This window comes from Nonomuraea candida, from assembly GCF_000725485.1.
GTDB lineage: Bacteria > Actinomycetota > Actinomycetes > Streptosporangiales > Streptosporangiaceae > Nonomuraea > Nonomuraea candida.
Genome location: NZ_JOAG01000018.1, coordinates 1 through 112,861, shown reverse-complemented (window position 1 = coordinate 112,861; position 112,861 = coordinate 1). Strand labels below are relative to the sequence as shown.

General features: G+C 70.9%; 107 protein-coding genes, 1 rRNA gene and 2 pseudogenes (1 of these 110 cut by a window edge). 56 read left to right on the top strand and 54 right to left on the bottom strand.

What is annotated here, in order from left to right:
• The 3 genes in view from IO39_RS18705 to IO39_RS18695 are tightly spaced (each overlapping or abutting the next) and all read right to left on the bottom strand, a layout consistent with a single transcriptional unit that may run on beyond the window.
• A protein-coding gene (locus IO39_RS18705; protein WP_043624488.1) for an acyl-CoA dehydrogenase family protein crosses the window boundary here: on the bottom strand, nt 1-462 show its 5' portion. Its footprint begins 693 nt before the window's first position; 462 of the gene's 1,155 nt are visible here — the first part of the coding sequence; it begins with the start codon at nt 460-462; its stop codon lies beyond the left edge, outside the window.
• Complete coding sequence (locus IO39_RS18700; RefSeq protein WP_043624486.1) at nt 462-1,457, bottom strand: acyl-CoA dehydrogenase family protein; 996 nt, start codon at nt 1,455-1,457, stop codon at nt 462-464. Before IO39_RS18700 ends, IO39_RS18705 begins: the two co-directional genes overlap by 1 nt.
• On the bottom strand, nt 1,457-3,169 hold the full coding sequence (locus IO39_RS18695; protein WP_043624483.1) for an AMP-binding protein: 1,713 nt from the start codon (nt 3,167-3,169) through the stop codon (nt 1,457-1,459). Before IO39_RS18695 ends, IO39_RS18700 begins: the two co-directional genes overlap by 1 nt.
• A gap of 263 nt (nt 3,170-3,432) precedes the next feature.
• Between IO39_RS18695 and IO39_RS18690 the strand changes: the two genes are divergently transcribed.
• The 6 genes from IO39_RS18690 to IO39_RS18665 all read left to right on the top strand — a co-directional run bounded on the left by IO39_RS18690 (nt 3,433) and on the right by IO39_RS18665 (nt 9,499).
• Nucleotides 3,433-4,029, top strand: coding sequence for a TetR family transcriptional regulator (locus tag IO39_RS18690; protein WP_052423057.1), 597 nt, complete (start codon nt 3,433-3,435; stop codon nt 4,027-4,029).
• Nucleotides 4,030-4,529: 500 nt separating this feature from the next.
• Nucleotides 4,530-5,528: a sigma-70 family RNA polymerase sigma factor gene (locus IO39_RS18685; RefSeq protein ID WP_043624476.1), complete on the top strand. Its 999-nt coding sequence runs from the start codon at nt 4,530-4,532 to the stop codon at nt 5,526-5,528.
• Between the two features lie 42 nt (nt 5,529-5,570).
• Nucleotides 5,571-6,686 (top strand): steroid 3-ketoacyl-CoA thiolase, encoded by a 1,116-nt coding sequence (locus tag IO39_RS18680; protein WP_043624474.1) that lies wholly within the window; start codon nt 5,571-5,573, stop codon nt 6,684-6,686.
• Nucleotides 6,687-6,735: 49 nt separating this feature from the next.
• Nucleotides 6,736-7,758, top strand: a complete 1,023-nt coding sequence (locus IO39_RS18675; protein WP_052423056.1) for an MBL fold metallo-hydrolase — start codon at nt 6,736-6,738, stop codon at nt 7,756-7,758.
• A 25-nt stretch (nt 7,759-7,783) separates the two neighbouring features.
• Nucleotides 7,784-8,464 carry a FadR/GntR family transcriptional regulator gene (locus IO39_RS18670; RefSeq protein WP_043624472.1) on the top strand — a complete coding sequence of 227 codons (681 nt, stop codon included), beginning with the start codon at nt 7,784-7,786 and terminating at the stop codon, nt 8,462-8,464.
• An 81-nt stretch (nt 8,465-8,545) separates the two neighbouring features.
• A complete protein-coding gene (locus tag IO39_RS18665; protein WP_043624470.1) occupies nt 8,546-9,499 on the top strand; it encodes a DNA polymerase ligase N-terminal domain-containing protein in 954 nt (317 codons plus the stop codon).
• A 236-nt stretch (nt 9,500-9,735) separates the two neighbouring features.
• Here the strand turns inward: IO39_RS18665 and IO39_RS18660 are convergent, their stop codons facing one another.
• The 7 genes from IO39_RS18660 to IO39_RS18630 form a co-directional block, all read right to left on the bottom strand.
• Complete coding sequence (locus tag IO39_RS18660) at nt 9,736-10,680, bottom strand: aldo/keto reductase (protein ID WP_043624468.1); 945 nt, start codon at nt 10,678-10,680, stop codon at nt 9,736-9,738.
• Nucleotides 10,680-11,669 carry an ABC transporter permease gene (locus IO39_RS18655; RefSeq protein WP_245642050.1) on the bottom strand — a complete coding sequence of 330 codons (990 nt, stop codon included), beginning with the start codon at nt 11,667-11,669 and terminating at the stop codon, nt 10,680-10,682. The genes IO39_RS18660 and IO39_RS18655 overlap by 1 nt, the downstream gene beginning before the upstream one ends.
• Nucleotides 11,666-13,147: a sugar ABC transporter ATP-binding protein gene (locus tag IO39_RS18650; RefSeq protein ID WP_043624464.1), complete on the bottom strand. Its 1,482-nt coding sequence runs from the start codon at nt 13,145-13,147 to the stop codon at nt 11,666-11,668. The genes IO39_RS18655 and IO39_RS18650 overlap by 4 nt, the downstream gene beginning before the upstream one ends.
• Nucleotides 13,148-14,170, bottom strand: a complete 1,023-nt coding sequence (locus IO39_RS18645) for a sugar ABC transporter substrate-binding protein (protein WP_043624461.1) — start codon at nt 14,168-14,170, stop codon at nt 13,148-13,150.
• Nucleotides 14,171-14,379: 209 nt separating this feature from the next.
• The gene (locus tag IO39_RS18640) at nt 14,380-15,126 is read right to left on the bottom strand and encodes an SDR family NAD(P)-dependent oxidoreductase (protein ID WP_043624456.1); all 747 of its coding nucleotides are present in this window, start codon (nt 15,124-15,126) and stop codon (nt 14,380-14,382) included.
• Nucleotides 15,123-16,454, bottom strand: a complete 1,332-nt coding sequence (locus IO39_RS18635; protein WP_052423055.1) for an L-fuconate dehydratase — start codon at nt 16,452-16,454, stop codon at nt 15,123-15,125. The genes IO39_RS18640 and IO39_RS18635 overlap by 4 nt, the downstream gene beginning before the upstream one ends.
• Nucleotides 16,451-17,296, bottom strand: a complete 846-nt coding sequence (locus IO39_RS18630; protein ID WP_043624453.1) for a fumarylacetoacetate hydrolase family protein — start codon at nt 17,294-17,296, stop codon at nt 16,451-16,453. Before IO39_RS18630 ends, IO39_RS18635 begins: the two co-directional genes overlap by 4 nt.
• Nucleotides 17,297-18,003: 707 nt before the next feature.
• On the opposite strand from IO39_RS18630, the gene IO39_RS18625 reads away from it, so the two are divergent.
• Entirely contained in the window at nt 18,004-19,188 is a 1,185-nt protein-coding gene (locus IO39_RS18625; protein WP_043624449.1) for a cytochrome P450, read from the top strand.
• Nucleotides 19,189-19,333: 145 nt separating this feature from the next.
• Nucleotides 19,334-19,708, top strand: coding sequence for a hypothetical protein (locus tag IO39_RS18620; RefSeq protein WP_043624446.1), 375 nt, complete (start codon nt 19,334-19,336; stop codon nt 19,706-19,708).
• 410 nt (nt 19,709-20,118) lie between these two features.
• Here the strand turns inward: IO39_RS18620 and IO39_RS18615 are convergent, their stop codons facing one another.
• The 3 genes from IO39_RS18615 to IO39_RS18605 form a co-directional block, all read right to left on the bottom strand.
• On the bottom strand, nt 20,119-20,943 hold the full coding sequence (locus IO39_RS18615; protein WP_211267067.1) for an SRPBCC family protein: 825 nt from the start codon (nt 20,941-20,943) through the stop codon (nt 20,119-20,121).
• Nucleotides 20,944-20,947: 4 nt separating this feature from the next.
• Nucleotides 20,948-21,526, bottom strand: a complete 579-nt coding sequence (locus tag IO39_RS18610) for a transcriptional regulator (protein WP_043624440.1) — start codon at nt 21,524-21,526, stop codon at nt 20,948-20,950.
• A 323-nt stretch (nt 21,527-21,849) separates the two neighbouring features.
• Nucleotides 21,850-22,875 carry a GDP-mannose 4,6-dehydratase gene (locus tag IO39_RS18605; RefSeq protein ID WP_043624435.1) on the bottom strand — a complete coding sequence of 342 codons (1,026 nt, stop codon included), beginning with the start codon at nt 22,873-22,875 and terminating at the stop codon, nt 21,850-21,852.
• 216 nt (nt 22,876-23,091) lie between these two features.
• Here IO39_RS18605 and IO39_RS18600 point away from each other — a divergent pair, with 216 nt between their 5' ends.
• The 4 genes from IO39_RS18600 (at nt 23,092) to IO39_RS18585 (ending at nt 27,366) form a co-directional block, all read left to right on the top strand.
• On the top strand, nt 23,092-24,378 hold the full coding sequence (locus tag IO39_RS18600) for a glycosyltransferase family 4 protein (protein WP_052423054.1): 1,287 nt from the start codon (nt 23,092-23,094) through the stop codon (nt 24,376-24,378).
• 3 nt (nt 24,379-24,381) lie between these two features.
• Nucleotides 24,382-25,092 carry a class I SAM-dependent methyltransferase gene (locus IO39_RS18595; protein ID WP_043624429.1) on the top strand — a complete coding sequence of 237 codons (711 nt, stop codon included), beginning with the start codon at nt 24,382-24,384 and terminating at the stop codon, nt 25,090-25,092.
• Nucleotides 25,089-26,132, top strand: coding sequence for a glycoside hydrolase family 15 protein (locus tag IO39_RS18590; protein ID WP_043624426.1), 1,044 nt, complete (start codon nt 25,089-25,091; stop codon nt 26,130-26,132). Before IO39_RS18595 ends, IO39_RS18590 begins: the two co-directional genes overlap by 4 nt.
• 289 nt (nt 26,133-26,421) lie before the next feature.
• Nucleotides 26,422-27,366 (top strand): DUF1702 family protein, encoded by a 945-nt coding sequence (locus IO39_RS18585; protein WP_052423053.1) that lies wholly within the window; start codon nt 26,422-26,424, stop codon nt 27,364-27,366.
• A 33-nt stretch (nt 27,367-27,399) separates the two neighbouring features.
• On the opposite strand, the gene IO39_RS18580 is transcribed toward IO39_RS18585, so the two are convergent.
• Entirely contained in the window at nt 27,400-28,029 is a 630-nt protein-coding gene (locus IO39_RS18580; RefSeq protein WP_084773082.1) for a class I SAM-dependent methyltransferase, read from the bottom strand.
• An 86-nt stretch (nt 28,030-28,115) separates the two neighbouring features.
• Here IO39_RS18580 and IO39_RS18575 point away from each other — a divergent pair, with 86 nt between their 5' ends.
• The 3 genes from IO39_RS18575 to IO39_RS18565 all read left to right on the top strand — a co-directional run bounded on the left by IO39_RS18575 (nt 28,116) and on the right by IO39_RS18565 (nt 29,990).
• The gene (locus tag IO39_RS18575; protein WP_043624420.1) at nt 28,116-28,583 is read left to right on the top strand and encodes a pyridoxamine 5'-phosphate oxidase family protein; all 468 of its coding nucleotides are present in this window, start codon (nt 28,116-28,118) and stop codon (nt 28,581-28,583) included.
• Between the two features lie 100 nt (nt 28,584-28,683).
• Nucleotides 28,684-28,875, top strand: coding sequence for a ferredoxin (locus IO39_RS18570; protein ID WP_043624416.1), 192 nt, complete (start codon nt 28,684-28,686; stop codon nt 28,873-28,875).
• A gap of 26 nt (nt 28,876-28,901) precedes the next feature.
• Nucleotides 28,902-29,990 (top strand): Zn-dependent alcohol dehydrogenase, encoded by a 1,089-nt coding sequence (locus IO39_RS18565; RefSeq protein ID WP_043624413.1) that lies wholly within the window; start codon nt 28,902-28,904, stop codon nt 29,988-29,990.
• A gap of 103 nt (nt 29,991-30,093) precedes the next feature.
• Here the strand turns inward: IO39_RS18565 and IO39_RS18560 are convergent, their stop codons facing one another.
• The 6 genes from IO39_RS18560 to IO39_RS18535 are packed head-to-tail and all read right to left on the bottom strand — an operon-like array spanning nt 30,094 to nt 36,986.
• Nucleotides 30,094-31,101 carry a sugar phosphate isomerase/epimerase family protein gene (locus IO39_RS18560; protein WP_043624411.1) on the bottom strand — a complete coding sequence of 336 codons (1,008 nt, stop codon included), beginning with the start codon at nt 31,099-31,101 and terminating at the stop codon, nt 30,094-30,096.
• Nucleotides 31,098-32,249: a Gfo/Idh/MocA family protein gene (locus IO39_RS18555; protein WP_211267066.1), complete on the bottom strand. Its 1,152-nt coding sequence runs from the start codon at nt 32,247-32,249 to the stop codon at nt 31,098-31,100. The genes IO39_RS18560 and IO39_RS18555 overlap by 4 nt, the downstream gene beginning before the upstream one ends.
• A gap of 17 nt (nt 32,250-32,266) precedes the next feature.
• Nucleotides 32,267-33,322, bottom strand: a complete 1,056-nt coding sequence (locus tag IO39_RS18550; protein WP_043624408.1) for an ABC transporter substrate-binding protein — start codon at nt 33,320-33,322, stop codon at nt 32,267-32,269.
• Nucleotides 33,319-34,317: an ABC transporter permease gene (locus IO39_RS18545; protein ID WP_043624405.1), complete on the bottom strand. Its 999-nt coding sequence runs from the start codon at nt 34,315-34,317 to the stop codon at nt 33,319-33,321. Before IO39_RS18545 ends, IO39_RS18550 begins: the two co-directional genes overlap by 4 nt.
• Entirely contained in the window at nt 34,317-35,801 is a 1,485-nt protein-coding gene (locus tag IO39_RS18540; protein WP_043624402.1) for a sugar ABC transporter ATP-binding protein, read from the bottom strand. The genes IO39_RS18545 and IO39_RS18540 overlap by 1 nt, the downstream gene beginning before the upstream one ends.
• A 27-nt stretch (nt 35,802-35,828) precedes the next feature.
• Nucleotides 35,829-36,986 (bottom strand): ROK family transcriptional regulator, encoded by a 1,158-nt coding sequence (locus IO39_RS18535; protein ID WP_043624400.1) that lies wholly within the window; start codon nt 36,984-36,986, stop codon nt 35,829-35,831.
• Nucleotides 36,987-37,131: 145 nt separating this feature from the next.
• On the opposite strand from IO39_RS18535, the gene IO39_RS18530 reads away from it, so the two are divergent.
• Nucleotides 37,132-38,613 (top strand): alpha/beta hydrolase, encoded by a 1,482-nt coding sequence (locus IO39_RS18530; protein ID WP_043624396.1) that lies wholly within the window; start codon nt 37,132-37,134, stop codon nt 38,611-38,613.
• 60 nt (nt 38,614-38,673) lie between these two features.
• Here IO39_RS18530 and IO39_RS18525 read toward each other — a convergent pair whose 3' ends face one another.
• Entirely contained in the window at nt 38,674-39,546 is an 873-nt protein-coding gene (locus IO39_RS18525) for an SDR family oxidoreductase (protein WP_043624393.1), read from the bottom strand.
• 51 nt (nt 39,547-39,597) lie between these two features.
• Nucleotides 39,598-40,656 carry an MBL fold metallo-hydrolase gene (locus tag IO39_RS18520; RefSeq protein WP_084773067.1) on the bottom strand — a complete coding sequence of 353 codons (1,059 nt, stop codon included), beginning with the start codon at nt 40,654-40,656 and terminating at the stop codon, nt 39,598-39,600.
• 45 nt (nt 40,657-40,701) lie between these two features.
• On the opposite strand from IO39_RS18520, the gene IO39_RS18515 reads away from it, so the two are divergent.
• Entirely contained in the window at nt 40,702-41,547 is an 846-nt protein-coding gene (locus IO39_RS18515; RefSeq protein ID WP_043624385.1) for a glutathione S-transferase family protein, read from the top strand.
• Here IO39_RS18515 and IO39_RS18510 read toward each other — a convergent pair.
• Both IO39_RS18510 and IO39_RS18505 read right to left on the bottom strand, forming a co-directional pair.
• Nucleotides 41,495-42,778, bottom strand: coding sequence for an MFS transporter (locus IO39_RS18510; RefSeq protein ID WP_043624380.1), 1,284 nt, complete (start codon nt 42,776-42,778; stop codon nt 41,495-41,497). The genes IO39_RS18515 and IO39_RS18510 overlap by 53 nt on opposite strands.
• Nucleotides 42,775-43,341 (bottom strand): helix-turn-helix domain-containing protein, encoded by a 567-nt coding sequence (locus IO39_RS18505; RefSeq protein WP_043624377.1) that lies wholly within the window; start codon nt 43,339-43,341, stop codon nt 42,775-42,777. The genes IO39_RS18510 and IO39_RS18505 overlap by 4 nt, the downstream gene beginning before the upstream one ends.
• Nucleotides 43,342-43,437: 96 nt before the next feature.
• Between IO39_RS18505 and IO39_RS18500 the strand changes: the two genes are divergently transcribed.
• The 5 genes from IO39_RS18500 to IO39_RS18480 all read left to right on the top strand — a co-directional run bounded on the left by IO39_RS18500 (nt 43,438) and on the right by IO39_RS18480 (nt 50,006).
• The gene (locus IO39_RS18500) at nt 43,438-44,082 is read left to right on the top strand and encodes a B3/B4 domain-containing protein (protein ID WP_043624370.1); all 645 of its coding nucleotides are present in this window, start codon (nt 43,438-43,440) and stop codon (nt 44,080-44,082) included.
• A gap of 205 nt (nt 44,083-44,287) precedes the next feature.
• The gene (locus IO39_RS18495) at nt 44,288-47,935 is read left to right on the top strand and encodes a multifunctional oxoglutarate decarboxylase/oxoglutarate dehydrogenase thiamine pyrophosphate-binding subunit/dihydrolipoyllysine-residue succinyltransferase subunit (RefSeq protein WP_043624365.1); all 3,648 of its coding nucleotides are present in this window, start codon (nt 44,288-44,290) and stop codon (nt 47,933-47,935) included.
• Nucleotides 47,936-48,048: 113 nt separating this feature from the next.
• Entirely contained in the window at nt 48,049-48,228 is a 180-nt protein-coding gene (locus IO39_RS18490; RefSeq protein ID WP_043624361.1) for a DUF6104 family protein, read from the top strand.
• 228 nt (nt 48,229-48,456) lie between these two features.
• Nucleotides 48,457-49,260, top strand: coding sequence for a DUF4097 family beta strand repeat-containing protein (locus IO39_RS18485; protein WP_043624356.1), 804 nt, complete (start codon nt 48,457-48,459; stop codon nt 49,258-49,260).
• Nucleotides 49,257-50,006, top strand: a complete 750-nt coding sequence (locus tag IO39_RS18480) for a PadR family transcriptional regulator (protein ID WP_043624354.1) — start codon at nt 49,257-49,259, stop codon at nt 50,004-50,006. The genes IO39_RS18485 and IO39_RS18480 overlap by 4 nt, the downstream gene beginning before the upstream one ends.
• 210 nt (nt 50,007-50,216) lie before the next feature.
• Here the strand turns inward: IO39_RS18480 and IO39_RS18475 are convergent, their stop codons facing one another.
• The 6 genes from IO39_RS18475 to IO39_RS18450 form a co-directional block, all read right to left on the bottom strand.
• Nucleotides 50,217-51,077: an oxygenase MpaB family protein gene (locus IO39_RS18475; protein ID WP_043624352.1), complete on the bottom strand. Its 861-nt coding sequence runs from the start codon at nt 51,075-51,077 to the stop codon at nt 50,217-50,219.
• Between the two features lie 75 nt (nt 51,078-51,152).
• Nucleotides 51,153-52,109: a zinc-binding dehydrogenase gene (locus IO39_RS18470; RefSeq protein ID WP_043624350.1), complete on the bottom strand. Its 957-nt coding sequence runs from the start codon at nt 52,107-52,109 to the stop codon at nt 51,153-51,155.
• Between the two features lie 226 nt (nt 52,110-52,335).
• A complete protein-coding gene (locus IO39_RS18465; protein ID WP_043624342.1) occupies nt 52,336-53,223 on the bottom strand; it encodes a hypothetical protein in 888 nt (295 codons plus the stop codon).
• Between the two features lie 46 nt (nt 53,224-53,269).
• Nucleotides 53,270-53,698: a type II toxin-antitoxin system VapC family toxin gene (locus IO39_RS18460; protein WP_043624340.1), complete on the bottom strand. Its 429-nt coding sequence runs from the start codon at nt 53,696-53,698 to the stop codon at nt 53,270-53,272.
• Complete coding sequence (locus IO39_RS18455) at nt 53,685-53,978, bottom strand: ribbon-helix-helix protein, CopG family (protein ID WP_043624338.1); 294 nt, start codon at nt 53,976-53,978, stop codon at nt 53,685-53,687. Before IO39_RS18455 ends, IO39_RS18460 begins: the two co-directional genes overlap by 14 nt.
• 80 nt (nt 53,979-54,058) lie before the next feature.
• Nucleotides 54,059-55,495 (bottom strand): TLP1 C-terminal extension domain-containing protein, encoded by a 1,437-nt coding sequence (locus IO39_RS18450; RefSeq protein ID WP_043624335.1) that lies wholly within the window; start codon nt 55,493-55,495, stop codon nt 54,059-54,061.
• 571 nt (nt 55,496-56,066) lie between these two features.
• Between IO39_RS18450 and IO39_RS54515 the strand changes: the two genes are divergently transcribed.
• The 7 genes from IO39_RS54515 to IO39_RS18420 all read left to right on the top strand — a co-directional run bounded on the left by IO39_RS54515 (nt 56,067) and on the right by IO39_RS18420 (nt 64,805).
• Complete coding sequence (locus IO39_RS54515; protein ID WP_157548548.1) at nt 56,067-57,233, top strand: trypsin-like serine peptidase; 1,167 nt, start codon at nt 56,067-56,069, stop codon at nt 57,231-57,233.
• A 554-nt stretch (nt 57,234-57,787) separates the two neighbouring features.
• Entirely contained in the window at nt 57,788-58,477 is a 690-nt protein-coding gene (locus tag IO39_RS59415; protein ID WP_342671425.1) for a trypsin-like serine peptidase, read from the top strand.
• A 229-nt stretch (nt 58,478-58,706) separates the two neighbouring features.
• The gene (locus tag IO39_RS59875) at nt 58,707-59,129 is read left to right on the top strand and encodes a transposase (RefSeq protein ID WP_052423050.1); all 423 of its coding nucleotides are present in this window, start codon (nt 58,707-58,709) and stop codon (nt 59,127-59,129) included.
• Nucleotides 59,130-59,630: 501 nt separating this feature from the next.
• Nucleotides 59,631-60,077, top strand: coding sequence for a hypothetical protein (locus tag IO39_RS57775; protein WP_245642048.1), 447 nt, complete (start codon nt 59,631-59,633; stop codon nt 60,075-60,077).
• 24 nt (nt 60,078-60,101) lie between these two features.
• Nucleotides 60,102-61,130, top strand: coding sequence for a hypothetical protein (locus IO39_RS18430; protein ID WP_245642046.1), 1,029 nt, complete (start codon nt 60,102-60,104; stop codon nt 61,128-61,130).
• Between the two features lie 435 nt (nt 61,131-61,565).
• A complete protein-coding gene (locus tag IO39_RS18425; protein ID WP_043624329.1) occupies nt 61,566-63,131 on the top strand; it encodes a trypsin-like serine peptidase in 1,566 nt (521 codons plus the stop codon).
• 180 nt (nt 63,132-63,311) lie between these two features.
• Entirely contained in the window at nt 63,312-64,805 is a 1,494-nt protein-coding gene (locus tag IO39_RS18420) for a trypsin-like serine peptidase (protein ID WP_043624327.1), read from the top strand.
• 52 nt (nt 64,806-64,857) lie between these two features.
• On the opposite strand, the gene IO39_RS18415 is transcribed toward IO39_RS18420, so the two are convergent.
• Nucleotides 64,858-66,216 (bottom strand): NsdA family TPR-like regulatory protein, encoded by a 1,359-nt coding sequence (locus IO39_RS18415; protein WP_043624325.1) that lies wholly within the window; start codon nt 66,214-66,216, stop codon nt 64,858-64,860.
• A 386-nt stretch (nt 66,217-66,602) separates the two neighbouring features.
• The gene (locus tag IO39_RS18410; protein WP_157548542.1) at nt 66,603-67,811 is read right to left on the bottom strand and encodes an NAD(P)-dependent malic enzyme; all 1,209 of its coding nucleotides are present in this window, start codon (nt 67,809-67,811) and stop codon (nt 66,603-66,605) included.
• A gap of 264 nt (nt 67,812-68,075) precedes the next feature.
• Here IO39_RS18410 and IO39_RS18405 point away from each other — a divergent pair, with 264 nt between their 5' ends.
• The 4 genes from IO39_RS18405 to IO39_RS18390 all read left to right on the top strand — a co-directional run bounded on the left by IO39_RS18405 (nt 68,076) and on the right by IO39_RS18390 (nt 71,208).
• Entirely contained in the window at nt 68,076-68,945 is an 870-nt protein-coding gene (locus IO39_RS18405) for an ABC transporter substrate-binding protein (protein ID WP_043624319.1), read from the top strand.
• A 3-nt stretch (nt 68,946-68,948) separates the two neighbouring features.
• The gene (locus IO39_RS18400) at nt 68,949-69,776 is read left to right on the top strand and encodes an amino acid ABC transporter permease (RefSeq protein WP_043624317.1); all 828 of its coding nucleotides are present in this window, start codon (nt 68,949-68,951) and stop codon (nt 69,774-69,776) included.
• Entirely contained in the window at nt 69,773-70,516 is a 744-nt protein-coding gene (locus IO39_RS18395; protein WP_043624315.1) for an amino acid ABC transporter ATP-binding protein, read from the top strand. Before IO39_RS18400 ends, IO39_RS18395 begins: the two co-directional genes overlap by 4 nt.
• A 266-nt stretch (nt 70,517-70,782) precedes the next feature.
• A complete protein-coding gene (locus IO39_RS18390; RefSeq protein WP_043624313.1) occupies nt 70,783-71,208 on the top strand; it encodes a CGNR zinc finger domain-containing protein in 426 nt (141 codons plus the stop codon).
• Between the two features lie 91 nt (nt 71,209-71,299).
• On the opposite strand, the pseudogene IO39_RS18385 reads toward IO39_RS18390, so the two are convergent.
• Nucleotides 71,300-71,602, bottom strand: a pseudogene (locus IO39_RS18385) (S24 family peptidase); the annotation flags it as partial.
• 86 nt (nt 71,603-71,688) lie between these two features.
• Between IO39_RS18385 and sodN the strand changes: the two are divergent.
• From sodN to IO39_RS18370, 3 genes are all read left to right on the top strand, one after another.
• A complete protein-coding gene (gene sodN, locus IO39_RS18380; protein ID WP_084773057.1) occupies nt 71,689-72,090 on the top strand; it encodes a superoxide dismutase, Ni in 402 nt (133 codons plus the stop codon).
• Between the two features lie 127 nt (nt 72,091-72,217).
• A complete protein-coding gene (locus tag IO39_RS18375; RefSeq protein ID WP_043624306.1) occupies nt 72,218-72,655 on the top strand; it encodes an ATP-binding protein in 438 nt (145 codons plus the stop codon).
• Nucleotides 72,656-72,672: 17 nt separating this feature from the next.
• Nucleotides 72,673-73,452 (top strand): RNA polymerase sigma factor SigF, encoded by a 780-nt coding sequence (locus IO39_RS18370; RefSeq protein ID WP_171074665.1) that lies wholly within the window; start codon nt 72,673-72,675, stop codon nt 73,450-73,452.
• 210 nt (nt 73,453-73,662) lie between these two features.
• On the opposite strand, the gene IO39_RS18365 is transcribed toward IO39_RS18370, so the two are convergent.
• A complete protein-coding gene (locus IO39_RS18365; RefSeq protein ID WP_043624304.1) occupies nt 73,663-74,046 on the bottom strand; it encodes a hypothetical protein in 384 nt (127 codons plus the stop codon).
• A gap of 89 nt (nt 74,047-74,135) precedes the next feature.
• Here IO39_RS18365 and IO39_RS18360 point away from each other — a divergent pair, with 89 nt between their 5' ends.
• Complete coding sequence (locus IO39_RS18360; protein ID WP_043624302.1) at nt 74,136-75,101, top strand: diacylglycerol/lipid kinase family protein; 966 nt, start codon at nt 74,136-74,138, stop codon at nt 75,099-75,101.
• A gap of 269 nt (nt 75,102-75,370) precedes the next feature.
• Nucleotides 75,371-75,625, top strand: a complete 255-nt coding sequence (locus tag IO39_RS18355; protein ID WP_043624300.1) for a WhiB family transcriptional regulator — start codon at nt 75,371-75,373, stop codon at nt 75,623-75,625.
• Between the two features lie 154 nt (nt 75,626-75,779).
• Here the strand turns inward: IO39_RS18355 and IO39_RS18350 are convergent, their stop codons facing one another.
• Nucleotides 75,780-77,249, bottom strand: a complete 1,470-nt coding sequence (locus tag IO39_RS18350) for a PAS domain-containing sensor histidine kinase (RefSeq protein ID WP_043624297.1) — start codon at nt 77,247-77,249, stop codon at nt 75,780-75,782.
• Between the two features lie 507 nt (nt 77,250-77,756).
• Between IO39_RS18350 and IO39_RS18345 the strand changes: the two genes are divergently transcribed.
• The 6 genes from IO39_RS18345 (at nt 77,757) to IO39_RS18320 (ending at nt 83,661) form a co-directional block, all read left to right on the top strand.
• The gene (locus IO39_RS18345; protein ID WP_043624292.1) at nt 77,757-78,476 is read left to right on the top strand and encodes a GntR family transcriptional regulator; all 720 of its coding nucleotides are present in this window, start codon (nt 77,757-77,759) and stop codon (nt 78,474-78,476) included.
• Nucleotides 78,473-79,189: a dethiobiotin synthase gene (gene bioD, locus IO39_RS18340; RefSeq protein WP_043624290.1), complete on the top strand. Its 717-nt coding sequence runs from the start codon at nt 78,473-78,475 to the stop codon at nt 79,187-79,189. The genes IO39_RS18345 and bioD overlap by 4 nt, the downstream gene beginning before the upstream one ends.
• Nucleotides 79,190-79,375: 186 nt before the next feature.
• A complete protein-coding gene (locus IO39_RS18335; protein ID WP_043624285.1) occupies nt 79,376-80,536 on the top strand; it encodes a sensor histidine kinase in 1,161 nt (386 codons plus the stop codon).
• Nucleotides 80,527-81,183 (top strand): response regulator transcription factor, encoded by a 657-nt coding sequence (locus tag IO39_RS18330; protein WP_043624283.1) that lies wholly within the window; start codon nt 80,527-80,529, stop codon nt 81,181-81,183. The genes IO39_RS18335 and IO39_RS18330 overlap by 10 nt, the downstream gene beginning before the upstream one ends.
• Nucleotides 81,180-81,956, top strand: a complete 777-nt coding sequence (locus IO39_RS50740) for a DUF4097 family beta strand repeat-containing protein (RefSeq protein ID WP_052423049.1) — start codon at nt 81,180-81,182, stop codon at nt 81,954-81,956. Before IO39_RS18330 ends, IO39_RS50740 begins: the two co-directional genes overlap by 4 nt.
• Nucleotides 81,957-82,014: 58 nt before the next feature.
• A complete protein-coding gene (locus tag IO39_RS18320; protein WP_043624281.1) occupies nt 82,015-83,661 on the top strand; it encodes an acetolactate synthase in 1,647 nt (548 codons plus the stop codon).
• 3 nt (nt 83,662-83,664) lie between these two features.
• Here IO39_RS18320 and IO39_RS18315 read toward each other — a convergent pair whose 3' ends face one another.
• Entirely contained in the window at nt 83,665-85,422 is a 1,758-nt protein-coding gene (locus tag IO39_RS18315) for a serine/threonine-protein kinase (RefSeq protein WP_043624279.1), read from the bottom strand.
• A gap of 254 nt (nt 85,423-85,676) precedes the next feature.
• Between IO39_RS18315 and IO39_RS18310 the strand changes: the two genes are divergently transcribed.
• Complete coding sequence (locus IO39_RS18310; RefSeq protein ID WP_043624272.1) at nt 85,677-86,066, top strand: thioesterase family protein; 390 nt, start codon at nt 85,677-85,679, stop codon at nt 86,064-86,066.
• Here IO39_RS18310 and IO39_RS18305 read toward each other — a convergent pair.
• From IO39_RS18305 to IO39_RS18275, 7 genes are all read right to left on the bottom strand, one after another.
• Nucleotides 86,056-86,268 carry a biotin/lipoyl-binding carrier protein gene (locus IO39_RS18305; RefSeq protein ID WP_157548539.1) on the bottom strand — a complete coding sequence of 71 codons (213 nt, stop codon included), beginning with the start codon at nt 86,266-86,268 and terminating at the stop codon, nt 86,056-86,058. The genes IO39_RS18310 and IO39_RS18305 overlap by 11 nt on opposite strands.
• A gap of 41 nt (nt 86,269-86,309) precedes the next feature.
• Nucleotides 86,310-87,671 carry an acetyl-CoA carboxylase biotin carboxylase subunit gene (locus IO39_RS18300; protein WP_043624613.1) on the bottom strand — a complete coding sequence of 454 codons (1,362 nt, stop codon included), beginning with the start codon at nt 87,669-87,671 and terminating at the stop codon, nt 86,310-86,312.
• 214 nt (nt 87,672-87,885) lie between these two features.
• Entirely contained in the window at nt 87,886-89,181 is a 1,296-nt protein-coding gene (locus IO39_RS18295; RefSeq protein WP_052423048.1) for an HD-GYP domain-containing protein, read from the bottom strand.
• Nucleotides 89,178-90,533 (bottom strand): HD-GYP domain-containing protein, encoded by a 1,356-nt coding sequence (locus tag IO39_RS18290; RefSeq protein ID WP_052423047.1) that lies wholly within the window; start codon nt 90,531-90,533, stop codon nt 89,178-89,180. The genes IO39_RS18295 and IO39_RS18290 overlap by 4 nt, the downstream gene beginning before the upstream one ends.
• Before the next feature lie 225 nt (nt 90,534-90,758).
• Entirely contained in the window at nt 90,759-91,700 is a 942-nt protein-coding gene (locus IO39_RS18285; protein ID WP_043624269.1) for an NAD-dependent epimerase/dehydratase family protein, read from the bottom strand.
• Between the two features lie 164 nt (nt 91,701-91,864).
• A complete protein-coding gene (gene rsrA, locus IO39_RS18280) occupies nt 91,865-92,131 on the bottom strand; it encodes a mycothiol system anti-sigma-R factor (RefSeq protein ID WP_043624267.1) in 267 nt (88 codons plus the stop codon).
• Nucleotides 92,128-92,733, bottom strand: a complete 606-nt coding sequence (locus tag IO39_RS18275) for a sigma-70 family RNA polymerase sigma factor (protein WP_043624264.1) — start codon at nt 92,731-92,733, stop codon at nt 92,128-92,130. Before IO39_RS18275 ends, rsrA begins: the two co-directional genes overlap by 4 nt.
• Nucleotides 92,734-92,966: 233 nt before the next feature.
• Between IO39_RS18275 and IO39_RS18270 the strand changes: the two genes are divergently transcribed.
• Nucleotides 92,967-93,716, top strand: coding sequence for a class I SAM-dependent methyltransferase (locus IO39_RS18270; RefSeq protein WP_043624262.1), 750 nt, complete (start codon nt 92,967-92,969; stop codon nt 93,714-93,716).
• Nucleotides 93,717-93,768: 52 nt separating this feature from the next.
• Here the strand turns inward: IO39_RS18270 and IO39_RS18265 are convergent, their stop codons facing one another.
• A complete protein-coding gene (locus IO39_RS18265) occupies nt 93,769-94,101 on the bottom strand; it encodes a TraR/DksA family transcriptional regulator (protein WP_043624260.1) in 333 nt (110 codons plus the stop codon).
• 154 nt (nt 94,102-94,255) lie between these two features.
• The gene (locus IO39_RS18260; RefSeq protein ID WP_043624255.1) at nt 94,256-94,999 is read right to left on the bottom strand and encodes an SOS response-associated peptidase; all 744 of its coding nucleotides are present in this window, start codon (nt 94,997-94,999) and stop codon (nt 94,256-94,258) included.
• Nucleotides 95,000-95,356: 357 nt separating this feature from the next.
• On the opposite strand from IO39_RS18260, the gene aroA reads away from it, so the two are divergent.
• Entirely contained in the window at nt 95,357-96,787 is a 1,431-nt protein-coding gene (aroA, locus tag IO39_RS18255) for a 3-phosphoshikimate 1-carboxyvinyltransferase (RefSeq protein ID WP_043624254.1), read from the top strand.
• Nucleotides 96,788-97,198: 411 nt separating this feature from the next.
• A complete protein-coding gene (gene rsgA, locus IO39_RS18250) occupies nt 97,199-98,275 on the top strand; it encodes a ribosome small subunit-dependent GTPase A (RefSeq protein ID WP_043624605.1) in 1,077 nt (358 codons plus the stop codon).
• 252 nt (nt 98,276-98,527) lie between these two features.
• Here the strand turns inward: rsgA and IO39_RS18245 are convergent, their stop codons facing one another.
• From IO39_RS18245 to IO39_RS18230, 4 genes are all read right to left on the bottom strand, one after another.
• Complete coding sequence (locus IO39_RS18245) at nt 98,528-99,175, bottom strand: response regulator (RefSeq protein ID WP_043624253.1); 648 nt, start codon at nt 99,173-99,175, stop codon at nt 98,528-98,530.
• Nucleotides 99,172-100,500, bottom strand: coding sequence for a sensor histidine kinase (locus tag IO39_RS18240; RefSeq protein WP_063765305.1), 1,329 nt, complete (start codon nt 100,498-100,500; stop codon nt 99,172-99,174). Before IO39_RS18240 ends, IO39_RS18245 begins: the two co-directional genes overlap by 4 nt.
• Nucleotides 100,497-101,285 carry a hypothetical protein gene (locus IO39_RS18235; protein WP_043624252.1) on the bottom strand — a complete coding sequence of 263 codons (789 nt, stop codon included), beginning with the start codon at nt 101,283-101,285 and terminating at the stop codon, nt 100,497-100,499. Before IO39_RS18235 ends, IO39_RS18240 begins: the two co-directional genes overlap by 4 nt.
• Before the next feature lie 192 nt (nt 101,286-101,477).
• Complete coding sequence (locus IO39_RS18230; RefSeq protein ID WP_439331477.1) at nt 101,478-101,939, bottom strand: DUF4442 domain-containing protein; 462 nt, start codon at nt 101,937-101,939, stop codon at nt 101,478-101,480.
• A 97-nt stretch (nt 101,940-102,036) separates the two neighbouring features.
• Between IO39_RS18230 and hisN the strand changes: the two genes are divergently transcribed.
• Nucleotides 102,037-102,834, top strand: coding sequence for a histidinol-phosphatase (gene hisN, locus IO39_RS18225; protein WP_043624237.1), 798 nt, complete (start codon nt 102,037-102,039; stop codon nt 102,832-102,834).
• On the opposite strand, the gene IO39_RS18220 is transcribed toward hisN, so the two are convergent.
• On the bottom strand, nt 102,831-104,573 hold the full coding sequence (locus IO39_RS18220; RefSeq protein WP_211267065.1) for a right-handed parallel beta-helix repeat-containing protein: 1,743 nt from the start codon (nt 104,571-104,573) through the stop codon (nt 102,831-102,833). The genes hisN and IO39_RS18220 overlap by 4 nt on opposite strands.
• Before the next feature lie 11 nt (nt 104,574-104,584).
• On the opposite strand from IO39_RS18220, the gene IO39_RS18215 reads away from it, so the two are divergent.
• Nucleotides 104,585-105,448 carry a TetR/AcrR family transcriptional regulator gene (locus IO39_RS18215; RefSeq protein WP_043624229.1) on the top strand — a complete coding sequence of 288 codons (864 nt, stop codon included), beginning with the start codon at nt 104,585-104,587 and terminating at the stop codon, nt 105,446-105,448.
• A gap of 4 nt (nt 105,449-105,452) precedes the next feature.
• Here IO39_RS18215 and IO39_RS18210 read toward each other — a convergent pair whose 3' ends face one another.
• Together IO39_RS18210 and IO39_RS18205 are read right to left on the bottom strand one after the other, a co-directional pair.
• Nucleotides 105,453-106,238 (bottom strand): fructosamine kinase family protein, encoded by a 786-nt coding sequence (locus IO39_RS18210; protein ID WP_043624226.1) that lies wholly within the window; start codon nt 106,236-106,238, stop codon nt 105,453-105,455.
• Nucleotides 106,235-106,711 (bottom strand): low molecular weight protein-tyrosine-phosphatase, encoded by a 477-nt coding sequence (locus IO39_RS18205; RefSeq protein WP_043624222.1) that lies wholly within the window; start codon nt 106,709-106,711, stop codon nt 106,235-106,237. The genes IO39_RS18210 and IO39_RS18205 overlap by 4 nt, the downstream gene beginning before the upstream one ends.
• 121 nt (nt 106,712-106,832) lie before the next feature.
• Between IO39_RS18205 and pstS the strand changes: the two genes are divergently transcribed.
• The 6 genes and pseudogenes from pstS to IO39_RS52690 form a co-directional block, all read left to right on the top strand.
• Nucleotides 106,833-107,954 (top strand): phosphate ABC transporter substrate-binding protein PstS, encoded by a 1,122-nt coding sequence (gene pstS, locus IO39_RS18200; protein ID WP_043624219.1) that lies wholly within the window; start codon nt 106,833-106,835, stop codon nt 107,952-107,954.
• A 6-nt stretch (nt 107,955-107,960) separates the two neighbouring features.
• Complete coding sequence (gene pstC, locus IO39_RS18195; RefSeq protein WP_043624215.1) at nt 107,961-108,941, top strand: phosphate ABC transporter permease subunit PstC; 981 nt, start codon at nt 107,961-107,963, stop codon at nt 108,939-108,941.
• On the top strand, nt 108,938-109,855 hold the full coding sequence (pstA, locus tag IO39_RS18190; RefSeq protein ID WP_052423045.1) for a phosphate ABC transporter permease PstA: 918 nt from the start codon (nt 108,938-108,940) through the stop codon (nt 109,853-109,855). The genes pstC and pstA overlap by 4 nt, the downstream gene beginning before the upstream one ends.
• Nucleotides 109,856-109,870: 15 nt before the next feature.
• Nucleotides 109,871-110,647 carry a phosphate ABC transporter ATP-binding protein PstB gene (gene pstB / locus IO39_RS18185; RefSeq protein ID WP_043624212.1) on the top strand — a complete coding sequence of 259 codons (777 nt, stop codon included), beginning with the start codon at nt 109,871-109,873 and terminating at the stop codon, nt 110,645-110,647.
• 26 nt (nt 110,648-110,673) lie between these two features.
• Nucleotides 110,674-111,372, top strand: coding sequence for a response regulator transcription factor (locus IO39_RS18180; protein WP_043624206.1), 699 nt, complete (start codon nt 110,674-110,676; stop codon nt 111,370-111,372).
• Nucleotides 111,373-111,942: 570 nt separating this feature from the next.
• Nucleotides 111,943-112,178, top strand: a pseudogene (locus IO39_RS52690) (transposase family protein); the annotation flags it as partial.
• 12 nt (nt 112,179-112,190) lie between these two features.
• On the opposite strand, the gene IO39_RS18175 reads toward IO39_RS52690, so the two are convergent.
• Both IO39_RS18175 and rrf read right to left on the bottom strand, forming a co-directional pair.
• Entirely contained in the window at nt 112,191-112,556 is a 366-nt protein-coding gene (locus tag IO39_RS18175) for a hypothetical protein (RefSeq protein WP_043624201.1), read from the bottom strand.
• A gap of 231 nt (nt 112,557-112,787) precedes the next feature.
• Nucleotides 112,788-112,861 (bottom strand): 5S ribosomal RNA (gene rrf / locus IO39_RS59870); the annotation flags it as partial.

The window sequence follows — 112,861 nt, the reverse complement described above, 5'->3', positions numbered from 1 at the left end:
CTTCTGGCCGTTGACGACGTAGTGATCACCGTCGAGCACCGCCGTGGTGCGCAGCGAGGCCAGGTCGGTGCCCGCCTCCGGCTCGCTGTAGCCGATCGCGAAGTGGCACTCGCCGGCCAGGATGCGCGGCAGGAACGCCTTCTTCTGCTCCTCGGTGCCGTACTGCATGAGCGTCGGCCCGACGGTCTGCACCGTGATGATGGGGTACGGCACTCCGGCGCGGGCGATCTCGTTGGCGAAGATCTGCTGCTCCAGGGGGCCGTAGCCGCCTCCGCCGTACTCCTTGGGCCAGCCGAGCCCCAGCTTGCCGTCCCGTCCGAGGCGGCGGCAGTGCTCCATGTACGCCTCGCCGAACGGGTCCTCGGCGATCTTGGCGCGATCGGCGGCCGACAGGCAGCTCCCGAAGTACTCGCGCAGTTCGTCCCGGAGCCTGCGCTGCTCCGGGGTCAGGTCGATGAGCATCAGAGACGCGCTCCGATCAGGTCGAGCTGGGCGTCGGCGCCGCCGAGCAGGTGGGACAGGTGCTTGGCCTGGGCGAAGTAGCGGTGCAGCGGGTAGGTCACGTCGAGCCCGAGCCCGCCGTGCAGGTGCTGGCAGGTGTGCAGCGCCTTGAGCGCCTCACCCGCGTGGTACGCCGCCAGCGCCAGGTCCTGCTCGGCCGGCAGCCCCTCGCCCAGCCGCCAGGCCCCCGACCACATGGCCACGTCCAGCGCCCGGCCGGCGATGTAGACGTCGGCGATCTGCATCGTCACCGCCTGGAACTCGGCCAGCGCCCGCCCGAACTGCCGCCGCTGCCTGATGTGCGCGGTGGTCAGCTCCAGCGCCCCGGCCAGCACGCCACTGGCCTGGGCCGCGACCGCCGCCGTGAAGACCTGCCGCGCGTCGGCGACCGCCTCGGGGCCCGCCACGCGTTCGGCGGGCGTGTCGTCGAGCACGACCGTGGCGGCCGGCTCCCCCGTCGAGGTGAACTCGGCCGTCATGACCGGCGACGCCACCAGGAACAGCCCCTCGTCCGCGGTGACCAGCGTCTCCGGCCCCGGATACGGCACCGACACCTTCCGCCCGCTCACCCGCCACGCCTCTTGGGCGGCCTGCGCCGCGGGCGAGGGCGGGCGGGCCGTGGTGGTGGGCGGGTCGGCGAGGTCACGGCCGGGCTCGCGCAGGGCGAGCGTGAGGCGGCCGGCGACGCGCCGCTGCTGCTCCGGGGTGCCGTGGCGGGCCAGGATCAGCGTGGCCGCCAGCGTCGGCAGCGCGGGCACCATGGCCGCCCGGGCGCCCACCTCGCGCAGCACCACGGCCAGCTCCACCGGCCCGAGCCCGGCGCCGCCCGCCTCCTCCGGCACGCACACGCCCATCAGCCCGGCCTGCCACAACCGCTCCTCCCCGCCTTCCCTGGCGAGGACCTCGGCGGCCAGCTTCTTCAGATCCTGCTGGATCTCGTTCAGGTTGAAGTCCACTACGTCTCCAAGAGGTGTTGCCTGCCGTGCCGTACGAACTCCTCCTCGATGCCCTTCACGTCCTCCTCGGTCAGGAGGCGGAACCCGTCGGGGGCGCGCCACCAGACCGGGTCGGCGGTGCGCCACGCCTGGCGGGCGAGCCCGCGCTTGATGACCTTGTGCGAGGGCGTCATGGGCAACTCCCGACAAAGGCGGATATAGCGGGGTAAGGACTTGGCGCCCAGATCGCGGCGGCCGGCCAGGAACCCCGCGAAGGCCGCCGCGTCGAAGCCCCCCTCCAGCACCAGCGCCGCCATGACCCGATCGCCGGCCGCCGGATCGGGCACCGGGTACACCGCCGCCTCCACCACCCCGCCGAACTCCCGCAACGCCGCCTCGATGGGCGCCACCGCCAGGTTCTCGCCGTCGACGCGCAGCCGCTCGGTGCCCCGGCCGGCGAAGAAGACGTGACCGGCGGCGTCCCTGTACGCCAGGTCGCCGGACCAGAACGCGCCGTTCCTGACCCGCTCGGCGTCGGCGTCCGGGTCGTTGTAGTAGCCCTCGAACAGTCCGAGCCCGGCCGTGTTGACCAGCTCGCCGACGGCCTCGTCCGGGTTGAGCAGGCGGCCGTCCTCGATCCGGGCCGGCGGGCACGGCCTGCCGGTCGAGGGGTCGAGGATGTGCACGCCCTCCGGCAGGCGGCCCAGGCAGCCGGGCGGGCCCGAGGGGTCGGGCGTGAGCGAGATCGCGGTCTCCGTCGAGCCGAAGGCGTCGATGACCAGGCAGCCGAACCGCTCCCCGAACCTCTTCGTGGCCACCGCGCCGCCCTCGTTCCCGAAGGCGATCCGCAGCGGGTTGGCGGCGTCGTCCGGGCGCTCGGGGGTGGCCAGGACGTAGGAGAGCGCCTTGCCGACGTAGTGGAGGTACGTGCAGCCGTACCGTCTCACGTCGGGCAGCAGGCCCGAGGCCGAGAAGCGCCGCCGCAGCACCAGCGCCGCCCCCGAGGCCACGGCCGGGGCGTAGGCGGCCATGAGGGCGCCGGAGTGGAACAGCGGCATCGAGCAGTGGACGACGTCCTCGGGGGTGAGCAGCGCCGCCAGGCTCACGCCGGGCACGGCCAGCTTGCGCTGCGTGATCCGGACGGCGCGGGGCCTGCCGGACGTGCCGGACGTGAAGATCAGCATCACCAGCCCACCCGGCTCGGCGACCCTCTCCGCCCCCACGCCACCAACACCCGCGCCCTCCTTCCCCGCGACGCGCTCCCCCGTGGCGGCCTCTCCCGTGGCGGCCTCTCCCGTGGCGACCTCCCCCGTGGCGACCTCAGCCGGCGGCGGTGGATCGGGGGGCAGGGATTCGGTGAGGGGCAGCGCCGGGACGTTCAGGGACCCGGCCACCTCCCGCCCGAGGTTCAGGTAGGGACCGTCGGCCAGGACGAGGGCCACGTCCGTCGCCCGGGCGTCCCGCACCAGCTCCTCGACCGACCGTGTCGGGTTCAGCGCGACGACCACGTGACCGGCCAGGGCGGCGCCGCCGATGAGCAGGAGCAGCTCGGGAACGTTCTCGCTGAGCACCCCGACGTGGGTGCCCGGCCCGCGCCCCGACAGCCAGGCCCCGGCGGCCCGGCAGGCGGCGACGTGCTCGCGCCACGACCAGGTCCGGTCCTCGAACATGATCCCGGGCCGGTCGTCGCCTGCCCGGTCGAGCAGCAGGGAGGCGAGCGTGTCGGCGGTCATCGCTCCTCCAACGTGCGCGGGGATCAGGTGCAGCAAGCGCTAGGTAAACCGAATCGCAAACTAGAACAGATTCTAATAATTGTCCAGCCGGTCATCGTGCCGATATGTGGGGATATACCGGCGTAACGCCCTGGACATGGGGCTTTACGGCCGGTTTGTGACTCGCGAGTAACAAGCCGCGTTATCGAGAAATCAGATAACGTGTTCTCATGCGTACCACGCAGGCGTCGATCGCATCGCCCCCCAGCGAAACCGAGGGGACCATGGAAAGCCACCCCGCGCCGGGCGGGCACAGCGTCCGTACGCGCAGCCAGCACCAACGCCGCAAGCGCATCGTCCAGGCCGCCGCGGCGCTGGCCTCGCGCGGCGGGGTCGAGGCCATGCAGATGCGCACGGTGGCCGAGCGCGCGGGCGTGGCGCTTGGCACGCTCTACCGCTACTTTCCCTCCAAGATGGACCTCGTCGTGGCCGTGGTCGGCGAGGAGATCGACCTGCTGGAGAGCAGCATCGAGCGCCGGCCGCCCGGGGCCGCCACCCCGGCCAGCCGCGCGGTCGACGTGCTCATGCGGGCCACCCGCGGTCTCATGCGCGAGCCCGAGCTGGCCGACGCGCTCATCAGGTCGCTGATCCTGGCCGAGGTCCAGACCCCGTTCGGCGACCGCATCACCGGGCTGCTGCTGCGCGTCTCGGCGGGCGGGCTGACGCTGGAGGAGGCCACGGAGGAGCAGCTCGACCTGGCCGGGTCGCTGGCCAGCGTGTGGGTCCAGGAACTGCTGGAGATGCTGCGCGGGCGGCGCACCTACGACCAGATCCAGCGCCGCATCGAAACCGCCGCCACCCGCCTCCTCTCCGACATCTGACCTCTCCCGCCTCCTCTCCGACAGGGGTGGCCAGGACGTCTGACCTCTCCCGCCTCCTCTCCGACATCTGATTCCTCCCGCCTTCTTCGCCCCCGCCCCTCCTGCCCGCTCCTCACGCCGGCGCCCGGTCTTCCGCCCCTCCCGCCGGCCGTTTGGTCCTTCTCACTGAGGCCGGCCCCTTCCTGCGTATGCGGTGCCGGTCCCCCGTCGGGAAGCGCTCGGCCACGCGGACGGCCCACAGTGCGCGCGTTGCGGCGGGCGACCACTGAAGGGTCAGCGGGCGTGTTCCTGGAAGGTCCTCAGCCGGAGTGCGGCGGGTGGCGGGCAAGGTGGCGAAGCCGTACAGGAAGGAGGAACACAGACGTGACGACGGCGGGACAGAGACGCGGCGACGGCGGGACAGAGACGCGGCAACGGGGGGAAAGGGACGCGGCGACGGCGGAAAAGGGCCGAGGTAAAGGTTTTGCGGTTCTGTCGGTGCGTGCGGCTATACAGGAGGCATGACCGACAAGCCGACGAACGAGGATTTCCTCCGGCTGGCTGATCCGATGCGCCGCGAGCTGCTGGCGCACTGCTACCGCATGATGGGCTCGGTGCACGACGCCGAGGACCAGGTGCAGGAGACCTATCTGCGCGCCTGGCGGGCCTATGACAACTTCGAGGGGCGCTCCTCGCTGCGCACCTGGCTCTACCGCATCGCCACCACCACCTGCCTGACCGCGCTGGAGAGCCGCGGCAAGCGCCCGCTGCCGACCGGGCTGGGCGCGCCGAGCCTGGAGGCGACCGCGCCGCTGGCGCTCGACGCCGAGGTGCCGTGGCTGGAGCCGATGCCCGACGCGAAGGTCGGCGCAGGCGGCGCGGGCGGCGACGACCCGGCCGCGATCGTGACCTCGCGGGAGAGCATCCGGCTCGCGCTGATCGCCGCGCTGCAGCACCTGCCGCCCCGGCAGCGCGCGGTGCTGATCCTGCGTGACGTGCTCAGGTGGAAGGCCGCCGAGGTGGCCGAGGCCGTCGGCACCTCCACCGCCGCGGTCAACAGCGCCCTGCAGCGGGCCAGGGCCCAGCTCGACGAGGTCGCGCCGAGTCTCGACGACCCGGTGGAACCGCTGTCGGCCGAGCAGCGCGCCCAGCTCGACCAGTACGTCGCGGCGTTCGAGAACTACGACATCGACAGCCTGGTCGAGTTGTTCACCGAGGACGCGATCTGGGAGATGCCGCCCTACACGGGCTGGTACCAAGGCCCGCAGACGATCGTCGACCTCACCAAGATCCACTGCCCCGCCAAGGCCCCGGGCGATCTCAAGCTGGTGCCGATCGCGGCCAACGGGCAGCCGGCCTTCGCGCTCTACTTCCGCCGGGGCGACGTCTACACACAGTTCGCCATCGCGGTGCTGGCCTTCTCCGGCGACCGGATCGGCCACGTCGCGATGTTCTTCGAGGAGTCGCTGTTCGAGGCGTTCGAGCTGCCGGCGAAGTGGGAGGGTTCCGAAACAAAGTAGAACGCGTTACAGTCGCGCCAGAGCGTCGTTCTGGAGGCGGCTATGGGCACACCGGTGATCGTCGAGGCCGTACGCACTCCCATCGGCAAGCGCGCGGGCTGGCTGTCCGGGCTGAAGCCGCAACAGGTTCTGGCCACGGCGCTGAACGGCCTCGTCGAGCGGGCCGGCCTCGATCCCGGGCTCGTCGAGCAGGTCTTCGCCGGCTGCGTCACCCAGGCCGGCGAGCAGGGCGGCCACGTCGGCCGCTACGCGTGGCTCTACGCCGGGCTGCCCCACCGGACCGGCGTCACCACGATCGACGCCCAGTGCGGCTCCTCGCAGCAGGCGGTGCACCTGGCGGCGGCGATGATCGCCGCGGGCGCGATCGAGACCGGCATCGGCTGCGGCGTCGAGGTCATGAGCCGCGCGCCGCTGGGCAGCAACGTGCTGCCGGCCAGCCCCCGGCCCGACGACTGGAGCATCGACCTGCCCGACCAGTTCACCGCCGCCGAGCGGATCGCGCGGCGGCGCGGGCTGACCCGCGAGCGGCTCGACTGGTTCGGCGCGCGTTCGCAGCAACTGGCCGGCAAGGCGTGGGCGGACGGGCGGTTCGAGCGGGAGATCATCCCCGTCGGCGACGTGCGCAGGGACCAGGGGTTGCGCGAGACCACCGCCGAGGGCCTGGCCCGGCTGAAGCCGGTGGTGGAGGGCGGGCTGCACACCGCCGGCACCTCCTCGCAGATCTCCGACGGCGCGGCGGCGGTGCTGGTCATGAGCGAGGAGGCGGCGCGGCGGCACGGGCTGCGCCCCCGGGCCAGGATCCTGGCGCAGGCGCTGGTCGGGGCCGAGCCGTACTACCACCTGGACGGGCCCGTCGACGCCACCGCCCGCGTGCTGGAGACGGCCGGGATGACGATCGGCGATCTCGACAGGTTCGAGGTCAACGAGGCGTTCGCCTCGGTCGTGCTGTCCTGGGCGAGCGTGCACGAGCCGGACCTCGACCGGGTCAACGTCAACGGCGGGGCGATCGCGCTCGGCCATCCCGTGGGCGCCACGGGGGCGCGGCTGATCACCACCGCGCTGCACGAGCTGGAACGGTCGGACTCGGCCACCGCGCTGGTCACGATGTGCGCGGGCGGCGCGCTGGCCACGGCGACGATTCTCGAACGCGTCGGCTGACCGGGTAGCCGGTCGCCGTCTTCGCCATCAGAACACTTCGGGGGGCCGTATGAAGACCAGGCGCAGGCCGTACGCGGAGCAGCGGCCGCAGGAACTCGGCGGCGGGGTGTGCAGCGTGCCGGTGCCGATACCGGGCAACCCGCTGGGCTACACGCTGGTCTACGCCGTCGAGTCCCCGGCAGGCCCCGTCCTGGTCGACGCCGGCTGGAACCACCCCGACGCGTGGCAGGCGCTCAGCGGCGGCCTCGCGGCGCTCGGGCTCGACGTGAGCGCGGTGCGCGGGGTGGTCGTCACCCATTTCCATCCCGACCACGCCGGCCTGGCCGGGCGCGTCAAGGAGGCGTCCGGCGCCTGGATCGCCATGCACGAGCACGACGCGGCGCTGGTCAGGCTCATGGCCGAGTACGCCGCCGAGGCCCACGACGACTTCCAGGCCGACATGCTCAGGCGGGCGGGCGCCGACCCCGCCGAGGCCGGGCAGGCGATGGGCGCCCGGCCCGACCCGCCCGCGCCGCCCGACCGGGAGCTGCGTGACGGCGACCTGGTGGACCTGCCGGGCCGCAAGCTGCGCGCCGTGCACACCCCCGGGCACACGCCGGGGCACATCTGCCTGCACCTGGAGGACGCCGACCGGCTGTTCACCGGCGACCACGTCCTGCCCGGGATCACCCCGCACATCGGGATCTATCCCTACGACCGCGACGACGTCGATCCGCTGGGCGACTTCCTGGAGTCGCTGGACCGCGTGAGCGGCCTGGGCCCGCTGGACGCCCTCCCCGCCCATGAGTGGATATTTCCTGATGTGGCGGCACGCGCGGCCGAGATCCGCCACCATCACGAGGAGAAGCTCGAACGGCTGCGCGCCCTCCTGTCCCGGCGGCCGCGGCCGCTGACCATCTGGGAGGTCGCCGCGATGATGACGTGGAACAGGCCGTGGGAGGAGCTGTCGCCCATGCTGAGAGGCATGGCGGCCGGCGAGGCGGCGGCCCACCTGCGCGCCCTGGAGGCCCGGGGACAGGTGCGCCGCCTGGCGGCTGTCGATCCGGTCCGCTTCCACGCTCTAGACTCCTAGACATCCGATGTCTAGGGAGAAGAGTGTGGCGGTCACCGACGCGGCCATCAACAAGATCAAGCAGATGATCCTCTCCGGCGAGCTCGCCCCCGGCGACCGGCTGCCCAAGGAGGCCGACCTCGCCGAGCGGCTGGGGCTGTCGCGCAACTCGCTGCGCGAGGCCGTGCGCGCGTTGTCGCTGATCAACGTGCTCGACGTGCGGCAGGGCGACGGCACCTACGTCACCAGCCTGGAGCCGCGCCTGCTGCTCGACACCATGTCCTTCGTGCTCGACCTGCACCGCGACGACACGGTGATCCAGTTCTTCGAGGTGCGCAGGATCCTGGAGCCGGCCGCCACCGCGATGGCCACCGAGCAGATGAGCGACGCCGACGTCGAGGACCTGCGGGTGATCCTGGAGTCGCTGCCCGAGCAGCCGACGATCGAGGAGCTGGTCGCCAACGACCTGAAGTTCCACCTGCGGATCGCGCAGGGCTCGGGCAACAGCGTGCTGTGCTCGTTCATCGAGAGCCTGTCCGGCCCGACCACCCGGGCCAGGATCTGGCGCGGCCTGACGCAGGCGGGGGCGATGGAGAAGACGCGCGAGCAGCACACCGCGATCTACGAGGCCATCGCCGCCCGCCAGCCCGACGTCGCCCGCGCCTGGGCGACCGTGCACGTCGCGGGCGTGGAGTCGTGGCTGCGCAAGGCGCTGGAGCTGGACTGATCGCCCTGACAGGTCGGAGGACTTCCGGCACACCCCCGGAGGCGGCGATCAGGGGCGGCGGCAGCGGGTAGTACGGGTCATGTGCCCGACAAACTGGAGAAATACCGGAGCAAGCGCGACCCGAACCGCACCCCCGAGCCCGTCCCCGACACCCCCGTCCCCGCCCCCTCCACCGGCGGCAACGCGTTCGTCATCCAGGAGCACCACGCCCGGTCGCTGCACTGGGACCTGCGCCTCGAACGCGACGGCGTGCTCGTCTCCTGGGCCGTCCCCAAGGGCCTGCCCGCCGACCCCGGCACCAACCACCTGGCCGTGCGCACCGAGGACCATCCGATGGAGTACCTCACCTTCCACGGCGAGATCCCCAGGGGCGAGTACGGCGGCGGCACCATGACCGTCTGGGACACCGGCACGTACGACGTGGAGAAGTGGTCGGAGCGCGAGGTCAAGTTCGTCCTGCACGGCGCGCGCTCCTCGGGGCGGTTCGTGCTGTTCCGGACGCGCGGCAAGAACTGGATGATCCACCGCATGGGCGCGGCCGTCCGCGAGCCGTTCCCGTCCGTGCGGCCCATGCTCCCCACCGAGCGCGCCCGGCCGCCGAGGGACGCCCCGGCCTACGCCTTCGAGTTCGCCTGGGGCGGGCGCCGGCTGCTGGTCCCCATCGACGGCGGCCGTACCGAGGCGGCCCGCGAGCACCCGTGGCTGCGCGAGCTGGCGGAGTCGTTCGGCAGCCGCACGGCCGTGCTGGACGGGGAGGTGGCCAGGCTCGGCGGCGCGGAGCTGCTCATCTTCTACGACCTGCTCTACGACGACGGCCGGTCCCTGCTCGGCGAGCCGTACGAGGCGCGGCGGGCGGCCCTGGAGGCACTGGAGCTGACGGGCGCCCGCTGGCAGACGGCCCCGTCGTGGCCCGGCGAGGCGGGGCCGGTGCGGCAGGCGGCGCGCGAGCAGGGCCTGCCGGGGGTGGTCGCCAAACGCCTCGACTCCCCGTACGAACCCGGCCCCTCCAAGTCCTGGCTCTTCATCCCCTCCTGACCACCCCGCCGGCCGACGCGTCCGGCAGAGCGCGCACCCACCACCCAGCCCTCACGCCCCCACGACCGAACAGCCATAAGATCGGCGGCCCATTGGTCATGGCCCCCAGCGACTGATTGGCCACGCACCCGGCGACCATGTGGTCACGACCCCGGCGGCCATGTGGTCATGACCCCAGCGGCCATGTGGTCACGACCCCGGCGACCATCGCGCCACGGACGCGTGTCCTGCTGGGGCTACGGCACCGGGAGCAGGCCCTGTGATGTCAGGTCCTCCCAGAGAGTATCCGGCACCGGCCGGGAGCACAGGGTGGCGTTCCTGGTGACCTCCTCCGGGGTGCGCGCGCCCAGGACGATCGTGGCGACGGCCGGATGGCGCAGGGGGAAGGCCATGGCGGCGTGCGGCAGGGTGACGCCGTGGCGCTCGCAGAGGCGGGCGATGCGGGCCGCGCGGTCCAGCAGCTCCGCCGGCGCCGGCTGGTAGTCGTAGGTGCCCGACGGCTCGTGCGTGGCCAGGATGCCGCTGTTGAACACCCCGGCCGCCAGCACCCGGACGCCCCGCTCGGCGCATTCGTCGAGGAAGGAGCGGCCCGACTGGTCGAGCAGGGTGTAGCGGCCCGCGAGCATGACGACGTCGATGCCGGTCTCCCTGACGAAGCGCAGCGGCGCCTGCCACTGGTTCATCCCGACGCCGATCGCGCGCACCCGCCCCTCGGCGCGCAGCTCGGCCAGCGCCGGGTACGCCTCCGCGATCGCCTGCTCCACGTGGTCGTCGGGGTCGTGGATGAGCGCGATGTCCACGGCCGGCAGGCCGAGGCGTGCCAGGGACTCCTCCAGGGACGCGCGCACGCCGTCGCCCGAGAAGTCCCACACCCGCTCCAGGTCGCCCGCCACCTCGAAGACGTCGTCGTCGCGACCGTTCCCCGACGCCCTGGGCCGCAGCAGGCGGCCGACCTTCGTGGACAGGACGTAGCCCGTGCGGTCGCGCAGCGCCGCGCCCAGGCGGCGCTCCGACAGGCCCAGGCCGTAGTGGGGGGCGGTGTCGTACAGGCGAACCCCGCTCTCCCAGGCGGCGTCCACCGTGGCGCGGGCCTGCTCCTCGGCCACCTCGTCGTAGAGGTTGCCGATCGGGGCGCCGCCGAAGCCGTGACGGGGCAGGTCGAGAGGGGTCGGCCGGTCCATCAATCCTGTGCCTTTCCGCCGGCGATCCGGCTGATCATCAGGGCGATGAGGATGATCGAGCCGTAGATGACCGGCTGCCAGAAGCCTGAGACGCCGATGAGGGTGAGGATGTTCTGCACGAGGCCGATCACCAGCACGCCGGTGAGCGCGCCGAGGATCGTGCCCTTCCCGCCGTCCATGCTGACACCGCCGATCACGGCCGCGGCGAACACCATGAAGATCCAGCCGACTCCCTGGTTGTTGCCGATCGCGCCGAGGCGGCCGGTCTCCAGGATGCCGGCCAGCGCGGCCAGCGTGCCGCCCAGGATGAACGCGCCGTACAGGATGCGGTCCACCCGGATGCCGGCGGCGCGGGCCGCGTCGATGTTGCCGCCGATCGCGTACAGGGAGCGGCCGAGCCGCAGGTAGCCGAGGCCGAAGATGCCCGCCGCGAACAGCGCCCCGGCGATCCAGATCGCCGCGGGCAGGCCGAGCCAGATGGCGCTGCCCAGGTAGAGGATCGAGTCGGGGAGCTCGAAGAGCGTCTTGCCCTCGGTGGGTCCCTGGAGGAAGCCGTGCACGATGATCAGCATGGCCAGCGTGACGATGAACGCCGACAGCTGGAACCTGATGATCAGGAAGCCGTTGAACGCCCCGATCGCCGCCCCGATGAGCAGGGCCAGCGGGATCACCAGCGCCCCCGGCAGCCCGATGCCGAAGCCGCCCGCCGCCGCGGGCACGACCAGCATCACCGCGATCGCGGGCGCGGTGCCGACCGTGGACTCCAGCGACAGGTCGAACTTGCCGGCGATCAGGATCATCGCCTCGGCCAGCACCAGCAGCGAGATCGCCGACTGCTGCTGGAGCACGTTCGTCAGGTTGCCCGCCGTCAGGAACGTCGGGTCGAGGATCGCGCCGACGACGAGCAGCAGCACGATCACCGGCACCAGGGTCAGGTCGCGGAACCTGGCCAGCCGCACCCGGGGGGCCGGCGCAGTCAATGTGGTCACTCTTCCATGCCTTCCATCACGGCCACGAGCTCGTGGTCGGTCCAGCCCCGCGGCACGTCCTTGACGACCCTGCCGTGGAACATCACCAGCACCCGGTCACAAATGCGCAGGTCGTCCAGCTCGTCGGAGACCACCACGGCCCCCGCGCCGCGCTCGACCGCGTCCTCGACGGCGCCGAGCAGCGCCTGCTTGGCCTTGACGTCGACCCCGGCGGTCGGGTTGATCACCACCAGCACGGTCGGGTCGTCCACGAGCGCGCGGGCGAAGACCACCTTCTGCGCGTTGCCCCCGGACAGGTCACCGACGGGCTGGTCGGGACCCTCCGTCTTGATGTCCAGGGCCGCGATCAGCTCGCCGGCCTTGGCGCGCCGCCGGGCCGGGGAGACCACCCCGTAGCGGCCCAGCTTGCGGGCGATGGGGAACGTGGCGTTCTCCCCCACCGACAGCAGCGGGACGAAGCCCTCGTGGTGGCGGTCCTCGGGCACGAACCCGAGCCCGGCCCGCAGCGCCGCGGGCACGTCGCCGGGCCTCACCCGCACGCCGTTGACCTCCACGTGGCCGGTGTCGGGCCTGCGCAGCCCGACCAGGGTCTCGGCCAGGCCGACCTTGCCGCTGCTCGCGGAGCCCGCCAGCCCGACGACCTCGCCCTCCCTGACCGTGAGGTCCACGGCGGTGTAGCGGCCCGCCAGCGACAGGCCGGCGCCGCGCAGCACGACGCGCTCGCCGGGCGTGTGCTCGCGCGCCTCGTACGCGGCCGTGGCCTCGCCGGTCATCGCGGCCACCAGCTCGTCGTGCGGCAGGTCGGCGACCGGCCTGGTGGTGACGTGCCGGGCGTCGCGGAAGACCGTGACGCTCTGGCAGATCTCGTAGACCTCGTCGAGGTGGTGGGAGATGTACATCATGGTGACGCCCTGCTCGCGCAGCGACTGCATGCGCGTGAACAGGCGCTCGATGGCCGGGCCGTCCAGCCGGGCGGTCGGCTCGTCGAGGATGATGAACCTGGCCCCGAACGACAGCGCCCGCGCGATCTCGACGAGCTGGCGCTGCTCCACGCTCAGGTCCCCGGCCAGCGCCCGCGCGTCCACGTCCACCTCGTAGGTGTCCAGCAGGTCGCGCGCCTTGGCCCGCAGCGCCCGCCAGTTGATCGTGGCGCCCCTGGCCGACTGGCGGTTGAGGAACAGGTTCTCGGCGACCGTGAGCGCCGGGATGATCGTGGACTTCTGGTAGACGCAGGCCACCAGCCGCCGCCACGCGTCACGGTCGGCCAGCGCGGGCGCGGGCCGTCCCGCGAACCGCACCTCGCCCTCGTCCGGCCGCTGCAGCCCGGTGAGGATCGACACCAGCGTGGACTTCCCCGCGCCGTTCCTGCCGACCAGGGCGTGGGTCTCGCCCTCCGCGATCGCGATCCGGGCGCCATTCAGCGCGGTGGTGGGGCCGAAGCGCTTGACGACGCCTGTGGCTTCGACGTGCGTGCTCATCTACTTGACCTGGTTGCCCCAGAGGGCCTGGTCGTCGACGTTCTCCTTGGTCACCAGCGGCGCGGGGAGCTGGTCCTCCAGGCCGTTCGGCAGCTGGATGATCGTGCTGTCGTGGTCGGTGGGACCGGGTTTGAACGTCTTGCCGTCGGCCGCGGCCTTGGCGTAGAAGAGGGCGTACCTGGCGTACAGGTCGGCCGGTTGCGAGACCGTCGCGTCGATGTCGCCCTTGCGGATCGCCTCGAACTCCTGCGGAATGCCGTCATTGGAGATCACGAAGACGTGCTTGGGGTCCTCCGGCGGGACCAGCAGGCCCTTCTGCTTGAGCACCTGCAACGTCGGCGCCAGGTGCACGCCGCCCGCGTGCATGTAGATGCCCTTGACGTCGGGGTTCTGCTCCAGGCGGGTCTGCAGCATGGACGCGGCCTTGCTGCCCTCCCACTCGGTCGGCTCGCTGAAGACCGTGATGCCGGGGAACTTCGTCTTCATGCACTCCAGGAACGCCTCCGACCTGTCACGGCCGTTGATCGAGCTGAGCGCGCCCTGGAGCTGCACGACCTTGCCCTTGCCGCCGAGCTTCTCGCCGAGGAACTCGCACGCCTTGGTGCCGTACGCGCGGTTGTCGGCGCGTACGACCATGTAGACCTTGCCCTTGTCGGGACGGGTGTCGACGGTGACGACGGGGATCTTCTTGTTCTCCAGTTGCTGGAGGGTGTTGGCGATGGCGCCGGTGTCCTGTGGGGCCATGACGATGACCTTGGCGCCCTGGCCGGTCAGCGCCTGCACGTTGTTGACCAGCTTGGCCACGTCGTTCTGGGAGTTCGTGGCGGGCATGAGGTCCACCTTGAGCTCGCCGGCCATCTGCGGGACGTATTTGATGTAGGAGTTCCAGAAGTCGGAGTCGGCGCGCGGGTGGTCGATGCCGACCTTTCCGCCACCGCCTCCTCCTGCCGTCGTGGTGCCTGAGCCGCACGCGGTCGCGACCGCCAAGAGGGCCGCTGCCGCGACCACCCGTCCGAATGTCATTGGGGGGTACCTTCCTTCGTTGTCGGCCCTGCGCGGACCGGCCCTTCGAGACCGGGCCGGCCCACGGGGGCGGGCCTTGAGCTGCCGCACCGGCCCCTCTGCGGGACCGGTCGTCAGGCGGTGCCTTGGGACCGGCCCTTCGCCGAAGGCCGGTCCGTCGCGGGGGCCGGTCCGTTGCCGGGGGCCGGTCCGTTGCGCGGGGCCTGCCGTCAGGTGGTCGGGCGGAGGCGGAGGCCCTGCATGCCACCGTCCACGGCGAGCGCCGTGCCGGTGGTCGCGCCGGCCTCGGGACCGGCGAGGTACGCGATCGCCGCGGCCACCTCTTCCGCGCTGACCAGGCGGCCCATCGGCTGCCTGGCGTTGAGCGCCGCCCGCTCCGCCTCGGGGTCGTCGGCCGCGTCCAGCAGCCTGGCCACCCACGGCGTGTCGGCGGTGCCCGGATTGACGCAGTTGACCCGGATGCCCTCCCGGAGGTGGTCGGCCGCCATGGCCAGCGTCAGCGACAACACCGCGCCCTTGGTCGCGCTGTAGAGCGCGCGCTGCGGCAACCCGGCGGTGGCCGCGATCGAGCAGGTGTTGACGATCGCAGCGTGCTCGGACCTGCGCAGGTGCGGCAGCGCCGCCCGCGCCACCCGGACCATGCCGAGCACGTTGACGTCGAACACCTGGTGCCACTCGCTGTCCGGGTTGTCCTCGATGGTGCCCTGCGCCCCGATGCCCGCGTTGTTGACGAGCACGTCGATGCCGCCCAGCCGCTCCGCCGCCTCGGCCACCGCCGCCCGGACGCTCGCGTCGTCGGTGACGTCGGCCTTGATCCCGATGAACGGCTCGCCGGGCGGGTTGAGGTCGAGGCAGGCGACCGTCATGCCGCGCCCGGCGAGCGCGGTGGCCGCCGCCAGGCCGATGCCCGACCCGCCGCCGGTCACCACCGCCTTCAGGCCCGCGCTGCTGATCATTGCGTCTCCTTCCAGACCTCGCCGCCGGGGAAGGTGTGGGCGGCCACGGATCGCGGATGCATCTCGGCGCTGAAACCCGGCGCGGACGGGGCGACGTACCGGCCGTCGCGGATGACCACCGGGTCCACGAAGTGCTCGTGCAGGTGATCGACGTACTCGATCACGCGGCCGTCCATGGTGCCGGTGACCGCCACGTAGTCGAACATCGACAGGTGCTGCACCAGCTCGCACAGCCCGACGCCGCCCGCGTGCGGGCACACCGGCACGCCGAACTTCGCCGCCAGCAGCAGGATCGCCAGGTTCTCGTTGACGCCGCCGACGCGGGCGGAGTCGATCTGCACGTACGAGATCGCGCCGGCCTGAAGGAGCTGCTTGAACACGATCCGGTTCTGCACGTGCTCCCCGGTCGCCACCGGGACCGGCGCGATGCCCCGGGCGATGGCGGCGTGGCCGAGCACGTCGTCCGGGCTGGTCGGCTCCTCCACCCAGTGCGGCCGGAACTCGCGCAGCGCGTTGACCCACTCGATGGCCGAGCCGACGTCCCAGCGCTGGTTGGCGTCGATGGCGATGGGGAAGTCGGCCCCGCACACCTCGCGCGCCGCCCTGAACCGCCGCCGGTCGTCCTCCAGGTCCGCGCCGACCTTGAGCTTGATCTGCCCGAAGCCCTGGTCGAGCGCCTCCTTGCAGAGCCGCCGCAACTTCTCGTCGTCGTAGCCGAGCCAGCCGGGGGAGGTCGTGTACGCCGGATAGCCGACCTCGATCAGGTGCTCGATGCGCTCGCTCTTGCCCGCCTCCTGGCTCTTGAGGATCCGCAGCGCCTCGTCCTTGGTCAGCGCGTCGCTGAGGTAGCGGAAGTCGACGAGCTCGACGATCTCCTCCGGCGACATCTCGGCCAGCAGCCGCCACAACGGCTTGCCCGCCCGCCTGGCCTTGAGGTCCCACAGGGCGTTGACCACGGCGGAGATCGCCATGTGCATGACGCCCTTCTCCGGCCCCAGCCAGCGCAGCTGCGAGTCGCCCACCATCTCCCGGTAGAGGGCGCCGAGGTCTTCGGCGTCCTTGCCGACCACGTACGGCTCAAGGGCGCTGATGGCCGTGGTCTGGATGTCATTCCCGCGCCCGATGGTGAACGCGAACCCGTGTCCCGTGTACCCGTCGTCGGTCCTGAGCACCACGTACGCGGCCGAGTAGTCGGGGTCGGGGTTCATCGCGTCGGAGCCGTCCAGCTCCCGCGAGGTCGGAAACCGCACGTCATGCGTCTCCATCCGCACGATCCGGTACGCCCCCGCGCCCGCCCCGGGGTTCGCCGCGCCGGCGGCCGCCGTCATGCCTGCCCCACCGTCTGCCGCTGCCGCCCCAGCCCTTCGATCTCCAGCTCCATCACGTCCCCGGCACGGAGATACGGCTGCCCCGGGATGCCCATGGCGACCCCGGCCGGTGTACCGGTGTTAATCACATCGCCCGGCTCCAGCACCATGAACTGGCTCAGGTAGCGCACGATCTCGGCCACATCGAAGATCATGTTCTTGGTGTCGCCGTCCTGCCGCAGCTCACCGTTCACCCACAGGCGCATGGACAGGCTCTGCGGGTCGCCGACCTCGTCCGCCGTCACCAGCCAGGGGCCGAGCGGGTTGAACGTCTCGCACGACTTGCCCTTGTCCCACTGGCCGCCGCGTTCGAGCTGGAACTCCCGCTCGGAGACGTCGTTGGAGATCGCGTACCCGGCGATCACGCCGAGCGCCTCCTCCCGGCCGCCGAGGTAACGCGCCTCCCGCCCGATCACGACGGCCAGCTCCACCTCCCAGTCGGTCTTCACGCTGCCGCGCGGCACAAGCACCTCGTCGTACGGGCCGACCACGGTGTTGCTCGCCTTCATGAACACCACGGGCTCGGCCGGCACCGCGGCACCGGACTCGGCGGCGTGGTCGCTGAAGTTCAGGCCGATGCAGACGACCTTGCCCGGCCGTGCGATCGGAGCGCCGATCCGCAACCCTTCGGCCTCGACGAGGGGCAGCTCACCCCGCTCCAGCGCGTCGCGGACGCGCCCCACTCCCCCGGAAGCGAGGAAAGCCCCGTCGATCTCGGGCTCTCCGATGTCGCGCAGGTCACCGGCGTCATCCATGACCACCGGCCGCTCCTGACCGGCAGGTCCTACTCGCAGCAGCTTCACACCGCATCCTTCATCTATACATCGGATGTCTCGTTCCCTGATGCTCATGCGAGCGAGCAGAGCATGTCAAGGGTGGGGTGTCGGATACATCCGATCCGTGACCTCGCCATACGCCCCGAATGGCTCATCAACCCCTGTGAACCCACTTAACCGCTCCGACGACTGCCGTCACACCACGGAACCGCCACACCCTCATACATCGGACGACATACCCCTCCTTCTCACCCGAGACCCAGACGCGAAGGCCCGGAACGCGACGCGAAGACCGAGACCTGGAGATCGACGCCCGGCAACCGCGCCACGGAAGCCCGGGCGCGGCGACCGAGCCCTGGAAGCCAAGGACCGGAGACCGAAGCGTGGAAGCCAAGGCCCGGCGACCGAGCCATGGAAGCCGAGACGGAGAAACCGCGCCACGAAGACTGCGCCCTGAGGCCCGAGACGCGGAATGCGACCGGAGACCGAGACGGAGAAGCCGAAGCGGAGAAGCGAGACGGGGAAGCCGAGACGGGGAAGCCGAGGCGCGGAGTTGAGGCAGGAAGCTTCGATGCCGGCGAGGGCGGCGGGCGTAAATATGGCGGGTAAAGGGTGAGCATAGGGCCGGTGTGGGCGGGGAACGATCCAGGGTCGTCCTTGACGGGCGTACAGACACGTAATAGAACACGTTTCAGTAGTGCGTAACCAAGCGCTTGATCAAGAGGTGACCCCGCGTGCACATTGACCTTGTCGACAGGGACCAATACGCGACCGCCGGCCCACCCCACAACCAGCTCGCCTGGCTGCGCGCGAACTCCCCCGTCCACTGGCACGAGGGCGAGCCCGGGTTCTGGGCCGTGACCCGGCATGAGGACGTCGTGCACGTGTCACGGCACTCCGACCTCTTCTCCTCCCACCGTAAGCTCGCCCTCTTCGAGGACCTGCCGGAGGACCAGATCGCGCTGCAGCGCCTCATGATGCTCAACCAGGACCCGCCGGAGCACACGAGACGGCGTTCCCTGGTCAACCGGGGCTTCACCCCCCGCACCATCGGAGCCCTCGAACAGCACATCCGCGACATCTGCGACGACCTCCTCGACAAGTTGAGCGGCGAGATCGACTTCGTGACCGAGGTCGCCGCGCCCCTGCCCCTCTACGTGATCTGCGAGCTTCTCGGGGCCCCCGCGACCGACCGCGACAAGCTGTTCAACTGGTCCAACCGCATGATCGGCGCCCAGGACCCCGACTACGCGACCAGCCCCGAGGAGGGCTCGGGAGCCGCCATGGAGGTCTACGCCTACGCCAACGAGCTCGCCGCCCAGCGCAGGACCAACCCCAGGAACGACATCGTCACCAAGCTCCTCCAGGCGGACGAGCACGGCGAAACCCTCGCCGAGGACGAGTTCGACCTGTTCGTCCTGCTCCTCGTGGTGGCCGGCAACGAGACCACCCGCAACGCGGCCTCCGGCGGCATGCTCGCCCTCTTCGAGCACCCGGACCAGTGGGACCGCCTGGTCGCCGACCCTACGCTGGCGAAGACGGCCGCCGACGAGATCGTCCGCTGGGTCTCGCCCGTGAACCTCTTCCGCCGCACCTCCACGACCGACCAGGTGCTGGGCGGGCAGGAGATCCGGGAGGACGACAAGGTCGTGGTCTTCTACTCCTCCGCCAACCGCGACAGCTCCGTCTTCCCCGACGCCGACGTCTTCGACATCGGCCGCGACCCCAACCCCCACATCGGCTTCGGCGGCGGTGGCGCCCACTTCTGCCTCGGCAACCACCTGGCCAAGCTGGAGCTGCGCATCCTGTTCGAGCAACTGGCCCGCCGCCACCCCCGCCTCCGCCGGACGGGCGAGGTCCGCCGCCTGCGCTCGAACTTCATCAACGGCATCAAGGAACTCCCTGTGACCATCGGCTGACGTCTCAGCCTGCGCGCCAAGGCTCCCGGGCACACGGCGGAGACGGCCGCCACGTGGTGTCCCGCCGGGCGGACGGGTGGGCGGCGATTCGAATGGGGAGGTCGCCGGGGCAGGCGAGTGGCCGTACGGAGTGAGCCGGGGCCGCATGGTGGAGGGCGGCCTCCCCAGACCGACCACCCAGATCAAGGTGGAGCTGGGCAAGGACCGCCTCGTCTACCTGGATCTGGGCTGGGAGGAGTTCAAGGTCGCGGTGGAATACGACGGGCAGGAGCACCACACCTCGGCCGCCGGCCGAACGCCAGCCGCATGCGATCAAGGTGTCGGCGACGTGGTGGAGAAGCTCGGCCGTCTGCCCCGGGATGACCCCTCTGCGGACGGCGATCACCCGCCAGCCGCGCCGGGGGTGAGGTGGGTGACGCAGCCGGGGATGGCGAGGTGTCCGGGGGCCAGCAGCTCGACCGGCCACTCCGCCTCGGGAGTGGTGAGGGCCTTCAGGCCCCAGACGTGGGCCGCTGTCTGACAGCAGACGACCGTCTCCGGGACGGCCCGGGTGATGCGGCGGGCTCGTTGGAGCAGCGATGGCGGGACGGCGAGCGGCGGGACGGCGAGCGGTGAGATGGCGCGGGCCGGCGTGGCACCACTCCACGTGATGTGGCGCGGCGTGGTGCCACCCCGGCCCGATGTCACCCCGCGCGGTGCCGCGTGGCGTGGTGGTGGGGTGCGGGGATGGGGGAAGCGGGCGGTTCATGGGCACAGGATGGCGCTGCGCGGCCGGGGCAGGAGTCACCGAACGCGGTTCTGTGGACAGTGGGTGACTATCCACAGAACCATGGCTGTCCGTCGCGTGCCGTTCTCAGAGGGTGGGGATGTACGCCTTCGTCGCATGGCGCCGGCGGGCCACAGGAGCGCGCGAGGGGCGGTGCCGGTTGTTCACTCCATGATGACCGGTTGCCAGTTCGGGACCTCCAGGAAGCGCCGCAGCTCCGCCACCCCCGACAGGAAGCCGCCCCACGCCGCGAGCGGCGGGCGGGCCTCGTCGAAGCCGCTCTGCACCAGCGTCAGCCGGGTGCGGCCGCCGGACCCGGCCAGCTCCCACACCCCGATCCCCGAGTCGCCCCAGTCCACGGAGAACCTGCGGCCGGGCTCCAGCTCCAGCACCGTCGCCGGGTCCGGGTTGTTGTCCAGGCCGCCCATCGCCAGCCGCCCGCCCACGTACGGCTCGATCTCGATCGGGTAGCCGAACCAACTCGTCACCGACTCCGACTCGGTGATCGCCGCGAACACCTCCGAGGGCGGCGCCTCGATCTCGACCTCGACCCGCAGGTCCGTCGAGGTGTAGTCCTGCATCGGCGTGAGGGCGCGTCCCTCGAAGTGCTCGGCCAGGTTCGTCAGCACCTGGCACCAGTACGTCTGCAGCACCCCCCGGATGCTCTTGCCCGTGATGACGTCCTGGAAGTCGAAGTGCGTCTGCGACAGGGTCAGGATGGTCCGCTCGTCCCCGTCCGGGTCCAGCGTCAGCTCGGTGGTCGTCTCCTCGCCGTCCAGCAGCCAGGCGAAGCGCACCGTCCGCTCGTCCGCGTGCAGCAGCCGCTGGTGCGGCGCGTCGCCCTCCGGCGTCGTACGCCCCCAGAACCCGAACCGCGCGGGCGGCTCGGCCTCGGCGTGCTCGGCCAGCCACACACGCATGGTCGCGGGGTCGGTCAGCGCGTGGCGCACGTCCGCGACCGGCGCCGGGATTCGGGCTCGTATGATCATGGGCTCAGTCATCGTCTCGTTCTCCTCTGAGCTCTTGCGCGGCCTGGGGGTAACAGGCGACCGCCAGCCTGAAGGCGTCGCCCTCGGCCCCGCCGTACCGGGTGAACAGATCCTGCAACATGCTCCGCAGCTCGCGCAGGAACTCCTGGCGATCTTCAGGGCTCACGCGGATCTCCCCCGACAGGCCGATCGTCGGCAGCTCCGACGCGGTCCTGTCGAGCGCCGCGAGGTCGGCCTGGACCTCTTCCATGAGATCGAGCAGGTGGCCGAGGCTCAGCTCGTCGCGGACGCCGCGCAGCCCGATCCGGCCCACGAGGCGCGGCGACAGCCAGTACGAGCGCGCGCCGGCCTGGTAGATGCCCTCGTGCACCCCGCGCACCTTGCGCTCGGCCACCTGGTCCACCAGCCCCGCCTCGACGAGCCGTCTGACGTGGTAGTAGACCCGCTGCGGCGTCTGTCCGAGCCGCTCGGCGACCTCCGAGCAGGTACGCGGCTCGGCGAGCTGCCGCAGCACCTCCACGCGCTGCGGCTTGAACAGGGCCTCGGCCTGCTCGATCTCCTCCAGGTACAGGACGTCCCTCATGGCAAAACCGACCCTTTATGTAAAAATCTGTTTTGTCAATGACCGCGCGGCTCCGTCACCGACCGCGCGGCCGCGTCAACGAGGTGGACGGCGAGCCCGCACGAACCACGGAACCCGGCCCACGAAACGCTCCGTCACGGCGGCGCGCCACTGACCGGTCAGCGGCCGTTTCCCTGGACAGAGGCGAGCCGGAGACGGCGGGTGGCCGGCCACGGCAGCGCGTAAAGAAGCAGCACGTCAAGAAGCAGCACGTCAAGAAGCAGCGCGTCAAGAAGCAGCGCGTCAAGAAGCAGCGCGCAAAGAATCCTGAGCGCGGAAGCCGATCAGGGCCAGCTGTCGTCGTGCGGGTCGGCGCCGTCGGCGAGGAGGCGCAGGTCGGACTCGACCATCATGGCGACCAGCTCGTCGAACGACACCCGGGGCTCCCACCCGAGCTGCACCCGCGCCTTCTTCGGGTCGGCGCACAGCAGGTCCACCTCGGCCGGCCGGTGCAGCGTCTGGTCGGTCACCACGTACCGCTCCCAGTCCAGCCCCACCGCGCTGAAGGCCGCCTCCACCAGCTCCCTGACCGACTTCATCCGCCCGGTGCCGATCACGTAGTCCTCGGGCGCGGCGGCCCGCAGCATCAGGTGCATGGCCTTGACGTAGTCGCCGGCGAACCCCCAGTCGCGCCGCGCCTCCAGGTTGCCCAGCCGCAGCTCCGTGGCCAGCCCGAGCTTGATCCTGGCCACCCCCAGCGACACCTTCCTGGTGACGAACTCGGCTCCGCGGCGCGGCGACTCGTGGTTGAACAGGATCCCCGAGACCGCGAACATCCCGTACGACTCGCGGTAGTTCTGCGTGAGGAAGTGCCCGTACGCCTTGGCCACCCCGTACGGCGAGCGCGGGTGGAAGGCGGTGCGCTCGGTCTGGGGCGTCTCGCTGACCTGCCCGAACATCTCGGAGGACGAAGCCTGATAAAAGCGGATCTGTCCGTCAGGGCCCGAGGACCCGCCCCGCGACACGCCCGAGCACACGCGGATCGCCTCAAGCATCCGCAACACGCCCATCCCGGTCACCTCGGCCGTGAGCTCGGCCTGCTCCCACGACATGGGCACGAACGAGATGGCGCCCAGGTTGTAGACCTCGTCGGGCTGAACCCGTTCCACCGCCGAGATCAGCGACCCCTGGTCCAGCAGGTCGCCGCGCACGACGCGCACGTCCGAGAGCAGCCTGCGCATCCGCGACACGCGCGGGTTGGCCTGCCCCCGCGCCAGCCCCCACACCTCGTACCCCTGCTCCAGCAGGTGCTCCGCCAAATAAGAACCGTCCTGGCCGGTGATGCCGGTGATCAGAGCGCGCCTGGCCAAGGGGTCCTCCAACTATCGCCTACCCCATCCCTTTGAGACGGGAATGTACAGCTAAGCACCTCGACAACACACCAAGTGGCATAGAACACGTTCCACCGAACAACGCTCGGTTACGGCAACGTCGCAGTTCGCACGCCCTGCGGCGGCCGTTGTGAACAATTCCAGCCGACCTACCGAATGGTAGCCTTCTCGCACTAAGGTCATCTTTCACGGTACATGCCCGATCTCAGGGCCCTACCGGCGGAGAAAGGGGTGTCCGTGCCGGAGCGAAGGCTGCGGATCGCGCTTCTGTCCTACCGCAGCAAGCCCACCTGTGGCGGTCAGGGGGTCTACCTCCGCCACCTGAGCCGGGAGCTGGTCGCGCTCGGGCACCACGTCGAGGTGTTCTCCGGCCAGCCCTATCCGGAGCTGGACGAGGGCGTCATCCTGCGGAAGGTGCCCAGCCTCGACCTCTACCGCGACGAGGACCCGTTCAGGACGCCGGCGCTGAGCGAATACCGCGACTGGATCGACGTGCTGGAAGTCGGCACCATGTGGACCGCCGGGTTCCCCGAGCCGCTGACGTTCACGCTGCGCGCCTACCGCGAGCTGAAGAAGCGCGTCGGCGACTTCGACGTCGTCCAGGACAACCAGACCCTCGGCTACGGCCTGCTCGGCATCCAGAAGCTCTTCCCCGTGGTCGGCACCATCCACCACCCCATCAGCGTGGACCGCCGCATCGAGCTGGAGGCCGCCCAGGGCGCCAAGAGGCTGAGCATGCGCCGCTGGTACGGCTTCGTGAAGATGCAGTCCCGCGTCGCGCCCCGGCTGAGCCCGATCCTGACCGTCAGCGAGTCGTCGCTGGCCGACATCCACCGCGACTTCAACGTCCCCCAGGCGAACATGCGCCTGATCCCGCTCGGCGTGGACACCCGCTACTTCCACCCGCGCCCGGACAAGCCCCGGCGCAAGGGCTCGATCGTGGCCGTGGCCAGCGCCGACTCCCCCATGAAGGGCGTCGCGACGCTGCTGCGCGCCGTGGCCAAGCTGGCCACCGAGCGCGACGTGAACCTCACCGTCGTCAGCCGGCCCACCCCCGGCGGCCCGACCGAGCAGCTCGTCCAGGAGCTGTCGCTGCAGGACCGGGTGCGCTTCGTGCACGGCATCTCCGACGACGAGCTGGGCGAGCTGATCGCCACCTCGGAGATCTCGGTCGTGCCCTCCCTCTACGAGGGCTTCTCGCTGCCCGCCGTCGAGCACATGGCCTGCGGCACGCCCCTGGTCGCCAGCCGCACGGGCGCGCTGCCCGAGGTCGTCGGCGACGCGGCCGTGCAGGTGCCGCCCGGCGACGCCGAGGAGCTGGCCGCGGCGCTGCGCCGGCTGCACGACTCGCCCGAGGAGCGCGAACGGGTGGGCAAGGCGGGATATGACCGCGCCATGGAGCGCTACACCTGGCACGCCGTGGCCAAGCGCACCGTCGAGGCGTACCGCGAGGCCATCGAGAACCACAAGAGGAGAGGCTGACCAGTGCTGACCGTGGACTTCGCCCGGCTGCCCGTCGGGCCCGGCGTGCGCGTGCTCGACCTGGGCTGCGGCGGCGGCCGGCACGCGTTCGAGGTGCTGCGCCGGGGGGCGGACGTGATCGCGTTCGACATGGACCAGTCGGAGCTGGACGGCGTGGCGGCCATGTTCACGGCGATGGACAAGGCGGGCGAGGTGCCCGAGGGCGCCACCGGGGAGACCGTCCAGGGCACGGCGCTGGACATGCCGTTCGACGACGACGCCTTCGACCGGGTCATCGCGGCCGAGGTGCTGGAGCACATCCCCGACGACATGACCGCCATGCGGGAGATCTTCCGCGTGCTCAAGCCGGGCGGCACCGCCGCCGTGACCGTGCCGAGCTTCCTGCCCGAGCGCATCTGCTGGGCCCTGGACGAGGACTACCACACCGCCCCCGGCGGTCACGTGCGCATCTACACCCTCGCCGAGCTGTCGGCCAAGCTGAAGTCCGTCGGCTTCGAGATCGGCCCGCACCACCACGCTCACGGCCTGCACGCGCCCTACTGGTGGATCAAGTGCGCGGTGGGGGTCAACAACGACGAGCACCCTCTCGCCAAGGCCTACCACGAGCTGCTGGTCTGGGACATCATGAAGCGTCCCGCCGCGACCCGGATCGCCGAGGCCGTGCTCAACCCGATCATCGGCAAGAGCGTGGTCCTCTACGTCAGGAAGCCATGATCTCCCGCGCGGAGGTCGTGCGCACGGCCGAGAGCATCGCGGCGATCCAGCAGGACGACGGCGGCGTGCCCTGGCCCGAGGGCCACGTCGACGCGTGGAACCACGTCGAGTGCCTGATGGCGATGTCGGTCGCGGGCCTGGCCGAGCCGGTGCGCCGCGGCTACGCCTGGCTGGCCCGCCACCAGCGCGCCGACGGCTCCTGGCCGATGAAGCTGGTGGACGGCGTGCCCACGGAGCGGGGCGGCGAGAGCAACCACGCCGCCTACATCGCCGTCGGCGTCTGGCACCACCTTCTCGTCACCGGCGACCGGGCCTTCGCCGAGGAGAGCTGGCCGATGGTCAAGGCCGCGCTCGACTACGTGGCCGGGCTGCAGACCGAGCGGGGCGAGATCGTCTGGGAGCGCGACGCGCACGGCACGCCGGCGACGTACGCGCTGCTGACCGGCTGCTCCTCCATCCACCAGGGGCTGCGCTGCGGCGTGCTGCTCGCCGACCACCTGGGCGACCCGCAGCCGCACTGGGAGCTGGCCGCCGACCGGCTGGCCCACGTGCTGTCGGCCCACCCCGAGGCGTTCGCGGACAAGAGCCGCTTCTCCATGGACTGGTACTACCCGGTGCTCGGCGGCGCGGTGCGCGGGCCGCAGGCGTTCGAGCTGCTGGAGCGCGAGTGGGCCACGTTCGTGGTGCCGGGGCTGGGCATCCGCTGCGTGTCGGACCAGCCGTGGGTGACGGGGGCCGAGACGTGCGAGCTGGTGCTGGCGCTCGACGCCCTGGGCGACGGCGAACGGGCCCGTGCGCTCTTCGCCGACATGCAGCACCTGCGGCACGACGACGGCTCGTACTGGACCGGCTGGCAGTTCGCCAACCGCAAGCACTTCCCGCACGAGCGCTCCGGCTACACCGCCGCCGCCGTGGTGCTGGCGGCCGACGCGCTGCTCGGGCTCTCGCCCGGCAGCGGGCTGTTCCGCGACATCAACGGGACCGCCGTGTCCGACCCTGAGGTCTGCGGCTGCGCCGCGGTGCGCACCGAGGGGCTCTGAGCCGCCCGCACAACCGCTTTTGCGGGTTCTTTGCCGGGACGGGCCGGTGCGCCGCCGATGCGTCGCTCAGCGGGCTCATTAGCTTCTGAGTGATGTACGAGGCGTCTTCGGGGGAAGCGTGGGCGACACGGGCACACCATCGTTCTTGGACCAGGTCAGGACCGAGCCGACAGAGGGACCGGCAGAGGGACCGGCAGAGGGACCGGCAGAGGGACCGGCAGAGGGACCGGCACAGGAGCCGGCACAGGAGCCGGCACAGGAGCCGGCACCGGGTCCCGCACAGGGGCCGGTGCTCTCCAGGCCCAGGGGGCTGCGGCGGCTGCTGACCAAGGACCCGATGGAGGCCGACCTGGGCCGGCGCAGGTTCCGGCACAGGGGCGGCGCCGCGCGGACGGTCTTCACCACGTCCGAGCGATCGTACGTCTTCGGCTACAACGCGGTGATGTCACGAGAAGTCGAGAAGGTCGAGGAGCTCCCGCGGGACCAGCGGCCCTTCGCCTACGAGGGGGCGGCGGCCGCCTGCACGACGCTCGACCTGCTCACCCTGACCCGGGGCCGGCGCCTTCACGAGCTACTGGCCGGCCCCGCCCAGCATCACCGCCACGCCGCCTACCTCGGCGCCGGCCGCGCGTACGCGCTGCTGCGGCTGCGCCCGCTGTGGGGCGCGCGGCGGGCACACCCGCTGCTGCGCTGGCTGGCCGTGGACGGCTTCGGCTTCCAGTGGAGCCTGTCCAAGGCCGACCGCATGGTGGGCGAGCGCACCATGCCCGACCTGCTGACCCGGGCGCACTGCGCGGTGTTCGACCAGGGGCTGGGGCGGCTGCTCTGGTACCACGAGTGCGGCGCGCCCGACGACGTCTCGGCCAGGATCGGCGGGTACGCCATCCCGCGGCGGGCCGACCTGTGGAGCGGGGTCGGGTTCGCGGCGGCGTACACCGGCGGGGCCGAGGCCGACGAGCTGTGGTGGCTGACGGAGCGGGCCGGGTCCGACGGCTTCCGCGCGTACCTGGCGCAGGGGTGCGCGTTCGCGGTGGCGGCGCGGCTGCGCTCGGGCGACCTGCCCGAGCACGCCGCGCGGGCGGCGCCGATCCTGGCCGGCGCCGACCCGGAGGAGGCGGCGTCGTGGACCGACCGGGCGCTGATCGCGCTCGGCCACGAGGCGCACACGCACGAGGACTTCCGGAGCTGGCAGTCGCAGACCCGCCGCTCCTGGACCCGCCGCCACCGCTACTGACCCGCCGCACCGCACGGCGTGGCGGTGGACCGGTCAGATGCCCGGCCCGACCCGCTCCAGCACGCGCATCGACCCGGTGACCGACACCTCGTCGAACGCCCCGGAGTCCAGGGCCCGCCGGTAGACCCGGTACGGCGCCTGCCCCCCGTGGGCCGGGTCGGGGAAGACGTCGTGGAAGACCAGCGCCCCGCCCGGCATGACGTGCGGCGCCCAGCCCTCGTAGTCGCGGGTCACGGGCTCCTCGGAGTGGCCGCCGTCGATGAACAGCATGCCCAGCGGCGTGTTCCAGAGCCGGGCGACCCGTTCCGACCTGCCGACGATCGCGATCACCTCCTCCTCCAGCCCGGCGGAGGCGATCGTGGCCCGGAACGTCGGCAGCGAGTCCATCTTCCCGAACCGGGGGTCCACCAGGGTCGGGTCGTGGTGCGCCCACCCCGGCTGGATCTCCTCCGAGCCCCGGTGGTGGTCCACCGTGACGACCACGGACCCGCTCTGCCGGGCCGCCGCGCCGAGGTAGACGGCGGACTTGCCGCAGTAGGTGCCGATCTCGCAGATGGGGCCCAGCTTGCCGTAGTGGCAGGCCGTCTCGAACAGGGCCAGCCCCTCGTCGGGCGGCATGAATCCCTTGGCGTGTTTCGCCGCGTAGAGCAGCTCTGACGGCATCGTCATAGCCCTGCACCCTAGCCGAACCGAATAACATTCCAACGGACTCTTGCCGGGCCGTTCTGCAACCTGTTCTACTTGGCAGCGTGAATCAGCGCGCTCGCATCACGATGTCGGACGACGAGGTCACCGCGTTCCTGGAAGGGTCGCGCAAGCTGCAGCTGGCCACCATCAACCCCGATGGCACCCCGCACCTGGTGACCATGTTCTACGGCCTCGACGAGGGCCGCATCGCCTTCTGGACCTACGCCAAGGCGCAGAAGACCCGCAACCTGACCCGCGACCCCCGGGTGAGCTGCCTGGTCGAGGCCGGGGACGACTACGACGAGCTGCGCGGCGTCCTGCTCTACGGCAAGGCACTGAAGGTGGACGACCGCGACCGGGTCATGGCCATCGGCATGATGATCGCCCGCAGGATGACGCCGGGCGTGCCGGACGAGCTGCTGCGCCCGTATGTGGAGAAAACAGGGCTCAAGCGGGTTGCGTACGTCGTCGAGCGCACGAAAGTGGTCTCATGGGACCACAGGAGACTCACGTCACCTGCCACCGGCTGACGCCGATCCCGCACCCCCGGCGTCACCGATACTTTTCCATACTGTTTTCGAGAGGAGGGGCGGCGGGCGACCGGTCCCCCGGCCGCACGCCGCGATCCCGATGAAAATCAAGGTGGACGAGCTGGTCTGCGAGGCCAACGCCGTGTGCATGGGGCTCGCGCCGGAAGTGTTCGAGGTGGACGACGACGACCAGCTGCACATCCTGCTGCCCGAACCACCCCCCGAGATGCTGGACCGCGTCCGCCACGCGGTCAGGTCCTGCCCGAAAGCCGCTCTGTCCCTCGAGGAATAGCCCCCAGGCACGAGGAGGAACCCCGAATGCGCGCCGCGATCCTGCACGCCGTAGGCAACGACAAGCTCGACATCCGCGACGACGTGACCCTGGCCCCCACCGGGCCCGCGGAGGTGCGCGTGCGCATCAGGGCCACGGGCGTGTGCCACTCGGACCTGTCGGCCATGTCCGGCGTGCTGCCCCAGCCCGTTCCGCTCATCCTCGGCCACGAGGGCGCGGGCGAGGTCGTCGAGGTGGGCGAGCACGTCACGTCCGTCAAGCCCGGCGACCACGTCGTCATCAGCTGGCGCCCGGCCTGCCAGGAGTGCGAGCTGTGCGTGGGCGGCCAGCCGTACATGTGCATGAAGTACGTCGTCGAGTCGTTCAGCAAGGGCAACTTCCGCTTCGGCGGCGACGACGCGACGGCGTTCGGGATGGCCGGCTGCGGCACCTGGGCGGAGGAGATCCTCGTCCCCTGGCAGGGCGCGATCAAGGTGGACGACGACCTGCCGTGGGAGGCGGCGGCCCTGATCGGCTGCGGCATCACGACCGGCGTCGGCGCCGTGCTCAACACCGCCAAGGTGCGCCCGGGCTCCACCGTCGCGGTCATCGGCTGCGGCGGCGTCGGCCTGTCCGTCATCCAGGGCGCCCGGCTCTCCGGCGCCAGGACGATCCTCGCGATCGACCCGCTGGAGTCCAAGCACGAGCTGGCCAGGAAGGTCGGGGCCACGCACGCGGTGACGCCCGAGCAGGTCCCCGGGGCGCTGCAGGAGCTCACCGGCGGCAGCGGCTTCGACTACGGCTTCGAGGTCGTCGGCAAGTCGGCCACCATCCAGAGCGCCTGGCAGCTCACCCGGCAGGGCGGCGACGTGATCGTGGTCGGGGCGGGCGCGATGGACGACATGGTCTCGATCTCGGCCTTCAGCCTGCTCTTCGAGGGCAAGACCCTCAAGGCCAGCCTGTACGGCGAGTCGGACGTGCGCCACGACTTCCCGTACTTCGCCAAGCTCCACAAGTCCGGCCTGCTCGACCTGGAGTCCATGATCAGCTCCCGCATCCGCCTGGCCGACCTCAACGACGCCGTGGAGGCCCTGCGCGGCGGCGAGGTCCTCCGCCAGATCGTCCTCATGGACTGACCCGGGCCCGGAGCCTCCCCGGCCTCCCGGGGCGGGAGGTGGGTGGTGGGGCCGTTCGCGTGGCAGACGGCCCCACGGAGGTGCTACTCGGTGCTACTCGGTGCTACTCGGTGGAGAAGGCGGCGTCGAAGGCCGTGGCGGGCGGGGTGATGGCGTTGAGGCGGCGGATGTAGGCCAGCGCCTCCTTGGCCCCGTCGAGCCGGTCCATCCCGGCGTCCTCCCACTCGATCGAGATGGGGCCCTCGTAGCCGATCGCGTTCAGCGCGCGGAAGCAGTCCTCCCACGGCACGTCGCCGCGCCCGGTCGAGACGAAGTCCCAGCCCCGGCGCATGTCGGCCCACGGCAGGTGCGACGACAGGCGGCCCTTGCGGCCGTCGCCGACCCGCACCCGGGTGTCCTTGCAGTCCACGTGGTAGATGCGGTCCTTGAAGTCCAGGATGAAGCCCACCGGGTCGAGGTCCTGCCAGACCATGTGGGAGGGGTCCCAGTTCAGGCCGAACGCCGGGCGGTGGCCGATGGCCTCCAGGGTGCGCACGGTGGTGTGATAGTCGTAGGCGATCTCGCTGGGGTGCACCTCGTGGGCGAAGCGCACGCCCACCTCGTCGAAGACGTCGAGGATGGGGTTCCAGCGGTCGGCGAAGTCCTGGTAGCCGGCGTCGATCATGGAGGCGGGCACCGGCGGGAACATGGCCACGGTGTGCCAGATCGACGAGCCCGTGAAGCCCACCACGGTGTCCACGCCGAGCAGCGCGGCGGCGCGGGCGGTGTTCTTCATGTCCTCGGCCGCCGCCTGGCGCACGGACTCGGGGTCGCCGTTGCCCCAGATGCGCGCCGGGAGGATGGCCTTGTGACGGGCGTCGATGGGGTGGTCGCAGACGGCCTGGCCGACCAGGTGGTTGGAGATCGTCCACACCTTCAGGCCGTGCTTGTCGAGCTGCTCGCGCTTCTGCTCCACGTACGAGGGGTCGGCCACGGCCTGCGCCACGTCGAAGTGGTCGCCCGAGCAGGCGATCTCCAGCCCGTCGTAGCCCCATTCGGCCGCCAGCCGGCACACCTCCTCGAACGGCAGGTCGGCCCACTGCCCGGTGAACAGTGTGACTGGTCGCATCAATCCTCCACGTTCGTGTAGCGGCTGCCGTCAGCCGCGCTGCGCTCGACCGCCTCCAGCACCCGCTGCACCCGCAGCCCGTCGGCGAACGACGGGGACGGGTCGGCGCCGGTGGCGACCGCTTCCAGGAAGTCCTTGATCTCGTGGGTGAACGTGTGCTCGTAGCCGAGGCCGTGGCCGGGCGGCCACCAGGCGCCGACGTACGGGTGGTCGGGCTCGGTGACCAGGATGCGCTCGAAGCCGCCGCCGCCCGCGCTGAACCACAGCTCGTTCATGGCCTCGAAGTCGAAGGCCAGGCTGCCACGCGAGCCGTTGAGCTCGATGCGCATCGCGTTCTTGCGCCCGTTGGCGAAACGGGTCGCCTCGAACGAGGCCAGCGCGCCGTCCGACATCCGCCCGATGAACAGGGCGGCGTCGTCGACCGTGACCTCGCCCTTGGCGTCGGAGGCGGTCGCGCCGAGCCCGGCGGACTCCGCCGCCAGCGGGCGCTCCTTGACGAACGTCTCCGTCAGCGCCGAGACGCCCAGCAGGTGCTGCCCGGTGATGAACTGGGCGGCGTCGACGATGTGCGCGCCGATGTCGCCGAGCGCGCCGGAGCCGGCCTTGTCCTTCTGCAGCCGCCAGACCAGCGGGAACTCGGGGTCGACGATCCAGTCCTGCAGGTACTGGGCCCGCACGTGCCTGATCTCGCCGATCCGCCCCTCCTCGACGTACCGGCGGGCGAGCGCGATCGCGGGCACCCGCCGGTAGTTGAAGGCCACCATGCTCTTACCCGGTGCGCCGGCCGCGGCCGCCACCATGGCCTCGGCCTCGGCGACGGTGTTGGCCAGCGGTTTCTCGCAGATCACGTGCTTGCCGGCCTGCAGCGCGGCGATGGCGATCTCCGCGTGGGAGTCGCCCGGCGTGCAGATGTCGACGATCTGCACGTCGTCGCGCTTGACCAGCTCTCTCCAGTCCGTCTCGATGTCGGCCCAGCCGAGCTGCGCGGCGGCGGCCTCGGTGCGCTCCTTGGACCGGCCCGCGAGCACCGCCATGCGCGGCGCCAGCGGCAGGTCGAAGAAGGCTCCGACGCTCCTCCAGGCTTGGGAGTGGACACGGCCCATGAACGCGTAGCCGATCATGCCCACGCCGATGGTGGTTCTGTCTGACATGCAACCCCCGATCAGGATCAGGATTCGAAGCCGAGCGCCAGGTACTTCTCGACGTTCTCCTTGGTAATGGTCTCGGAAGCGAGCGTGATCGACTGGGGAACCTGGTTTTCCACCAGATCGCTCATGCCCTTCCCCTGTGCTATCAGACGCGCCAGCTTGATCGCCGAGGAGGCCATGGTCGGCGAGTACGTCACCGTGGCCTTCAGCACGGACGTGCCGGACTGGATCTCCTTCATCGCGTTCAGCGAGCCGGCGCCGCCGACCATGACGAACTCGGTGCGGTTGGCCTCCTTGATCGCCGCCAGCACGCCGACGCCCTGGTCGTCGTCGTGGTTCCAGAGCGCGTCGATCTTCTTGTGCGCCTGCAGCAGCGAGGTGGCCACCTGGTTGCCGGTCTCGACCGTGAACTTGGCGTCCTGCTTGGCCGTGACGCTGAACCCGTACGTCTTCAGCGCGTCGGCGAAGCCCTTGCTGCGGTCCTGCGTCAGCGGCAGCGTGGCGATGCCCTGGATCTCGACGATCACGGGGTCGGCCACGCCCTTGTCCTTGAGCTGCTTGCCGATGAAGTGCCCGGCGGCCACGCCCATGCCGTAGTTGTCGCCGCCGATCCACGTCCGATATGCCAATTTGTCGGGGAAAATGCGGTCGAGGTTGATGACCGGGATGCCCGCCGCGGTGGCCTGCAACGCGACCTGGTTGAGCTGCTGGCCGTCGTTGGGCAGGATCACCAGCGCGTTCACCTTGGCCGCGATCAGCGACTCCACCGCGGAGATCTGCTGGTTGATGTCATTGGTCGGCTCGACCGGCCGGAAGTCCACGTCGGTGTACTGCTTCGCGGTGGCCTCGGCGTTCTTGGCGATCGCCGCGATCCAGCCGTGGTCGGCCGCCGGCGCCGAGAAGCCGATCGTCACCTTGGTGCCGGGCTGATCGTTGCCACTGGCCGCGGGGGCGGGCGCCGGTGCCGCGCTGGTGGGCGCGGCCGCGGGCTCGTTGCTGGTGCAGCCGGCCGCCAGCAGCGCGGCCCCGCCGAGCCCCCCGACCAGGAACCCCCTGCGCGCGACGTTGTCACTCATGGTGCTCTCTCCTTCAAGTTCCGCCGCTGGAGAAGGACGGCGACGACGATGATCAGGCCCTTGGCGATCAGCTGGTCGCTGGTGTTGAGCCCGTTGAGGATGAACAGGTTGGTGATGAGGGTGAAGATCAGCAGGCCCAGGATCGAGCCCATGATCGTGCCTCGCCCTCCGGTGAGCAGGGTGCCGCCGATGATCACGGCGGCGATGGCGTCGAGCTCGTACAGGTCGCCGTGGGTGGACGAGCCCGTCGTCGTGCGCGCCATGATCAGGATGGCGGCGACGCCGCAGCACAGGCCCGACAGCGCGTACAGCAGCATCGTGTGCCTGCGCACGTCGATCCCGGCCAGCCGGGCCGCCTCGGGGTTGCCGCCCACCGCGTACGTGCGCCGCCCGAACGTCGTGCGGTTGAGCAGGATCCACCCCAGCACCACGACCAGCGCGAAGATGTAGACCAGCAGCGGGATGCCCAGCCAGCGCGTGGTGGACAGCTCCACGATGGCGGAGTTCTCCGCCTGGATGAGCTGGGTCTTGCGGTCGGACATGCGCTGGGCCAGGCCCCGCGCCGCCACCAGCATCGCCAGCGTGGCGATGAACGGCACCAGCCGCCCGTAGGCGATCAGCCACCCGTTGACCAGCCCCGCCCCGGTGCCGACGAGGATCGCGCAGATCGCCATCACCACCGGCCCGTACGACTGCGTGGCCAGCGTCGTCGCCCACACGCTCGCCAGCGCCATCACCGCGCCCACCGACAGGTCGATGCCCCCGCCGATGATCACGAACGTGGCCCCGACCGTGATCACACCGATCGTGGCGGCCAGCGACAGGATGCTGACCATGTTGGAGGCGGTGGCGAAGTTCTCCGGCCGGGTGACCAGCCCGACGACGACCAGCAGCGCCAGCGCGCCCAGCAGGCCGAGATGACGCATCTCACCGACCCCGCGGATCGACGGCAGCGCCGGCGCGGCCGTCTTCCCCTTCGTCGTGGGCTCGCCCATCAGGCCGCCCTCCCATTCATGATCATGTCCAGTACGCGGTGCTCGTCCAGTTCGGCCGCCTCTCCCTCGTGAATGACGCTCCCCTCGCGCAGCACCAGCACCCGGTCGGCCAGGCCCAGCACCTCGGGCACCTCGCTGGAGACCAGCAGCACGCCGATGCCCCGCTCGGCCAGGTCGTGGATGACCGCGTACAGCTCGGCCCTGGCGCCCACGTCGACGCCCCGGGTGGGCTCGTCGAGCAGGAGCAGCTTGCGCCCGCCGAGCAGCCAGCGGGCCAGCACGGCCTTCTGCTGGTTGCCGCCCGAGAGGGTTCTGATCGGGCGTTCGGGATCGGGTGGGCGGATGTCCAGCAGCTCCGACAGCCGCTTGGCCTCGCTGCGCTCGCGTTTCCTGTCGATCCAGCCGAACCTGGCGAACTCCGGCAGGGTGCCCAGCGTGATGTTGGAGGTGACGCTCTGGTCGAGGAGCAGGGCCTGGGCCTTGCGCTCCTCGGGGGCCAGGCCCATGCCCCGCCTGACCGTGCCGACCACGCCGCGGCGCACCGGACGGCCCTCCAGCAGGACGCGGCCGGAGAAGGGGCGGGCGCCGTACACCGCTTCGAGGATCTCCGAGCGGCCCGAGCCGACGAGCCCGGCCAGGCCCACGATCTCGCCCGCCCGCACGGTGAACGACACGTCGGCGAAGACCCCGGGCGCGCTCAGCCCCTCGACGCGCAGCACCTCCTCGCCCGCCTTCCGCCCGGTCCTGGGCGGGAAGACGTACTCGACGTTCCGGCCCGTCATGAGCGAGACGATCTGCGTGGTCGGCGTGTCGCGGGCGGGCAGGCCGACGGCGACCGTGCGGCCGTCCTTCAGCACCGTGACCCGGTCGCCGATCTCGCGGATCTCCTCCAGCCGGTGGGAGATGTAGACCACGGCCACGCCCTGGGCGGTGAGCTCGCGGATGATGCGGAAGAGGTTGGCCACCTCGTCGTGGGCGAGCGCGGCCGACGGCTCGTCCATGATGATCAGGCGGGCGTCGTGGGAGAGCGCGCGGGCCATCGAGACGACCTGCTTGGCCGCCGGCGACAGCCGCCCGACCTCCACCGACGGGCGGATCTCCGGGTGGCCCAGGCGCTCCAGCACCTCGCGCGCGGCGCGCCTGCCCGCGGCCCTGTTCACGAAGCCCAGGCGGGCGTGCTCGTGGCCGAGAAAGATGTTCTCGGCCACGCTGAGCCCGTCGACCAGGTCGAGCTCCTGGTAGATGGTGGCGAAGCCGAGCTTGATGGCGTCGTTGGGGCTGCCGGGGCGCACTTCGGCCCCGTTGAACGAGATGGTGCCCTCGTCCGGCTGGTGCACCCCGGCCAGCACCTTGATGAGAGTGGATTTGCCGGCGCCGTTCTGGCCGAGCAGGCAGTGCACCTCGCCCGCCCGTACGTCCAGGTCGACCCCGTCCAGCGCGCGCACGCCGGGGAACTGCTTGACGATGCCCTTCATGACCAGCATCGGGACGTCCCTTTCAGGCGTTGACGTTCAGGCGTTGACGATGCGGTTGATGTTGTCCGGCGACAGGTAGTGCTCGATGGCGAGGATTCCGGCGCCGAGCGCGGCGGCGTTGATGCCGGTGCGGCTCGGCGTGATCGACAGGTGGTGCGTGGCCAGCGGCAGCGAGCGGCGGTAGACCGTCTCCCTGATCCCGGCCAGCAGGTGCTCGTGGACCCGCGACAGCGCGCCGCCGATGACGATGACCTCGGGGTTGAAGAAGTTGACCAGGCTGGCCAGCACTTCGCCGATGAGCCGGCCGGCCTCCCTGACCAGGCGCAGCGCCTGGGTGTTGCCGGCCTGGACGAGCGCCACGACGTCGGCCCCCGACTCGGCGGGCAGGCCCAGCTCGGTCAGCCGCCGCGCGATGGCGGCGCCGCCGGCCACGGCCTCCAGGCAGGCGCTGTTGCCGCAGCGGCAGCCGGCGTCCTCGTGGCCGCTGACCCGGATGTGCCCGATGTCGCCGGCCGAGCCCTGGGCGCCCCTGTGCAGCTTGCCCTCGGCCATGATGCCGCAGCCGATGCCGGTGCCGACCTTGACGAACAGCAGGTGCTTGGCGCCGGAGAAGGCGCCCCGGTGCTCGCCCAGCGCCATCACGTTGACGTCGTTGTCCACCAGGACCTCGACGCCCTCGAAGTAGTCGGGGATGGGGTAGTCGTTCCAGCCGGGCATGATCGGCGGGTTGTTGGGCCGCCCGGTGGCGAACTCCACCGGCCCCGGCACCCCGATCCCCACGGCGCGCAGCGCCTTGCGGGGCCGCCCCGCCCGGCCGAGCAGCTGGTCGAGCCGCTCGTCCACGTGCGCGAGCACCTTCTCGGGCCCCTCGCCGATCAGCAGGGAGTCCTCGCACTCGGCCAGCACGTTCCCGCTGATGTCCATGAGCGCGACCCGGCAGTGCGTGGCGCCCAGGTCCACGCCGGCGAAGGCGTGGTCCTCGGTGTGCAGGCGGAGCTGGCGCGGCGGGCGGCCGCCGGTGGACTCGCCGCTCTCGGTCTCCTCGACCAGCCCGCGCTCGATCAGCGCGTCCACGCGCTGGGAGATCGTGGACCTGGCGAGGCCGGTGAGCCTGGCCAGATCGGAACGGGTCGTCGCGGAGCCCGCGCTGATGAGTGTCAGCACGTCGCCGGCGGAGCCCGGCTGGGGGGTCATGCCGCGACAATAAGATCACCGATGCGGCAAATCAAGAGCGGGGATCGACCAAACTCGCCCAACTTCCGCCGAAAATCGAACAAAGCGCCCTTTGTGCTTAAATTCCCTGACATTTAGGCGCTTGTCGCAGGGCGAGGAGCCTCCTTTGATCCGACGCGTCACCCGTATCGCCCTGTCCGTCGTGGTCGCCGCCGGACTGTTGTGGTGGGGCTACACCGCCCTCCTCGCCCCGCCGGAGGCGGCCGTACAGGTGCGGCCGCCCGCCTGGGCCCGCTGTCCCGGCACGCTCGACGTCGAGTGCGCGAGCATCGAGGTCCCCGTCGACCACGCCGCCCCCGGGGGCGCGCGGATCGACCTGGCCCTCGCGCGGCTCCCGGTGCGCTATCCCGAGCGGCGGCTCGGCTCGCTCGTCGTCAACTACGGAGGCCCCGGCGTCTCCGGCGTGGAGACGCTGATCGCCGACCAGGAGACGTTCAACCCGCTGCGCGCCCGCTACGACATCGTGGCCTTCGACCCGCGCGGCGTCGGGAAGAGCGCCCCGGTGGACTGCTCGCCGGGAGGCGGGCGCGCGCCGTACCTCGCCCTGGACCAGACCCCGGACACCGAGGCCGAGCTCCAGGCCCTGCTCGCGGCCAGGGACGAGCACGCGGCGGCGTGCGAGCGGCGTCACGGCGGCCTGCTGGCGCACCTGTCGACCGAGGCGACCGCTCACGACCTGGACCTCCTGCGCGCGGCGCTGGGCGACGACCGGCTGAGCTACCTCGGCTACTCGTACGGCGGCGGCCTCGGCGCCGTCTACTCCTGGCACTACCCCGGCAGGGTCGGCCGCATGGTCCTGGACGCCCCGATGCCCGTCGGCGGGCCGGGAGAGCCGAAGGTCGACGGCTCCCGCGCCTCCGACCTGGCGATCAAGACGTTCGCCGAGGACTGCGTGAGACGTCCCGACTGTCCCCTGGGCAGCCGCGAGCTGGACGTGGCGCTGGCGAAGCTGCGCGACCTCGTCCAGGACCTCGACCGCCGGCCGCTCAAGGTCACGGGCGGCACGCTCGACGACACCGGCGCCGCGGCGGGCATCTTCAACCTGCTCTACTCCACGGACTCGTGGCAGAGCCTGCGCGGCGCGCTGGCCGGCGTCCTCCACGGCGACGGGCAGGCGCTCTACGACGCGGCCGCCATGGAGGGCCAGGACGGCGCGTACGGCGACGCCGCCCTGGTGATCGGCTGCAACGACAACCCCTCCCGGCCCGAGCCCGGGAGCCTGCACGAGCAGGCGCGGATCGCCCGGCAGTACGCGCCGGTCACCGGCGCCTGGCAGGTCTGGACCAATCTGCGCTGCCAGGGCTGGCAGCCGCGGGAGGGGGCCGTCTGGCCCGACGAGGCGCCCGCTCAGCTTCCGCCGATCATGGTCGTGGGGACGACCGGCGATCCCGTCGTCACCTATGGAGAGGTGCAGACGGTCAGGGACGCCCTGCCGGACTCGGTGCTGGTCTCGGTGCCCGGAAACACGCACACCACGTACGGCAGCGCCGACCGGTGCGCCAACGAGACGATGCGGGCGTACCTGCTGGACGGGGTGGTCCCCGCCGCGGACGTGGAATGCCCGGCGGCGGGGGCGAGCAAGGGGTAGGAGACGGGCGTCAGAGGTGGGTGATCAGGGCGGCGAACAGGGCGGTGAACAGGGCGGTGATCAGAGCATCGCCTTCATCGAGTCGCCGGCCGTCAGCACGTACGGCTGCTCGGCCATCACCGCCTCCCAGTTGTCGGCGATCGACTCGGGCGTGAGGTCGTCGGCGCGCCAGCCCGGCCCCTCGGCCACGAAGACCCGCGCCACCCGGCCGCCCCCGACCGTGAAGACCTCGCCGCTCGCCTCGCACGACTCGTGCACGAGCCACGCCACCAGCGCGCTGACCCGCTCCGGCGTGAACTTGGCCTCGAACTCGGCCGGCAGCAGCGCCTCCGTCATCCGGGTCCAGGCCACGGGGGCGATGGCGTTGGCCTTGATGCCGTTGCGCGCGCCCTCGATGCCGAGCGTCTTGGTCAGGCCGACCAGGCCCATCTTGGCGGTGGAGTAGTTGGCCTGGCCGAAGTTGCCGAACAGTCCCGCCGGACTGGAGGTGTTGACGATCCGCCCGTAGCCCGCGGCCTTCATCAGCGGGTAGGCGGCCCGGCTGACCAGGTAGGAGCCGCGTACGTGCACGGCCAGCACGCCGTCGAAGTCCTCGACCGTCATCTTGCCGAACGACTTGTCCCGCAGGATGCCCGCGTTGTTGACGACGATGTCGACCTTGCCGAACGCGTCGACGGCCGCCTGCACGATGGCCTCGGCGCCCTCGGGCGTGGCGACGTTGTCCGTGCTGGCGACGGCCTGGCCGCCGTTCTGCCTGATGAGCTCGGCCACCTCGGCGGCGGGCCCGGCGGAGGCGCCCGTGCCGTCGAGCGCGCCCCCGAGGTCGTTGACGACGACCTTGGCGCCCCGCTCTGCCAGCAGGAGCGCGTGTGACCTGCCGAGGCCGTGCCCGGCCCCCGTGATGATCGCGACCCTGTCATCGAACCGAAGCATCGAACCTCCCGCGCAGGAGAACAACATTCTAGTACGAGTACGATAACCGCCTCAGGGCAACCGCCACAGGTCCGGCTCGCGCACCTCTTTGACCACCCGCCCCTTGGCCTCCAGCCAGACCAGGTGAGCCAGCGTCTCGTTGTTGGCCGAACGCCGCATGAACGGCGGGATCGTCTCCCACGGCCGCGACCACGTCAACCGGGTGGCCACGTCCCAGCACGTCGCGCCGCCGAGCTCGCCCACCACCCGCTCGATCTCGGCCAGGCGGTCGTCGTGGTGGGCCATCACGGCGTCCACCCGCTCGGCCAGCTCCAGGAAGCGGTACTCGTGCGCGGGCAGCACCTCGTCCACCTCCAGCTTGCGCACGGAGGCCAGCGAGTCCAGGTAGTCGGCCAGCGGGTTCGGCCCCGACTGCGGGTGCACGGCCACGATGGGCGTGATCCTCGCCAGCACGTGGTCGCCGGAGAAGAGCACCCGGCGCCCGGGCGAGACGAAGCAGAGATGGCCCGGCGAGTGGCCGGGCGTCCACAGGGCCCGCAGGTCCCAGCCGGGCAGGCCGAGGTCGTCGCCGTCCTCGATGAGCCGGTCGGGCCTGGCCATCGAGACCATGTGCCGGATCATCATGGAGGCGCCGGCCAGCTCGTCCAGCGTCAGCTCGGGGACGCCGCAGCGGGCCAGCAGCGCCCGCTCCCGCTGGACGAGGGAGTCGATGGCCTCGTCGTCGTACCGCTCGCGCACCAGGCGGGCGTCGGCCGGGTGCAGCCCGATCCAGGCTCCCGAGCTCTCCCTGATGCGGCCGGCCAGTCCGTAGTGGTCGGGGTGGATGTGGGTGACGAGCACGCCCTTGACGTCGGTGATCGCGTATCCGGCCACCCCCAGTCCCGCGACGAGCGCGTCGTACGCCTCGTCGGTGTTCCAGCCGGCGTCGATGATCGCCACGCCGCCGGGCAGCTCCAGGGCGTAGACCAGCACGTACCGGAGAGGGTTGATCGGGATCGGCACGGGGATGGACCAGACGCCGGGGCGCACCCGTTCGACTTCGGGGAGCACTCCGCCGACCCATGCCTCCCGCTGTGCCGCGTTCGAGGGGGTCACCGCAAATTTCGCCACATGCCCGAATATAGGTGGGCGCCCGAATCATGTTCTACTAGGGACATGAAGCTGAGCCGCGAGATCTCCGACGATGGCCGCTTCGTCCGGCAGCCGAACCGGTTCACCGACCGGCTCGGCCCGCCCGAGCCCGGCCGCTACCGGCTCTACGCCTCCTACGCCTGCCCGTGGGCACAGCGCGTGCTGATCGTCCGCAAGCTGCTGGGCCTGGAGGACCTGCTGGACGTCACGATCGTCGATCCCATCCGCGACGAGAAGGGCTGGCGCGTGCCCGGCGGCGACCCGGAGTACCTGTCGGAGCTCTACCACGCCACCGACCCGGGCTACACCGGCCGCTACACCGTCCCCTGCGTCTGGGACACCAGGGACGAGCGGATCGTCACCAACGACTTCCCCCGGATCACGCTCGACCTGGAGACGTCGTGGGGCACCTCGCCCGACCTCTATCCCGAGCGCCTGCGCCCCGACATCGACATCATGAACGACCGCCTCTACCACGGGCTCAACAACGCGGTCTACGAAGCCGGATTCTCCCGTGACCAGCAGGTCTACGAGGAGGCGGTGGCCCGGGTGTTCACCACGCTCGACCTCCTGGAGGTGCGCCTGGCGGAGTCGGAGTTCCTCTTCGACACGCTCACCGACAGCGACGTGCGCCTCTACACGACCCTGGCCAGGTTCGACGCGGTCTACTACGCGCACTTCAAGTGCTCGGTGCGACGGCTGACCGACTATCCGGCGCTGTGGGCGTACGCCCGCCGGCTCTACGCCATCCCCGCCTTCCGCGAGACCACCGACTTCGACCAGATCAAGCGCCACTACTACGTCACCCAGACCACCATCAACCCGAGCCGGATCGTGCCGGTGGGGCCGGAGCTGGACTGGAGCCTGTAGGCGCCGGCATCCGCACGAACAGCAGCGCCGAGGCCAGCATCACCGCGGCCGCGGTCCCCCAGGCGACGCTCAGGCCCGCCTGGGTGGCCAGCACGCCGAGCGCGAGGTTGGCCGCGGCCCCGCCGGACTGCAGGGCGATCGAGCTGGTCGAGGTGACGGTGGTGCGCTCGGCGGCGGTGACCGCCCGGTGGGTCAGCTCCAGGCACAGCACGCCCGTCAACGAGATGCCGACGAACAGCGCGACGTAGGCGAGGCCGGCGCCGAGCATCCCCGGCAGGCCGTCGAGCCCGGCCGTCGCGGCCAGCGCGCCCACGGAGAGCGCGGCCAGGACCGTGCCCACGACCGCGCCCCCGACGGAGCCGCCGGCCAGCCGGGCTACCCGCGGCACCAGCGCGCTGCCCGTCGCGCTGCCCGCGAACCCGAGCGCCGCGACCACGGCGTAGGCCAGGCTGCCCTGCTCGGCGGTGCCCGCCAGCTCGGCCAGCCGCCCGGGGGTGAGCAGCTCGACGCCCGTCAGCACCACGCCCGACGCCACCGCGGCCGGCATGAGCCTGCGCAGCAGCGCGCTGCCGGCCGCCAGCCGCAGGCCGCCGCCCACCGTGGCGGGCACCTCGCGCAGCACGCTCGCCACCGAGCGGCGCTCGTGGGCCGGCTCGGGCAGCGCGACCACCACCACGACCAGCAGCACCGCCGCCGCGACCGCGCCCAGCAGGGGCGGCGCCGCCAGCGGGAGCATCAGCGAGGGCGGCACCAGGAGCGGGACGGCGCCGCCCGCCAGCACGCCGGCGCACAGGGCCACCGACTCCATCACGCCGCCCCTGGCCAGGCCGGGCTTGAGGTCGGCGTCGCGGCCCTCGATCGCGTGCAGCGTGTCGACGTACCAGGCGGTGGCGGGGCCGCTGGACAGCGCCCTGGCCACGCCCTTCAGCACGCAGCCCGCCAGGAACATCCAGAACGTCGTGGACACGCTCATCAGCGCCAGCCCCACGACCGTGAACGCCGCCGAGGCCGCCAGCACCACGCGCCGCCCCACCACGTCGGCCAGCCCGCCGGTGGGCAGCTCCAGGGCCACGGTCACGATCGAGAACACCGTCACCGCCAGCCCGACCTGGGCCAGGCTGAGACCTCTCTCGGTCATCAGCAGGACCATGGCGGCCATTGTCAGCCCGACGGGCAGCCAGGTCAGGAACGCCACGAGCATGTAACGCCGTAAGGCCGATCGCGCGGTCACGGCCCCTCCTTCCGTGCACGGGGGAAGCCCCCCACAAAGATGTGGACCTGCTCGGCGCCGGGCGCGCCGGCGTGGCGCGCGCCCAGCTCGCGCAGCAGCTCCTCCGCCCGCGCCATGAACTCGGCCATCGCGGCCGGCGGCAGCGTGGCGAGGTGGTCGCTCATGCCGGCGATCTCCAGCCACCCGGGCGACCACTCGGCCTCGTCGAACTCCTGGATGACCTGCGCGAGCGCCTCGGCCTGCCAGAGCCGCATGACCTTGACCGCCTCGCGCCCCTCGGGCGTGCCGGACATCTCGCGGCTGTTCCACGAGGTGTATCGGTGCCGCGCCCGCCAGCGGCGCTCGCGCCCGTCGCGCTGCTCCGGCTCCTCCTCGATGAAGCCGTATTTGAACAGCTCGCGCAGGTGGTAGCTGGTCGAGCCGGAGCTCTCGCCCAGCTTGCGGCCCAGCTCGCTGGCGGTGGCCGGCCCGTCGGCGCGCAGCAGGCCCAGCACGCGTGCGCGCAGCGGGTGGGTGACGGCCCGCAGCACCTGCGGGTCAGTGATCCTGTACTGCTCCTCCACGCACCGACGATAAACCGCAAAGACAATTTTGCAAAGCGCTTTTTGCGGTTCCTCCGGGCTTCGTGGACCGCTCGCCCGGCTCCCTAGACTTGGGGGATGCTCGACGACATCTGGGTGGACGACTCCGTCTTCGCACTGCGGCCCGACTTCGCGGTGCTCATCGTGACCGCGCACGGGCTGCGCAACGGGCCCACCGACGACCGGTCCCGCGCCTGGCTGGCGGAGGCGGCCGCGCAGGAGGTCCAGACCGACAAGATCGACGCCTGGAAGGACGCCTACCGCGCGTTCGGGGCCAAGCCGCAGCGCACCCGCCCCTCGGTCGACGCGCTCACGCGCAGGATGCCGCTGCCGGAGATCAACCGGGTGGTGGACGCGTACAACTCCGTCAGCGTCAAGCACGCGCTGCCCATCGGCGGCGAGGACCTCGACCACTACGCCGGCCCGGCCCGGCTGGTCCGCGCGACCGGCGAGGAGGCGTCGGAGGAGGCGCTCGGCCAGCCGGAGCCCGGCGAGGTGATCTGGCGCGACGACATCGGTGTCACCTGCAGGAGATGGAATTGGCGCCAGGTGGTGCGCACGCGCCTCACCGAGGAGACGACCAACGCGATCTTCCTCCTGGAGCGGCTGGAGCCCATGTCGCTGGAGGAGCTCAAGCAGGCGGGAGAGGAACTATCGGACCTTTTGTCCGAGTTGTCGCCCGAGGTGCGGATCGCAAGCCGCCTGGTAGCAGCAGGGAAATAAACCTGCCGCCGAAGTGTTGATACCAAAGAGTAATAATCGCTACAGCACCCCGGATTGACAGGGCGCGCGTGACCTCTTTGCGCGGTCCTGAGAGGATCGTTCGAGGCGGCACGGGTCCTTCGGCGCGCGCTGCCGGTCCGGGCGAGTAGCCTTGGACAGGTTCTCTAACATCAACGCCGATCTGCGGAAGAGGGCGATTTCCGCCGTGTCGTCTGAGTCGTCGCGGACAAACCCGCTGGCAAGCTTTGGGCAAAACGAGTGGCTTGTCGACGAGCTGTACCAGAAGTACCTCCAAGATCCCGAGTCTGTCGACAAGGCCTGGTGGAACTTCTTCGCTGACTACAACCCTGATTACGGACCGGGCCGAACCCCGGTCAGGGAGGCGGCGAACGGCACTGTGACCGCCCCCGCACCTCCCAAGGCCCCGAAGGCGCCACCCACGGCGCCACCGGCCGCCGAGAAGCCGAAGCAGCCCGCCACCCCGGTGCCCAAGGGCGCCGAGGAGGTCAAGCTGCGCGGCGCGGCGGCCCGCACGGCCGCCAACATGGACCTGTCGCTGTCGGTCCCGACCGCGACCAGCGTCCGGGCCATCCCGGCCAAGCTGCTCATCGACAACCGCATCGTGATCAACAATCACCTCAAGCGGGGCCGCGGCGGCAAGGTCTCCTTCACGCACCTGATCGGGTTCGCGATCGTCAAGGCGCTGAAGGCCATGCCGGAGATGAACTACTCCTACGCGGAGATCGACGGCAAGCCGACGCTGGTCAAGCCCGAGCACGTCGGGTTCGGCCTGGCGATCGACGTCCAGAAGAGCAACGGCGAGCGCCAGCTCCTCGTGCCCTCCATCAAGGGCGCGGAGGAGATGGACTTCCGGCAGTTCTGGATGGCCTACGAAGAGGTCGTCAGGAAGGCCCGCGCGGGCAAGCTGGGCGTCGACGACTTCTCCGGCACCACGATCTCCCTCACCAACCCCGGCACGATCGGCACCGTCCACTCCGTGCCGCGCCTGATGCCCGGCCAGGGCACGATCATCGGCGTCGGCGCGATGGAATACCCGGCCGAATACCAGGGGGCCTCCCCCGACACGCTCTCGCGCCTGGCCGTCTCCAAGGTCATGACGCTGACCAGCACCTACGACCACCGGATCATCCAGGGCGCCCAGTCGGGCGACTTCCTGCGCCAGATCCACCGGCTGCTGCTCGGCGAGGACGGCTTCTACGACGAGATCTTCGAGGCCCTGCGGATCCCCTACGAGCCGGTCCGCTGGGTGCAGGACATCTCCGCCACCCACGACGACGACGTGGCCAAGTCCGCCCGGGTCATCGAGCTGATCCACGCCTACCGCGTGCGCGGCCACCTGATGGCCGAGACCGACCCGCTGGAGTACAAGCAGCGCAAGCACCCCGACCTCGACATCCAGTCCCACGGCCTGACCCTGTGGGACCTGGAGCGCGAGTTCGCCACCGGCGGCTTCGGCGGCAAGCCGCTGATGAAGCTGCGCGACATCCTGGGCGTGCTGCGCGACTCCTACTGCCGCACGGTCGGCATCGAGTACATGCACATCCAGAACCCCGAGGAGCGGGCCTGGATCCAGGCGCGGGTGGAGAAGCCGCACAAGTCGCCCGAGCGTGACGAGCAGCTCAACATCCTGTCGCGGCTCAACACCGCCGAGGCGTTCGAGACGTTCCTGCAGACGAAGTTCGTCGGCCAGAAGCGCTTCTCGCTGGAGGGCGGCGAGTCCCTGATCCCGCTGCTCGACTCGGTGATCAGCGACGCCGCCGACGAGGGCCTCGACGAGGTCGTCATCGGCATGGCGCACCGCGGCCGCCTCAACGTGCTGGCCAACATCGTGGGCAAGTCCTACGCCCAGATCTTCGGCGAGTTCGAGGGCAACATCGACCCGCGCACCGCGCACGGCTCCGGTGACGTGAAGTACCACCTCGGCGCGACCGGCACGTTCACCGCCCCGAGCGGCAAGACGATCACGGCCTCCGTGGTCGCCAACCCCTCCCACCTGGAGGCGGTCAACCCGGTCCTGGAGGGCGTCGTCCGCGCCAAGCAGGACCTCCTGGAGCGCGGCGAGGAGGGCTTCACCGTCCTGCCCGTGCTCGTCCACGGCGACGCGGCCTTCGCCGGCCAGGGCGTCGTGGCCGAGACGCTCAACCTGTCGCAGCTGCGCGGCTACCGCACCGGCGGCACCGTGCACGTGGTGGTCAACAACCAGGTGGGCTTCACCACCTCGCCCGCCTCGTCCCGCTCGTCGGTCTACGCCACCGACGTGGCCCGGATGATCCAGGCGCCGATCTTCCACGTCAACGGCGACGACCCCGAGGCCGTGGTCCGCGTGGGCGAGCTGGCCTACGAATACCGCCAGGCGTTCCGCAAGGACGTCGTGATCGACCTCATCTGCTACCGCCGCCGCGGCCACAACGAGGGCGACAACCCCGCCTTCACCCAGCCGCTGATGTACGACCTGATCGACGCCAAGCGCTCCACCCGCAAGCTCTACACCGAGGCGCTGATCGGCCGGGGCGACATCACGGTGGAGGAGGCCGAGCAGGCGCTGCGCGACTACCAGGCCAAGCTGGAGCAGGCGTTCACCGAGACCCGCGAGGCGGCCAAGAAGCCTCAGGAGGCGGCCGCCATGCGGGTGCCCCCGACCGAGGTCGTCAAGTGGTCGCACGACGACACGCCGACGGCGATCACCCACGAGACGCTCAAGCGCATCGTCGACACCCAGCTCAACCTCCCCGAGGGCTTCACGCCGCACCCGCGCCTGGCGCCGGTGCTGCAGCGCCGCGGCCAGATGGTCGAGCACGACGCGATCGACTGGGCGATGGGCGAGACGCTGGCCTTCGGCGCGCTGCTCCTCGACGGCCACCCGGTGCGCCTGGTCGGCCAGGACTCCCGGCGCGGCACGTTCACCCAGCGCCACGCCGTCCTGGTGGACCGGATGACCGGCGCCGACCACACGCCGCTCAAGGCCTTCAACCAGGGCACCACGAAGTTCTACGTCTACGACTCGCTGCTCAGCGAGTTCGCGGCGCTGGGCTTCGAGTACGGCTACAGCGTGGTCCGGCCCGACGCCCTGGTCGCCTGGGAGGCGCAGTTCGGCGACTTCGTCAACGGCGCCCAGACGATCATCGACGAGTTCATCTCGTCGGGCGAGCAGAAGTGGGGCCAGAAGTCCTCCGTCGTGCTGCTGCTGCCGCACGGCTACGAGGGCCAGGGCCCCGACCACTCCTCGGCCCGCATCGAGCGGTTCCTCCAGGTCTGCGCGCTCGACAACATGACGGTCGCGCAGCCCACCACTCCGGCCAACTACTTCCACCTGCTGCGCTGGCAGGTCGAGTCGGAGCGGCACAAGCCGCTGGTGGTCTTCACGCCCAAGTCGCTGCTGCGCCACAAGGCGGCCACGTCGAAGGCGTCCGACTTCACCTCGGGCTCCTTCCAGCCGGTCCTGGGCGACACGACCGCCGACCCGGCCAAGGTCACCAAGGTCGTGCTCACCTCCGGCAGGCTCTACTACGACCTGGCGGCGCAGCGCGACAAGACCGGTCGCGAGGACGTCGCGATCGTCCGGCTGGAGCGGCTCTACCCGTTCCCGTCGGAAGAGCTGGCCGCCGAGCTGGGCCGTTACGGTGACCAGGTCGAGCTGATCTGGGCGCAGGACGAGCCGGTCAACATGGGGCCGTGGCCGTACCTCACGCTCAAGCTGGCCGAGGACCCGCAGACGCTGGGCGGCCGGCCGGTGCGGCGCGTGTCGCGCACGCCCAACAGCTCGCCGGCGACCGGGTCGCACAACTCGCACGACACGGAGCTCGAGGAGATCCTGCACCAGATCTTCGGCTGAGCCGTCCGTCTGCCGAGCCCCCTGCCACCTCGTGCGGCGGGGGGCTCGCTGCTGTCCGGAGCAGACTAAAGTCAGGCCGGGGCGAAGCCGCCCGGGGGAAGGAATGGAGAGCGATGTACTTCACCGATCGGGGGATCGAAGAGCTGGTCGAGCGGCGTGGCGAGGAGGAGGTCAGCCTGGTGTGGCTGGGCGAGCGGCTGCGCGAGTTCGTGGACCTCAACCCCGAGTTCGAGACGCCGATCGAACGGCTGGCGACGTGGCTGGCGCGCCTGGACGACGACGAGGACGACTGAGCCACACCCTTCCCTCACAAGACCGCCCTTCTCCCGGCACCCGGCCATGCTCAGGGCCCGGGATCTCACAGGATCGGCCCTTCGGCATCGAAGGAGCGGCCCATGGGCAGGACCGGGTCATCGTGGGCGGTCATACTCGCCAATAACGCGATACATCTTGAGTTTCCGACGATCGCGACATATCGTGTTTGCAGGAGGAAATGTGTCGCCGGAGAGGGGCGGGGGAGCATGCAGCAGTGGACGATCGACGGGCCGGGGCAGTGGTCATTCGGTGAGGTGGACTCACTCGACGTACGCATCGTCGCCGGCCGCCTCGACGTGCTGGCCAGCGACGGCCCGCCCACTCTGGAGGTCGCCGAGATCGAGTCGGCCGCGCCGCTCATGGTCTCCTACGACGAGGACACCAGGGCGCTGACCGTCGCCTACCGCGACCTCACCTGGGAGGGCGCGCTCGGCTGGCTGCGCCGCGACCGGCGCAGGACCGTGCTGTCCATCGCCGTGCCCAAGACCTGCAAGGTGCGGGCGGCCGTCGTGTCCGCCCCCGCCGTGGTGGCCGGGTTCGAGCGGATGACCCACGTCAAGAGCGTCTCGGGCGACATCGTGCTCGACGGCGTCAGCGGCGACGTGGCCGCCAACACCGCCTCCGGCGACGTCGAGAGCCGGGCCATGGAGGGCGACCTGTCGTTCGTCAGCGTCTCCGGCGACCTGACGGTGGCCGACGGCACGCCGCGCCGGCTGAAGGCCAACACGGTCTCGGGCCGCATCACGGCCGATCTCACCCTGCGACCCACCGGACACGTGACGCTCAACAGCGTCTCCGGTGACATCCTGGTCAGGCTGCCGGAGAACGTCGAGGCGGACATCAGCGCGAGGTCCACCTCCGGCAGGCTGGCCGGCGCGTTCGAGGAACTGACCAACACGAGCGGCCCCGGCGCCAAGGCGCTGTCCGGGCGGCTGGGTGGCGGCATGGCCTCGCTGTCGGCCATCACGGTCTCCGGCGACGTCACGCTGCTCAAGGGAGAGAAGGAATGAGCCCTGTCTTCGGTCACGGCCGGCTCCGGCTGTACCTGCTCAAGCTGCTGGAAGAGAGCCCGCGCCATGGCTACGAGGTCATCCGGCTGCTCCAGGACCGCTTCCTCGGCGTCTATTCGCCCTCTCCCGGCACGATCTACCCGCGTCTGGCCCGCCTGGAGGAGGAGGGCCTGGTCACGCACGAGGTGATCGACGGCAAAAAGGTGTTCTCCATCACCGACAAGGGCCGCGAGGAGCTGAACGCCCGCCTCGACGAGCTCGACGACCTGGAGCAGGAGATCTCCGCCTCCGTGCGCGACATCGCCCGCGAGGTCAAGGAGGACGTGCGCGACACGGTCAAGTCGCTGCGCGAGGAGCTGACCCGGATCGCCAAGGACGTGCGCACCGGGGCCGCCGATGACAGCCGGCGGCTGCGGGACCAGCAGAAGGAAGAGTTCAGACGGCTGCGCGACCAGCAGCGGCACCAGTGGACCCAGCACGCCCACCACTGGCAGGACGAGGGCGAGCGGATCAGCCGGGAATGGCGCGGGATCTGGTCGGAGGTCTGGGCCACGCTCGGGGGCGACCCGTCCGGTCCGGCCAACCGGGCCGAGCTCGACGCCGAGCTGGGCGAGCTGCTCGCCGACTTCGTCGCCGAGGCCCGGGAGGAGGCGTCCAAGGCCCGCCTGACGCCGGAGAAGCTGGCCGAGCTCCGTACGACGCTGCACGACGCGAGCCGCGCCATCCACGACATCCTCGACCGCTGACCCGCCCCCTCGACCGCCGACCGGGCACCATCCCGGCAACCCTCGCCCTCAGAACCCGACACCATCCACGACACCCTCGGCCGCCGACCCCGCACCACTCCACCATGGCTTCCAACCCGCCCTGCGCCGGCACTGCCTCGAAGCCGGACCGGGCCGAACCGGCAGGCCGGGACGGGCAGGCCGGGACGGGCAGGCCGGGACGGAGCGAGGTTATGCGGAGCGGGCCGTGGGGTGGGTGATGCGGCGGGAGCCGCGGGCGGCCTTGCGGGCGTGGTAGGCGATGGGCATGTACCGCAGCCGCTCGGGCAGCCGCGGCGTGACCATCGCCACCGCGTGCCCGAGGTGCCGCAACCGCCGCTCCTCCCGGGCCGTCCACCGCAGCCCCAGCTTCCTGCGCACCGCGGACGGCAGGGTGCCGACCGTGACGAAGTAGTTGAACTCCCCCGCCCCGATCCCGACCGGCGTCCACAGCCGGCGGAGCGGGGCGGGCAGCCGGGGCGGCGCCGGGGTGCCGCGCATGACCTCCAGCACGTCGAGCGCCGTCGGATGCGGCTCCAGCCGCTCGGCGACCATCCTGTCGAAGTACCGCCAGAACGCCTCCAGATCGGCCGGCACCTCCCGCTCGGGCACCCGCAGGATCGCGCCGAGCTGCCGGGACTCGGCGTAGAGCCGCCGCTGCTGCTCCCGGGTGAACGGCGTGCCGAAGTACCGGTTCAGCGCGATGAACCGCTCGAACAACGTCAGGTGCACCCACGCCCACGCCTCGCCGTTCAGCGCGTGGTAGGGCCTGCCCTGCTCGTCCACCCCGGCGATCGGCTTGTGCAGCTCCCTGAGCCGCCGGCCCTCCTCGGGGCCGCCGTCGCCGCCGTACACCCACCTCTGCACCGAGGCGAGCGTGCGCTCCAGCCGCCCCCACGGATCGTCCTTGTACGTGGAGTGCTCGGCGACCGCCGCCCCCACGGCCGGGTGCATCGTCTGGAGAACCAGCGCGCTTCCCCCGACGAGCAGGTTGCGATATTCGCCGGCGGTGTCCCAGTGCATCGAACCTGGGCCGAAGGGCTCAATGTCCATGGTGAGGGCCTCCTGGGTGATACAACCCCACACTCTTGTATCACCCAGAAGGCCCAGGAGTAACCCTTCACTTATTCAGACGGTGAAGACGATCTTTCCGAAGATCTCCCCCGCGGCCATGGCCGCGAAGCCGTCGCGCGCCTCGGCCAGCGGCAGCACCCGGTCGATCTCCGGCCGCAGCCCGGTCTGCTCCAGGAACACGGCGAGCCGCCCGAGCTGCTCGCGCGTCCCCATCGTCGAGCCGACCACGGACAGCTGCAGGAAGAAGACCCGGTTCAGGTCGGCGGGCGGGACCGCGCCGCTGGTGGCCCCGGAGACGACGATGCGCCCGCCCGGCTTGAGCGACTTGAGCGAGTGGTCCCAGGTCGCCTGCCCGACGGTCTCCATGACCGCGTCCACCCGCTCGGGCAGCCGCGCCCCCGGCTCGAAGACCTGGTCGGCGCCCAGCTGCCGGGCCCGCTCCCGCTTGGCCTCCGACCGGCTGGTGGCCCAGACGCGGTAGCCGGCCGCCCGCCCGAGCGCGATCACCGCCGTGGCCACGCCGCCGCCGGCCCCCTGCACGAGCACGGTGGAGCCGGGCTCCAGCCCGGCCTTGTCGAACAACATGCGGTACGCGGTCAGCCAGGCCGTCGGCAGGCAGGCCGCATGCTGGAAGTCGAGCCCGGCGGGCTTGGGCACCAGGTTGCGACGCGGCACGGCCACCCGCTCGGCGAACGTGCCGTCGTGCAGCTCGGACAGCAGCGTGCGCTTGGGATCGAGCGTCTCGTCGGCGCCCGTGCCGATCACGGAGTGCACGATGACCTCGTTGCCGTCCTCGTCCACCCCGGCGGCGTCACAGCCGAGCACGATCGGCAGCCGGTCCTGCCTGATGCCGACGCCCTTGAGCGTCCACAGGTCGTGATGGTTGAGCGCGGCCGCGCGTACGGAGACGGTCGTCCACCCGTCGGGCACCTTCGGCTCGGGGTGCTCGCCGAGCGTCAGTCCGGCGAGCGGGTTGTCGGGATCGGTCTGTGTGGCGGTTACGGCGAACATGGCCGCACCCTACTTCCTCCCCCCGTCGCACCGCCGTGACCCGGCCGCGACGTGACCAGCGCAGACCTGACCACCACAGACCTGACCCCCCGGACCTGACCACCACAGACCTGACCCCCCGGACCTGACCAGCGCAGACCTGACCACCCCCGGACCTGATCACCAGGGATCTGGCCGGACCCCGCCGCGCCCCTGCGACCACCACCCCCGCTCTCCGGGTGGGTGCTCACTTCATCGTGACCCGGATCCCCGAGACCGCCGCCGCACGGAACGCCGCCGACCCGGTGGCCGCCACCAGCATGCCGTCCCGGCACGACTCGGCGACCGGCCGGCCACGCCCCTCGACCGCCCCCGGCGCCCGCGTCCTCTTCCCGCAGCCGGGCGTGGGCGCGAGCACCACCATGTCCCTGCCCCTGCCCCCGAACCACAGTTGCGGCCCCACCGGCTGCCCCTGCACAACCTCCCCCGGCGCCGTGAACCGCACCCCCGCCTCGGCCGACAGCACCAGGTAGCCCTCCTTGGTCACCCGCCCCTTGAGGTCGCGCGCCAGGGCGAGCCGCTGGTCGAACGTCAGCCCCTCCCCCCGGTCGTACATCGCCAGCCGCCACGACCCGAACCTGAACAGCAGCACCTGCCCGTGGAAGCCGCTGCCGGCCTGGCGCGGCCAGAGCGTCACGTTGGGCGCGTAGCTCCTGATCGGCTGCCCGCCACGGGTGATCTCGGCCTCACCCCCGTAGGGCACGACGAACTGCCGGAACCTCCCGCCGATCCACCCCGCCCAGTACGGCCGCACCCCCATCTCGTCGAGCTCCAGCGAGGCCGGATACCGCACCTCCGCCCGCGCGCCGTCGGGGAACACCACCGGGACGACCTCGTCGCCGCCCTTCGTCCTGCCCCGCACGATCAGGTGGTTGGCCGAGTTGTCGAGCGTGGTCAGGGAGCGGATGGGCTCGGGCGCCGGTGACGGAGGTGGCCGTTCCTCGGGCCCGGGGTCATCGCGACTGAGCAGCAGACCGGCAGCGGGGATCGCCAGGAGCGCCAGAACCACCACCAGCCCGATCCAGCGGCGGCGGCCGCGCTCGCCTGCCTCGATGACGTCGAACTGGTCAGCCACGACGTTCCTCAGCCGAGTAGTGCCGGCTTGCGCCCTCAGACCCAGTTCAGTTCAGCGGCGACCTCCAGCGCAAGCCCTGGAACTTGGCGAAATCCTGGTCGCAGGTCACGAATTCACAACCGTGCTCGATGGCCAGCGCGGCGAGGTAGGCGTCAGGAACGAGGTTTCCCGTCACGCCTGCCGCCCGGCCGAGCCGGGTGAAGATCTCCCAGTGACGGTCCTCGGCGGTGACCACCACGGCATGCGGCTGGTTGCGATAGGTCTCGGCGAAGGCCAGGGCCCGCTCCAACGGGTCGGGGTCACGGTAGATGCGCCGGTTGGTCACGATGCGGAGGAATCCGTTCACGACGAAGTCGCTCACGGCGTAACTGGAGTCGCCGTTGACCATCTCCTCGATGGCGGCGTGGCACCGCTCATGGTCAGCGGACTCCTTCCTGAAGGCGTTGACCAGGACGTTGATGTCAGCGAGCAGCATGGCGCCCCTCCTGGATCCGCTCCTGGTCGTCGAGGTCGTAGCCGATGTGCTCCAGCTTCTCGCCCGCGTCGAGACGCTCCTGGATGTCGAGCCGGAACCCGGGCCGGGCCGTTGAGGTGATCAGCTCCACGCGGGGCCGTTCGGCCACCTCGGTGGAGCGGTTGAGCAGTTGCCGCAAGGCGTCCTCCATCACCGAGTTGAGACTGCGTCCACTTCTTGCCGCGTATGCCTTCGCCTCGTTGAGGAGCGTCTCGTCGATGCGCACCGTTGTCCTCCGCATGACTCCAGCGTCCGCGCGTGACATAAAAATGTCAACACCAGATAGTAGTCGCGCGGTCACAGATTTTGCGGCGGCCTGACTCACCAAGAGGCCACGTTGACCTCACCATCGGTCGCCACACGCACCCGCGTCCCCACCAGCTCCCTGGCCTCCGCCTCCGCCAGCAGCTCCGCGTCCGCCACCACCGCGTAGGCCCGCCCACCGGGCACGTCCACCACGAGGAACCCCTTCTCGGCCAGCCCGTCGGCCCCGTGCGCAACCGTGTAGCCGGCCACCGTCCCGGCCCCCTCATACGTCGCCAGAATCGGCGCCTCCCGCGCCACGTGCACCGGCGCCGCGCTCCCGAGCCGCCCGCCCGGCTCGCTCGACCACACCGCACAGGTGTGCTTGGTCAGGTGCATCCCCACGCCGGTGACCAGCCCGTGCCCCGACTGCGCCCGCAGCAGCCCCGCCATGGTGGCCGTCGAGTGCAGCACGTAGTCGCTGGCCGGCCCGCCCGCGTACGGCAGCCCGCCGGTGACCGTGAGACCGCGCGGGTCCAGCGGGTCGAGGCCGATCGCGTCGCACGCCTGCCGCAGCGCGATCGCGAAGCAGCTGTAGACGTCGAGCGCGTGCATGTCGCCGAGCCCCAGCCCGGCCCGGTCGAAGGCGGTCTTGGCCGCGAAGCCGATGGCCTCGGAGGAGCCGAGCGAGGGCCGCGCCGCCACCTCCCAGGTGTCCTCGGCGTACGCCCACCCGCGCAGGTACACCCGCCGGTCCGCGGGCACCCCCAGCCGGTCGGCCAGCTCCGTGCTCGCCAGGACGACGGCCGCCGCCTGGTCCACCTCCAGGACGGCCACCGTGCTCCTGGTGTAGGGCCAGCCGACGAACCGGTCGCCGCCGGCCAGTTCCTCGGGGGTGCGCGGGGTCCTGCGCCAGGCGTACGGGTTCGCCGCCGCCACCTCGGTCATCGGCGCCATGATGCGGGCCCGCTCGCGCATCTCCTCCTCGATCGTGAGCCCCTCCGCCGCCCGCCGCGCGGTCTCCATGATCGGATAGGTGTGCACCGGCAGGAACAGCCCGTGCGCGAGCGCGGCGGGATGCGGCGGGCGCTCCCACGCGTACGGCCGCTTGGGGTCGGCGGGGTGGCTCCACGGCGCGCGTTCCCCCGCCTTCCGGTACGCCCTCCGCGTGGCCAGCGCCTCGGCCCCCGCGACCAGGGCCGAGTCCAGCTCGCCCGCCGCGATGGCGGCCGCCGCCGCGCCGATGAGCAGGTGCGGGGCCGTGCCGCCGACCTTGGAGTAGGCGCGGTGGCGCGGCGCGGCGCCGAGGCGTTCCGCGAGGCGGCCGACGGGCGAGTCGTACTGCCAGGAGTCGGTGTGGACGATCTGGATCGAGTCGAGCCGCTCGACGGGCAGACGGGCGTCGTCGGCGGCCTCACGCGCGACGGACTCCCACAGATCGAGCGGTTCAGGGCCGGGCTGCTCGCGAACGGTGCGCTGGGCGATGCCGATGAGGCAGGGGGTGCGAGGGTCCATGCGCCCAGCTAACCAGAACATCACTCGGTTGATAAGGAACGCCCTCCGGCACCGCCCCACTGCCCGTGAACCCGGCTTCGACCTGCGGTGAAGCGGGCCCAAAAGCGCGCGAACCCCTTACTTCCCCCACCCGCCGGAGCCGGTTCACGCCATTTCCGGCCACCCGGCCGAGCCGATGGCCGGCCGATCACAGAGACCCTCGGGCGGACCCGATTCCGCGCCCGTTCGGTCACCACTCGCACGACGCGAGAACCCCGTTCACGGTCTCCGTCCGCGATCGGGAGGAGCCCGGAAGCCCGCCGGACGGGCGGCGTGGCGTACGCCACTCGCCGCACCGAATGCGGGCGCCGAATGAGCACAATTCGAAGTCCAAGGAGATCCACAGGCATGCCATCTGACCTGCGGAGACGCCATCAACTAATGATCATTTACCGACATCGGGCGCGTTCGGCTGATGACATCCTTATAGTTCACGATGCACGCTTGATCAGGTAACGAATCCCTATCCAAGCTGCAATACCGACTGTACATCTGGAAAAATCCACCCTTACGACCCCAAGAAAGGCATTTCATGATCCCCCGAGCCAGGCACTTCGTGGCCGCTGCCCTCAGCAGCGCGCTGCTGATGCTGCCTGTCTTCGCGGGAGCCTTCACGGGAATCGCCCACGCCGCGACGACCGGGAAGGCGGCGGCCGGGAGGGTGCTCACCATCCCGCTGGCCAAGACCGTCGCGGACGTGAAGCGGGTGGCCGACTACTGGAAGCCGGAGCGCCTCAAGAAGGCCGACCTCTACGCCCCGGCCACGCCGGGCTCCGCCCAGAAGCCCTCCGCGGCCCCCGCCGCCGCGACCCCCGCCGCCAGTGCCACCGCCAACGTCGCCACCGCCGTCACCAAGCGGACGAGCGCCGCGACCGCCGCGGCCCCGGTGGCGCCCGTGCCGCCGCGCAAGGCCACCACCGGCAGGACCATGGGCAAGGTCTTCTTCCTCGTCGGCGACAAGGAGTACTGGTGCTCGGCCAGCTCCGTCGCGGCCAGGAACCGCAGCGTGGTGGCGACCGCCGGACACTGCGCGTACGACGCCCGCCAGAACAAGCCGGCCGACTACTGGATCTTCATCCCCAACCCCGGCCCCAACGGCGAGACGCCCGACGGCGTCTACGTGGGCGCCGCGATCAGCATGCACGAGGACTGGGGCAAGGTCGACTACGACTACGACTACGCGTTCGTGACCGTGCACCGCGGCTACACCTGGGCCCCCGCCAGGAACGGCACGCACGAGATGAAGGACGTCGGCCGGCTCCAGGACAACGTGGGCGGGCTGGGGCTCGAGCTGAACAAGAAGCCCGGCACGTACGCGGTGACCCCGTTCGGCTACCCGGCGGGGGCGCAGCCCGACAGCACCAAGCCGTTCGACGGCACGAAGCTGCGGCACTGCCCGCAGAGCCCCACCCGCTGGAGCACCAAGGCCCCCGCCTACGACCTGCAGAAGGGCGTCATGGTGCAGCCCTGCGACTTCACCGCGGGCGCCAGCGGCGGCCCCTGGGTGGTCGGCTACGACGAGACCCGCAGGCTCGGCAGCCTGTCCGGCGTCAACAGCCTGACCTGGGACACCGATGTCAGGGGCCACAACGACGCGGTGTCCACGGCGTACTTCGACACCATCACGGGCGAGGTCTACCGACACGCCGCGTCGCTCAACACGATCACAAGTGTGACGCAAGTCATAGCAACCAACTGATCACGAGCGGTGATCAGCGGGTTCACGGGTCTCGGTGCGATCACGGCCGCCTCTTGGAACGTTGACATGATCTACCGGTAATTCACATGACCAGAGTCAAACCGATAGGTTCCGGGCTGTCCGTTTGCTGAACTTTGGAGGTGCATGAGGCGCCTCATGTCAGCGCAACCTGGAGTTACCTTGAAGCGAATCCTTCTTCCCGCCGGCGGAGCCGTCCTGGCGACCGGTCTGCTCGCCGCCGGCCTGTCCGGCACCGCGCAGGCCGACGGCGACGTCGCCCACGAGCCGATGGCCCGCAACTCCTCCGACGCCGTCTCGGTCGCCTCCTTCTGGCTGGCCTCGAACGGCGCCGCGCTCCGGTCCGCGACCCAGTACACGTGGGACTCGAAAGAAGTGCGGAAGGTCGTCTCCAAGGGCGGGCCCGACCCCGACGGCAGGCCCGGCACCACGGCGCCGATCGGCGAGTCGAAGTCGACCGGCCGGGCCCAGAACGTCAACCTGCCCAAGACCATCGGCAAGGTGTTCTTCGTCGACGCCCAGGGCAAGTTCCGCTGGTGCTCGGGCACCGCCATCCAGGCGAGGGCAGGGCTCCCTGGGGCATCTACGTGGGCAAGCAGGCCTTCACCCACTACGACTTCGACGTCTACGAGGACTACGACCGCGACTACGCCTTCGTCAGCGTCTACAACGGCGTGCTGTTCAACGGCGTCAAGCGGGTGGACCGCCGGGACTACGAGCGCTTCACCGGCCCGAAGCGCTCGTGGGGCGGCCGTCACTACATCCTGCTGTCGAAGGACGCCGGCCGCCTCGGTGACAACGTCGGCGGCCAGGGCTTCGCCTGGAACCAGCCCACCGGCAAGCCGGTGCGCACCTTCGGCTACCCGGCGGCACCGCACCCCGACGGTGACAAGCCGTACAGCGGCGTGACGCCGAAGCACTGCTACGGCAGGACCACCGCCAAGACCGTCGGCGCCTCCTGGCTGAAGATCGAGGAGCACATCGGCCTCAAGTGCGCCGTGACGCCCGGCTACGACGGCGGCCCGTGGCTGCTGAACTACAACAACGCCAAGCGCCTGGGTTACGTCAACGGTGTCACCAGCACCTTCGCCGACCAGGACGGCAACGACCGGATCGACTACATCACGTCCGCGTACTTCGACGGCGAGACCGCCGGGGTCTACAACGCGGCCAACAACACGCCTTCGGGCAAGATCGTCGGCCCGAACGGCGAGCTGTACAGGTAAAGCCCTACCAGGGGAAAGCGAGGGTCCCGGCTCACGGGGCCCTCGCTCTGTGTTTTCCGGGACTTCGTACGCGATGCTTCCGGAGACCACTACGCGACGCCTTCCGAGGACCGGTACGCCGACACCGGCCCGCGCCGACCGGTCGGCGACGGATCCGGTCCGCCGAAACCGTGTGAAGATCTTTCTTGGTTTCACTGACAGACGGTGTTTGCCTTGTCACGATGGGCGCATGCGTCGTGACGATCTGACGGACGCCGAGTGGGAACGAGTGGCCGCGCTGCTCCCCGACGGCGACCGCGACGGCCGGTCGGCCGACGACCGGACCGTGATCAACGGCCTGCTCTACCAGGCCCGCACCGGTGTCCGCTGGCGTCACCTGCCCGACCGGTACGGCTGCTGGGTCACCATCTACAAGCGCCACCGCCGCTGGCTGGCCGACGGCACCTGGCAGCGCCTGACCCTCGCGCTCACGGCGGACTCCACCGGCACCGCGCGCGTGGGCAGGTCGTCCCCGCCCGATCCCGGCTTCCCCCGGGCCCACCACCCCGGCTCCCCCGGCACCCCGCCGCTCGCACCGGACACGAAGGACGCGGCGGTCCTGGCGAGCCTCCAGGCCCTCCTGGGCGACGCGGTGAGGCCCCGCGAGCCCTAGAAGGCTCCCCCCGGTCCATGACCGGCGCCCTCAACCCCCAGCCGGCTCCGCACGCCTCGGGGGCCCTCAGGCGTGAGCGCCGTCGGGTGGAACGCCCGCCCCGAAACCCTCTCCGCAGCGCCGAAATCCCCGTGTTCCCGGCCCCTCCAACCCTTTCCTGAAGATCACCTGTGAGAATCGGGTCATCTTAGACGGGTATGACTCCGATCCGGTTCCTGTGATCTAAGTCACATTCATCTGGTCACGCTCTGCAACAAGAGCCTAACGGTACTTTCGTACCAGCAACGAAAACCCCTCCATACCCTGCGAAAACGTGACGCTCTGATCACAACGCGCGAAGATCACTGACAGGTCACGGAAATGTAACGCCGATAAGGGCGTCTACCGACTTATCCAAACCGGGTTTCACCTGCGGAGATCACCACGCTATGTTCCTTGCTATCCCTTTACTGACGCATGGGACGCAAGTTGCGACCCACGACAGAGCAAGGAGCAGTTCCCTTGAAGCGCATCCTCATCCCCGCCGGTGGCGCCGTTCTGGCCACCGGTCTTCTGGCCGCCAGCCTCGCCGGTACGGCTTCCGCCGACACCGACGTCGCCAAGGACAACCTGGCGACCTCTGCTGCCAACGCCAACGCCATCGCGCAGTTCTGGGCGGAGAACAACGGTGCCGCCCTCAAGGCCGCTACCGAGTCGAACGTCTGGGACAAGTCCGACGTCGCCAAGCTGCAGAGCAAGGGCGGCTACAGCGCGGACACCAAGCCGGGCTCCACCGCGCCCATCGGCCAGGAGAAGAAGACCTCCACCAAGGTCCAGAACGTCAACATGCCGAAGACCATCGGCAAGGTCTTCTTCGTCAACAGCAAGGGCGAGAAGAAGTGGTGCTCCGCCACTTCGATCCAGTCCAAGTACCGCAACCTGGTCGCCACGGCCGGTCACTGCGTGTAGGGCAGGGCTCCCTGGGGCATCTACGTGGGCAAGCAGGCCTTCACCCACTACGACTTCGACGTCTACGAGGACTACGACCGCGACTACGCCTTCGTCACCGTCTACAACGGTGTCAAGATCGGCGGCGAGTCCAGCAAGAACGTCTCCAAGGCCGAGTGGGACAAGTACACCGGTCTCAAGGACGCCAAGGACGTCGAGATCACCCGGGAAGAGTTCCGCAAGGGCAAGCTCGACCCGACCTCGACGGAGTCGTACTGGGTCAAGCGCGGCTCCAAGGCCGAGCCGACCGGTCCGGACTACCCCGGCGCCGAGGTCGCCAAGGTGCCGGTCACCGAGGCCGAGTACAGCGCCGCCCGCTCGGGCAAGGGCAACGGCAAGAAGTTCGGCGAGCCGGTCACCGAGATCGTGACCACCAGCGAGGCCCACACCTACATCAAGAAGCAGGACCCGAACTGGGAGCCCGGCAAGCCCCTGCCGGCACCCACCAAGCAGCACCCGGCCACCGTCAAGGAGGACCGGCGCGGCAACTGGACCCTGACGCACTTCTACGTGCAGCAGTGGTACAAGCCCGGCTCCGACACGAAGTTCTTCAAGACCGTCTACTACATCATCGACCACAAGTCCCTGGACGCCGGTCGTCTCGGTGACAACGTCGGCGGTCAGGGCTTCGCGTGGAACCAGCCGACCGGCAAGGCCGTGCGCGTGTTCGGCTACCCGGCGGCTCCTCACCCCGACGGCAACAAGAACTACACCGGCGTCACCCCGAAGTGGTGCTACGGCAAGACCACGAAGAAGCTGGTCGGTTCGGCTGCCAAGAAGATCGAGGAGCACGTGGCCCTCAAGTGCGCCATGACCGAGGGCGCCGACGGTGGTCCGTGGCTGTACAACTACAGCAACAGCAAGCGTCTCGGCTACGTGAACGGTGTCACCAGCACCTTCAACGACCAGGACGGCAACGGTCGCGTCGACTACATCTCGTCGCCGTACTTCGACGGCGAGACCAACACCGTCTACAAGGCCGCTGCGGCCTCGTGGTCCGGCAAGATCGTCTAAGTGACGGATAGCGATCGGTCGTAGACCGTTCGTCCCCCGTTGTGAGCGAAGGGGCCCGGCATCCTGCCGGGCCCCTTCTGCGTTCCCGCCGGAAGTTGAAGGCGTTTGGACGCATGGGAGCGCCATACGGTGCCATCAACCCAATGTGATCTGTCTCACATGCCTTCGACGGCGAGAACCAAGCGGATGCTTCGGTCCCGCCGGTCACACTGACAACTTCTTTATGTTGATCAGGGCAAACGGGTAAGACCCTCGCTTCCCTCAGCTCCTGCGCATCGGCCACTTAAACATCACGAAACGATCACGCCCGGCTTGTCGCATCTTTTCCCACCAAAGCGGCTTCCGGTTCTCAAGATCGACACTGTATGTTCCTGGCTATCCCTTTACTGACGCATGGGACGCAAGAGGCGTTCCACGACAGCGCAAGGAGTTACCGTGAAGCGCATCCTCCTCCCGGCCGGTGGCGCCATTCTGGCCACTGGTCTCCTGGCTGCCGGCCTCGCCAGCACCGCTCAGGCCGACGACAAGATCTCCGAGGACGTCCTCGCCGCTGAGGCGAAGGCCATCGAGACCCTCGAGTTCTGGACCAAGTCGGACAACGCGGCGCTGAAGAAGGCCGTGGCCTTCAACCCCGACGCTCTCGAGGTTCAGAAGATCTCCTCCGGTGGCGGCTACAGCTCCGACACCAAGCCGGGCTCGACCCAGCCCATCGGCGAGGAGAAGAAGACCACCGTCAAGGTGCAGAACGTCAACCTGCCGAAGACCATCGGCAAGGTGTTCTTCGAGTACCGTGACGGCTCGCTGTACTGGTGCTCCGGTACGTCGATCCAGTCGCAGTACCGCAACCTGGTCGCCACGGCCGGTCACTGCGTCTACGACATCGCCGCCAACGACGAGGTCGTCTCCAAGTGGGTCTTCGTCCCCGGTTACTACCAGGGCCGCGCTCCTTGGGGCGTCTACGTGGGTAAGCAGGCCTTCACCCACTACGACTTCGACGTCTACGAGGACTTCGACCGCGACTACGCCTTCGTGACCGTCTACGACGGCATCGGCGGCGCGATGTACAAGCCGAAGCAGGTTACGCGGGCCGAGTACCGCGCCTACGACGGCCAGAAGGAGAAGAAGGAGGTCGAGGTTTCCTGGAACGAGTTCAAGAAGGGCAAGCTCGACCCCAAGACCTCCGAGTACTACCGCGCCGTTGAGGGCTCGGACCCGGCTCCGGCCGGCCCGAACTACCCCGGTGCCGAGGTTGTCAAGTCCGAGGTCACCGAGGCCGAGTACAAGGCTGCCCCGGTCGGCAAGGGCCAGGGCCGCAAGTTCGGTGAGCCCGAGGTCGAGCAGGTCACCTACGAGGAGGCCATCGCCTACCTCCAGGGCCAGGGCGTGGACGTCACCAAGCCCATCGAGGGCGAGAACGTTCCGAAGCCCAACGCTGAGTTCCCCGGCACCGTCAAGCTGGACCGTCGCGGCAACTCCACCATCACGCACTACTACGTGCAGCTGTGGCAGAAGCCGGGCGCCGCGAAGAAGTACATCCGCACGGACTACTTCATCATCGGGCACGAGCTCAAGAGCGTTGGCCGCCTCGGCGACAACGTTGGTGGGCAGGGTGTCGCGTGGAACCAGGTCGGTGGCAAGGCCGTCCGTACCTTCGGTTACCCCTTCGGCCCGCACCTGGACGGCAACAAGCCGTACACCGGTGTCACGCCGAAGTGGTGCTACGGCAAGACCGCGACGAAGAAGCTCCTCATCCCCTCCAAGAAGGTCGAGGAGCAGCAGTCGCTGAAGTGCGCCGTGACCGCCGGCTACGACGGTGGCCCGTGGCTGTACAAGTACAGCAACAGCAAGCGTCTCGGCTACGTCAACGGTGTCACCAGCCTCATCGCCGACACCGACAAGAACAACCGCTACGACACGATCACCTCGCCGATCTTCGACGGTGAGACCGCCGCGATCTACAAGGCCGCTTCGGCCTCGTGGTCCGGCAAGCTCATCAAGTAGTAGAGCTGCGGGATCGTGTGAACGGCGACTTGTTCGACGTTCCACAGCAGTAACCAAAGGGCTCGGCATCCAGCCGGGCCCTTTGGCCTTTTCTGGGACAAAACCGAGAATTTCCATTACCAGAGTGACCGAAGGGTCGATAGGGTCCTTACACCCTTTCTGACAACCGTGGAGCCTCCCGTGAAGCGCCTGCTCATCCCCCTCGCCGCCGCCGGCCTGAGCGCCGCCGTCATAGCCGCGCCCGCCAGCGCGGCGCCGCACTGGGCGAAAGACGAACTAGCCCCCAAGCCCGCCGACGCGTACGGAGCCGCTTATTTCTGGCTCGACGCCAATGGCGCCGCCCTGCGCAAGGCGACGCAGTTCAACCTGGACACCAAGGTCGTGCCCAAGCTGGTCAGCTCCGGCGGCAAGGGCGACTACGACGGCAAGCCCGGCATGACCGCCCCGACCACCACCGGGAAGGCGACCACCAGCAAGAACGTCAACCTGCCGAAGAACATCGGCAAGGTCTTCTTCCTGACCAAGGACGGCAAGTACAACTGGTGCTCGGCCACCTCCATCCAGTCGAGGCACCGCAACCTGGTCGTCACCGCCGGCCACTGTGTCTTTGAAAACGGCAAGACCGATGTTTACGACAAGTGGGTATTTATCCCCGGTTATTACCAGGGGAGGGCTCCCTGGGGCGTTTACGCGGGCGCTTACGCGTTCACCGCCTACGACCTCGACACCTACGACGACTATGACGGCGACTACGCCTTCGTCGCGGTGCACAACGGCTTCTCGCTGGGCGGCGAGAAGGAGGTCTCGCACAAGGAATTCAAGGCGTGGGCCGGCGACAAGTGGCTCAAGCCGCGCGAGATCACCGCGGAAGAGTTCGCCAAGTGCCAGCTCAACCTGGGCGAGTGCTGGTCCGAGGGCAAGGACGAGGACGCCCAGCTCGCCGGTCCCGACCACCCGGACGCCGTCCTGGAGAAGGAAGAGGTCTCCAAGGACAAGTACGACGCCGCCAAGACCGGCAAGGGCCAGGGCTTCAAGTTCGGCGAGCCCGTCGTGGAGCAGGTCACCAAGACGCAGTGGGACGCCTACACGGGCCCCGGTGCCAAGGGCGACGGCCCCGACAAGCTCGGCAACTACACCATCACCCACTACTACACGCAGAAGTGGGTCAAGCCCGGCACCTCGCGCAAGTACTTCGAGGCCCACTACATCATCGGCATCGCCAAGGACAGGGGCCGGCTCGGTGACGTCGTCGGCGGGCAGGGCTTCGCCTGGAACCAGCCGCTCGGCCAGCAGGTGACCGCCTTCGGCTATCCGAGCGCCGCGCACCCCGACGGCGACCGCCCGTTCACCGGCGTGACCCCCAAGTGGTGCGTCGGCAAGACCTCCACGAAGAGCGTGCAGGTCAACATGTTCAAGGTCGAGACCCACCAGATGCTCAAGTGCTCGATGACCGGCGGCGCCGACGGCGGCCCCTGGCTCATCAAGTACGACAACAGCAAGCGCACCGGCTACGTCAACGGCGTGACCAGCCTCTACGCCGACAACGACGAGAACGACCGGATCGACCACATCAGCTCGGCCATCTTCGACGGCGAGACCGCCGACGTCTACAACAAGGCCAACTACGCGGCGACCAAGTCGATCGTGGGCCCCAACGGCGAGCTGCTCCCGTAGGCACGACGACCGCTCCCGGTCCGGGCCGCCACGACGGCCCGGACCGGGCGGGTCACACGGCGCTCAGCTCCCGCGTGCGCTCGCGCAGCGCCATCACCGGCCGCTCGTCCTTGTACGGTTCCAGCCGCCGCCGCAGATCGGCCGCGTACGACCGGGACCGCGCCGACTGCAGCTCGCCGGCCAGCGTCAGCGCCCCGGCCGCGGCCGAGCACGCCTCCTCCAGCTCCCCGCACTGCAACAGCCCGGCGGCCAGCAGCGACAGGTTGAACATGCGCCCCCGCACGTATCGGGAGTCCATGTCGAGCGAGCGCCGCGCCTGCCGCACCACCCGCTCCCCCTCGCCCAGGTCGCGGAAGCAGTGGGCGAACTTCGCCGACAGGTAGGCCTCGTCGAAGTAGCTCAGCCACGGCGGCTCCTCGGCCGGCTCGCGGGCGTCGAAGGCGCACTCGGCCTGGTGCAGGGAGTGCCCGCAGGACCGGGCGTCGCCCAGCCCGGCGTGCGCGTGGGCCTCCAGGACGTGCGCGGAGGCCAGCAGCGTCTGCACCCCGGCCTTGCGCGCCGCCATCTGGGAGGCCCTGGCCAGGTCGAGGGCGTGGGCGGGCTGGCCCATGTAGATGGCCTGGTGCGCCATGCCGGCCAGGATCTCGCCGCCCAGCGTCTGGTCGTCGGCGCCCCTGGCCAGGCGCAGGGCCTGGATCAGGTAGCGCTGCGCCAGGCCGTGCTGCTCCATGTCGTAGGCCATCCAGCCCGCCAGGCGGGTCAGCTCCGCGGCCGCGGCGGCGAGCTGCCGGCCGGTGGACTCGCCGTAGGAGCCGTCCTTGAGCAGGGGCGAGACGGCGGTGTCGAGGTATTTGACCACGGACGAGCGGACCCGTCCGCTGCCGAAGCGGTTGTCGAGCTCACCGAAGGATCGGGTGACCTCGTGGATGGCGGCGATGTCGGCGCGGCCTACGCGCCGCACCCCCGTGCCGCTCGGTCGCCCCTCGGAAGGGGACGTCAGCCAGCGTACGGCTCCGACGGAGCCTGCTCCGATCGCGAACGTCGAGTCGATCAGGAACCTCCGTCTCTCCACATCGGCCCGCCACAGCGCCGTCACGGTCGCGACCCCCTCCTGCCAGGTGTGCGTGAACTCCTGTCCGAGATCGAGGGGTGTGGTGATGGCCGGCATGCCCAGGTCTTCCGAGGTGATCGGCCGCCCCAGGCGCAGCGCGAAGATCTCCGTGAGCAGGCACGGCACCGGATCGCGGGGCCGCTGACCTCCGATCCAGCGCAGCACGGAGCTGTGGTCATACTTCAGCCCCGGCGTGCCGCGTGCGGCTCCCAGATCGTTGAGGCGCCTGGCCAATCCCTTGTGGGAAAACCCCGCCTCTGCGATGAGCTGCTGCAGCAGTCGATTCGGCTCGCGTTCCATCGCTCTCCTCGTCACAGGAGTCGGCGCCCACATCATTACAGAGAGATACTGTTATAGCACCTTGCGTAAAGGATTTATGGCAGTTCCCAAAGGTCACCCCAACTCCATTCCCCACCCGTGGGCACACGGCGTCGGCTCCTGGACGGGCGTCCCCACTACCCGGGCCATGCGCGAGTAATCCGCAACCCCCGTTGAGCTGGACCGGAACGGCGAAAGGAGCCGCGGGCGGGCACGGGCGCCGCGATCGGGCCGGCGAAACGAGCGGCCGCCGGGGGCTCGGCGAAACGAGCGGCGGGCGGAGCCCCGAGGGCCCCGCCCGCCGCCCTGCACGTCCTCAGCGGCGCGACCTCGTCGGCGCCGCCCTTCAGGCGCCGCCCTTCACGCCCTCAGCGGCGCGCGACCCCGTCGGCGCGGGCCTGGGCGGCCACGGCTGCCGTCACGGCCGGCGCGACCCGCTCGTCGAACGGGCTCGGGATGATGTACTCCGGCGACAGGTCGTCGCCCACCACGCCCGCCAGCGCGTCGGCCGCGGCCACCTTCATGTTCTCCGTGATGGTGGTGGCCCGCACGTCGAGCGCCCCGCGGAACACGCCGGGGAAGGCCAGCACGTTGTTGATCTGGTTGGGGAAGTCGGAGCGCCCGGTGGCCACGACCTTGACGTGCCTGGCGGCCACCTCGGGGTGCACCTCGGGCGTCGGGTTGGACAGGGCGAACACGATGGCGTCGGGCGCCATGGAGGCGATCGCCCGCTCCGAGACCGTCGAGCCCGACAGCCCGAGGAACAGGTCGGCGCCCTCCAGGGCCTCCTCGGTGGAGCCGGTGTGCCCGGCCCGGTTGGTGTCGCGGGCCAGCGCCTGCTTGACCGGGTTGAGCCCGTCGCGGCCCTGGTAGATCATCCCCTTGGAGTCGGAGACCGCGATGTCGCCGATGCCCGCCTCCAGCAGGATGCGCGTGACGGCCACGCCCGACGCGCCCGCGCCCGCCACGACGGCGCGCAGGTCGCCGAGCGTGCGCCCGGTCAGCCGCGCGGCGTTGCGCAGGGCGGCCAGCGCCACGATGGCGGTGCCGTGCTGGTCGTCGTGGAAGACCGGGATGTCGAGCAGGTCGCGCAGCCGGTCCTCGACCTCGAAGCAGCGGGGCGCGCTGATGTCCTCCAGGTTGATGCCGCCGAACGACGGCGCGAGGCGCACCACGGTCTCGACCAGGCCGTCGACGTCGGTGCAGTCGAGGCAGATCGGGACGGCGTCGACGCCGGCGAACTCCTTGAACAGCAGCGCCTTGCCCTCCATCACCGGCATGGCGGCCGCGGGGCCGATGTCGCCCAGGCCGAGCACGGCGGTGCCGTCGGAGACGACGGCCACCACGTTGGAGACCCAGGTGTAGTCGCCGGCCAGCTCGGGCCGGTCGGCGATGGCGGTGCAGACCCGGGCGACGCCGGGCGTGTAGGCGAGCGCCAGGTCGTCGGCGTCGCGGACGGGAACGGTGGAGCGGATCTCGATCTTGCCTCCGCGGTGGAGGGCGAAGGCCGGATCGTGGTCGGGTGTTTCGACGGATGCGGAAGCGGGCGTGACAGCCACAGCGACCCCTGTAGTCATCGGGAGCGGAAGAGACCTACGGCGGACGAGCGCGAGCGGGCTGGCGTCGGTAGCTGCCATCGTCCCCTCGCCAGTCGTCGCGTGAGGGGGTTCGGGGGTCACCCGTGTCCCCATAGTGCCACAGGGTGAGATGGTGGTCGGTGTCATCGCCGACGCCGTTCTGTTGACGCATCGTTAAACATCCGATGACGGACTGCCGCAAAATCGCATCTAAACTGCACAAAACGCAAGTTTCATGGCTTTTCATTTCGGAGGAGGCCGTACATGGCCCTCAGACCCCAGGGCCGCCGGGGCTACGCCGCCGGCGCGCTCGCCTTGGCCGCTGCTCTCGCGCTCACCGCGTGCGGCAGCGACACCGGCACGAGCTCGGGCACGAGCTCCGGCACGACCGGTGCGAGCGCCTCCGCCGCCGGGGGCGCCAAGCTCGTGCAGCCCGGCAAGCTCACGGTCTGCACGAACATCCCCTACGAGCCCTTCCAGTTCAAGGACGACAGCGGCAAGGTCGTCGGGTTCGACGTGGACATCGTCGATCTCGCCGCCAAGAAGCTGGGCGTGACCCAGAACATCGTCGACATCGACTTCGCGGTGATCAAGAGCGGTGCCGCCATGGCGGCGGGCAAGTGCGACGTCGCCGCCGCCGGCATGACGATCACCCCCGAGCGCCAGCAGAACATCGACTTCTCCGAGCCGTACTTCGACGCCACCCAGGCGCTGCTGGCCAAGAAGGGCACGGGCGCCAAGTCCCTGGCGGACGTCAAGTCCAAGGGGCTCAAGCTGGGCGGCCAGGCCAGCACGACCGGCCTCGAGTACGCCAAGAAGAACGGCTTCCCCGACGTCACCGAGTACGCCGACTCCGCCAAGGAGCTGCTGGCCCTCCAGGCCGGCCAGGCCGACGTGATCATCCAGGACCTTCCCGTCGTGCTCACCTGGCTGAAGAAGCCCGAGATCGCCGAGAAGTTCGAGATGATCGCCACCCTCGACACCGGCGAGCAGTACGGAATCGGCCTGAAGAAGGGCGCCGACCCCGTCCTGCTGAAGACGATCAACGAGGAGATCGCCAAGGCCAAGCAGGACGGCACCTACGAGAAGATCTACGTGAAGTGGTTCGGCAAGAAGCCCGGCGAGCTGGGCTGATACATGGCCGACCAGCCGAAGACGGCTGAGCCCGGGCGCACCGGGCTCAGCCCTCGCAAGAAGCAGCAGGTCAGCCGGGGCATCCAATATGTCGTCCTGGCCGCCGCGCTCGTCGCCGTCGTCCTGTACGCCGACTGGGCCAGCCTCGCCCAGAACTTCGCCAAGATCGACGTGGCGCGCGCGGCATTGCCCGAGCTGTTCACCATCGCACTGCGCAACACGATCATCTACACGATCGGCGGGTTCGTCTTCGCGTTCGTCGTGGGCCTGCTGCTGGCGCTCATGCGGCTGTCGCAGGTCCGGCCGTACCGGTGGATCGCGATCCTGTACATCGAGATCTTCCGCGGCCTGCCCGCGCTGCTGATCTTCCTGCTGATCGTGTTCCTGCCGCTGGCGCTGCCGGGCTTCGAGGTGCCGTTCGGCACGTACGGGCAGGGCATCCTCGGGCTCGGCCTGGTCGGCGCGGCCTACCAGGCGGAGATCTTCCGGGCGGGGCTGCAGGCCGTGCCCAAGGGGCAGACCGAGGCGGCCAGGTCGCTGGGCATGTCCGCCACGCGCGCCCAGGTCACGGTGGTGATCCCGCAGGCCATCCGGATGGTCATCCCGCCGACCACCAACCAGTTCGTGGCCCTGCTCAAGGACTCCTCGCTGGTGCTGTTCCTCGGCGTGTCCGGCGAGTACGTCGAGCTCGCCAAGTTCGGCAACGACCTGGCCTCCCAGTACGCCAACGCCACGCCCATCATGGTCGCCGGCGTGACGTACCTGATCGTCACGATCCCGCTGGGTTACCTCGCGTCCCGGCTGGAGGGGCGTAAGGGGAGGAAGCGATGACGCACGCCATCGAGCTGCGAGACCTGCACAAGTACTTCGGCAGGAACGAAGTCCTCAAGGGCATCGACATGACCGTCGACCCCGGCCAGGTGGTCTGCGTCATCGGCCCGTCGGGCTCGGGCAAGTCCACCCTGCTGCGCTGCGTGAACCTGCTGGAGACCCCCACCAGGGGCCAGGTGTTCGTGGAGGGCGTCGAGGTCACCCACCCCGACGTGGACATCGACGCCGTACGCCGCCGCATCGGCATGGTCTTCCAGCAGTTCAACCTGTTCCCGCACATGACCGCGCTGCAGAACGTGATGATCGCCCAGCAGCGCGTGCTGAAGCGCGGCAAGAAGGAGGCCGAGGTCGTCGCCAGGGACAACCTGGACAAGGTCGGCGTCGGCGCCAAGTGCGACGCGCTGCCCGGCCAGCTCTCCGGCGGCCAGCAGCAGCGGGTCGCGATCGCCAGGGCGCTGGCCATGAACCCGAGCCTGATGCTCTTCGACGAGCCCACCTCCGCGCTCGACCCCGAGCTGGTCGGCGACGTGCTGACCGTCATGCGCAAGCTGGCCGAGGAGGGCATGACCATGCTCGTGGTCACCCACGAGATGGGCTTCGCGCGCCAGGTGGCCGATCGGGTGGTGTTCATGGACGGCGGCGTGATCGTCGAGGACGGCGTGCCCGCCCAGGTCATCGGCGACCCGCAGCAGGAGCGCACCCGCGCCTTCCTGCACCGCGTCCTGCACCCGGAGGAGTAGCCCCGCGGTGAGCCGGGCGGGGCGGGCGGGCGCGTGCACGACACGACCCGCCCGCCCCGCACGGTGAGCGCGTCCTGCGCCGCCCGCCCCGCACGGCGAGCGCGTCCTGCGCCGCCCGCCCCGCACGGCGAGCGCGTCCTGCGGCGCCCGCCCGCACGTCCGGGCGATCTCCCGCCTCACGCGGGTGAACGCCCGGGACGACCGCCGCGTCCGGCGCGGGGAAATCGTTGACGGAGCCGCCCCGTCTTCTGCTGTAATGGACAGGGATGGACCTCACCTCTTACGCCGAGTGGGCGGTCCGGCTGGTCAACGACCCTGACCCGCCGCCGGAGCTCAGGCGGCTGCGCGACGAGCTGGCCGCCGTGTTCGACGCCGCGAGCGACGAGCGTGCCGTCGCGGAGCGGCTCAACGCCCTGCTGGCACGCTATCCCGTCCGTCCCCAGCTCTCCGACCACGACGGCCACCGCTGGCACCTGCACCTGGCCGAGGACCCCGCGGCGACCGCCGTGATGGGGCTGGCCGCGGTCGTCGCCGAGCTGGGCGCGGACCGCCTGGGCCGGTGCCGCGACCCGCGCTGCGGCCTGGCCTTCCTCGACACCTCCTCCAACCGCTCCCGCCGCTACTGCTCGGCCCGCTGCGCCAGCCGCGCCAACGTGGCCGCCTTCCGCGCCCGCCGCAGGAACGGCGCCTGACGACGCCAGGCGCCGCCTGGAGGGCCCGCGGGCACGGGACACCACCGGGACCCCGTCTGCCCCGCCCGGGGGCCTGAAGCCGTCTCAGGCGTCAGCGCGGGCGTCTCCTCACCAGGGGCCAGTAACGCAGCACGACGCGCCCCACGATGTCCTGGACGGGCCCGAAGTCCCAGCTGTCGCGCCGCCCGCTGGCCCGCTGGTTGTCGCTCTCCAGCCACCACCCGTCGGCCCCGTGCCACTGCGCGCGTTTCACGATGAGCTGATCGGGATCGCCGGGGAGCCTGGCCACCACGAGGTCGCCGGGGTGCACGGCGGCCCCCCTGCGCACCAGGAGCCAGTCTCCAGGCACCAGCGCGGGCCGCATCGAATCCCCTTCGACACGCACTCTCATCGTCGAAGACCCCCTACTCCTCGGGCGTTAGGACACGAGTAAGGTCGGTTGTGGACCAAGCTGATTCAGCATCCAGGAAGGATTTTCTGATGCTCGCACGACTGCTACGACCCAAGCATGTCGCTTCCGCACACTGCGACCTGCCCTGTGGGGTCTATGACCCCGCCCAGGCCCGCATCGAGGCCGAGTCGGTCAAGGCGATCATGGAGAAGTACGCGGCGAACGAGGACCCGGTCTTCCGCGCTCGCGCGATCACCATCAAGGAGGAGCGCGCCGAGCTCGTCAAGCACCACCTCTGGGTCCTGTGGACCGACTACTTCAAGCCGCCGCACCTCGAGCAGTACCCCCAGCTGCACCAGCTGTTCTGGGACGCCACGAAGCTCGCGGGCGCGGCGGGCGCCAAGGGCACCGTCGACGTGGCCAAGGCCGAGGACCTGCTGGGCAAGATCGACGAAATCTCCAAGATCTTCTGGGAGACCAAGGCCGCCTAAACCGGCACAAAGGCTCTGCGCGGTCGGTGACCGCGCAGAGCCTTTTCCGATGATGGCGAGTCTGAATCGTCCAAGCACCTCTCAGGGGCGGTAAGTTGCAGTCAGCGTCGGATTCGCGAGGAGGAACGTGACCGAGGAAACCGAGACGCGCGCGGAGGGCGTGGCCGGCATCCGTGACGTGGTGAGCATCAGGCTCCCCGCGGCGAGTGCCTACCTGTCTGTGCTGCGTACGGCTACCGCCGGCCTGGCGGCCCGGCTTGACTTCACCCTGGACGAGATCGAGGATCTGCGCATCGCGGTCGACGAGGCCTGCGCGATGCTGCTGACCGAGGCGGTGCCGGGCACCGACCTGACCGCGGAGTTCGAGCTCACCGGGCAGGAGATGCAGGTCAGGGTCGAGGTGGCGACCGTCGGCAGCTCCGCTCCCAAGCGCGACGACTTCGCCTGGATGGTCCTGACCGCCCTGGCCGACGACGTCGACGCGGTGACCGACTCCCCGGATCGCATGGCGATCGTCCTGCGCAAGCGCCGAGGCGCGGCCCAGAGCACGGCAGGGCCGGCGTGACGGAAAGGACTGGAGCCATGGCCACCAGCGAACACGCCGTGCCCGACAGGGTGCGCGCCCGCATGCTCTTCGCCGAGCTGGCCGAGCTGGGCCCCGAGGAGCCGCGCCGCCAGCGCATCAGGGATGAGCTGGTCGAGCTTCACCTTCCCCTGGTCGAATACCTGGCCCGCCGCTTCCGCAACAGAGGCGAGTGGCTCGACGACCTGACCCAGGTCGCCACGATCGGCCTGATCAAGTCCATCGACAGGTTCGACCTCAACCGCGGGGTGGAGTTCTCCACCTACGCCACCCCCACCATCGTGGGCGAGATCAAGCGGCACTTCCGCGACAAGGGCTGGGCGGTCCGGGTGCCGCGCCGCCTGCAGGAGCTGAAGCTCTCGCTGACGAAGGCCATAAGCGATCTGTCGCAGCGCGAGGGGCGCGCCCCGACCGTGGCTGAGCTGGCCTCCTACCTCAAGATGACCGAGGAGGAGGTGCTGGAGGGGCTGGAGTCGGCCAACGCCTACTCGACGGTCTCGCTCGACGCGCCCGACTCCGGCGACGACGACGCCCCCGCGGTGTCCGACTCGCTCGGCATCGTGGACGAGTCGCTGGAGGGCGTCGAATACCGCGAGTCGCTCAAGCCGCTGCTCGAACGACTGCCGCCGCGCGAGAAGCGCATCCTGCTGCTGCGCTTCTTCGGCAACATGACGCAGTCGCAGATCGCCACGGAGCTCGGCATCTCGCAGATGCACGTCTCACGCCTGCTGGCCCGCACCCTCGCCCAGCTGCGCGAGGGCCTGACGGCCGACGACTGACGGCCGGGCCGGCGGCCGGCGCCTGACCGCGACGGCCGGCGCACGACGGCTGATCCACGACACCCATGCACGACGACTGACGCACGACCGGCCCGCCGGCCCGTACCGGCGGAGGCGGCCATCTGCGAGGCGGCCACCGGTGAGGCGGGCACCCGTGAGACGGCCATCTGTGAGGCGGGCACCCGTGAGACGGCCGACCGGTGGAGACAGCTAACCGTCGCCGTAGAGCGCGTGCGTGGTGGGCGGCGCGAGCAGCGTCACGAGCCCCGCCAGCGCCACCACGATCAGCGGGAGGCCGAGCTGCGCCTGGCCCGAGGTGATGAGCGTGCCGCCGACCGGCAGCATGAAGATCTGGGTCAGCACGCCCGGCGCCCTTCCCCACCGCTCCTTGCGCAGCAGCCCGCCCCCGGCCACCCAGAGCAGGCCGGCGCCGATGAGCAGGCCGAACACCGCCTCGGCCAGCGCGGTGGTCAGGTCGTCCGGCCGGCCCGTCAGGGTCTCCACCGCGACGAAGACGCCGAGACCGAGCGCGATCAGCCCCTCCAGGGCGACCACGGAGGCGGCGATGAGGAGGGTAAGCGGGCGACCGTTCACGGTCCGTACCCTACCTCCCGGGCCGGGCGGTCCGGAAAATAGGACGTTCGGCCGATAAGCCGGACAAGGTCACCGGCTACGCTGGCGCTATGCGCGCAATGCTGCTGGTCAATCCCAAGGCGACGACCACCAACGCCCGCACGCGTGACGTGCTGATCCGCGCGCTCGGCGCGGCCGTGGAGCTGTCGGTCGAGGAGACCCGCTACCGCGGCCACGCCGCGTCACTGGCGGCCACCGCGCGGGCCAAGGGCTTCGACGTGGTGGCGGTGCTCGGCGGCGACGGCACGATCAACGAGACCGTCAACGGCCTGCTGAACCCGGTCAACGGCGAGCCGCTCCCGCTCGGCGCCGACCCCAGCGCCGGGCGGCCCGGGCTCATCGTCATCCCCGGCGGCAGCGCGAACGTCTTCGCCCGCGCGCTCGGCCTGCCGAACGACCCCGTGGAGTCCACCGGCCAGGTGCTGGAGGCGCTCAGAGAGGGCCGGCGCAGGACCGTCGGTTTGGGCCAGGCCCTATGGGAGGGCGAGAGCCGCTACTTCACCTTCTGCTCGGGCATGGGATACGACGCAGAGGTTGTACGGGCCGTGGAGGGCCTGAGGGGCACCGGCAGGAAGGCTACCCCCACACGGTATGTGAACACGGCTCTGCGCCACTATCTGGCCACGGACAAGCGGCATCCCGCGATGACGGTGACCGGCCCCGGCATCCCGGCGGCCGGAGGCGTGTTCATGGCGATCATCTCCAACACCTCACCATGGACGTACGTGGGCAGCCGGCCGGTCCGCCCAACCCCGTGGGCCAGTTTCGAGACCGGGCTCGACCTCCTCGGGCTGCGGCGCATGGGGCCTCTGACGCTCGCGAGTGTGATCCGTCACATCCTCACGGAGAGTGACATCCTTCCGTCCGGCCGGCACCTCGTGCAGTTGCACGACGAGGCCGAGATCACCCTCACCGCCGACCGCCCCGTGGCCTTTCAGCTGGACGGGGACTACCTGGGCGAACGGGAAACCGTAACATTCCGGTCTACACCGAACGCATTACAAGTTCTGGTCTAGCTGGTTACATTCGGTCATTGTGTGACGCATCCGACATCCATAACCGGCAAAACTTCCCACCAACCCCCTTGCGTGCACTCTCCGTGGCTGACAGGCTCAACCGTGACGTCCGAACGTAGGACCTTTAACCCCGAGGCCCTCCGGATGTCGGCGGACGACCCCGGTCCTCACAGGAGCCGGGTAATTGTTCGCACCAGTTAGTGAAACTCTTCACAAAGTAGTAGCCGCACGGAGCCGACCAGAGGCTCCATCTACTAAGGAGTGGACGCATGGACTGGCGCCACCGAGCTGCCTGCCGTGACGTGGACCCCGAGCTGTTCTTCCCGATCGGCAACACCGGTCCGGCCCTCATGCAGATCGAGGAGGCCAAGCAGGTCTGTCGTTCCTGCTCGGCCGTCGATGCCTGCCTGAAGTGGGCTCTTGAGTCCGGCCAGGACGCCGGCGTCTGGGGCGGCCTGAGCGAGGACGAGCGCCGCGCGCTCAAGCGCCGCACCGCGCGTGCCCGCGCCCGCGCCACCGCCTGACCGGACCGACCCACCCGGACCGACCCACCCGGACTGCCCGACTCGGACCGGCTGATCCGGATCGACAGGCCCGGACCGACCGATCGGGGCCGCCGGACACCCCCGGCCGTCCGACCCGAGGACCCTGCCCCCGGAACGGGCGGCGCCGCCGGTCTCAGCCCTGCGGGAGCGGGATCGACAACGCGACCTCCGTGCCGCCCTCCTGGCGCGGCTCAATGGCGAGCCGCCCGGACAGCTCCCCCTCGACCAGCGTGCGCACGATCTGCAGCCCCAGACTGGTGGAGCTGTCGAGGTCGAAGCCCTCGGGAAGGCCGCGCCCGTCGTCCCAGACGGTCACGTTGAGCCGCTCCGTCGCGGGCTCGACCACCACCTGCAGCCGCTTGGGCCGTCCGTGCTGCAGGGCGTTCTGCAGCAGCTCGGTCAGCGCCATGGCCAGCGGCGTCGCGATGAGCGACGGCAGCACGCCGAACTCCCCCACCCGGCGGGGCGTGACGGCCACCTCCGGCGAGGACACCTCCCCCGCCATGGCGATCACCCGGTCGGCGATCTCGTCGAAGTCCACGAACTCCTCGGGCGCGTGGGACAGGGTCTCGTGCACGATCGCGATCGAGCCGACCCGGCGCACCGCCTCCTCCAGCGCCTCCCTGCCCTCGGGCACCTGCAGCCGCCTGGCCTGGAGCCTGAGCAGGGCGGCGACGGTCTGCAGGTTGTTCTTGACCCGGTGGTGGATCTCGCGGATGGTGGCGTCCTTGGTCATCAGCTCGCGCTCGCGCCGCCGCAGCTCGGTCACGTCCCTGATGAGCACCAGCGCGCCGATGCGGCCGCCGCCGACGATCAGCGGGATGGCCCGCAGCTGCACGATCGTGCCGCCCGACTCGACCTCGGTCTCCTTGGCCGCGCGCCCGCTGGCCACGATCATCAGGTCTTCGTTGATCGGCTCGTCGGAGTAGCACAGCGTGGCGGTGACCCGGCCCAGCTCGGCGCCGACCAGGTCGGCGTGCAGGCCGAGCCGGCGGTAGGCCGACAGGGCGTTGGGCGAGGCGTACGTGACGCGCCCGGCCCGGTCGAGCCGCAGCAGGCCGTCGCCGACGCGCGGCGAGCGCACCAGGATCGGCTCCTCGCCGGAGAACGGGAAGCGCCCCTCGGCCACCATCTGCGCCAGGTCGGAGGCGCTCTGCAGGTAGGTCAGCTCCAGCCGGGAGGGCGTGCGCGCCGAGGACAGGTTGGTCGAACGCTGGATGACCCCCAGGAAACGCCCCTCGCCGCCGTCGACCGCCCGGCGCACGGGGATGGTCTCCTCGCGCACGGGCACGCCGGTGGACCAGTCGGGGTCGCCTTCGCGGCAGATCCGCCGCTCGTTCCACGCGGTGTCGATGAGCTGGCGCTCGCCCCTGGCCGCGACGCTGCCGACGATGTCGTCGTGGTAGACGGTGGGGCCGGTGGTGGGGCGCATCTGGGCGATGGCGATCCAGCCGCTCTCCCCCAGCAGCGGCGCCCACAGGATCAGGTCGGCGAAGGACAGGTCGGCCAGCAGCTGCCAGTCGGAGACCAGCGAGTGCAACCAGTCGAGGTCGGCCTCGTCGAGCGCGGTGTGGCGGGCTACGAGGTCGCTGAGAGTCGGCACGAGTGCATCATGCGTGCTTTCCCCCGCAACAACCAAACCGACCCTCGGTAGGACGGGCGCGGTTGCGGGCACACTTCGCCCATCGGGTAGATAACACCGCAAGACGGGACTGCACTGGCAAGCAGTCGCACAGTCAATGCAGATACGACATCGTCCGCCCAACTGGACTTATCCCGAAATCTCATATTGTGAGAACCGTCACAGTGGCGCGGCGGCACCCGCCCAGGGACGGGCGACGCCGAGCGAGCCGGAGGTGATCCGCACGATCAGGTGGTTCTTCCGCGACACGGCGCGCGGAGCGGCCTCGGTTGCGATCGCGCGCGTCGCTGTGGATATCCTTCACCATCAACCTGAGCTGCCCGGACCCGCGTGTGACCACACCCGCGCACGCCCGGCGCCGGTCGGCCGCCCCAGCCCGCGGTTGACCACTCGGGCCAATGTGAGTTCCGATGATCTCGCGGTGATCACACACGCCCTCACCGCCGTGGCAGAAGTGAAGGTGAGAGCGTGACAGACGACAGCCCCCGCGTTCCCAAGTACTACGACGTGAAACGGGCCCTGCTCGAGCTCACCAAGGCCCTGCCCCCCGGCACGGCCCTGCCGCCCGAGCGCACGCTCGCCGTACGGTTCGAGACCTCGCGCACCACGGTCCGGCAGGCGCTGACCGAGCTGGTCGTCGAGGGGCGGCTGCTGCGCATCCAGGGCAAGGGCACGTTCGTGGCGCAGCCCAAGGTGGCGCAGGTGCTGCAGCTCACCTCGTACATCGGGGATCTGCGCACGGCCGGGCTGGAGCCGGACACCAAGATCCTGGAGATCGGCTACATCACCGCGGACGAGGCCCTCGCGCGCCGGCTGGCCATCAACCCCGGCGGGCGCGTGCTGCGCATCCACCGCCTCAGGCTCGCCAACGGCGAGCCGGTCTCGATCGACACCACCCACCTGTCGGCGCGCCGCTTCCCCCGGCTGCGGCGCGAGCTGGAGGTGCACGCCTCCCTGTACGAGACCCTGCACAACGCCTACAACGTACGGCTGACGGACGCCGAGGAGATCATCGAGACCGTCCTGGCCACCCCCTACGACGCCAAGGCCCTCGGCGTGGACGTCGGCCTGCCGATGCTGCTGCTGACCCGGCACGCCTTCGACGCCGACGGCAACCCCGTCGAGTGGGCGCAGTCGCTCTACCGCGGCGACCGCTACAAGTTCGTCACCCGCCTGCGCCGCCCATGAGCGTCCTCGTCGTCACGGGCACCGGCTCCGGGGTGGGCAAGACGGTCGTGACGGCGGCGCTGGCCGCGCTGGCGCTGGCGCGCGGGTCCGCGGCGGCCGTGGTCAAGCCCGCGCAGACCGGCCTGGCGCCCGACCGGCCCGGCGACGTGGACGAGGTCATCCGGCTGTCCGGCGTCACCACCACGTTCGAGCTGGGCCGCTTCCCCGGCCCGCTGCCGCCCGCCGCGGCCGCCAGGGCCGCCGGCGCCGCCCCCGTGTCGCTGACGCGGGCCGCCGCGCTGGTGCGCGAGCTGGCCGAGAGCAACCGGCTGGTGGTGGTCGAGGGGACCGGCGGGCTGCTCGACCGCTACGACGAGGACGGCGCGACCGTCGCCGACCTCGCCCGCGCGCTGCGTGCCCAGGTCCTCGTGGTGGTGCGGCCGGACCGCGACGCCGTCAACCACACCGCGCTCACCCTGGAGTCGCTGGCGCACCGGGGGCTCGACCTGGCCGGGGTCGTCATCGGCCGCTGGCCCGCCGCGCCCGGCCCGGCCGCCCGCAGCGCCCTGGCCGACCTGGAGATGCTGGCCGCAAGGCCGCTGGCGGGCGCCCTGCCGGAAGGGGCGGGGCTGCTCGGGCGGCGGGCGTTCGCCGAGGCCGCCCGCGAAGGGCTGGGCGCCACGCTGGGCGGCATCTTCGACCCGGCCGGATTCCGGCACCGGCACGGCGCCTGAAAGGCCGCGCCACGCGCGTCTGGCGCTCCCGGACCCCGTGCCCCTGGCAGCATCCCGCGCCTCGCGTTCCGTGCGGCCCCGTGAGAAGTGGCCCCCGATCGGTTCCGGGGGTGGGGCTAGCCCCACCATGCATCCGCACACCAGACCCATTTCGTGTCCTCTCCGCCGGTCAATACCGTTGGGGGCATGAAGGTCCCCCGTCCGTGGTCGGCACGGGCCTGGCGTGACACGGCCCACCTGATGATCGGTGTGCCGGTCGGCGTGCTGCTCGGCGCGCTGACCGGCGTGCTGGTCGTCGCGCCGCCGCTGCTGCTGCGGGCCGTGCCGCGGTTCACCGGGGTGCAGCGCTCCAGGTTCGACGCGTTCCTCGGCGCCCGCATCCCGCCCGTGCCCGCCCCGGTGGGCTGGCGCGAGCAGGCCACCTGGCGGCAGATCGGCTACCACCTGCTGTCGCCCGCCGTCAGCGCGGTGGGGGCGGTCCTGGTGGCGCTCGCGTGGGGCGGGGCGGTGGTGGGGCTGCTGGCGTTCCTGCCGGCCAAGATCGAGGAGCCGCCGCTGGAGTTCCCGCTGGACCTCAGGGACGGCAAGGTGGTGGCGGCCTTCATGCTGGTGGGCCTGGCGCTGCTGCTGCTCGCGCCGGTGCTGGCCCGCGGCATGGCGGCGCTGGACCTGTCGGTGGCGCGCACGCTGCTCGGGCCCAGCCGTACGGAGCTGGGGCAGCGCATCGAGACGCTGACCGAGAGCCGGGCCGGCGTGATCGACGCCGCCGACGCCGAGCGCCGCAGGATCGAGCGCGACCTGCACGACGGGGCCCAGCAGCGGCTGGTGTCGCTGGCGCTCAACCTCGGCCTGGCCAGGGCCACCCTCACCGACCTGCCCGAGCCTGCCCGCGAGGCCATCGAGCAGGCCCACGAGGAGGCCAAGCAGGCGCTCAAGGAGCTGCGCGACTTCGTCCGCGGCCTGCATCCGGCCGTGCTCAACGACCAGGGCCTGGACGCGGCGCTGTCCGGCGTCGCCGCCCGCGCCCCGTTCCCCGTGAAACTGCGCGTCGACATCGAGCGGCGTACCACTCCTACCATCGAGGCGGTGGCGTTCTTCACCGTGTCCGAAGCACTGACCAACATCGCCAAGCACGCGGCGGCCACCAAGGCCGAGGTGAGCGTGCGGCGGGCGCACGACCGCCTGCACGTGCTGGTGTACGACGACGGGTGCGGCGGTGCCAGGATGGACGGTGGCACCGGGCTGCGCGGCCTGGCCCAGCGCATCGACTCGGTGGACGGGACGCTGCGGCTGTCCAGCCCGCTGGGCGGGCCGACGACGATCGAGGTGGAACTGCCGTGCGAGTAGTGCTCGCCGAGGACTCCGTGCTGCTGCGCGAGGGTCTCATCCGGATCCTGGCCGCCGCGGGCATGGAGGTCGTGGCGGCCGCGGACGAGGCCGAGGGCCTGCTGCGGGCGGCCGAGGAGCACAAGCCCGAGCTGGTCGTCACCGACGTGCGCATGCCGCCCACGCACACCGACGAGGGCCTGCGGGCCGCGCTCGTGCTGCGCCGCCAGCAGCCGGGACTGGCCGTGCTCGTGCTGTCGCAGTACGTCGAGGAGCGCTACGCCGCCCAGCTGCTCGCCTCCGCCGCCACCGGCGGCGTCGGCTACCTGCTCAAGGACCGGGTGGCCGACGTGGCCGAGTTCATCGACGCGCTGCGCCGGGTGGCCTCCGGCGGCACCGCCCTCGACCCCGAGGTCGTCGCGCAGCTCCTGCTGCGCGGCAACAGCGACCCGCTGGAGCGGCTGACGCCCAGGGAGCACGAGGTGCTCAGGCTGATGGCCGAGGGCCGCTCCAACGCCGGCATCGGGCAGGCCCTGGTGCTCAGCGAGGGGGCCGTGGGCAAGCACATCGGCAACATCTTCACCAAGCTCGACCTGCCGCCCGCCGAGGGCGACCACCGGCGGGTGCTGGCCGTCCTGCAGTTCCTGAAGATCAGGAGCCTGCCATGAGAGGTCTGTGGCTGACGGCGGGCGCGGTGGTGACCGTGATCGCGCTGGCCCTGTCCACGACGTTGCTCTGGAGCGCCTTCGCCGCCGGCAGGACCCCGACCGACCGGGCCATGAGGTCGATCCCGTTCGAGGGCAGCGGCCTGCGGGTCAAGACGGGCAGGGGCCAGGTGCACGTCTGGGTCATGGCGGGCCGGGCGGGCGAGCTGCTCCTCCAGCGCTCGATGCAGTGGTCGAAGGACCGCCCGACGGTGACCGAGGACTGGGACTCCGCCACCGGCACGCTCCTGCTCGACGCCACCTGCCCCGGCTCCGACCAGCCGGACGGCCCTCTGTGCGAGGCCGAGTACACGCTGCTCGTGCCGCCGGAGACCGATCTGGCCGCCGACACGGCCGGCGGCGGGCTCTGGGTCAGCGACCTCTTCGGCGACCTGCGCCTGACCTCCGTCTCCGGCGACGTCCGCGTCGAGGGCGCCGCCGGCGAGGTGTGGGCCAGGGCCGGCACCGGCAGCTTCACCGGCGAGGGGCTGCGCGGCGAGCGGGCCGACGTCGAGGTCGGCTCGGGCGACGTCAGCCTCTACTTCGAGGGCGCCCCCACCGACGTCCGGGCGATCGTGCGCACGGCCGGCGACGTCAGGGTGACCGTGCGCGAAGGCGTCTACGACGTCACGGCCACGGGCGAGAACACCACCGTCGACGTGCGGCGGCGCGCCGGCGCGGCCCGGCGGATCGTGGCCGGCGCCGGCGGCGGCACCGTGACCGTGTGCTGCCGCTGACGCCGATTGCCATGGTCAAAGACTGTTTACCTTTGTGACTGGTTGGTAAGTTCCCCGCATGGAGTCTGCGAAGCACGCCGGTGACGCCGCCGTCGCCGTGTCCAAGGCCTATGGCGTCGAGACCATGTTCACCCTGTCGGGAGGGCACGTCTTCCCGCTCTACGACGGCGCGGTGCACGAGGGCATGCGCATCCTCGACGTACGCCACGAGCAGAGCGCCGTCTTCGCCGCGGAGGCGACGGCCAGGCTGACCAGGAAACCCGGGCTGGCCGTGCTGACCGCGGGGCCCGGCATCACCAACGGCGTCAGCGGCGTGGCCACCGCCCACTTCAACGGCTCCCCCGTGGTCGTCCTGGGCGGGCGGGCGCCCCAGTCGCGCTGGGGCAGCGGCGCGCTGCAGGAGATGGACCACCCGCCGCTGCTCGACCCGATCACGAAGCTGGCGTTCACCGCGAGCGCCGCCGACTCCGTCGGCCAGGACGTCGAGCTGGCCTTCCGCACCGCCGTCGCGCCGCACCGGGGCCCGGTCTTCCTCGACGTCTACATGGACCACCTGTTCTCCCCCTCCCCGGCCCACGAGGTGCACACGCAGAGCCCCTCGCCGCTGGAGCCCGACCCCGACGCCCTGGCCGGCATCGCGCGCCTGCTGGCGGAGGCCGAGCGCCCGGTGCTGGTCTACGGCTCCGACGTCTGGATGGACCGCGCCGAGGAGGCCGCCCGCGACTTCGCCGAGACGTGGCGACTGCCGGTCATCCCCAACGGGCAGGGCCGCGGCATCCTGCCCTCGGGGCACGAGCTGCTCGTCACCCGGGCCCGCGGCCTGGCCTTCGCCCAGGCCGACCTGGTGATCGTGGTCGGCACGCCGCTCGACTTCCGCCTCGGCTACGGCTGGTTCGGCGGCAAGGACGGCGCGCCGCCGGCCAGGGTGGTGCACATCGCCGACGCGCCCTCCCAGCTCGCCACCCACATGCAGCCGGCCGCCTCCGCCGCCGGGGACCTGTCGGTGGTGTTCTGGAGCCTCGGCACGGCCTGCGGCGAGGCCGGGGTCAAGCCCGACGCGTACGCGTCGTGGGTGTCGAAGCTGTCCGAGGCCGCCGCCGCGGCCATCGCCGGCGACGCCGAGCTGCTGGCCGCCGACTCCGACCCGATCCACCCGATGCGGATCTACGGCGAGCTGGGCAAGGTGCTGGCCGACGACGCCGTGGTGATCGGCGACGGCGGCGACTTCGTCTCCTACGCGGGCAAATACGTCGAGCCACGCCAGCCGGGCAACTGGCTCGACCCAGGCCCGTACGGCTGCCTGGGCACCGGCCTGGGCTACTCCATCGCCGCCCGCCTGGCCAGGCCCTCCTCGCAGGTGGTGCTGCTGCTGGGCGACGGCGCCGCCGGATTCTCGCTGATGGACGTCGACACCCTCGTACGCCACCGCCTGCCGGTCGTCATGATCTGCGGCAACAACGGCATCTGGGGCCTGGAGAAGCACCCCATGCAGCTCCTGTACGGCTATGACGTGGCGGCCGAGCTGCAGCCGCAGTGCCGCTACGACCAGGTCGTGACCGCGCTCGGCGGCGGCGGCGAGCTGGTGACCAAGCCGTCGGAGATCGGGCCCGCGCTGCGCCGGGCGTTCGACTCCGGGGTGCCCTACCTCGTCAACATCGCCACCGACCCGCGGATCGCCTACCCCCGCACCACGACGGGGGTGTGAGCGCTACGGCTTGGGCGTGGCCGTGGTGGTGGGCGTGGCGGAGGGGGTCGGCGTCGGCGAGCCGTCGCCCGGGCAGACGCTGTCGATGACGACCAGCGTGACCGACGAGCCCTTCGCCACCGGCTTCCCCACGCCCGGCACGGTCTGCTTGATCCTGCCGCAGCGCAGGCCGTCGGTGGTGGTGGTGCGGTCGTCGAGGACCGGCACGAGCTCGGCGCCCTCGACCATGGACTGCCCGTCGGTGAACAACTTCCCGACCACGGCCGGCACCAGCACCCTGTTGGACGGCGTGGGGCTGGGCGACTTGGACGGCGACGGGCTGGTGGAGGGCGAGGTCGTGGGCGTCTTCGTCGGCTCGGGCTCCTCGTCCCTCGTCGGCCTGAGGTCCGGCCGCCGCTCAGGCTGCTTGGGCTCCTGCGTCGTCGGCTCGGGATCCGGCTCGGGCTCGGCCGTGCTCTCCTTGGGCTGCGGCGGCTTGGTCTCGCGCTGCCCCCGCGCGTTGGCCTGGTTGTCGTAGCTGAACGTCGGCTCCGGCGTGCCGAGGGTGGGGATGCCCGTCAGGGCGACCGCGGTCGCGCCCGCGCCGAGCACGACCGCCGCGGCGATGCCCGCGATCAGCCCGGTCCTGCGCGGCGCCTTGGCCGCGCGCCGGCTCCCGCGCCGCTCGGCCACCGCCGTGTCCTCGTGGGCCAGCCTGGCGCCCGTCTTGTAGGGGTCGGCGTCGTGCTGGCCGGTCTGCTGCGCGAAGGGCTGGCCGGTCTGCTGGTAGGGCTGCCCCTGCTGCTGGTAGCCCTGGCCCTGCTGGTAGGGCTGCCCCTGCTGCTGGTAGCCCTGGCCCTGCTGGTAGGGCTGCCCCTGCTGCTGATAGGCCTGGCTCTGCTGCTGGTACGCCTCCGGCGGCGGCGCCATCGTGGCGCCGGTGGCCAGGTCGGGCACGGCGGGCGTCTGCCCGCTGACGATCGCCTTGGCGGCCTCGCTCATCGCCCTGGCGCTGGGGTAGCGCCTGGCCGGGTCCTTCGACAGCGCGATCTCCACGAGCTGGCGGACCGCGGGCGGGATGTCCTGGGGCAGGGGCGGCGGGGCCTCGCGGATGTGCTTGAGCGCGATCGTGACCGCACTGTCACCGTCGAACGGCCGCTGGCCCACCAGGCACTCGTACGCGACCACGCCGAGCGCGTAGATGTCGACCGCGGGCGTCACGGGCGCGCCCTCGGCCTGCTCGGGCGCGCAGTAGGCGGCGGTGCCGAGCACCATGCCGGCGTCGGTGAGCCGGCTGGCGATGTCGGAGCGGGCGATGCCGAAGTCGGTGAGCACGAGCGTGCCATCGCGCTGCACGAGCAGGTTGCCCGGCTTGACGTCGCGGTGCACGATGCCCTGGTCGTGCACGGCCTGCAGCGCCGAGGCGGCCTGCGCGATCAGCTCCATGGCCGCCTGCGGCGGGATGCGCCCCAGCCTGGCCAGCAGCCGGTCGAGCGGCTCGCCGTCGACGAACTTCATCACCAGATAGACGGTGTCGCCGCTCACGCCGTAGTCGTAGACGTCGACGACGCCGGAGTGGTTGATCGTGGCCATCGCCCGCGCTTCCCCCTGGAAGCGGGCGACGAATCCGGGGTCCTGCATGCGGCCGGGGAGCAGCACTTTGACGGCGACGGTGCGGGCGAGCACGACGTCCTCGCCTCGCCACACCTCGCCCATGCCACCGGCGCCGATGCGGGTGTCCAGCCGATACCGCCCCGCCAGCGTCGTCCCTTGGGCCACCATGATTCCCCCGTTACCCCCTACGTCCGAAACCGTCTCCCACCCCGCGGATCTCCAACAAAGCGGAGTTTTGTCGCGGTCGGATAACACAGTGGTCACGGAACTCAGAGAGTGTACGACTCACTTGTCCCAGACGCCACTTAAATGCCTCAAGCCGTACAAACCCTATCCTGGAGCCTTCTGCCCATACTTGTCCGCGTTTCTGGGAAGTGTGCACGGCGACCGTACGGAAATTCCGATCCCCTTAGGCTGATCCCATGACGCTCGCACCAGGTCTGCGCGCCCACCTGCTCATCGTGGTCGACATGGACGACACCGCGAAGAAGATCGGCAGCGGAGATGTCCCCGTGCTCGCCACGCCCCGGCTGCTCGCGCTGGCCGAGGCGGCGACCGTGCGCGCCGTCGAGCGGCACCTCGCGCCCGGCCAGACGTCCGTCGGCACCCGCGTGGAGCTCGAACACCTGGCCGCCAGCCCGCTCGGCGCCCGCGTGCGCGTCGGCGTCGAGCTGACCGAGGTGGACGGCCGGCGGCTGGTCTTCGCCTTCGAGGCGCACGAGGAGCGCGACGAGCCGGCCGTGGTCGGCAAGGGCACGATCGAGCGCGTGGTGGTCGATCGTGCCAGGTTCCTCGCCCGCGCTACTCGATGACGGCGATCAGGTCGCCTTCCTGGATCACGTCGCCCTCGGCCACCTTGAGCTGCGCCACCACGCCGTCGTCCTCGGAGATCACGGGGATCTCCATCTTCATGGACTCGAGAATGACCAGCGTGTCGCCATCGGAGACCTGGTCGCCCTCATTGACGACGACCTTCCACACGTTCGCGACCATCTCGGCGCGTACCTCAGCCACCGGGGCTCCCCTCTTTCACTGTTCCAACAATCTCATGCGGCCTAGGCGCGCATTCGCGCGACCAGGCCCGTGTCGTAGTCGCCGGTGACGAACTCCGCGTTCTCCAGCAGCTCCGCACAGAACGGCAGGTTGTTCTTCGGTCCTTCGACGACGAACTCGGCCACCGCCTTGCGGCCCTTCTCCAGCGCCTCGGCCCGGTCGGAGCCGTAGACGCAGAGCTTGGCCATCAGCGGATCGTAGAACGGGGTGACCGTGTTGCCCGACTCGTAGCCGGAGTCCACCCGCACGCCGTCGCCCGTCGGCTCGTCCCAGGCCGTGATCTTGCCGGGCCCGGGGAAGAACCGCTTGGGGTCCTCAGCGTAGACCCGGAACTCGATCGCGTGTCCCCTGGGCTCGGCCGAGACCTCGGGGCTCTCGCCCGCCGCGACGCGCAGCTGCAGCTCGACCAGGTCGAGCCCGGTGACCAGCTCGGTGACGGGGTGCTCCACCTGGAGGCGGGTGTTCATCTCCAGGAAGACGAAGTCCTGCTTGTCGGCGTCGACCAGGCACTCGACCGTGCCCGCGCCCAGGTAGCCGACCGCCTCGCCGGCTCGCGCGGCCGCCGCCAGCATGCGCTCGCGCAGCTCGGGCGTGATGCCGGGCGAGGGGGACTCCTCGACGACCTTCTGGTGGCGGCGCTGCACCGAGCAGTCGCGCTCGCCCAGCGCCAGCACCTTGCCACCCGGCAGGCCGAGGATCTGCACCTCGACGTGGCGGGCCCGCTCGATGTACCGCTCGAGCAGCACGGCCGGGCCGTCGAGGGCGTCGCCGTCGCCGGAGAACCTGGCCGCCGCCCGCGCCGCCTGCTCGTACGCCTTGGCCAGCCCCTCCTCGTCGTGGGCCACGCTCATGCCGATGCCGCCGCCGCCGCCCGCGGTCTTGACCATGACCGGGTAGCCGATGGACTCGGCGGCCCTCAGGGCCAGCGACAGGTCGGTGACCGGCTCCCGGGTGCCCGCGGCGACCGGCACGCCGGCGGCCTCCATGAGGTTCCTGGCGTTGATCTTGTCGCCCATCTTGTCGATGGCCTCGGGGGACGGGCCGATCCACACCATCCCGGCCTCGATCACGGCGCGGGCGAAGGCGACGTTCTCGGCGAGGAAGCCGTAGCCGGGGTGCACGGCCCGCGCGCCGGTCGCGCGCGCCGCCTCCAGCACCTTCGCGACGTCGAGGTAGCTCTGCGCGGGGTTGGCGGGGCCGATCAGCACGGCCTCGTCGGCCTCGCGGACGAACGGCAGGTCGGCGTCGGCCTCGGAGTGGACCGCGATGGCGCGCAGGCCCATCCGCTTGACCGTGCGGATGATCCGCCGCGCGATCTCCCCTCGGTTGGCGACTAGAACAGGTCCGAGCGTCTCAGTAAGCACGCCGACCACCCTATGGCCGCCACCGCCTTGACCCCTTTCCCCCTAAACCACCGATCCGACGAGCACGATCTGTAGAAACCCTACAATTGTGAAGGCCCGGAAACGCGGTAGGCGCACTCCCGGCTGTAGGGCGCAGCGGGCCGCGACAGCTCCGGGCAGCTGGCGGGAGGGCGCCGGGCGCGCCGGCGGCGGCGCCCTGTGGCAGGAGCGGCGGTCAGACGCGACCGCGGTCGATCACCCGGGCGAGCGCCTCGACCGCATGGGCATCGTACGCGCTGCCGGACGACAACCGGATGCGCTCCAGCGCGGCGCCGCCGCGATCGCGGTCGGTCGAGGGCCCCACCAGGTCGTCGTAGGCGTTGGCGACCTTGATGATGCGGCTCGACAGCGGCGGGTCGTCGGAGATCGGGTCGCACTGCCGGCTGACCACCTCGGCCACCCGGTCGAGCACGCCGGTCTGCCTGATCACCTCCGCGCCCAGCTCGGCGATGCGGCGGGCCTGCTCGGGCTCGGTCAGCACGGTCGCGCCGCCCGGGATCGGGTCGCGCAGCGAGAGCTGGCCGATGTCGTGCATCAGCGCGGCGTACTCCAGCTCCAGCAGCTCGGGCTCGGACATGCCCAGCTCCCTGCCGATGGCCACGGCCAGGCGGCTGACCCTGCGCGAGTGGCCGGGCTCGACGTAGCCACCGACCTCCGTGACCCGCGACAGCGCGCGTACGGTCTGCAGGTAGGTCGCCCTGATGCCGGCGTATTTGCGGAAGGCCACCTGCGTGACCAGCAGCGGCGCGGCGAACACCAGCAGCGCCACCAGGTCCATGCTGTGCGTGGCCAGCGCGAGCAGCACGCCCGAGGAGCCCACGGCCGCGCCCAGCGGGAAGGCCATGTTCACCTCGTCGCGCACCGCCACCCTGAACGCCGTGCGCACCTGCTCGGCCCGCAGCAGCGCGGCGATCAGCACGTCGATCAGCAGGGTGATCGCGATGAGCGTCACCATCACCACGAGCGCCGGCCACCAGGTCCTGGTGGGCGGCTTGGTCAGCTCGTAGAGGGCGTCGGCCAGCGGCCGGAACGCGAAGGCCAGCAGCGCGCTGGTGAGCAGCCGCCTGGCCATCGCGTCGAGGCGCGGCGGACGCCCCACCGCCAGGTGCGGGAGCGCTCCCGCGAGCATGCCCACGGCGATCACGGCCACGACCTGGAGCGCGGAGTGGCGCAGCGGGTTCTGGCTGAGGTCGAGCAGCAGCGTGTAGCCCAGCGCGGCGGCGGCGCCGATCGGCGCGACCTCCCGGTTGCCCGGCATGGTGAGCCTGGCCAGCTCGCCGACCGCGATCAGCGCCCCGAACCCGACCGCGATCTCGGGCCGGTCGAGCCCGACGGCCGCCGTGTGGGCCACGCCGGCCAGCGCGACCAGCCCCGCCGCGCAGATGAGCAGGAGCTGGCCGGAGTCGAGCCGGCGCAGGACCGTGTTCAGCGACCGTTCCGGGGTGCGCCTGACGCGCTCTGTGGCGATCATTGCCCCGTCACGACCTGGATGGGCATGGTCGGGTCGTCGTGGTCCTTGATCTGGGTGCCGGCGGCCTCGGGGGGCGGCGGGTCGGCCCGGCGCTGCGGCTGCCAGGGCTCGTGCTCCAGCGCGCGGATGAAGGCCGCCACCATCACGGGGTCGAAGTGCGTGCCGGCGCTCTTGCGCAGCTCCTCGACGGCCTCGGGCACGGGCCTGGCGCCCCGGTAGGAGCGGTCGGAGGTCATCGAGTCGAACGCGTCGGCCACCGCGATCACCTTCGCGAACTCGGGGATCTCGTCGCCGGCCAGCCCCATCGGATAGCCGGTGCCGTCGTGTTTCTCGTGGTGGTGCATGATCCCGGCGTAGGCCTCGTCGAGGAAGCCGATGCCGCGCACGATCTCCAGCCCGCGCATCGGATGGAGCTGGATCGCGGCGAACTCCTCCTCGGTGAGCGGCCCGTCCTTCTGCAGCACCTTGGTGGGCACGCCGAGCTTGCCGACGTCGTGCAGCATGCCGGCGTAGCGGATGGCCCGCACGCGTTCGAGACCCATGCCGATCTCCTGGGCGATCATGGAGGAGGCGTACGAGACGCGCGTGCAGTGGCCCCTGGTGTAGTAGTCCTTCGTCTCCACGGCCTGGCAGAGCGCGGCGATGGTGGCGTCGTAGGAGCGCTGCTGCGCGTGATACTGCCCGAACGCCCAGCGCGCCACGAACAGCGGCAGCAGCACCAGCACCGCCGAGATCGACGCCACGGTGGCCCACAGCCCGGCCACCAGCAGCCCGAACGTCCCGTAGCCCAGGTAGGACAGCAGGAACTGCGCCATGCCGCGCATCGGCACCTCGGTGGGCCGCACCCGGGTGGCCAGCTTGACCATGGTGAGCGTGAGCGCGATGTTGAGCGGCACGAAGACGGCGGTGGCGGCGGCGTAGGGACCGATGAGGTCGTCGAAGGCGTTGACCTCCGGCACGCCCACCCGGCCGTGCAGCGCCCGGTAGACCTGCCCCGCCACGAAGCCGCAGATGGCGAACTGGGCGCCGTTGAACAGCCGCTTGATCAGCGGCAGCCCCGGCCGCACGCTGAGCACCGCGGTCAGCCCCACCACCGCCGCGCCCTCGGGGCCGAGCAGCACCACGGCCGCCAGCGAGGCCGAGAAGCTGACCGACACCGCGAACTGCTCCACGTTGAGCAGCGTCGGCATCGACTCGCACACCAGGAACAGCAGGGCGAGCACCAGGAGGATGTCGAGGTCGTCCGTGGCGACGGGCGCGCCGGAGACGATCACGCCGCGTACGACGAGAGCGGCCGCCGCGGCGATCACGGCGACCAGATAGACCCTTGCGGGCCACGGCAGATCACGCATTGCGGCCCCCCACGGTGCTCAGGTCCAGGACACCCCAGGAGGAACCGCCGCTCCGCCCGCCGGCCCGGCCACCGCGGCGGCCGGCACGACGGCCGCGAACAGCCGGGCGACCTTCACCTTCGACATCCCCATGCCTCCATGTCGACTTCGTGGGGTTCACGCTACAGAAGTCGGCCGGACCGTACGGGCGGAGTGGGAAATCGCAAGCAAAGCGTAATCAAGCCACTACTTCCCGCGACGCGCGGCGGCCCACTCGACGGTCTTCTTCACCCCGGTCGACAGGTCGGTGCGGGGCTGCCAGCCGAGCCCCTCGTGCGCGGGCACCGGGTCGACCGCCATCGCGGGCAGGTCGCCCACGCGGGGCGGCGCGAAGCCCGGCTTGTCCTGCGCGCCCGCCGCGTCGGCGATCAGCGAGTGCAGCCTGCGGTCGGTGGTCTGGATGCCGGTGCCGAGGTTGAAGCGCCGCCCGTTGCCCTCCGGCCCGCACGCCCGCACGAAGCCGTCGACCACGTCGTCGACGTAGATGTAGTCGCGGGTCTGGGTGCCGTCGCCGTAGAGCACCGTGGGCGTGCCGCCGAGCAGCGCGTCGGTGAAGATGGCCACCACGCCCGCCTCACCCTCGGGCGACTGGCGCGGGCCGTAGACGTTGGACAGCACCAGCGTGGTGTACTCGATGCCGTAGAGGGCGCGGAAGGTCGCGAGGTAGATCTCGCCGCTCAGCTTGGAGGCGGCGTACGGCGAGCGCGGGTCGGTGGCCGCGTCGCCCGGCACGGGAATGGTCGCCGGCCGCCCGTAGACGGCCACGGAGGAGGCGAAGACGACCTTGCGCGTGCGCCCCTCGTGGGCCGCGGCCAGCACGGCCGCCGTGCCCTCCACGTTGAGACTGGCGTCGTGGACCGGGTCGGCCACGCTCTTGCGCACGCTGATCTGCGCGGCCAGGTGGCAGACGACCTCCGGCTGCCGCTCGGCCATCAGCCCGGTCAGCGCCGGGTCGCGGATGTCCAGCTCGTGCAGCCGGCAGCGGTCGCCGGCCAGCGCCTGCGCCAGGTTGTCGCGGCTGCCCGAGGACAGGTCGTCGACGACGTCCACCTCGTGCCCGTCGGCCAGCAGCCGATCGACGAGATTCGACCCGATGAACCCGGCACCCCCGGTGACCAACACGCGCATGCTGCCGATCCTAGTGGGCAGCTCCGCCCGCCCGGCCTGCCTTGAGCCGGAGGAGGGCGGCTCCCCTCGCCCGGCGTGCCGGAAGCGGGCCGCTTCCCCGGCCTGGCGCGTCCGAGCCGGAGGCGGGCCGCTCAGCCGGCCCCGTGCTTCAGGCTGCCCCGTGCTCAGTCGGCGAGCTCGGCCCTGACCTGCGCGATGCGGTCGAGCACCTTCGAGCGCAGGTCGGCGGGGACCGGGTCGCAGCCGCAGTGCTTGTGCACCAGGGCCTTGATCGCCTTGTCGAGGTCGTATTCCTTCAGGCACGGGCTGCACTCGTCGAGATGCACCCGGATCTCGGCGACGTCGCCCTCGGTCAGCTCCCCGTCGAGGTAGGAGTAGACCTTGTCGAGAACTTCCCGACAGTCGGTGTCATGGGGCTTGCCACAGCTCATTTCGATCCCTCCGCCGGGACCAGGCCACGCTCGCGAGCATAGTCCTCAAGGAGGCCCCGGAGCTGCCTGCGTCCCCTGTGCAGCCTCGACATCACGGTGCCGATCGGAGTGCCCATGATGTCGGCGATCTCCTTATAAGGGAAGCCTTCGACGTCGGCCAGGTAGACGGCGATCCTGAACTCCTCGGGCAGGGCCGCGAGCGCCTGCTTGATGTCGCCGTCGGGCAGATGCTCAAGGGCCTCCACCTCGGCGGACTTCAGGCCGCTCGACGTGTGGGACTCGGCCCTGGCCAGCTGCCAGTCCTCGATCTCCTCCGTGCCCGACTGCTTCGGCTCCCGCTGCTTCTTGCGGTAGCTGTTGATGAAGGTGTTGGTCAGGATCCGGTAGAGCCACGCCTTGAGGTTGGTGCCCTGCTGGAACTGATGGAACGACGCGAACGCCTTGGCGAAGGTCTCCTGCAGCAGGTCCTCCGCGTCCGCGGGATTTCGGGTCATCCGGAGCGCGGCGGAGTAGAGCTGCTCGAGATACGGCATGACGTCGCGCTCGAACCGCTCGCTTCGCTGCTCCAGCGTCTCCGCGCCTGTCGCGGGCACCGGACCCACCCCCCTAAGATCACCGGTGGCCGGCTGTGGCGGAACACCGTACTCAGGGGAGGATACCCGCTGGCCCGTGACCGGTCGGTCAGCGGGCCGGGGTTCTACCAATGTGAGCATGCTCGTCGCAACACGCCCGCGCCCTTGTCTGTTCCCGCAAGATAGAAGGTACGAAGGACCCGGTGCGGGGAACGTCATACGTACCGGCTGGTAGCCCTTTTTCCGGAACCCAGGAGTCGCGTGTGCTGCCCATTCCGGCCGAGGAACTGAACGGCTCAGGGACGCTCGGGCCGTACTGGACCTTCTACCGTGCCGTAGCCGCCGAACAACTCAACCGATGGCTTCCCGCCGAGCCCTCCGTGATCCTCGATCTGTCCGGAGGCCGCGGCAGATGGTCGGGGCAGGCCGCCAGGGCGGGGCACCGGGTGATCGAGGTGGTGGACTTCCGCGGCACGCCCGACGGGCAGTCCCGGTTGCGCGACGCCGACCGCGTCCGGCACGTACGCGCCGACGACCTGGCGTTCCTGCCCGACGCGAGCGTGGACGCGGTGCTCGCCGAGGAGCGCGCCATGTCCATCGAGCTGATGGCCGAGTCGGCGATGAACGACGTGGCCCGGGTGCTGCGGCCCGGGGGGCGGGCGCTGGTGTGCGTCGACTCGCTGGTGCTGGGCATGGCGATCCTGGCCGAGCAGGAGCAGTGGCAGCACCTGCGGCAGACGGGCGAGGTCATGCTCGTGCCGTGGCCCGACGGCAGCATCACGCGCTGCTTCAGCAGCGGGCAGCTGCGCGAACTGCTGGCCGGGGCCGGGCTGGAGGTCGAGTGGATGCGGCCCCGCACGGTGCTGTCGCCGTCCACGGTGGACCACGTGCTCAGCTCCGACGCGCGGGCGCTCAACTACCTGGTGCGCACCGAGCTGGAGGCCCAGCCGAACGACGACGACACCGTCGGCATCCACCTGGTGGCCAGCGCCCGCCGTCCCCTGGAGGGGTGACCCGTCGCGATCGCCGCGCCGCCGTTCTTCGTGTCCGGCGGCGTGCGCGCGATCATCTCCGGCGTTCCCGCTTGCCCTGGCACTGCACGCAGCGCGCGGCCTCCGGGCGGGCCTCCAACCGGCCCTCCGGCACCTGCCTGGCGCAGTCGACGCACTTGCCGTAGACGCCTTCGTCGATGCGCTTGATCGCCTCGACGATGGCCTGGCGCTGCGTGGCGGCCACGGTCAGCATGGCCTGGGCGCGGTCGGCGTCGGTCAGGTCGGAGCCGGCGTCCGCCGCCGAGTGCTCGCGCACGGCGACGGGGTCGCCCTGGAGGACCCCGATCGAACGGTCCAGTTCCGCGAGCATGTCTTCCAGCCGCTCACGAGCGGTCGTGACGTCCACGAACCCGCACCTCCGGGTGGATGAGGGCAACCCGCGGCGAGGACTCCCCGGATGTCCCGCCCGGTGCAACTTGGGGGCAATTTTGGCGGTGACACCGAGTAAACGGTTGCATCGCTTTCCTCACCGGATGCCCACTTACCGTGCTTCTTACACCTTAGAAAAGCGCGGTTTCCTCCTCCTCGGGAAGAGGTTTGATGAGGTCCGGGCCATTGTTCCGGACGCTGTTGACGTCCGTGGAGACCGCGTACGCGGTCAGCCGCCCCGACTCGGCGGGCACCAGCAGCCGCCCCGCCTCGGCCGTGTCGGTCAGCTTGGGGTCGAGCCACTCGGCCCAGCGCTCCCGCTCGATCATCATGGGCATCCTGTCGTGGATGCGGCCGAGGTGGTCTTCGGCGTCGGTGGTGATGACGGTGCAGGTCACGAGCCACTTGAGCGGGTCGTCGTCCTCGCGTGAGGGGTCCTTCCAGAACTCGTACAGGCCCGCCATCGCCAGCACCCCGCCGTCGGCCGGATGGATGAAGTACGGCTGCTTCTTCTTTTCGCCCTCGACGGGCATCCACTCGAAGTAGCCGTCGGCCGGCAGCAGGCACCTGCGCTTGGCGAACGCCTGACGGAACGACGGCTTCTCGGCCAGCGTCTCCGCCCTGGCGTTGATCAGGCGCGAGCCGATCGACGGGTCCTTGGCCCAGGCCGGCACCAGGCCCCACTTGACCACCCTGAGCTGCCGCACCGCCCGCTCTGCCTCCTTGGGCACGCGGCTCAGCACGGCGTAGACGTTCTTGGTGGGCGCGACGTTGTAGTCGGGGCCGAGCTCCTTGTCGGGCTCCGCGTCCTGCTCGACCTGGAACTCCTCCAGCAGTTCGTGCTTCTTGCGCGCCGAGGCGTATCTACCGCACATGTCCCCACACTGCCACGTCCCGCTTCCCCCCGCATGTCACCCCTTGCCCGACCCGCACCGCCCGCCCCTGACCGTCGCCCATCCCTTGCCCGCCCGCCCCCAGACCGTCGCCCGTCCCTTGCCCGCCCGCACCGCACCCCCTGACCGTCGTCCACCCCTTGCCCGACCCGCACCGCCCCCCTGACCGTCGCCCGTCCCCTGCCCACGGACGATCACGCAGGGGCGCCGGCGGGCCGGTCGTCGCCCGCAGGAGGGCGACGGCGGTGTGCCAGTCGTTGTCCACAGGTGGGCGACGGTGTGCCAGATGTTGTCCACAGGCGGTGACCCCGGCCGCGCCACGGCCAGTACTCTTTGACCATGCCCGCTCCGCACTGGCCCGCGCCGACGGCGACCACCCCCGTCACCGCCACCGTCCCGCTGCCCGGCTCCAAGTCGGTGACCAACCGCGCGCTCCTGCTCGCCGCGCTCGCCGACGGCCCCGGGGTCGTGCGCCAGGCGCTGCGCAGCCGCGACGCGGACCTGATGGTCGCGGCGCTGCGCGCGCTGGGCGCGACGCTGGAGCCCCTGCGGGAGAGCTCGGCCGGGGTCGACTGGCGGGTGACGCCCGGCGCGATCCGCGGCGGCGGCCACATCGACGTCGGCCTGGCCGGCACGGTCATGCGGTTCGTGCCGCCGGTGGCCGCGCTGGCCGACGGCCCGGTCTCCTTCGACGGCGACCCCCACGCGCGCAAGCGCCCGATGGGGCCCATCCTCGACGCCCTGCGCGCGCTCGGGGCCCGCATCGACAACGACGCGCTGCCGTTCACCATCAGCGGGCCGCTGACCGGCGGCGAGGTCACGCTCGACGCGTCGGGCTCGTCGCAGTTCGTCTCGGGCCTGCTGCTGGCGGCGGCGCGGTTCGAGAAGGGCGTCACCATCCGCCACGTGGGCCCGCCGGTGCCCTCGCAGCCGCACATCGAGATGACCGTCGAGATGCTCAGGGCGGTGGGCGTCCGGGTCGACGTGCACGAGCGCGACGTGTGGCGGGTGGAGCCCGGCCCCATCGCGGCCAGGGACATGACGGTGGAGCCCGACCTGTCCAACGCGGCCCCGTTCCTCGCGGCGGCGCTGGTGACGGGCGGCACGGTGACGATCCCCGCCTGGCCGCTGCGCACCACCCAGGCGGGCGACGCCCTGCGCGGCCTGCTCACCACCATGGGAGGCACGGTCACCCGCGGAGCCGGCGCCACCGGCTCGGGCACCGCCGATCCCGGCGCCACGCATGCCGACACCACCGCTTCCGGTGCTGCTGGTTCCGGCGTCGCTGGTTCCGGCGTCGGTGGTTCCGGCGTCGGTGGTTCCGGCGTCGGTGGTTCCGGCGTCGGTGGTTCCGGCGTCACCGACCTGGCGGTCACGGGGACGGGTGAGATCCGGGGCATCGACGCCGACCTGCGTGAGGTGGGCGAGCTGACCCCGACGATCGCCGCCCTGGCCGCGCTGGCCACCACGCCGAGCCGCATCCGGGGCGTGGCCCACCTGCGCGGCCACGAGACCGACCGGCTCGCCGCGCTCGCCACCGAGATCAACGGCCTGGGCGGCGACGTGGAGGAGACGGAGGACGGCCTGATCATCCGTCCCCGCCCGTTGCACGGCGGCGCCTTCCGCAGCTATGACGACCACCGCATGGCGACGGCCGGCGCGGTGATCGGCCTGGCGGTGCCCGGCGTCGAGGTGGAGAACATCGCGACGACCGCCAAGACCCTGCCCGAGTTCGTCCAGATGTGGACGGCGATGCTGGAAGCCCGATGACGGCCGTCCCGCACAGACGCGGAGCCGCCGTCCGCGCGTGCCTGAGCGGAGCCGCCGTCCGCGTGCGCCCGAGCAGGGGCGGCGGAGACCGTGCCGCCGGGGCTGGTTTCAGCGGGGAAGCGCCGGGCACTTCGGAGAAGGGCGGCTCGTGACGGCGCGCTGCCCTCATGGCGACCACGAGACCCACCAGCGAGGCGCCGCCACGCGCCGAGACCGCGGCGGCTGCCACGGCGCCGACACCGGGCACCGGCACCCGCGCCTGCCCGGCATCGCCCGCCCGCGCCGGCATCCCACCGGCACCGGCCACAGATCACCATCGGCGCCAGGCACATCACGACCGACACAGCACACACCAGCACGACACGCATCACGATCAGCACAGAGGGGAAGCGAGCGCATGGGAGCGGACCGCTGAGAAAGCGGGAGTACGACGAGGACGACGTACGGGTCAGGCCGGGCAAGGGCTCCAGGCCGCGGACCCGGATCCGTCCCGCGCACGAAGACGCCGTCGAAGGGTTCGTGGTGGCCGTCGACCGGGGCCGCTACACGACCCTGGTCGAGCCGGAGCGCCCGAAGGGCTCGGCGCAGAAGCGCAAGCAGCCCCAGCGCCGGCTCGTCGTCGCGATGAAGGCCCGCGAGCTGGGCCGCAAGGGCATCGTCGTGGGTGACAGGGTGGCCCTCGTCGGTGATGTGTCGGGCCGGCCCGACACGCTGGCCAGGGTCGTACGCGTGGAGCCGCGCACCTCGATGTTGCGCCGCTCGGCCGACGACACCGAAGACACCGACGGCATCGAGCGCCCGGTCGTGGCCAACGCCGACCAGCTCGTCATCGTGACCGCGCTGGCCGACCCGCCGCCCCGACCCCGCATGATCGACAGGATCCTGGTGGCGGCCTTCGACGCCGAGATCGACACCCTGCTCTGCCTCACCAAGTCCGACCTCGCCCCGCCCGACGAGCTGGTGGCCCTCTACGAGCCACTGGGCGTGTCCCACGTCGTGGTGCACAAGGGCGGCTCCCTCGACGAGCTGCGCGACCACCTGGCCGGTCGCATCAGCGTCCTGGTGGGGCACTCGGGCGTGGGCAAGTCGACGCTGGTCAACGCCCTGGTCCCTGACGCCAACCGGGCCGTCTCCCAGGTCAACGCCGTCACGGGCCGGGGCCGCCACACCTCCACCTCGGCCGTGGCGCTCGAGCTGCCCGAGGGGGGCTGGATCATCGACACGCCGGGGGTGCGCAGCTTCGGGCTGGCGCACGTCTCCGTGGAGACGGTCCTGGCGGCCTTCCCCGACCTGGTGGAGGGCACGGTCAACTGTCCCAAGGGCTGCACGCACCTGGGCGAGGGCTGCGCGCTGGACGCCTGGGTCGCGGCGGGCAACGCCGACCCCGCCCGCCTGGAGTCGCTGCGCCGCCTGCTGTCGAGCCGTGAGGGCACCCCTGACGACCCCTCCGCGCCCCGTCCGGAACCGGTCGGCGACGAGAGCCACTGACACCCACCGACCACCGCCCACAGCCGTGGCCTTGGCCGTGGCCTTGGCCGTGGCCTTGGCCGCTGCCGTGGCCGTGGCCGTGGTTGTGGTTGTGGTTGTGGTCTTGATCGGGATAGCGGCCTTGGTCGCAGTCGCCATGGTCGCGGCCGTGGCGGTGGGCGTCGCCATGGCGGTGGCCGTCGCCGTGGCCGTTGCAGTGGCGGCCGCAGTCGCGGTCTTGGTCTTGGTCTTGGGTCACGGTTTTGGTCGGGGTCAGGGTGGGTTCGCGTCGCGGACGAGTAGGGCGAGCTGCACCCGGTTGGCCAGGCCCAGCTTGGCTAGCGAACGGCTGACGTGCGCCTTGACCGTGGTCTCGGTCATGTCCAGCTCCCGGGCGATCTCCAGGTTGGACAGCCCTCGGCCCACCGCCCGCGCGATCTGCCGCTCGCGCCCGGTGAGCCCGGACAGCCGCTTCCCGGCGGCGGCCGGGTCGGGGGTCTCCCGCCCGGCGAAGGCGTCCAGCATGCGCCTGGTCACCTTGGGTGAGAGCATCGCGTCGCCCCCGGCCGCCGCGCGCACGGCGGCGATCAGGTCGCGCGGCTCGGCGTCCTTCAGCAGGAAGCCCGCCGCCCTGGCGCGCAGGGCGCTGTAGACGTACTCGTCGCGGTCGAAGGTGGTGAGCATGACCACCCTGGGCGGCCGCGGGGACCGGTTGATCTCCCTGAGCGCCGTCACGCCGTCCATGACCGGCATTCGCACGTCCATGAGGACGACGTGCGGCCGGTGGCGGGCGGCCTCCGTCACCGCCTCGGAGCCGTTCCGCGCCTCGGCGATCACCTCGATGTCGCCGGCGGCCTCAAGGATCGCGCGCAGGCCCGTACGCACCAGGGCCTCGTCGTCCGCGACCAGCACCCTGATCATGCCGGCAGCCTGGCGCTGACCAGGAATCCACCGTCCGGCTGCGGCCCGGCCGTGAACTCGCCGCCCAGGAGCTCCACCCGCTCGCGCAGCCCCGGCAGCCCGGACCCACCGCCGGGCAGGCCGGGCAGGCCGGGCAGGCCGGGCAGGCCGGGGACCGGATGCGGCGGGGCGGCGTTGCGGACGTCCACCTGCAGCGCGGCGGGCAGGTGGCGCAGGACGACGCGAGTCGCGGCGCGGCCCGCGTGTTTGTGGATGTTGGTGAGGGCCTCCTGGACGACGCGGTAGGCGGTGTGCTGGACCATGACGGGCAGCGCGCCCGGTTCGCCCTCCTCGTGCCGTTCCACCGGTACGCCGGCCGTGCCGGACTGCTCCAGGAGCCGGTCGAGATCGGCCAGCGTCGGCCGCGGATGGTAGTCCGCGCCCTCCTCGCCGAGGACTCCCAGCACCGCCCGCAGCTCGGTGAGCGCGTCCTTGCCCGTGGCGCGGATCAGCTCCGCCTCCGCGGCGGTCTTCTCGTCGGTGGCGTTGATCTCCAGCGCTCCGGCGCGCAGGACCATGAGCGAGACGCGATGGGTCACCACGTCGTGCATCTCGTGCGCGATCCGGGCGCGCTCCTGCGCCCGCGCCTGCTCGGTACGCGCCGCCTGCTCACGTTCCAGCCGCCGGGCGCGCTCGCGCAGCCCCTCGACCACCTGCCGGCGGGCCTGCGCCCACAGCCCGATCGCCAGGGGGAGCCAGACGAACAGGGGCGCGCCGCCGAGCGCGGAGTCCAGTCCCGCGCCGGGCTGCGGGATGACCGCGACCAGAGTGGCCGGCGCCGCGTAGAGCGCGAGCGGGGCCGGGAGTGGGAGGCTGGTCGCGGCCACGTACGAGGCCACGGCCAGCAGCAGCCCCGGCGCGCGGAGCACGGCGTCGGCGAGCGCGAGCACCAGAAGCGGCCCGGACCGGCCGAGCACCCAGCCGAGCACCCCGCCGGTCGCCACCCCGGTCGCCACGCCCGCCGCTCTGGCCGCCACCCCGGTCGCCACGCTCGCCGCCGCGCCGGTCGCCACGCTGGTCGCCGTCCCGGTCGCCGTTCTGGTCGCGAGTGCCGCCAGGAGTGCCACCACGGTGGCGGAGACGTACGCGACCGGTCCACCATCGGCCGGCAGGTCTGCGGTCAGGCCGGTCAGCGTGACCGCGTACCCGTACGCCTGCGCGCCCGGCAGCGCCGCCGGCACGAAGGCCCCGCAGAAGGCGGCCGCGGGCAGCGCCCACGACGAGATGCCGGCCCGCGCCCGCCACGGCGTGGACGCCGCCGTCCGGCCCCAGGAGCGGCGCGTCACCAGCTCAGCACCCGCAGCGGCGCCCTGTCCTCTGCGGGCTGCGTCTGCGTGCGCAGCTCTGGCACGGCGTCACGCAGCACCTTGATCCCGAGCGGGACGAACACCAGGCACAGGGCGGCGCCCGACAGGACGCCGTCGATCAGCTCGCTCCTCTTCAGCACGCCGGTCCACAGCCATCCCGAGAACACGAACAGCGCCAGCCGCCCGGCGCCGAACGTGCCCGCGCGGAAGGCGGCCAGCCCCAGCAGCAGTGTCCCGAGGTAGAGACCGAAGGCCGCGGACACCGGCACCCGCCAGGGGCCGTAGGAGATGTCCACGTACAGGTCCATGACGATCTCGGTCGTCCGCTCCAGCCCGAGCGTCCCGATGAGCCGCAGGGCCGTCTCGTCCACACCCGCCCAGTACAGGCGTGAGAACAGCCCCACGACCACCATCGCGCCGCCCAGGCGGGCGAGCCAGGGTGAGCACGCGGCGGCCACCCGGGCCAGGACGACGACGGCCAGGCACAACACGATGGCGCCCGCCGTGTAACAGGCGTATCCGGCCGTGGCCAGGCCGGGGTTCACGGCGTAGGCGGCCAGTTGCTCGGGCGCGGCGAACGGCTGCGCGGCGAAGTACGCCCGCTGCTGCGGCGTGAACTCGGCCGTGCTCCCGGCCAGGTGGCGCAGCGTCAGCCCGGCGAACCACAGGAGCGGCCCGAGCACCAGGGCGCCGCCGCCGAGGAAGCGCCCGGGGAACCAGGCGTTGTGGTGCACCGACGCGGGGGAGATGGAGATCAGGGACATGCCGTCACCCTGGCGTGCGGGAGCGGCCCGACACATCTGCCGTTCGACAGGTCCGGATGTCACTTTAGTGGGGACCGGCGACCGGAGCGGCAGGTCCCGACGTCTCTCCAGTGGGGATCGGCGTGCCGTCACGGGCCCCGGAGCCGGCGGCAGGTCCGATATCCGCCGGCGTTCGCCCGGACCGGTCGGCGGTCAGGGGCCGGTGTTCGCGGGGCGGTTCGGGCGCAGGGTCCAGGTGATGGTCAGGGCCGAGACCGGCACGCCGTCTCCGTCCGTGACCTCCACGGCCACGTCGAACACCGGCCGCCTCCCCGCGTCCAGCTCGGCCAGCACCTCCTCCCGGGTGGCGAGCAGCCGCGCCTCGGCCCGCACCTCCCCCAGGGCCACCTTCCGGAACTCGATGGTGGCCGTGGTCGGCAGCGGCACCGCCCGGTCGAGCTGGTCGCCCAGCGCGGACAGGACGGCGGCCCCCGACGCGGACTCCGCCAGCGTGAACAGCACCCCCGCGTGCGGCCCTCCCACGTGGTTGCGCTGCTCGGCCCGGTCCGGTACGCGGCAGGCGGCCCGCCCGTCCGCGACCTCGTCAAATACGATCCCCAAAGTCCGGGCGAAAGGGACGGACTCCAGCATGAGGGCACCGACATCTAGCGACATGAGGGACATGCTACTGGCCGGTAACTGAAACGGGAGTTACCAGAAACAGCCTCGGCGACTGATGCTGCGTATACCCGACACGGTAGCGTGGGCGACCGTGCAGGGTTACAACGATGATCTTCGCCTCGCTCATGTCATGGCGGACGCCGCCGACGACCTGACCATGCGGCGGTTCAAGGCGGTCGACCTCAAGATCGAGACGAAGCCCGATCTGACGCCGGTCAGCGACGCCGACCGTGCCGTGGAGGAGGCCATCCGGGGCACGCTGCGGCGCGCCCGGCCGCGTGACGCGGTGGTGGGCGAGGAGTTCGGGAAGACCGGCTGGGGCGCCCGGTCCTGGATCATCGACCCCATCGACGGCACCAAGAACTACGTTCGCGGCGTGCCGGTGTGGGCCACCCTGATCGCGCTCATGGAGTACGGCAAGGTCGTCGTCGGCCTGGTGTCGGCCCCCGCCCTCGGCCGGCGCTGGTGGGCGGCGGCCGAGGGCGGGGCGTGGACGGGCAAGAGCCTGACCAAGGCGTCCCGGATGTCGGTGTCGTCCGTGTCGTCCCTGGAGGACGCGTCGTTCTCGTACTCCAGCTTCGGCGGCTGGGAGAAGGCCGGCAAGCTGGACAACTTCCTCGATCTCGGCCGCGCCTGCTGGCGCACCCGGGCGTACGGCGACTTCTGGTCCCACATGATGGTCGCGGAGGGGTCGGTGGACGTGTCCGCCGAGCCCGAGCTGTCCCCGTGGGACATGGCCGCGCTCACCGTGATCGTCGAGGAGGCCGGCGGCGTCTGGACCGACGTCGCCGGGGTGAAGGGCCTGGAGGGCGGCAGCCTCGTCTGCACGAACGGCGTCCTGCACGACGAGGTGATCAACCGCCTCACCGGCACCTCGATCAGGAGCTAGCCGCGCCGGACCCCGGCCAGGGAGCGGATGGCCTCGGTGGCGGCGTTCAGCTCGCGTTCATCCTTCAGCGTCACATTCCCCTCGTACGTCACCCCGGCCGGCGGGTCGTCGTGCCCGAGCGGGTCGGCGTCCCAGAAGTTGCCCCGGAAGACGACGTTCTCCAGCGGCGGCCCCACGTGCAGCACGGAGGTGTTGTCGGCGCGCACGACCACGTTCTCCTCGACGGTCACCCAGCTCGCCCCGTAGTCGAGGTAGAGCCCGAAGTTGTACGGCGTGCGCGTGTCCGCGATCACGTTGCCCCGCACCTCGGCCCCGTTGCCGGGCCCGTCGCCCTGGCTCCCGGACAGGTAGATCCCGCCCCCGTCGGCCAGCACCTGCAGGGTGTCCACGGTCAGGTTGCGCAGGATCCTGGTGCCCTCGCCGCTCCCGGCCACGATGCCGCAGTGCGGCACCTGCCTGACCTCGTTGTGCGCGATGACGCAGCCGCGCGTGTCCGAGACGGAGACGGCCGGCGACCCGGAGTACTCCAGCCCGATCCGCCGCACCCGGTTGTCCTCGATCGTGGTCGCCCGGCTGCCGGACACCACGACGCCCCCGGCGGACAGGGTGTCGAAGTCGCAGCCGCGCACCGTCAGGCCCTCGCCCCCGGAGACGCCCAGCCCCGTGGCCCCGAGCCGGGTGAACCGGCACCCCTCGACCGTCCCGGACGCGTCCTCGAACGTGACACAGGCCGGAATCGTGACGGAACTGGCGGGTAACGTCACGGATGAGCCCTCTCCCAGGACGGCCGTCTCGACGCCCCCGCCCTCGTAGTAGCCGTGGCCGTGGTAGTGCACGAAGCCCTCGGGCCGGTCGGGCCGCAGCCAGGTCGCCTCGGCGAACACCAGCCCCCGGAACGCCACGTCCCGCGCCCCCGACACCGCGACCAGCCGCTCCAGGACCGGCGCGACCACCCGCGCGGCGCCGGGCTCCTCCCCCGGCAGCGGCTTGTACATCAGCACGTGGTCGCCGGGCCGCGACCGGTCGAGCACGAAGGTGCCGGGCTCGCGCAGGAAGCCCGGCTCGTTCTCGATCCGGCTGGGCAGGCCGGGCCCGCGGGAGGTGACGCCCTCCCAGGTGGAGTTGTAGAGCTCGGTGGCCCAGCCGAAGCCGGGCTCGGCCATGGTGATCACCGTCGCGTCCCCGTCGGCCGTGGCCCCGGCCATCGCCAGCCTGGCCTCCGTCCAGGGGTAGACGCCCCGGTGCACGAACTCGGCCTGCCGCCAGCCGCGCGGCTCGGGACTGTCGGTGACGTAACCGGTCGCGGTGGCGGTCGCGGCGCCGGGCAGGCCGGGGATGCCGGCGCGGTCGGCCCGGCGGCCGTTCACGTAGAGCTGACGCGTCTCCAGGTCGCCGACCTCGGCCAGCCAGACCCCGTCGCGCTCGCGCCATCCGGAGATCGGCCGGCCGCCGCTCACGACGGGCTCCTCCCGCTCGGCGGCGCCGTACCCGTACGCCTCGTAGACCGTGCCCGAGTCGGCCTCGGTGAGCTCGAACGTCCGGGTCAGCGGGTGGACCCCGCCCCTGAGACGGACGACGGCCGCGCCGGGTGCCTCGCGGGCCGCCGTCCGGGCGCGTTCGAGCGTGCGGAAGGGCCGCTCGGCGGAGCCGGGCCCGGAGTCGTCACCGGTGGGAGCGACGTAGAAGTGGGACATCTTGATCGCCTTCCTGTTTATGCCGTACACGTAGTCGTACACCATAAACTAGAGACATGCCAATGACGCCGGATCCCGAGCGTGGGGTCGAGCTGCTGTGGCGGCAGGAGGAGCGCGAGCCGCGGCGCGGCCTGACCCTGGACAGGATCGTGCGCGCGGCCATCGAGCTGGCCGACGCCGAGGGCCTGGAGGGCCTGTCCATGCGCAAGGTCGCCGACCGGCTCGGCTTCACCACCATGTCGCTCTACCGCCACGTGCCCGGCCGCGACCAGCTCGTCGAGCTCATGCTCGACGAGGTCGCGGGCGAGGCGCTCCCGCCGGGGACGCCGCCGGCGGAAGAGGCGCCCCGCCCGCCCCAGGGCTGGCGCGCCGCGCTGGAGGCGGTCGCCAGGCAGGCGTGGGAGCAGCGCAAGAGGCATCCCTGGGTGGCCGAGGTGCGCGGCACCCGCCACGTCCCCGGCCCCAACGCCGTCGCCTCCTACGACTCCCTGCTCGCCACCCTGACCGGCACCGCGCTCAGGCCGTCCGAGGTGATCGCGGCCGTCGGCCTGCTCGGCCGCTTCATCGACGCCGAGGCCCTGCTCCTGGTCGAGACGCGGCGCGAGGAGCGCCGCAGCGGCGTGTCCGAGGAGGAGTGGTGGGGCGCCCGCGACTCCCTGTACGCACACCTCGACCGCTACCCCACGATCACCCGCCTGTGGGAGTCGGGCGGCTGGGACCACCCGGTGGACTCCTTCGAGTTCGGCCTGCGCCGCCTCCTGGACGGCATCGAGACCCTCATCCGCGAGCGTGAGGAAAATCGTGACGAAACCTGCCAGGAGTGCGGCACTCCCCTGGAAACCGCCTCCTCGGGCCGCCCGCGCGTCTACTGCTCCCGAGCCTGCCAGCAACGCGCGTACCGCAGGCGCCGGCGCGCCTGAACCGTCAGAGCGACAGCACCCGCCGCACCGCGCTCATCAGCCCGTCCCGATAGCCGCCCCCGTACAGCACCACGTGCACAAGCAGCGGATGGAGCTGGTGCAGCGGCACCCGCTCCCGCCACCCCTCCGCAAGCGGCCACTCCTCCCGGTACGCCCCCAGCACCCGATCGAGGTACGGCAGCCCGAACAGCTCCAGCATCGCCAGATCGCTCTCCCGATGCCCTCCATGGGCCGCGGGATCGATCAGCACGCCACCCCCGCCCGACCACAACACGTTCCCGCTCCACAGGTCCCCGTGGATGCGCGCGGGCGGCTCGGCGGGCCCGCCGACCTCGGCGAAGCGCGCCACGGCCCGCTCCACCAGGGCGACGTCCGGTGACGGCAGCCCCGCCCGCCGCAGGAACGGCAGCACCCGCCGCTCGGCGTAGAAGGAGGGCCAGTCGGCGGCCGGCGCGTTGTCCATCGGCAGCGTGGCGATGAACCCCGGCCACGGCGCCCCGAAGCCCGGCGCCCCCGCCCGGTGCATCCGGGCCAGCGCGCGCCCGAACCGCTCGGCGGCCGCCGGACCGGGCCGCTCCCGAGGCACCCAGGACAGCACCAGCCGGTCGGGCCCCGCCTCGATCACCTCGGGCACCGGCGCGGCCTCGCCCAGCCAGCGCAGCCCGGCCGCCTCGGAGGCGAAGACGCCGGAGGCCGCCCCGGTCTTCGCGAACACCTCGCGCCCGTCGTCCAGCACGCCCCGCCGCAACCGCCAGCCGTGCGAGGAGCCCAGCTCCTCGGTGATCCTCACGCGGACAGCTCGTCCGCGATGTGCTTGGCCACGCCCTCGGCGGCCGACTCGACCAGTTCGAGCACCTCCTCGAACCCCTCCGTGCCCCCGTAGTACGGATCGGGCACCTCCGCCCCTTCGGCCGCGGCCGGGTCGAACGACCGGAACAGCCGCACCTCCACCCAGGACGGCGCCAGCCTCCGCAGATTGGACAGGTTGTCCCGGTCCATCGCCAGCACGAGGTCGTAGCGGTCGAACCAGTCTTTGGTGAACTGCCTGGCACGGTGGTCGGCGCCGTCGTACCCGTGCCGGGCCAGGATCTCCAGCGCCCGCTCGTCCATCGGATCGCCGACGTGCCACCCGCCGGTGCCGGCGCTCTCGACCTCCACTCTGCCGCCCAGGCCGCGATCGGCGAGCGTCTTGCGGAGCACGACCTCGGCCATCGGCGACCGGCAGATGTTGCCCATACACACCACGCATACGCGATAAGTCATAGCTCCCATCATGAGGGTGACCTGGCGCGTTCACCGAACGTTCACCCTTGTTGGGGGGTCCGAGTCACCTTCGCTGAATAGCTTTCATGGCGACTAAGGACCAAGTGGGAGGAACCCAACCGTGAAGTATGCAGGCCGGCTCGCCGCCGTCGCCGTCGTCGGCGCGCTCTCGCTCGCTGCGTGCGGCACAGACAACAACAACCCCGGGGGCAGCGGCACCAACTCCGCCAGCGCCAGCAGCGCGCCTTCCGCGGGCAACGACAACGCTCTGAGCGGCACGATCAACGCTGCGGGCTCCTCTGCCCAGGCCAACGCGATCACCGAGTGGACGAAGAACTTCACGGCCACCAACCCTGGTGTCACCCTGAACTACCAGCCCAGCGGCTCGGGCGCCGGTGTGCAGGCCTTCATCCAGGGCACGGTCTCCTTCGCCGGCTCCGACTCGGCCCTGAAGGACGACGAGCCCGCCCAGGCCGACGCCCGTTGCAAGACCGGCAAGGCGATCAACATCCCCATGGTGACCGGCCCCGTCGCGGTCGTGTACAACCTGGAGGGCGTCGAGGGCCTGCAGCTGTCGCCCAAGACGCTGGCCGGCATCTTCAACAGCAAGATCACCAAGTGGGACGACGCCGCCATCAAGGCCGACAACCCCGGCGCCACGCTGCCCTCCACCCCGATCGTGGCGGTCCACCGCTCCGACGAGTCGGGCACCAGCGACAACTTCACCAAGTTCCTCAAGGCCACCGCCGAGGCCGACTGGCCGTACGAGCCCGCCAAGGCCTGGCCGGCCGACGCCAAGGGCCAGGGCGCCAAGGGCTCCGACGGCATCGCCTCCGACGTCAAGAGCACCCCGGGCGCCATCAGCTACGTCGAGCTCTCCTACGCCGAGAACTCCGCGCTGCAGAAGGCCAAGGTCGCCAACGGCTCCGGCGAGTTCGTCGAGCTGACCCCGGAGAGCGCGGCCAAGACGGTCGAGACCGCCGAGGTCAAGGGCACCGGCAACGACCTGGCCCTGTCGATCGACTACGCCACCAAGACCCCGGGCGCCTACCCGATCGTCCTGGTGACCTACGAGATCACCTGCGAGAAGGGCCTGCCGGCCGAGGAGGCCGCGGTCGTCAAGGGCTTCCTCCAGTACACCTCCAGCGACGAGGGCCAGGCGGCGCTGAAGGAGCTGGGCTACGCCCCGCTGTCGGGCGCCCTGCTCACCAAGGTCCGGACCGCTGTCGAGGCGATCTCCTAACCGCTGATGGCGACCAACGTACAGACCCGTGACGGCGGGCCGGCCCCGAGCCGGTCCGCCTCGCGGCGCAGCCACGGTGAGGGGCTCTTCCGCTTCCTGTCCACCGGCGCGGGCGTCGTCCTGCTGGGGATCATGGCGGCCATCGCCGTCTTCCTCATCGCCGAGGCGATCCCCGCCCTGCGGGCCAACGAGGCCAACTTCTTCACGGAGCTGACCTGGGAGCCCAACTCGCAGCAGGCCTTCGGCATCGGCGCGCTCGCGTTCGGCACGGTCCTCAGCTCACTGATCGCGCTCGTCATCGCGACCCCGATCGCGGTCGGCGTGGCCCTGTTCATCTCGCACTACGCGCCGCGCAGGCTCGCCGCCCCGCTCGGCTACCTGATCGACCTGCTCGCCGCCGTGCCCAGCGTGGTCTACGGCCTGTGGGGCCTGGCGTTCCTGGTGCCGCTGCTCAGGACGCCGTCGCAGTGGCTCAACGAGAACCTCGGCTGGTTCCCGCTGTTCGCCGGTGAGGGCATCATCGGCGGCAAGACCATGCTCGCCGGCGGCATCGTCCTGGCGATCATGATCCTGCCCATCATCGCGGCCATCTCCCGCGAGGTGTTCCTCCAGGCTCCCAAGATGAACGAAGAGGCGGCGCTCGCGCTCGGCGCGACCCGCTGGGAGATGATCAGGATGGCCGTGCTGCCGTTCGGCCGTCCCGGCGTCATCAGCGCCGCCATGCTCGGCCTCGGCCGCGCGATGGGCGAGACCATCGCGGTCGCGCTGATCTTCCCGGCGACCTTCGACATCACCTTCCAGATCCTCACCCCGCACGCCAACAGCATCGCGGCGAACATCGCCAACGGCTTCGGCGAGGCCACCGACATCGGCCGGGGCGCGCTGATCGCGTCCGGTCTGGTGCTGTTCGTCATCACGCTGCTGGTGAACATGGCCGCGCGGATGGTCATCAACCGCCGCAAGGAGTACGCGAGGGCCGGCGCATGACCTCCACCCCGATCAAAGAAGTGCGCGAGGACGGGCGCAAGACCTCGATCCAGCACATCTCCACCAGCCGCCGGATCAAGGACCGGGTCGTCCAGGGCCTGGTCTATCTGGCGTTCGCCCTGGCCGTGGTGCCTCTGGTCTCCGTGCTCTGGCTGGTCGTCTCCAACGGCCTCGAGCGCTTCGACCTGGAGTTCCTCACGCACTCCATGAACGGCATCGGCGCCAGGGACGCCCACGGCGGCGCGTACCACGCCATCATCGGCACCCTCGAACAGGTCCTGCTGGCCTCGCTCATCTCGGTGCCCATCGGCCTGTTCACCGCCATCTACCTGGTCGAATACGGCAACAACGGCCGCCTGAGCCGGGCCATCAGCTTCTTCGTGGACGTCATGACCGGCGTCCCTTCCGTCGTCGCGGGTCTGTTCATCCTCGCCTTCTGGATCCTCTTCCTCGGCTTCGAGTACTCCGGCTGGGCGGGCGCCCTCGCGCTGTCGATCCTGATGATGCCCACCGTCGTCAGGTCGGCCGAGGAGATGCTGCGCCTGGTGCCGAACGACCTGCGCGAGGCCTCGTACGCGCTGGGCGTGCCCAAGTGGCGCACCATCCTCAAGGTCGTGCTGCCGACCGCGTTCACCGGCATCGTCACCGGCGTCATGCTGGCCGTGGCCCGCGTCGCCGGCGAGACCGCGCCGCTGCTGATGACGGTGTTCTTCACCAACTCCATCAACAACGACCCGTTCAACGGGCCGCAGATGGGCCTTCCCCTCTTCGTCTTCGACCAGGCGGCCCGTCCGAACGACACCGCCATCGACCGGGCGTGGACCGGGGCCCTCACGCTCATCCTGATCGTCATGCTGCTCAACCTGGTGGCGCGCCTGATCGCCTGGTGGCGTGCGCCCGCCAGGGGCCGATAGGGGGTAACCACCGCAATGTCCAAGCAGATCCAGGTCTCGGGTCTGGACGCGTACTACGGGTCGCACAAGGCGATCGAGGACGTGTCGATGACCATCGAGCCCCGCTCGATCACCGCCTTCATCGGCCCTTCGGGATGCGGCAAGTCGACCTTCCTGCGCACGCTCAACCGCATGCACGAGGTCATCCCCGGCGCACGCGTGGAGGGCAAGGTGCTGCTCGACGGAGAGGACCTGTACGCCCCCACCGTCGAGCCCGTCTCGGTCCGCCGGATGATCGGCATGGTCTTCCAGCGCCCCAACCCGTTCCCCACGATGTCGATCTACGAGAACGTGGCCGCCGGCCTCAAGCTCAACGGCCGCCTCAGCAAGTCCGAGACCGACGGCATCGTCGAGGACTCCCTCAAGGGCGCCAACCTCTGGAACGAGGTCAAGGACCGCCTCAACAAGCCCGGCGCCGGCCTGTCCGGCGGTCAGCAGCAGCGCCTCTGCATCGCCCGCGCCATCGCGGTCAGGCCGGAGGTCCTGCTGATGGACGAGCCGTGCTCGGCGCTCGACCCCATCTCCACGCTGGCGATCGAGGACCTGATGGCCAAGCTGAAGGACCAGTACACCATCGTCATCGTCACCCACAACATGCAGCAGGCGGCCCGCGTCAGCGACCGGACCGCCTTCTTCAACCTGGCCGAGCAGGGCAAGCCCGGCAAGGTCATCGAGATGGACGAGACGTCCCGCATGTTCACGAACCCCTCACAGAAGGCCACCGAGGACTACATCACGGGGCGCTTCGGCTGATGACCCAACAGCAGGCGGCATCCACGATGAACGGGGACACGAGGACCAAGCCCGTGCTGCTCATCGCCGACCCCGACAGCGCCGTCGTGGACGACGTGGCCACGGCTCTCGAAGGCGAGGGCGTGTCCGTCACCGGGGCCCCCGACGGCGCCCAGGGGCTGCTGCAGGCGGGGGCCCTGCAGCCGGACGTGGTGCTCGTCTCGGCCACGCTGCCGGTCATCGACGCGGTCGAGTTCGTACGCGCGGTACGCCGGGCGCGCACCGTGCCCGTCCTCCTCGGCGTCGGCGAGGGCCACGCCGAGCAGGCCGTACGCGCGCTCGCGGCCGGCGCCGCCGCCTGCGTGGCCCGGCCCTACCGGGTGCCGGAGCTGCTGCCGTTCATCCAGGCGGCCTCGCCCGAGTCCCGCAAGGTGCTGGCGGTCGGCGGGGTCGAACTGGACGTCCAGGCCTACCAGGTACGCGTGGCCGGCCGCGCCGTCCACCTGCCGCTGCGCGAGTTCGAGCTGCTGCAGTACCTCATGCGCAACGCCGACCGCACGGTCACGCGCGAGCAGATCATGCGCCACGTCTGGCACGCCGCCGGGAACACCTCGACGAACACCATCGCGGTGCACGTCAAACGACTGCGGGCGCGCCTGGGGGACGAGGACGACCAGCTCATCCAGACCGTACGCGGCGTGGGCTACCGCCTGGTCACCCCAGGCGCGGCCCGCAGCCACGCCTGACCCACCCCGACGCCTCCAACGCCCCCGTTGCCGTACCCCACCGCGGAACCCCTCGGCAAGTACGGCAACGCCGACCAGCGCGGTGAACGACGGCGCACCACGGCGACGGACCACGACGACGGACCATGACGCCGTCGACGTGAGCACCGAGGCAGAGAGCACGGCGACAGCGAGCACGGCAATAACGCCTGTTCATGCTCACCACCCCTGACCAGCCTCGCAACGCACCACCCGGTCGAGCCCCCGTTGCACCGTCTGCATCTCAGCGCCACTCGGGCACGGGGTGACTCTCGGGCGTGGCTCTCGGGCGTGGCTCTCGGGCGTGGCTCTCAGGCGTGGCTCTCAGGCGGCGATTCCCCGGCGGTGACTCTCGGGCACGCGGCGACTCTCTCCGGCTTCAGCGGCGCTGACACGCAGCCCTGGCCGTGACGAACACCCCCACGCCGTCGTTGACAGACGCCCACCAGCGCTTCACTCGTGGCGGGAGACCTCATCTCAAGGCGAGCTTCCCGCTCAGATGCTTGCCGCGGCCACCTTCCTCATACGGACCAGCTCGCCCCACCATTAAAGGCGTATCAGGGGGCCAAGGGCCCGGTCCTGGCCCCGTACAAGGGCAAAGACAAGCCCGAGTCCCAAAGCAGCCCAATCGCTCCCACGCCAAGCTACGCGGACCCGGCGAACGCGCGAGCGCCCAGCTGAAGAGTTGGAAGATCCTCCGCAAGCTACGCTGCAGCCCCAGCAAGGCCGGCCACCTGTGCAAGGCCATCGCCGTCCTTCAAAACCACCGCATCGCCCAGGCCGCCTGAGGACGGAGCAGCTCACTGGTGCGCGTTGTCCCGGAACTCGTACCAAGGCCCCTTCACGTGCCGGACATCGCCCGGTCGGCTCACGGGGCTCCAGACATAGCCGTAGCCGTCCCCTCCCCACCCCTTGCCTCGGTAGAAGTAGACCTGTTCGTCCTCCCGGCGGACGAACTCGAACGAGAGGCTTCCGATGCTTTGATCCCTGAGTTCGACGCCCTCCTCCAAGGTGCGGGCGACCGCCTCCATATTCCCTGACGAGTGCATGAAGCGCAGGTCCTCACCCCAGATCAGGGCCACGACAAGGACGCCGGCCAGGAGCGCCGCACCCACGTACACGGCTCTGCGCACCGCAGGCCTTTCCTCGCGACTCATCTCGATCATGTGGACATCTTCACATGTGCTCGGCAGGACTACGAGGTCGCACGGATGAAAAGGTTCACTGAACCCCGCTGAAGCAGTCACCCGATGCTTCACCCGAAACGCAGAAAGCACCCCCGCACGCACGCCACAAACCCCCGCACGGCAGCACCCAAACGCCGAAAGCGCCGGCACATCCTCCCCCGGAAACGCAGAAAGGCCCCGACGCACGGCGTCGGGGCCTTTCCAAAAATTGTCCGGCGGTGACCTACTCTCCCACACCCTCCCGAGTGCAGTACCATCGGCGCAGAGAAGCTTAACTTCCGGGT

What these genes read in the sequence shown, in the direction of transcription:
- IO39_RS18635 (WP_052423055.1), bottom strand. Translation starts at nt 16,454, where the DNA reads ATGACGGCGGCCGCCGGCGCGGCGAACCCCGGGGCGGGCGCGGGGGCG.
- pstA (WP_052423045.1), top strand. Translation starts at nt 108,938, where the DNA reads ATGACCTCCACCCCGATCAAAGAAGTGCGCGAGGACGGGCGCAAGACC.
- IO39_RS18230 (WP_439331477.1), bottom strand. Translation starts at nt 101,939, where the DNA reads ATGTCGCTAGATGTCGGTGCCCTCATGCTGGAGTCCGTCCCTTTCGCC.
- IO39_RS18235 (WP_043624252.1), bottom strand. Translation starts at nt 101,285, where the DNA reads ATGTCCCTGATCTCCATCTCCCCCGCGTCGGTGCACCACAACGCCTGG.
- IO39_RS18485 (WP_043624356.1), top strand. Translation starts at nt 48,457, where the DNA reads ATGCAGCAGTGGACGATCGACGGGCCGGGGCAGTGGTCATTCGGTGAG.
- IO39_RS18395 (WP_043624315.1), top strand. Translation starts at nt 69,773, where the DNA reads ATGACGCACGCCATCGAGCTGCGAGACCTGCACAAGTACTTCGGCAGG.
- IO39_RS18260 (WP_043624255.1), bottom strand. Translation starts at nt 94,999, where the DNA reads ATGTGCGGTAGATACGCCTCGGCGCGCAAGAAGCACGAACTGCTGGAG.
- IO39_RS18370 (WP_171074665.1), top strand. Translation starts at nt 72,673, where the DNA reads ATGGCCACCAGCGAACACGCCGTGCCCGACAGGGTGCGCGCCCGCATG.
- IO39_RS18640 (WP_043624456.1), bottom strand. Translation starts at nt 15,126, where the DNA reads ATGATCAGCAGCGCGGGCCTGAAGGCGGTGGTGACCGGCGGCGGGTCG.
- IO39_RS18610 (WP_043624440.1), bottom strand. Translation starts at nt 21,526, where the DNA reads ATGAGGGACGTCCTGTACCTGGAGGAGATCGAGCAGGCCGAGGCCCTG.
- sodN (WP_084773057.1), top strand. Translation starts at nt 71,689, where the DNA reads ATGCTCGCACGACTGCTACGACCCAAGCATGTCGCTTCCGCACACTGC.
- IO39_RS18220 (WP_211267065.1), bottom strand. Translation starts at nt 104,573, where the DNA reads ATGGTGTACGACTACGTGTACGGCATAAACAGGAAGGCGATCAAGATG.
- IO39_RS18660 (WP_043624468.1), bottom strand. Translation starts at nt 10,680, where the DNA reads ATGGACCGGCCGACCCCTCTCGACCTGCCCCGTCACGGCTTCGGCGGC.
- IO39_RS18645 (WP_043624461.1), bottom strand. Translation starts at nt 14,170, where the DNA reads ATGACATTCGGACGGGTGGTCGCGGCAGCGGCCCTCTTGGCGGTCGCG.
- IO39_RS18680 (WP_043624474.1), top strand. Translation starts at nt 5,571, where the DNA reads ATGGGCACACCGGTGATCGTCGAGGCCGTACGCACTCCCATCGGCAAG.
- IO39_RS18285 (WP_043624269.1), bottom strand. Translation starts at nt 91,700, where the DNA reads ATGCGCGTGTTGGTCACCGGGGGTGCCGGGTTCATCGGGTCGAATCTC.
- IO39_RS18360 (WP_043624302.1), top strand. Translation starts at nt 74,136, where the DNA reads ATGCGCGCAATGCTGCTGGTCAATCCCAAGGCGACGACCACCAACGCC.
- IO39_RS18415 (WP_043624325.1), bottom strand. Translation starts at nt 66,216, where the DNA reads ATGGAACGCGAGCCGAATCGACTGCTGCAGCAGCTCATCGCAGAGGCG.
- IO39_RS18650 (WP_043624464.1), bottom strand. Translation starts at nt 13,147, where the DNA reads ATGAGCACGCACGTCGAAGCCACAGGCGTCGTCAAGCGCTTCGGCCCC.
- IO39_RS18245 (WP_043624253.1), bottom strand. Translation starts at nt 99,175, where the DNA reads ATGATCAGGGTGCTGGTCGCGGACGACGAGGCCCTGGTGCGTACGGGC.
- IO39_RS18590 (WP_043624426.1), top strand. Translation starts at nt 25,089, where the DNA reads ATGATCTCCCGCGCGGAGGTCGTGCGCACGGCCGAGAGCATCGCGGCG.
- IO39_RS18570 (WP_043624416.1), top strand. Translation starts at nt 28,684, where the DNA reads ATGAAAATCAAGGTGGACGAGCTGGTCTGCGAGGCCAACGCCGTGTGC.
- IO39_RS18555 (WP_211267066.1), bottom strand. Translation starts at nt 32,249, where the DNA reads ATGTCAGACAGAACCACCATCGGCGTGGGCATGATCGGCTACGCGTTC.
- IO39_RS18540 (WP_043624402.1), bottom strand. Translation starts at nt 35,801, where the DNA reads ATGCTGGTCATGAAGGGCATCGTCAAGCAGTTCCCCGGCGTGCGCGCG.
- IO39_RS18535 (WP_043624400.1), bottom strand. Translation starts at nt 36,986, where the DNA reads ATGACCCCCCAGCCGGGCTCCGCCGGCGACGTGCTGACACTCATCAGC.
- IO39_RS18475 (WP_043624352.1), bottom strand. Translation starts at nt 51,077, where the DNA reads ATGGACATTGAGCCCTTCGGCCCAGGTTCGATGCACTGGGACACCGCC.
- IO39_RS18180 (WP_043624206.1), top strand. Translation starts at nt 110,674, where the DNA reads ATGAACGGGGACACGAGGACCAAGCCCGTGCTGCTCATCGCCGACCCC.
- IO39_RS18480 (WP_043624354.1), top strand. Translation starts at nt 49,257, where the DNA reads ATGAGCCCTGTCTTCGGTCACGGCCGGCTCCGGCTGTACCTGCTCAAG.
- IO39_RS18320 (WP_043624281.1), top strand. Translation starts at nt 82,015, where the DNA reads ATGGAGTCTGCGAAGCACGCCGGTGACGCCGCCGTCGCCGTGTCCAAG.
- IO39_RS18565 (WP_043624413.1), top strand. Translation starts at nt 28,902, where the DNA reads ATGCGCGCCGCGATCCTGCACGCCGTAGGCAACGACAAGCTCGACATC.
- IO39_RS18615 (WP_211267067.1), bottom strand. Translation starts at nt 20,943, where the DNA reads ATGATCATACGAGCCCGAATCCCGGCGCCGGTCGCGGACGTGCGCCAC.
- IO39_RS18455 (WP_043624338.1), bottom strand. Translation starts at nt 53,978, where the DNA reads ATGCGGAGGACAACGGTGCGCATCGACGAGACGCTCCTCAACGAGGCG.
- IO39_RS18290 (WP_052423047.1), bottom strand. Translation starts at nt 90,533, where the DNA reads ATGCGTGATCTGCCGTGGCCCGCAAGGGTCTATCTGGTCGCCGTGATC.
- pstC (WP_043624215.1), top strand. Translation starts at nt 107,961, where the DNA reads ATGGCGACCAACGTACAGACCCGTGACGGCGGGCCGGCCCCGAGCCGG.
- IO39_RS18390 (WP_043624313.1), top strand. Translation starts at nt 70,783, where the DNA reads ATGGACCTCACCTCTTACGCCGAGTGGGCGGTCCGGCTGGTCAACGAC.
- IO39_RS18685 (WP_043624476.1), top strand. Translation starts at nt 4,530, where the DNA reads ATGACCGACAAGCCGACGAACGAGGATTTCCTCCGGCTGGCTGATCCG.
- bioD (WP_043624290.1), top strand. Translation starts at nt 78,473, where the DNA reads ATGAGCGTCCTCGTCGTCACGGGCACCGGCTCCGGGGTGGGCAAGACG.
- IO39_RS18335 (WP_043624285.1), top strand. Translation starts at nt 79,376, where the DNA reads ATGAAGGTCCCCCGTCCGTGGTCGGCACGGGCCTGGCGTGACACGGCC.
- IO39_RS18175 (WP_043624201.1), bottom strand. Translation starts at nt 112,556, where the DNA reads ATGATCGAGATGAGTCGCGAGGAAAGGCCTGCGGTGCGCAGAGCCGTG.
- IO39_RS18355 (WP_043624300.1), top strand. Translation starts at nt 75,371, where the DNA reads ATGGACTGGCGCCACCGAGCTGCCTGCCGTGACGTGGACCCCGAGCTG.
- IO39_RS18215 (WP_043624229.1), top strand. Translation starts at nt 104,585, where the DNA reads ATGCCAATGACGCCGGATCCCGAGCGTGGGGTCGAGCTGCTGTGGCGG.
- IO39_RS18470 (WP_043624350.1), bottom strand. Translation starts at nt 52,109, where the DNA reads ATGTTCGCCGTAACCGCCACACAGACCGATCCCGACAACCCGCTCGCC.
- IO39_RS59875 (WP_052423050.1), top strand. Translation starts at nt 58,707, where the DNA reads ATGCGTCGTGACGATCTGACGGACGCCGAGTGGGAACGAGTGGCCGCG.
- IO39_RS18400 (WP_043624317.1), top strand. Translation starts at nt 68,949, where the DNA reads ATGGCCGACCAGCCGAAGACGGCTGAGCCCGGGCGCACCGGGCTCAGC.
- IO39_RS18450 (WP_043624335.1), bottom strand. Translation starts at nt 55,495, where the DNA reads ATGGACCCTCGCACCCCCTGCCTCATCGGCATCGCCCAGCGCACCGTT.
- IO39_RS18525 (WP_043624393.1), bottom strand. Translation starts at nt 39,546, where the DNA reads ATGCTTCGGTTCGATGACAGGGTCGCGATCATCACGGGGGCCGGGCAC.
- rsrA (WP_043624267.1), bottom strand. Translation starts at nt 92,131, where the DNA reads ATGAGCTGTGGCAAGCCCCATGACACCGACTGTCGGGAAGTTCTCGAC.
- IO39_RS18315 (WP_043624279.1), bottom strand. Translation starts at nt 85,422, where the DNA reads ATGGTGGCCCAAGGGACGACGCTGGCGGGGCGGTATCGGCTGGACACC.
- pstB (WP_043624212.1), top strand. Translation starts at nt 109,871, where the DNA reads ATGTCCAAGCAGATCCAGGTCTCGGGTCTGGACGCGTACTACGGGTCG.
- IO39_RS18490 (WP_043624361.1), top strand. Translation starts at nt 48,049, where the DNA reads ATGTACTTCACCGATCGGGGGATCGAAGAGCTGGTCGAGCGGCGTGGC.
- IO39_RS18695 (WP_043624483.1), bottom strand. Translation starts at nt 3,169, where the DNA reads ATGACCGCCGACACGCTCGCCTCCCTGCTGCTCGACCGGGCAGGCGAC.
- IO39_RS18460 (WP_043624340.1), bottom strand. Translation starts at nt 53,698, where the DNA reads ATGCTGCTCGCTGACATCAACGTCCTGGTCAACGCCTTCAGGAAGGAG.
- IO39_RS18295 (WP_052423048.1), bottom strand. Translation starts at nt 89,181, where the DNA reads ATGATCGCCACAGAGCGCGTCAGGCGCACCCCGGAACGGTCGCTGAAC.
- IO39_RS18675 (WP_052423056.1), top strand. Translation starts at nt 6,736, where the DNA reads ATGAAGACCAGGCGCAGGCCGTACGCGGAGCAGCGGCCGCAGGAACTC.
- IO39_RS18310 (WP_043624272.1), top strand. Translation starts at nt 85,677, where the DNA reads ATGACGCTCGCACCAGGTCTGCGCGCCCACCTGCTCATCGTGGTCGAC.
- IO39_RS50740 (WP_052423049.1), top strand. Translation starts at nt 81,180, where the DNA reads ATGAGAGGTCTGTGGCTGACGGCGGGCGCGGTGGTGACCGTGATCGCG.
- aroA (WP_043624254.1), top strand. Translation starts at nt 95,357, where the DNA reads ATGCCCGCTCCGCACTGGCCCGCGCCGACGGCGACCACCCCCGTCACC.
- IO39_RS18620 (WP_043624446.1), top strand. Translation starts at nt 19,334, where the DNA reads ATGGTGGAGGGCGGCCTCCCCAGACCGACCACCCAGATCAAGGTGGAG.
- IO39_RS18205 (WP_043624222.1), bottom strand. Translation starts at nt 106,711, where the DNA reads ATGACTTATCGCGTATGCGTGGTGTGTATGGGCAACATCTGCCGGTCG.
- IO39_RS18410 (WP_157548542.1), bottom strand. Translation starts at nt 67,811, where the DNA reads ATGACTACAGGGGTCGCTGTGGCTGTCACGCCCGCTTCCGCATCCGTC.
- IO39_RS18500 (WP_043624370.1), top strand. Translation starts at nt 43,438, where the DNA reads ATGCTCGACGACATCTGGGTGGACGACTCCGTCTTCGCACTGCGGCCC.
- IO39_RS18515 (WP_043624385.1), top strand. Translation starts at nt 40,702, where the DNA reads ATGAAGCTGAGCCGCGAGATCTCCGACGATGGCCGCTTCGTCCGGCAG.
- IO39_RS54515 (WP_157548548.1), top strand. Translation starts at nt 56,067, where the DNA reads ATGATCCCCCGAGCCAGGCACTTCGTGGCCGCTGCCCTCAGCAGCGCG.
- IO39_RS18545 (WP_043624405.1), bottom strand. Translation starts at nt 34,317, where the DNA reads ATGGGCGAGCCCACGACGAAGGGGAAGACGGCCGCGCCGGCGCTGCCG.
- IO39_RS18580 (WP_084773082.1), bottom strand. Translation starts at nt 28,029, where the DNA reads ATGCCGTCAGAGCTGCTCTACGCGGCGAAACACGCCAAGGGATTCATG.
- IO39_RS18600 (WP_052423054.1), top strand. Translation starts at nt 23,092, where the DNA reads ATGCCCGATCTCAGGGCCCTACCGGCGGAGAAAGGGGTGTCCGTGCCG.
- IO39_RS18405 (WP_043624319.1), top strand. Translation starts at nt 68,076, where the DNA reads ATGGCCCTCAGACCCCAGGGCCGCCGGGGCTACGCCGCCGGCGCGCTC.
- IO39_RS18550 (WP_043624408.1), bottom strand. Translation starts at nt 33,322, where the DNA reads ATGAGTGACAACGTCGCGCGCAGGGGGTTCCTGGTCGGGGGGCTCGGC.
- IO39_RS18690 (WP_052423057.1), top strand. Translation starts at nt 3,433, where the DNA reads ATGGAAAGCCACCCCGCGCCGGGCGGGCACAGCGTCCGTACGCGCAGC.